Raw genomic sequence first — 115,343 nt, 5'->3', positions numbered from 1 at the left:
CTCGGCAAGGAACTCTGGACCGAAATCGACGAGGGCGAAAAGGTCCGCGTCATCGGCGTATGGGACGGCCCCGAAGAAGCCCGCCGCGTCAGTGAGGAGATCGAATCCGCCCGCATCCGCACGGGCAAGAGCCTCGACGATTTCGCCATCCTCGTCCGCGCCCAGCACCAGACGCGCGAGTTCGAAGACCGCTTCATCGCCACCGGCCTGCCCTATCGCATCGTCGGCGGCTTCCGCTTCTATGAACGCGCCGAAATCCGCGACGCGCTCGCCTATCTCCGCCTCGTCCAGCAGCCCTCCGACGACCTCGCCTTCGAACGCATCGTCAACGTGCCCAAGCGGGGTCTCGGCGACAAGGCGATCGCCAAGATCCACATGCTCGCCCGTGCCGAGGGCATCCCGCTGCTCGTTGCCGCCGCACGCATCCTCGACACCGATGAACTCACCCCGCAGGCCCGCCGCGCGCTCGGCAGCTTCGTCGGCGACGTCGCCCGCTGGAGCCTGATGCTCCGCGCCCCCGTCCCCGATGGCGAGGCAATGCCCGAAACCCGCATCGGCCACCTTCCCCACACCGAACTCGCCCAGATCATCCTCGACGAAAGCGGCTACACCGCGATGTGGCAGGCGGACCGCACCGCCGAAGCCGCCGGCCGCCTCGAAAACCTCTCCGAACTCGTCCGCGCGATGGAGGAATATGAAACGCTAGGCGCGTTCCTCGAACACGTCTCGCTCGTCATGGACAATGACGCCAGCGCCGACGAGCCCAAGGTCACGATCATGACCATCCACGCCGCCAAGGGCCTGGAATATGACACCGTCTTCCTCGTCGGATGGGAAGAAGGCGTCTTCCCCAGCCAGCGCTCGCTCGACGAAGGCGGCCTCGCCAGCCTCGAGGAGGAACGCCGCCTCGCCTATGTCGCGATCACCCGCGCCCGCCGCCTCGCCACCATCTTCCACGCCTCCAACCGCCGCATCTACGGCCAATGGACCAGCAGCATCCCCAGCCGCTTCGTCGGCGAACTGCCCAAGGCGCATATCGAGGAGGAGAGCACCATGACCGGCGGCGCGTCGCTATGGCGCGCCAACTGGAGCGAGCACGCCGACCCCTTCGCCCATGTAGGGAGAGGCACCGGCCGCGGCCCCGGCTGGCAACGCGCCGCCGCCCCTTCTTCGTCCTTCACCACCGCCCCCAAGCGCGTGGTCGAAAACCGCGGCAGCGCGGTGAGCCTCGGCAACAAGGGCCGCGACGACCTCTCGCTCGGCATGCGCGTCTTCCACCAGAAGTTCGGCTATGGCGAGATCGTGGAGATCGAAGGCAACAAGCTGGAGATCGAGTTTGAGACGAGCGGGCGGAAACGGGTGATGGATAGTTTTGTGACCATCGATGCCTGAAAAAAAAATGCCCCTCCTCTTCAGGGGAGGGGTTGGGGTGGAGGAGTCATGGCAACGCGAAGCGCGCTAATCACCCTGCAACATCCCCGCCAAATCCTGCCCGGCATAGGCAATGGTCAGGATCACCACATCGTCACCAGACACCACATAACCAATCGTCGCGCGCCGCCGAAACGGGATGGTCCGCAATCCGGGCCGAAGATCGTCGCGCGGCGTCCCGCGATGCGCGAACTCCGCCAGCGTCAGGCATCGATCGATCAGATCGTTTGTAAGGAGATCGGCGACCTCCGCCGAAGCCTCCTGCGTCACATAGACCCGCAGCGCATCCAGTTGCCGCCAAACGCGCGGCGCGAACACGACGCGGTATCGCTTCATCCGCGCGGGCGCCGCGCGTCCGCCAGCTTCCGTCGCACCTCATCGACCGTCATCACAGCACCGGGATCGGCCTTCCACGCGTCATAGGCGGCGGCCAGTTCCTCCCGCTCCCACGCCACCCGCGCGGGATCGTGGTCGCGCGTCGCCAGTGCGCGAAGGCTCTCTTCCACGACTTCACTCACACTCGCATACTCCCCCGCACTGACCCGCGCCTCAACGGCGTCGGCCAGATCTTCGGGTAGATCGATATCAAGGCGGCGGGTGGATTCCATCGGATGACCTCTGGCGCTATTCCGGGAGGATATGCTCGAAGGGGACGCGGTTCAAGCGCGCCAACCACAACGATCTTCTTCCCCCTCTCTCCGCTTGCGGGGAGAGGGGCTTATCCAAACAGGGGAACGCCAAAAAATGAGAGACCCCACCCTCCTCGCCCGCGCCCGCCACATGCGCCAGAACCCGACCCCGCCCGAAGCGCATCTCTGGTATCATCTCCGCGCCAAACGCTTCGAAGCCACCAAATTCCGCTTCCAGACTGTCCAGGGACCCTACATCGTCGACTTCACCAGCCGCACCGCAATGCTCGCCATCGAAGTCGACGGCGACACCCACGCGACCCAACACGCCTACGACGCCACCCGCACAAGCTACCTCGAAAGCGAAGGCTCCCACGTCCTGCGCTTCACCAACAGCGACGTGATGACCAACCTCGACGCCGTCCTGACGACAATCGCCAACGCGATCAGCGAAAAGCGGAAATAGCCCCCCTTCTTCTCCCTCTCTCCGCTTGCGGGGAGAGGGCCGGGGAGAGGGGCCTGTCCAACCAGGAAAACGCCAAAGCACAAGAGACCCCACCCGGAGGCAAGGAACCTATCCAAACCCGACAACGCCCAGAACCAAACCAGCCCCCTCTCCCGGCGCCGCTCCGCGCGCCACCCTCTCCCCGCAAGCGGAGAGAGGGTAAGATCGCCGCGTCAAAGGCGGCGGAGGGATTTCATCGGGGTAGCGTCTGGCGCGATGGGGGATGGTATGTCGGAAGGCGGCTGGTTCAAACGAACTCGACTCCCGCTGCCGCTATGGTTTCAGACTGGGCAGTCGCCAGCGGTCAGCAGCCTTTTGAAACCGAAAAGAACAAACCAAAAACAAACCCCTTTCCTACAAGCCCCATCCCAGCACATAAACTGGTGGATGAACGACTCACTCACCCCGCCCGCCGCGTCTAACGAGGACGAAGCCATCCTCGCCTTCACGCCCGCCCCCACCTGTGGCCGCGCCGATGGCTGGACCGCGCGCCGCCAAACAGACTTCATCCACGCGCTCGCGGTCATGGGCACCGTCACCCGCGCCTGCAAAGCGGTCGGGATGAGCCGCCAGACCGCCTATAAATTGCGCGAGCGGCCTGAGGCGGCCGACTTCGCCCGAGCATGGGATGCGGCGCTGATGATGGGTTATGACCGCATGTTCAGTATGGCGATGGACCGCGCGCTCAACGGCGTCACCCGTCCGCGCTATTATCGCGGGCGTCAGATCGGTACGATCACCCGCCCCGATTTCCGCATGGCGATGGCGGCACTGGCCGAGCCTCCCGAACCGCCGCAGCGTCGTCCGAAGCTGACAGAATGAAGCGCGTTGCGCGGAACTTCGTCAGTTTCCCGCCGCCCCCGCGCCCCGCTCCACCCGCACCGCGCCAACCGCCCACAGCGCCCACGCGATCAGCAACGGCTGCGCCAGCAACCGCGGCACATGGTACCAGGCGGACAGCCCCGTCCCACTCCCGCCCAGCCACGCCAGGTCGATCATCGCGTGCTTCACGTTGGCCGGCCACACGCACAGCGCGTACAGCGCGAGCGCCCAGCCCGCCGCCAGCCGCCACTTGCGGGTCATCAGCGCGGCGACACAGATCAGTTCGGCCGCGCCGGTGGTCAGCACCACCTCACGCGCATCCCATGGCACCCATGCCGGCACGATCCGCATCATCGCGTCGGTGAACAGGAAATGCGCCACGCCAGCCGCCGCATAAAACAGCGCCAGCGCCCACCGCCCAATCCGCCGCGCCCGCGTCTCCGGCACATCGGGGCGCGGGTCATCCATCCGGGCTACAGCGAAGCCGCCGCCGCGATGATCGGCACGAACTTCTCGGCGGTCAGGCTGGCACCACCGACCAGCGCGCCGTCGACATTATCGACCGCCAGGATGCTCGCCGAATTCGCGCCCGTAACCGATCCGCCATACAGGATCCGGATCGCCTCGGCCTTCTCCGCGCCGACCATCATGCCCAACTTGGCGCGGGCGATGGCGTGGATCAGCTCGATTTCCTCCAGCGTCGGGGTGCGCCCGGTGCCGATCGCCCAGCGCGGTTCATATGCCAGCGTGAACCAGCTGCCATCGGCATCCTCGGGTACCGATTTCTCGATCTGCGCCTGCACCACACGCTCGGCGCGACCGGCATTGCGCTCCGCCTCGGTCTCACCGACGCACAGGATGACGTTCAGGCCATGGCGATGCGCCGCCGCTGCCTTGGCCCAGGCGTCGTGGCTGGTCTCGTTCTGGTCCGCCCGCCGCTCGCTATGCCCGACGATGGTCAGCGTGGCGCCGGCATCCTTCAGCATGGGAGCAGAGATACATCCGGTATGCGCGCCGCTGTCATTCTCATGGCAATCCTGCCCGCCGATCGGCATCCCGCCCGCGACCGCAACCGCCGGAGCGATCAGCGTCGCCGGGGGGCACAAAGCGACATCGACGCCGGGATTGGCGGCCGCCGCTTCGGCAATCGCCACGACTTCGCCGAGCGAATCGGTGACGCCGTTCATCTTCCAATTGCCCGCCACCAGCTTGCGCCGCATCCCGCTTCCCCGTCCTGTCCACTATTGGACAATCGCGATAGGCCGCACCGACCAGCCGCACAAGCACCTTGCCCACCCCCACTACCGTTGTCGCTTGATGCCCGTCCCCACCGCCCCTAAAGCGACCTCAATCCATCCCTCTTCAGCGGGTATCCATGCTCACCAACCTCCGGCGCGCCATCTTCTCGACCCCCGGCAAGATCATCGCCCTGATCATCCTCGTCATCATCGCCGTCGCATTCGGCATGGGCGACATCACCGGTGTCGGCGGCGGCGTATCGTCCAGCAGCGCGTTGGTTCAGGTCGGCGACAAAAAGCTGACCGAGCAGGAGCTTCAGGACCGCCTCCGCAACGCGCTGGAGCGGGTGCGCCAGCAACAGCCGATGCTGGATATGGCCCAGTTCGTCCGCACCGGCGGGTTCGATCAGGTGCTGAACCAGGTCATCGACGGCATGGCGCTCGAGGAATATGCCGCCCAGCAGGGCATGGCCGTCTCGCCCGCCGCGATCGATGGCCAGATCGCATCGATCCCCGCCTTTCAGGGCTTCGACGGGAAGTTCAGCCAGCAGCGCTTCGACCAGCTTCTGGCCGAACAGCGCCTGACCGCCGAACAGGTGCGCAGCGACATCCGCCGCGAAACGCTGGTCCAGTGGCTGATGGCCCCGATCGCCAACCCCGGCCCGGTCCCGGCCGAGCTGGCGACCCCCTATGCCTCGCTGATGCTGGAGCGGCGCAAGGGTTCGGTCGGCTATATCCCGATCGGCGCGATTGCCCCCGGCGCTCAGCCGACCGATGCCGAGATCCAGGCTTATTACACCAAGAATTCGGGCCGCTACACGCTGCCCGAGCGCCGCGTGGTCCGCTACGCCGTCGTCACCCCGGCTCAGTTCGAGGCTGGCGCCAAGGCGACCGACGCGGAAATCGCGGCCGAGTACAAGAAGAACGCCGCGCAATATGCCGCGACCACCCGCCGCAATCTGGCGCAGATCATCGTCGCGAACGAAGCTGCCGCCAAGGGCATCGCGGCAAAGGTGAATGCCGGCACGTCGATGGCCGACGCCGCCAAGGCCGCTGGCCTTCAGGCATCGACGCTGCAGAATGCCGAGAAGGCGGCCTTTGCCCGCGCCAGCAGCACCGCGATCGCCGACGCCGCCTTTGCCGGTGCGCAGGGCGCAGTCGTCGGCCCGCTCCGCTCGCCGCTCGGCTGGCACATCGTCAAAGTCGAGAGCATCGAACAGGTCGCCGGCAAGTCGCTGGATCAGGTCCGCGCCGAACTCGCCGACACGATCGCCAAGAGCAAGCTCGCCACCGCGCTCGCCGATCTGCGCGCCAAGATCGACGGCGAGATTGCCGGGAATTCGACCTTTGACGAACTGGTTGCCGGCTCGAAGCTCAAGGCGGAAACCAGCGCTCCGCTGTTCCCCGATGGTCGCGCCGCGCTCGCCGGTGACACCGCGCCCGACCCCACGCTGGCGCAGATCGCTCAGGCTGGCTTCTCGATGGAGGCAACCGACGATCCCCAGCTGATCCCGCTGGGTGGCGAAGGCGCCTTTGCTTTGGTCAAGACCGACCGGATCATCGCCGCCGCGCCGCGCCCGCTCGCCGAAATCCGCCCCGGCGTCGCCGAGGATCTGGTCCGCAGCCGTCAGCTCGACGGCGCACGCAAGGCCGCCAACGCGATCCTCGCCAAGCTGAACAAGGGCATGCCGATCGCTCAGGCGATGAAGGAAAGCGGCCTCAACCTGCCCGCGATCCAGCCGCTCGACGCCTCGCGCGGCCAGCTTGCCCAGATGGGCGACCAGCTGCCCCCGCCGGTCCGCCTGATGTTCAGCATGGCCGAAAAGAAGGCCAAGACCATCCCCGCGCCCGAGCAGGGCGGTTACTGGATCGTCCAGCTCGACGACATCGAGGAAGGCAATGCCAAGGGCAACGCCGACCTGATCGGCCAGACCCGCGGCCAGCTGGCTCAGCTGATCGGCAATGAACATGTCGAACAGTTCGCCGCCGCCGCCCGCAAGGCAGTGAAGGTCAAGCGCAACGAAGCCGCCATCGCCGCGCTCAAGGCACAGCTGAGCGGCCAGGCGACGGGCGGCAATTGATAGCGATGCGCGGGGGGATTGAAGGGGTCGATGCCGCCCGCGCGGCGCTTGCCGCTGGCCGGCCTGCGCTGATCTGGCGGCGACAGCTGGCGGATACCGACACCCCGGTCGCCGCCGCGCTCAAGCTCATCGAGCCGGGCCGCGGCGATTTCCTGCTGGAATCGGTTGAAGGCGGCGCGGTTCGCGGTCGCCACAGCATGATCGGCCTCGCCCCCGACCTCGTCTTCCGCGCCGATGGCGAAGCGGCCGAGGTAAACGCGCACTGGCTCACCGACCGCGACGCCTTCGCCCCGGCGGATGCGCCGACGCTGGATGCGTTCCGGGCGCTGGTCCAATCGTGCCGCATCGATGTCCCGGCCGAACTGCCGAGGGCGCTGGCCTGTCTGGTCGGCTATTTCGGCTATGAGACGATTGGGCTGGTCGAAACCCTGCCCCGCGCCGCGAACGACGCGCTAGGCCTTCCCGACATGATCTTCGTTCGCCCGACGGTGATCCTGATCTTCGACCGGCTGGCGGATTCGCTGTTCGTCGTCGCGCCGGTCTGGCCCGATACGGCGCGCGATCCGGAGCAGCAGATCGAAGCCGCCGCCGAGCGGATCGAGGCAACCGCCGCGCGCCTGTCCGCCGCCCCGCTCCCGCCGCGCGCCACGGCCGACCTGACCGATGTGGTGCCGCAGCCGGTGGTGCCCGCGGCTGACTATGCGGCGATGGTCACCCGCGCCAAGGACTACATCACCGCCGGCGACATCTTCCAGGTGGTCCTCGCCCAGCGCTTCACTGCGCCCTTCGCCCTGCCCCCGATCGAGCTGTACCGCGCGCTGCGCCGGGTGAACCCGTCGCCCTTCCTCTATTTCCTCGACCTGCCCGGCTTTGCGCTGACCGGATCGAGCCCGGAAATCCTCGTCCGCGTCCGCGACGACGAAGTGACGATCCGCCCGATCGCCGGCACCCGCCCCCGCGGCAAGGATGCCGCCGAAGACGTGGCCAACCGCGACAGCCTGCTCGCCGACGCCAAGGAACGCGCCGAGCATCTGATGCTGCTCGACCTCGGCCGCAACGATGTCGGTCGGGTCGCAGAGGCCGGATCGGTAAACGTCACCGACAGCTATACCGTCGAATTCTACAGCCATGTCATGCACATCGTGTCGAACGTGGTGGGCAAGCTGCGCCCCGATGCCGACGCGCTCGACGCGCTATTCGCGGGCTTCCCCGCCGGAACCGTCAGCGGCGCGCCAAAGGTCCGCGCCTGCGAGATTATCGCCGAACTCGAACGCGACCAGCGCGGCCCCTATGCCGGCGGCGTCGGCTATTTCTCACCCGACGGATCGATGGACAGCTGCATCGTCCTGCGCACGGCGATCGTGAAGGACGGGACGATGCACGTCACCGCCGGCGCGGGCATCGTCGCCGACAGCGACCCGGTCTATGAACAGCGTGAATGCGAGGCAAAGGCCGGCGCACTGTTCGCCGCCGCACGCGAAGCGGTGAGCCGAGCAGCCGAGCCCGGCTTCGGCCAGTAACTAATCGTCGAGTTCGGAGCCGCGCGGCATCGCCGCTTCCTCGTCCTTCTTCGCCTTCATCTCGGCCTTCCACTGCTGCAGCATCCGGATCGTGCAGCCGCTCTGGCCATAGCTGCCGATCGGGCTGCAACTGCCGGGCAGCGTCGCGCGGTTGACCTCATCGACCAGTTCGGCGCGACGCACCCAACTCGTCCCCTCCGGCCCCGGCTCGGTCTTTCGCAGCGCCTTGGGAATGCGGAACGGCGAGTCACCGGGCCTGGCGCAGATCACGACCTCGTCCGGCCCGTCGGGCTTCGGGCATGCTTCCTCGCCATAGAGCAGCACGCTGCGAACCCGCTGTGGCGGTGCGCTGCTGTCTGCGCTCTCCCCTTCCTGCGCCAGCACGGGGGAAGCGGCCAGCAACGCGATCAGGAAGGGACGGATCATACAGGTCTCCACGGCTACATCCCGTCTATCGCATGCCGCCCGATTAAGCTTCGCTGAACCGCAGTGCACAGCGGCAACATCATTTACCCCGGCCGGGTGAAATTCGCGCTTGCATTCATTTACCCAGCGCGGGTAAGGCCGCGCCATGACGACGTTAGCTGGATCCAAAATTCGCCGCTTCCGTGAGGAACGCTCCATGTCCCGCGCCGCATTCGGCGCGTGGTTCGACACGCCCGGATCGACCGTGCAGGGCTGGGAAGAGGACGGAAAGCGCGCGTCCCCGGCAGTTCTCAATCAGATCGCGGCGAATGGTATCGCGCATCATCAGGACTGGTACGTCCATGTCCGCAATTTGGAGCAGGCGATGGACTGGACCCCCGATAGCTGGACCCGCGCCGAAGCACGGCAGCTGCCGATTTACCCCGACAGCGCCGCAGTCACGGCTGCGACCGATACGCTGTCCAATTTCCCCCCGCTGGTGTTCGCAGGCGAGGCGCGCGCGCTGACGCAGGAACTGGCCCGCGTATCGCGCGGCGAGGCGTTCCTGTTGCAGGGCGGCGACTGCGCCGAGAGCTTCGCTGAATTCCACCCGAACAACATCCGCGACACGTTCCGCGTGATCCTTCAGATGGCCGTGGTGCTGACCTTCGCCTCGAAGCTGCCGACGGTGAAGCTGGGCCGTATGGCCGGACAGTTCGCGAAGCCGCGCTCCGCGGATACCGAGACGATCGACGGCGTTGAGCTGCCCAGCTATCGCGGCGACAACGTCAACGACATCGCCTTCACCCCCGAAGCGCGCATCCCCGATCCGCAGCGGATGATCCGCGGCTACACCCAGTCGGCGGCGACGCTGAACCTGCTGCGTGCCTTCGCCAGCGGCGGTTACGCCAATCTGCATCAGGTCCACAAATGGACGCTCGACTTCATGGGCCGCAGCCCATGGGCCGACAAGTTCGCCAACGTCGCCGACCGCATCGGCGAGTCGCTCGACTTCATGGAAGCGTGCGGGATCAACCCCGAGACCGTCCCGCAGCTCAAGCGGACCGATTTCTACACCAGCCACGAAGCGCTGCTGCTCCCTTATGAGCAGGCGCTGACCCGGCAGGACAGCCTGACCGGCGACTGGTACGATACCAGCGCGCACTTCCTGTGGATCGGCGACCGCACCCGCTTTGACGGGTCGGCGCATGTCGAATTCCTGCGCGGGATCGGCAACCCGATCGGAATGAAGTGCGGGCCGAGCCTTGAGCCCGACGCGCTGCTGCGCATGCTCGACACGCTCAACCCGACGCGCACCCCAGGCCGGATGACACTGATCACCCGCTATGGCCATGATAAGATCGAGGATGGACTGCCCAAGCTGGTCCGCGCGGTGAAGCGCGAGGGGCATCCGGTGGTGTGGAGCTGCGACCCGATGCACGGCAACGTCATCAAGGCCGCGAACGGCTACAAGACCCGCCCGTTCGATCGCATCCTTGCCGAAGTACGCGGCTTCTTCGCCGTCCACCGCGCCGAGGGCACCTATGCAGGCGGCATCCATGCCGAAATGACCGGACAGAATGTCACCGAATGCACCGGCGGCATGATCGACGTCAGCGAACACGACCTCGCCGACCGCTACCACACCCATTGCGACCCACGCCTGAACGCGGGTCAGAGCATCGAACTCGCTTTCCTGCTCGCCGAAATGCTCAACGAGGAAATGGCGGAGCGGCGCAAGGCGGCGTGAGACCGGCCTATTGCCAATTCCCCAGCAGCACGAAGGGCGCCCAGTAGAACGGATGTGCATAGCCGGTGACCGCCGGGCCGGTCGGCCCGCCCGGCGCCGCGCGGCCCTTGCCGCGATCGGCTCCGGTGGCGCCCTGCGCGGTCATCAACGCGATCTGTGCCTGGCGCAGCGCCTCGGCCTTGCTCGTCCCGCCCTTGGAATGGATCGCGTAGAAACGCTGCATCAGCACGGCAGTGGATTCATCTGCCACCGACCACAATGAGGCCAGCACGGCGGACGCCCCCGCCTTTTGCGCCAGTTCGGCGAGGCTCGCATCGACTTCCGACCCGTTCTGGTTGCCCCCCGGCACGCCGGTCTGGCAAGCCGAGAGCGCGAGCAGATCGACGTCGATCGCCGTGAAGCTGCCATCCTTGATGAACTCAGTCAGCGGCAGTTCCTTGCCCGTGCCGAGCAGCAGGAACGATTTGTCGGCGCTGGTCGGGTCGAGCGCGAAGTGCGAGGCGATATGGATCACGCGATAGCCCCCGGCCATCGCCGCCCCGAGCGCTGCCCGGTCGAACGCGCCGTCGAGGCTGACCACGCCGGGGAACACCCCGGTAGCTGCACCTTCGGCACGGACAATCCCCGACAGTTCAGCCGGAACCGCGGGCAATGGGCTCAGCCCCGCACCGCCCTGGCTCGCCCCGAGCGCGGCCACGCGCCATTCGGTCGCGTCCGATGGCCCCGTCTGGACCTCGTCGATCGATCGAAACGCGCTGAAGGCATAGCGCTCGGCAAGCCACTGCTTGCCATCATGGAGCGCCGCCATCGGCAGATAGCGCAGCGCATCGTCGAGCGACTGCATCACCTGCCGGATTCCCGCCGCACGCAGCGCCCGGTCCACCGGCTCGAACACCGACTGGTACAGCTTCGAGGCTGGGTCGGTAATGAACACCGCCTTGTCGCTGATCGCCTGGCGGTACAGGCCGATATCCTTGCGCATCGCGGTGATCTCGATCGGCACGACGACCGATTTCTGGTAGTTGGCGGTGGTGATCAGCCAGTGGATTCGGTCAGGCAACACCACCGCGTGCAGCGCCGCGACATCCTTGCCCAACCGCCGCACGGTGGAAATGAGCCGCGGCTGGATCGCGGCAACGCGATCCGCCTTCGCCTCCTGATCCGGGGTCATCGCGGCATCGAGCCCGGCGACGACATTGGCCAGATCGCCCAGTTCGCCGCGAAACGCGGTCTGCGCCGCCCCCAGCGCAGTCGTCGCGGCCGCCAGTTCCTGCTGTTGCTCGGCGGTCAGCGCACCCTGCCGCTGCAACGTGACCAGCCGGTCGCGCGCCGCCCCCGCCTGTGCCAGCGCTGCGGTTGCGGCATCGAACGCGGCGATGCTCTGCGTCTGCTTCGCATCGAGCGGCATCTGGTCGAACGCCTCGCCCTCACGCCGTTTGTCGCGGGTGTAGTTGTAGCTTTCGAAATCCTTGAGCATCGCGAGCACATGCTCGGCCTCGCCGAACCGCCCCATCTCCATGAAGATGCCGGCGAGGTAGCGGTAGCGGTCCTGATGCACGCGGATGAAGCATTCGCGGATCGACGGATCGAGGTCGGAGATCCGCTTGCGCGCGTCCTGCAACTTGTTGACCGCGACCTTGGCAAAGAACAACGCCGCCTCGCGCCGCCCGCCGCCACCGGCCTCTTTCGCAGCGCTCGACCAGTGGCAGGAGCTTTCGATCAACGCGAAGTAATTGTCGCGGCTCCCGAAACGGTTGGTCAGCGCCGCTTCCTTGATCGCCAGCGACCGGACCTTGGTCGCGAGATACTGGTCCATCTTGCCGTAGAGGAGGTAATGTTCCTCAAGGCTGCGGAACCCTTCGAACACCGCGAATTCCGACCCATTCTCGACCGCGGTGTCGAGCTCCTTGCGCAGCACCGCCTCACGCGTCTCGAACGCGGGCTCGACCGCCAGACCTTCGGTTTCCGGACCAATCGGGATCGGGGTGAAGCCTTCGATCTTGAGCAGGCATTTGATCGTCGCCTGCACCCCGCACGCCGCCTGCCATTTCTTCGCGTCGTCGCTGCGGCGCCGCACCGCTTCGGCCAGCCAGTAGCGGGCCTGCTTCGCATCGGCCTTCATGCCCCAGCCCAAGGCAGATGCGCGGACCATCGCCAGCGCGCCGCCGCTCCATCCCGTGCCGGCCGCGTGTTTGAACCAGCGCAGCGCCATTTCCGGGTCCTTCGCCACACCGGAACCGTGAAGGTACGCCTCACCCAGCGCGACCCGGGCGCTATAGTCACCGCAATGCACCGCCCAGCGCAGCAGGCGGATCGCCTCCTTCGGATTGGCCTTGGTCCCGTCACCAGCGAGGTACATGCGGGCAAGCAGAACCGCGTTGGCATAGCTGAACGACGCCGCGCGCTGCATCCATTCGAACGCTTGTGCGCGGTCGACCTGCGGCGCGCCCGCGCGCTCGGCGTCGCTGAACTCCAGATCGCCCTTGTAATAGAGCGCAAGGCTCATCGCCGCGCTCGTCTCGCCCCGGCGATAGGCTTCTTCCCAAGCGCGCACCGCCTTGACCGCGCTCTTCTCGACCCCGAAGCCCTTGAGGTGGAGATACCCGATCGCGCGCTGCGCATCGGCCGACCCGCGTTCGGCGGCGATCTTGAACCATTTCAACGCTGCGGTCGGGTCGCCCGCACCGTCATCGAGCAGCCGCCAGGCATATTTGGCCGCCGCCTCACGCATCCCCAGCTTCGCCAGCGCTTCGAACAGCGGGATGTAAGACTCATCGCCGTTGAAGTTGAACGCATAGGGCGTGTCGAACTGCGCCAGCAACGCGGTCCTGCGCTCCTCCGGCAGTGCCTTGAATTCATCCCCCTCGGCATAGCGCGCCAATTCGCGCAGCGCCGCTTCCTGTAGCCTGAGGTCGAGCATCAGCTTGAGCTGATATTCCTTCGCCACCGACGGGTCGCTCGCCGCCTTGGCATATTGCACCGCCAGTCCGAATTGCTGCTTCGCCAGCTTGCCCGCCTGCAGCGCCTTGGCGACGTCGGTCAGCACCTTGGGGTCGGTCAGCGACGCGATCTTTGCCCGCCACGTCGCGCTGTCGATCCTCAGTCCCGCCGCTTCGATCATTGGTCCGGGATGCGCCAGCGCCGCGAGCGCCCAGCCCTCGCCCTTGCCAGCGTGCTCGGTCAGGATGCGCAGGGCATAGGCGTGCTCGGCGTCGCCCGGATTGTCGCGCAGGACCGTTTCCACCAGCGGCCGCGCGCTGTCCTCGACACCGCCTGCGAGCGCCTTTTCATAATATTTCCGCGCAGCCTTGAGATCCAGCGGCACCGCCTTGCCCTCGGCAAGCGCGTCCGCGGCGAAGGCGGCGTCCTTCGGATCATCCGTTTCGCCGAGCTTGTGGTACCATTTGAGCGCTGCGGGATTGTCGCTCGGCACTCCGGTGAACTCGCTCGAGGCGAGGTCATAGGCGAGCTTGCGCATGCCGCGCGCATTCCCGGCCTCGGCTGCCTTGCGGTACCAGTCACGGCTCGCCGCCTCGTCGCGCGGCATCCCCTTGCCGTTGGCGGCGAGGTCGCCCAGTTCGATCATCGCGTCGTCATCGTCCTCATCGGCCGCCTTGCGGTACCAGGCGATCGCCATCTGGATGTCGCGTTCAAGGCCAATCCCGTCGCGGTAAAAATGGCCCAGCCGCCGCATCGCACTGGCCTGACCACGATCTACCGCCAGCCGCATGTAGCGCGCCGCCTCGGCAGGATCCTTCGGTCCACCCCGGCCGATCTGGAACATCCAGCCGAGATTCTCCGCGCCCCATCCCGATCCGCGATCCGACGCAACCTTGTACAGGTTGCGCGCCTCGGCCGGGTCTGCGGCCCCGCCAAGCCCGTTGTCGGTCATATAGGCGAGCGCCGCGACGGCATCAGCATGGCCCAGCGCCATCGCGCGGCCATACCATTTGCGGGCCAGCGCATAGTCCTTCGGCACCCCCTTGGACCCGAAGCGGTAGTGGTCCGCCATCGCGTTCGCCGCACCATCATGGCCAACGTCCGCCGCGCGGGTATAGGTTGCCAGCGCGGCATCGACATTGACCGGCGTGCCGGTGCCATTCAGATAATAATCGGCCAAACGCCCGAGCAGCCAGGCGTTGCGCCCCTTCTCCCCCGATTTCGCCAGCGCGAAGGCGCGCGCCGGGTCCTTGGGGACACCATTGCCGGTTTCATACATCGACGCGAGCGTGTTCACCGCCTGCAGATTGCCCGCCGCAGCGGCACGCTCGATTAGGCTCAGCGCCGCCTTGCCGTCACCCGCCTTGCTCAGCGCACGACCGAGATTGGCCATCGTCGCCGCATCGTCCGGATGAGCGTCCAGCGCGCGGCGGCACAGCTCGATCGCGCGGTCGGGCACAAGGTCATCGAACCGCTTGCCGGTCTTGTCATGGGGGGTGGGCAGCCGCGCTTCCTGCGCGCACGGCTTGCGCGGATCTTCCTGCCCTGCCTGAGCATGGCCGGGGATCATCGCGGCGATCGATACGCCCGCAGAAAGGACGAAGCTGCGTCTCATCGGCCCTGCCTCCGCCCTCTTATCCCCCAGCGGGGGATGCGGTGACAAGCCCCGCAATTCAGACGAAATCAGGTGCCAGAGGGCCTGTAAGCCGGGTTCTGTCCACGCGGCCCTTTCCCCAAGGGGAGGTGCGCGCGATAGGCGACCATTCCTCTAGGCCCACATTTGCATGGGGGCTCAAGCAATCAACCCGGACCGCGGGGCGGAACTCCCCATGCGCGGTCCCTATTCGATCTTGCTCCCGGTGGGGTTTGCCGTGCCGCTTCCGTTGCCGGTCGCGCGGTGCGCTCTTGCCGCACCCTTTCACCCTTGTCCTTACCCCGAGGGGCAGTGGACGGTCTGCTCTCTGTGGCACTTTCCCTGACCCCGGCGAACCGGGACCGCCGGGCGTTACCCGGCACCGTTTTTCCGTGGAGCCCGGACTTTCCTCGGTGCACTTGCATGCAACGCGGCCGCCCGGCCCTCTGGCGCGGACGGCGATAGGCTCAATCTTGGCGTGGTGCAAATAGCAGTTTGGCGGCCGGCCCCCACGACAGCCAGGCCTCCACGACCAGCAGCGGCAGGACGAAGCTCAGCCAGCCGCGCGTTGCTGCGCGCAGTTCGGCATTCTCGATGAAGCCCAACAGCACCCCATCCCCGGCGGCCATCATCCGTACCCACACGAACGACAGAGCAATTGCGGTCGCGCGGATCACAAAAGCATGATGCAAATCGAACCGCCGCCGCCGCGCTGCCTGCCACGCCACCATGACAAAGCCGATCCACACCGCCGCGAACAGCGTCAGCGGCACCTGCGTCTCCTGCGCGGCGATCGTGCCGCCCAGATGCAGCGCAGACAGCCCGCCAAGCAGCGATGCGGCAAGATACACCCGGCCCAGCCCACGATGCAGCCATGGCCAGCGCCCACGCACCGACGCCGCAAACTGGATCGGCGCGATCAGCAGCACGGGAATGGCAAGCGCGACATGCGCGAAATACCAGATGCGCCGCCCCCAGAAGGTCTCGCCGGTCGGAGCCTCGCGCGTGGCGATAAAGCGGAACGAGTCGGTTAGGAACCACGCTGCAGCGACCGCGATGATCAGCCAGAACAGCGCCCAGCCCCATCGCCCCGTTGCGTTCACTTCTTCGCCGCGCCCTTCACCGTCGCGGGCAGGCGATAGCGCGCATCGTCGATCGCCACTTCGATCGCATCCTTGTCGATGATCGTCACGGTCGCTGCACTGGCGCCATCGGCGGCGATCACGCCGCGCCCGTCGCGCGTGACCCGCAGTCGGTGGAACCCGCCATCGGGGTGGCGAACCGTCAGGATCAGCCCGTCCTGCGTCTGCGCGCGGTCGATGGTGCAGCGCGTGGTGAAGTCATCGCCGCCACCCAGCGCGCACGGAATGCGCCCCTCCGCGGCGTCACGCGCCTGCTGCGCGCGCGCGTCCTGCGCATGATCCGCCTTGGTCTTGACCGGTCCCGGATCGCAGGCGGCGAGCGTCAGCAGCGCAGCCGCGCCCACATAACTAGATATCCGCAAAGACATGCGTTTCGGACTTCGCCCCCGGATGCGTCACCGCCCCCTTATAGGCAGGTCCGACATTCTGCGCATAGCGCCATAGCGCGCCTGATTGATAGTCATTGCTGCGCGGCTGCCAGCGCGCGCGGCGCTCGGCCAGCACTTCGTCGGCAACGAGCAGGTCGATCGTCCCCGCCTCCGCATCGATGCGGATCGCGTCGCCATCCTCGACCAGCGCGATCGGCCCGCCCTCGGCCGCCTCCGGCCCGACATGACCAATGCAGAAGCCGCGCGTTCCACCCGAGAATCGCCCATCGGTGATCAGTGCGACCTTCTCGCCCAGCCCCAGCCCATAGAGCGCGGCAGTGGTCGACAGCATCTCGCGCATGCCCGGTCCACCCTTCGGCCCTTCATAGCGAATGATGATCACCTCGCCCTCGTTGATGGATCGCGCCTCGACCGCAGCAAAGGCATCCTCTTCACAGTCGAAACAGCGTGCCGGCCCTTCGAAAACGAGGCGGCTCATCCCCGCCACCTTCACGATCGCGCCATCGGGGGCCAGGCTGCCGCGCAAGCCCACGACGCCCCCAGTCGGGGTGATCGGCGTCTTGACGTCGTAGATGACCTTCTGGTCCGGATTCCACGTCACCTGATCGATATTCTCACCCAGCGTCTTGCCGGTCACCGTCATGCAATTGCCATGCAGAAGGCCGTTCGCCAGCATCGTCTTCATGAGCATGTACACGCCGCCGGCTTCGTACATGTCCTTGGCGACATACTTCCCACCCGGCTTGAGGTCAGCGATGTAAGGCGTTGATTTAAAGGCATCTGCCACATCGAACAGGTCGAAGTCGATGCCCGCCTCATGCGCCATCGCCGGCAGGTGCAGCGCGGCATTGGTCGATCCACCGGTCGCCGCGACAACGCGCGCCGCATTGATGAACGCTTCGCGCGTACAGATGTCGCGCGGCCGCAAATTGCGCTCGATCAGGTCCATCACCTGATACCCGGCAGCAATCGCGATCTGCTCACGGCTGCTATAGGGCGCGGGGACCATGTTGCTGTTGGGCAGCGACAGGCCGATCGTCTCGCCGACACAGGCCATGGTGTTGGCGGTGAACTGGCCGCCGCACGCGCCATGGCCGGGACATGCGACCTTTTCCATCGCGTGCACCTCGCTGATCGGACAGTTGCCCGCAGCGAAACGGCCGACGACTTCGAACACGTCGACGACGGTGATATCCTTTTCGTGGAAGCGGCCCGGCAGGATCGATCCACCATAGACGAAGATCGACGGAATATTGAGGCGCAGCATCGCCATCATCATCCCCGGCAGCGACTTGTCGCACCCGGCAAAGCCCACCAGCGCGTCATAGCAATGGCCGCGCACACTCAGTTCGACCGAGTCGGCGATGACTTCGCGGCTGACCAGCGAGGATTTCATCCCCTGATGCCCCATCGCGATGCCGTCGGTCACGGTGATCGTGTTGAACCGGCGCGGCATCCCGCCATTGTCGCTCACGCCCTTGCGCGCGGCATCGGCCTGCGCGTCGAGCGTGGTGTTGCATGGCGCGCTATCATTGCCCGCGCTGGCGAGCGCGACGAACGGGCGCGCGATTTCTTCCTCGCTCAGGCCCATGGCGTAGTAATAGCTGCGGTGCGGCGCGCGCTCGGGGCCGACGGAGACGTGGCGCGAGGGCAGGCGGGATTTGTCGAAACGGTTGGTCATGGCGCGCCTATGTCGCCGCAGACCGCCCCTGCGCAAGCGGATTGCGCACAAATGTTACTAAATTTCCAAGAATTTCGCACCACATCGTCACGCCAGCGTCGCTGGAGACAAGATCATTACGAATCTCGATGCCCAGATACGGCGTTCCCGTCGCCTCCGCGTGCCGGTTCATCGTCGCGTTGAGCAGGCGGCCCGAATAGGGTTCATTGTCGCCGGTGACGATGCCCTGCGCCGCCAGCCAGTCCACCGCCAGCCGCGCGGCGCGGGCATCGCGATTGTAGAGAATGCCGGCTTCCCACGGCCGGGGCGCGGCGATGCCGCTTTCCAGCGCAGGGGTAAAGCTGTGCACCGAGATAATTAGCGCCGGACGCTGCGACCGCACCTGCGCGGCGATGGCGCGATGATAGGGGGCATGGAAGCGCGCGATTCGCTCGACGCGATCCGCCCCGTCATTGCCGGGAATGGCATGGCCGTCGCTAGCGTGCGGGATTAGGCCGAGCGCATCAGTCTCACGATTGAGGTCGATCACAAGCCGTGAAACGGTGGCAAGGATCGCTGGCGCCCCCAAGCGCGCCGCCAGCCCCCGGCTGACCGCCGCCGCGCCGATATCGATCGCGATGTGGCGGTCGAGCAAGGCCGGGTCGATGCCAAGATCGATATCGGGGGGAACATGATTGCTCGCGTGATCGCACAGGATCAGCACGTCGCTCTCGCCCTCGATCCGTTCGATGATACTCATCGTTTCCCCGCCAGAAACGCATCGAGCCGCTGGGCGAAAGCGGGCGATCCGAATGCGTCCTCGAACGCCTGATCATGGCCGGGCGCATCGGAATCGCGAAGGACGGCCTTCAGCATCCGCACGGCACCGGCATCGTTGGCCGCAATCTGCTGGGCCATCGCTCGTGCCTCCACGCCCGCATCCGCCACTCTGAGATGCGCCAGCCCGATGCGCGCGGCCTCATCCGCGTCGATCCGGTCGCCGGTGAACAACATCCGCGCCGCCTGCCCCGCCCCCACCCGCGTACGCAGCCGGGCCACATCGCGCGCCGGATAGCCGATGCCGAGCTTTGCCGGAGTGGTCGCAAACACCGCCGCATCGCCCGCAACGACGATGTCGCACGCCAGCGTCAGCGCGACGGCGGCGCCAAAACACCCGCCATCAACCGCAGCGATCACCGGGATCGGTAGCGCTGCCAACGCCTCAATCCCACCCGCCATCGCGGTTCGGAAGCGGGTGCGCATGGCGGGATCGGCGACCAGCGCCGCAAACTCGGTGAGGTCCGCGCCTGCTGAGAACATGCCCGGCATCGCCGATTGCAGGATCAGGACGCGCGCATCGCTCGCCGCAACCGCCGCCGCAGCTTCGGCAATCGCGTCCCACGCCGCAATCGGCAGCGCGTTGCGCGCGCCCGCGCGATCAAGGGTGAGCAGCACGGTCGCTTCGTCGAATTGAACGCGGATCATCGGTGCCCTGCGGGGCGAGGATGGCGCCCGTCCGAAGACGGGGGCCATCCACGGGCGTCTCGCTCCCGGCGCATGACCCGCAAAGACTGCTCAGCAAGAACGGGGCCAGTCGCCCGCCCCCTCCTGTGGGCACTGGTGGGGTGCTCGACCCGTCCCATTATGAAGCAGCAAAGTGTCACGACAGCACCGTTTCGAGACACCACCAGTCAGGATGTTCGTCCGTCAAACGGTCGGCTGCGGCCCGGCACGAAGTTGCGTCGGCAAAGGTCGTGAAGCAGGTCGCGCCCGATCCGGACATGCGGCACAATTGCGCGCCCGGCTGAGCGGCGAGCCATGCGACCGTGTCCGCGATTGAAGGAGCGACCGTCAACGCGGGCGGATACAGGTCGTTACGGCCCGCTTCAGCGCGCTCAAGCAGCGAGCCAGTGTCCGGCATCGGCCCTCGATCCACTTGGTTCCACGCGCGAAACACCGCCCCGGTCGAAACCGCCACCCCCGGATTCACCAGCAACACCGACACGCCCGGCGCGCCGTCGATCCATTCCAGTTGCTCGCCGCGCCCGGTTCCGATTGCGGTCCGCCCATAGAGGCACGCTGGAACGTCCGACCCCAGCCCATCGGCCACAGCAAACAACCGAGGATCATCGATCGACACACCCGCACGCCGCGCCAACAGCCGCAGCGTCGCCGCAGCATCCGCCGACCCGCCGCCTAGTCCCGATGCGACCGGCAGGCGCTTGTCCAGGATGATCCGCCCCGGCGTCGCCACCCCGAACGCAGCGCCGAACGCGTCGCGCGCGCGCGTCACCAGATTGTCGCCCTCATCCGAGAGCGCCGCACCGAACGGCCCTTCGACCGCAAAGCCCTCGCCGTCCGGGTCCAGCCGCACGACATCACCGTCGCGCACGAACGCGAACAGCGTCTCCAGTTCGTGATAGCCATCATCCCGCCGCCGCCGCACGTGCAGCGCCAGGTTGAGCTTGGCCGGAGCGGGCTCGATCAGGATCAGTTTGCCGCCATCCTCTGCACGACGCCATCAGCCAGCTTCGTCGCCAGCCGCGCCTTCTGTTCACCATCGGCATAGATCGATGCCGCGCGCCAGGCATAGCGCGCCTCGAACCGCCGCCCGGCACGCCAATAGGCGTCGCCAAGATGCTCGTTGATTGTCACGCTCCCCGGCTGACCCTGCGCTGCCTGTTCCAGCAGCGGCAGCGCGCGGGCGATATCGCCGCTGCGATAATAACCCCAGCCGAGCGAGTCGGTGATCGCGGGATCGTCGGGCCGCAGTCGGTTTGCCAGTTCAAGCAACCCGACCGCCTCCGTCAGATTCTCGCCGCGCTCGACCTGCGCATAGCCCAGATAATTGAGCGCCACCGGCTCGTCCGGCGCCAGTTCCACCGCCTTGCGAAGATGCGGCAGCGCCGCCGCCCAGTTCCCCGATCGCTCAAGCGCGCCGCCGAGCTGCAAATGGTGGATCCAGGTCGCGTCCGCGCCAGCCCGCTCGAGCGCGTCGGCATAGAGCGGCGCCGCCTCGCCATCGCGCCCTTGATCGGACAGGATATCGGCATAGCGCCGCACGTCACGCTCGCTCGCCCCGCGCGCTGTCGCAAGCGATTGCGCGAGCGCCAGCGCTTGCGCGGGATCGCCCTGCTTGCGGCGAAGCTCGATCCGCTCGGCCTGCGCCGCGCCGTAAAAGGGGCTGGTAGGTCTGATCGATCCCAGCACCAGTTGCGCGCGGTCGAACGCGCCCTCCCCACCCAGCGCCGCAGCAAGCAACAGCCGCGCGCGATCGTCGCTTGGATCGAGCGACAGCGCTGCACGCGTCAGCAGGATTGCAAGCGTCTGGGTTTCCTGCCCGCCAAGGTCGGCCGCGAGGCGGGTCAGCACGCGACTCGTCGCGAACGCGGTGCCGGGCCGCGCGCCAACCAGCCCGTTGCGCAGCCCCACCATCGTCGGATCGTCGCCGGCCAGCAGCTCGCCCGCCAGCCGCCGCTCACCAATGCCGGCGAGCAGGCTTGCCGCGTTCCAGCGCAGGTCGATGCTGCCGGGGTCGGTCCCCATCGCCGCGCGCAACGCCGCAATTCCTTCGTCGCGACGCTTCGACGCGAGCAGCAGCAAGGCGCGATGCTCGGCAATGTACCGGCGGCTCAGCCCGCTTTCGCTGGCACCGTCGAGGATCGGAAACGGATCGCCACCGCGATCAAATGCAACCCATGCACGCAGAACTGGCGTCAGGAAATCGAGCGGCCCCGCCCCAATCCGCCCGAGCGCATCATCGATGGCCAGCTTGTCCCGCGTGCGCACCGCATCGGCAAAAGCGAGGATCGCGGTATCCGGCGGCGCAACGTCCGATCGCACGAGCACTGCCGCCGCGCGCCGCGCCAGCACCAGATCGCCCGCCGCCAGCGCGTTGCGATAGGCACGAATCGCCACCACCTCATCGCCCGGTGCAGCCGTCAGCGCCGCAGAATAACCCGCCGCGGCAGCATCAACCGCACCGTCCGCCGCCGCCGCACGCGCCTTCACATATTCGCCTAGGTCCGCGCGGGCGGTTCCGGGCAGCGCCAGAGCAAGTACCGCGATCGGCAGGACGAGATGCTTACATGTTGGGATAGTTCGGACCTCCGCCGCCCTCGGGGACGACCCAGTTGATGTTCTGCGTCGGATCCTTGATGTCACAGGTCTTGCAGTGGACGCAATTCTGCGCGTTGATCACGAACTTCGGGTCGCCCGTTTCCTCGCCGACAATCTCGTAAACGCCCGCCGGGCAATAACGCTGCGCCGGCTCGTCATACATCGGCAGGTCGTAGGCGACCGGGATGTCCGGGTCCTTCAGCGTCAGGTGGACCGGCTGGTCCTCCTCATGGTTGGTGTTCGACAGGAACACCGACGACAGACGGTCGAAGGTCAGCACGCCATCGGGCTTGGGATAGTCGATCGGCTGGACCAGATCCTTGCGCCACAGGCTCTCATGGTCCGGCTTGTGACCGAGCGTGAAGGGCATTTTGATGCCCCAGCTCTCAAGGAACATGGTGACGTTGGCGAGGCCCGATCCGACGAGATCGCCGAACTTCTTGACCAGCGGCACCACGTTACGGACGATGCTCAGCTCCTTGTAGAGCCAGCTCGCCGCGAACGCTTCGGGATAGGCGGTCAGTTCGTCGCCCGAACGATCAGCCGCAACCGCAGCGAACGCTGCCTCGGCCGCCATCATCCCGCTCTTCATCGCGCCATGCGTGCCCTTGATCCGCGGCACGTTGAGGAAGCCCGCGCTATCGCCGATCAGCGCGCCGCCCGGGAACACCAGCTTGGGGATCGACTGCAACCCGCCATCGCTGATCGCCCGCGCGCCATAGCTGACGCGCTTGCCGCCCTTGAGCAGCTCCGCGATCGCCGGATGGGTCTTCCAGCGCTGCATCTCCTGAAACGGCGAGAGATAGGGGTTGGAATAGTTGAGCCAGGTGACGAAGCCCAACGCCACCTGCCCGTTCGCCTGATGGTACAGGAACCCGCCACCATTCGACCCGGCGGTCTCGTTGAGCGGCCAGCCCTGCGTGTGGATCACCCGGCCCGGCTCATGCAGCGCGGGGTCGATGTCCCACAATTCCTTGACGCCAAGGCCATAGATTTGCGGCTCGACACCCTCGCACAGCGCGAACTGGCGCTGGACCTGCTTCGACAGATGTCCACGCACGCCCTCGCCAAACAGCGTGTAGCGCGCATGCAACTCAAGCCCGGGCTGATAGTCATGCTTGCGCGTGCCGTCACGCGCCACGCCCATGTCGCCGGTCGCGACGCCCTTCACCGACCCGTCGTCATTGTAGAGGATTTCGGCGGCGGCAAAGCCGGGGAAAATCTCGACCCCCAGCCCCTCCGCCTGTTCAGCCAGCCAGCGGCACAGGCTACCGAGGCTCCCGGTATAGGTGCCCTGATTGTGCATGAACTTGGGCGTGATGAAGTGCGGGATCGCCCACTTGCCCTTTTTCGACAGCAGCCAGTGCTGATTGTCGGTTACCGGCACCTGCGCCAGCGGGCAGCCGGACTCGCGCCATTCGGGAAGCAGTTCGTCGAGCGCCTTGGGATCGATCACCGCACCCGACAGGATATGCGCGCCGACCTCGGACCCTTTTTCGAGCACGCACACGGCGATCTCGCGGCCCGCTTCATTGGCCAGCTGTTTCAGCCGGATCGCCGCCGCAAGGCCCGCCGGCCCCGCGCCCACGATCACCACGTCATACGGCATCGACTCGCGTTCGCTCACTTCCTGTCTCCTCTCGGAACACCGGCGTAACATCTCGTCGTGTGTCCGGCGCATTCTGTCCCTGCCCCGATGAAGGCAGATTGACGCTGGCGTCAAGGCATGACTCTGTGGGTTTATGGGTATTGAGGGGGTCATGGACTGGCGGGCCGAAGCCGCAAGCGCACTCAACTGGTGGCGCGATGCGGGGGTCGATGTGCTGGTCGAGGACGATCCGCGCGACTGGACCGCGCGCCCTGCCCCTACGGCACAGCCCGAAACGCCGGGCCGCCCGGTCCCATCCGGTCCGGAACCCGAAGCCCCGCTGCCCGCGACGATCGAGGCGTTTCTCGACTGGCGCTATGGTTCGGGCGCTCCGGAAGCCGCGACAGGCGAACCGCTCGCCCCGGCAGAGGGTGATCACACGGCGCCGCTGATGGTCGTCACCGACCTGCCGGAGTTCGACGGCGCCGCTCCTGCATTGCTGGATGGCGCGGCAGGCAAGCTGTTCGACCGGATTCTCGCGGCGATCGGCCAATCGCGCGAGTCGATCTATCTGGTCTCACTCTGCGCCACCCGACCGATCACGGGGCAGGTGCCGCGCGACCTCGACGAAAAACTTGGCGAAATCCTCCGACACCACATCGCGCTTGCGGCCCCGCAACGTCTACTTCTGCTCGGCCAGGCGACGAGCCGTGCCGTTCTTGGGACTGACGCCGACAAAAATCGTGAAGGTTTAACGCCATTTAACTATTCTGGCGGAAAATCGGACGTCGTCGCCATTCGCCACCCGCGCTTCCTGCTGAACAAGCCGGCGGCGAAAGCCGACGCCTGGAAAGACCTGCAATTGTTAATCGGGGGGCAGAGCCTGTGACTGCGCGTATCCTGCTAGCCGCCTGCGTCTTGATCGCGCCGCTGATGGCGCACGCCTCGGACGAGCGTATCCCGTCGAGCGTCGACCGGCGCGAAGCGAGCGACGGCGTCCCCGCTCAGCTGTCGCGCGAAGAGCGCGAGGCATATCGCGCCGTCTTCGCCGCGATCCGTGAAGCGCGCTGGGCCGACGCGCAGATCAAGCTCGCCGCGATGCGCCCCGGCCTGCTTCACGCAACCGCCCGCGCCGAACTCTACCTCGCCAAAGGATCGCCCAAGGTCGAACTACCGCAATTGATGGAAGTCCTGGGCGAAGGACCGCAATTGCCGCAGGCCGATCAGATCGCCCGCCTCGCCAAGCTGCGCGGCGCGACTGAGTTGCCCGCACTGCCCGTCGCGCAGCGGATGATCTGGCATGCCGGCGCGCCGATCCGCAAACGCTACCGCTCAGCCAAGTCGGATGCCGCCGCAGCGCAGGTCGCCGCTGCGATGACCCCGCTGGTCAAGCTGGACGACGCCCCCGGGGCCGAGGTGCTGATCGACACCCGCGCCGCCGATCTTGACCCCGAAACGCTGACCGAATGGCGCCAGCGGGTTGCGTGGATGTATTACACGATCGGTCGTGACGCCGATGCGCGCCGCGTCGCTGCGCTCGCTCAGACCGGCAGCGGTGAGTTCGCTCCGCTCGCCGACTGGGTACAGGGCCTTGCCGCATGGCGTCAGAATGACTGCGTCGGTGCGCAGGCCGCGTTCACTGCAGTCGCGCAGCGCGCTGCGGATACCGAAAAGCGCACCGCCGGGCTTTACTGGGCTTCGCGCGCCGACATGGCATGCGGCCGCCCGGACCTCGTCAGCGCGCGCCTCAAAAGCGCGGCGCAGCATGACGAGACCTTTTACGGCATGCTCGCGCGTCAGGCGCTGGGCATGAAGGAAGCGCCCGTCCGCGCCGAGAAGTTCGTCGCTACCGACTGGAAGGCGCTCGACCGCCGCCCCAATGTCCGCGTTGCGGCGGCGCTGGCCGAGATCGGCGAGGATGCGCTCGCGAGCGAGGTCATCAAGCACCAGTCGAAAATCGGCGACGCGCGCGAACACGCCTCGCTCACGCGCCTCGCCGGACGGCTCGGCCTGCCCGCGACGCAGCTGTGGCTGACGCATAACTGCCCGGTCGGCGCGCGCCCGGTCGAGGAAGCGCGCTATCCCGCGCCCGACTGGACCCCCGATGGCGGCTGGCGCGTCGACAAGGCGCTGGTGTTCGCCCACACGCTTCAGGAATCGCGCTTCGACGCCAAGGTGCAGAGCCCGGCCGGTGCATATGGCCTGATGCAGATCATGCCCGCCGCCGCCACCGACATCGCCCGCAAGCGCGGCGTCAGCATCGGTCGCGCCGACCTCACCCGCCCCTCGACCAATATCGAGGTCGGCCAATCCTATATCGAACAGCTGCGCGACCAGGCCTTTACCGGCGGCCTGCTGCCTAAGGTGATCGCCGCCTACAATGCCGGGCCAACCCCGGTGACCAACTGGAACGTGCAGATCCGCGACAAGGGCGATCCGCTGCTCTACATCGAGAGCATCCCCTATTGGGAGACGCGCGGCTACGTCATGACCGTGCTCCGCAACTACTGGATGTATGAGAAACATGCCGGGCGCGAGAGCGGCAGCCGTGCCGCGATGAGCCAGGGGCTGTGGCCCAAGGTGCCGGGCAGCAACGGCGCGGCGGCAGTGCGCATGACCGCTTCGGTGCCGCAGGACGATCGTGTGACCGGTGCCAATTGACGACAGCATCGCGTTCCGGCCGGTCCGGATCGCAGTCCTCACCGTCTCCGATACCCGGACCCACGCGGATGACCGCTCGGGCGACACGCTGGTCGAACGGCTAACCGGCGTCGGCCATGAACTGGCCGACCGTGCGATCGTCCGCGACGACCCAGACCTGATCGTCGGCAAACTCCATGCATGGATCGATGACGCGCGGGTCGACTGCATCATCACCACCGGCGGCACCGGCGTCACCGGCCGCGACGTCACGCCCGAAGCATTAGAGCGCGTCGCCGACAAGATGATCCCGGGCTTTGGCGAGCTGTTCCGATTCCTCAGCTATGCCAAGATCGGCACCTCGACCATCCAGTCACGCGCCACCGCCTGCGTCGCGCGCGGCACCTATATCTTCGCGCTTCCCGGCTCCACCGGCGCGGTCAAGGACGGCTGGGACGACATCCTCGCCACCCAACTCGACATCCGCCACCGCCCCTGCAATTTCGTCGAACTGATGCCGCGCCTGCGCGAGGAATAGCGCTCAGCCGCACCACGCGATGACTGCGCCGAGCGCCACATCGACGCCCACGCGCTGCCACAGCCACCATCCGCCTGCGAGCAGCGCGGCGACGCCGATCAGCGCCAGCGCCTTCACGCCGCCACCTCACGCAGCCGCGCGACCGGCCGCTCGGAAATCGGCAGATGGACCAGCGCCGCAATGAAACCGAGCGCGACCGACGCAACCCAGATGCTGTCGTAACTCCCCGTCAAGTCGAACATCAGCCCGGCGATCCACGCGCCGCAAAAGCTGCCCAGCTGATGCCCCAGGAACACGATCCCGTAGAGCGTCGAGAGGTAGCGCATGCCAAATATCTGGCCGACCAGTCCGCTGGTCAGCGGCACCGTGCCGAGCCACAGGAACCCCATCGCCGCCGCGAACAGCAACGCGCTCATCGGGGTCAGCGGCGCGGCGAGGAAGGCGATCATCACCACGCCCCGCGCGGCATAGAGCGCTGCGAGTAACCCTTTCTTGCTCCACTTGCCGCCCCACACGCCGAACAAATAGGACCCGAAGATGTTGAACAGCCCGACCAGTGCCAGCGCATTGGCGCCGATCGCCAGCCCCAGTCCCTTGTCGGTCAGATAGGCCGGGAAGTGCGTCGCGATGAACGCGACATGGAACCCGCAGACGAAGAAGCCGGCGTTGAGCAGCCAGAACCCACGATGCCCCGCCGCCTCGCCCAGCGCCTGACGCAACGTCTGCCCCTCGCCGCCGGCCTGCGCTCCCGCCGCCTGCGGCTTGCCCGAAACACCAACCGCAAGCGCCAGCATCACCGCGATCAGCCCCGCCAGCGCGACCAGCGCCATCCGCCAGCCCAGCTCGCCGATCAGCAGCTGTCCCGCTGGCACCACCAGAAACTGCCCGAGCGATCCTCCGGCGGTGACGATGCCGAACGCCATGCTGCGGCGCTCCGGCGTCACGACACGCCCGACCGCGCCGAGCACGACGACGAACGTGGTCGCCGACAACGCCATCCCGACCATCAGCCCGAACGATAGATGCAACCCGATCGCGCTCCCCGCGAATGAGGCGGCAATCAGTCCGGCGGCGTAGAGCAACGTCCCGCCCGCCACCACGCGCCCCGCGCCATGCCGGTCCGCCAACGCGCCGACAAAGGGTTGGGCCAGCCCGAACAGCAGGTTCTGAAGCGCCAGCGACAGGCCGAAACTCGATCGCCCGATGCTCAGGTCAGTGCTCATATCGGGCAGGAACAGCCCGAACGCCTGCCGCACGCCCATTGCGATCGTCACGATCGCCGCAGCGCTGAAGATCACCCAGCCTGTACGCTTCATCCGGCCCTCCACGGCTTCAAGCCGCCCCGCTAGGCTTTTCGTGGCGGTTCGACCAGTCCGGTCACCGGGAAAGTGTGGGGCACGCATAGCGTTCTTGTTTTGTTTCGCGCATCAGTTATACTCGCAGCATGGCCGCCCCCCGCCCCGTTCGCGGCGCGACGCACAATCGCGAAAGCACCCGCTTCGCCCTCCCGACGCGGGAAGCGGACGGTGACTGGCTGGACGCGCGCGGCGATATTGACGGCGCGCCGCCACCGCTCCGCACCACCGTCACGGTCGAGCATTCCCGCACGATTTTGTCGCGCAACCAGTCGCCCGACATCCCCTTCGACCGGTCGGTGAACCCCTATCGCGGGTGCGAGCATGGCTGCATCTATTGCTTCGCGCGGCCAACCCATGCCTGGCATGACCTGTCCCCCGGCCTCGATTTCGAGACGAAGCTGTTCGCCAAGCCCGACGCCCCCGCCCTCCTCCGCGCGGCGCTGGGCAAGCGCGGCTATGACTGTCAGCCGATCGCGTTCGGCACCAACACCGATCCCTATCAGCCGATCGAAGCAACCTGGCGGATCACGCGCGGCTGTATCGCGGTGCTGGCGGAATGCGACCACCCGATCACCATCACCACCAAATCCGACCGGGTGACGCGCGACATCGACCTGCTCGGGCCGATGGCGGCAAAGGGGCTGGCGGCGGTGATGCTCTCGATCACCTCGCTTGATCCCATGGTCGCGCGCACCGTCGAACCGCGCGCACCGCACCCCGAACGCCGCCTCGCCGCTGTGACAAAGCTGCGCGCGGCGGGCATTCCGACCTTTGTTTCGCTCTCCCCGATCATCCCCCAGATAACCGATCACGAGGTCGAGCATATCATGGAGCGCGCGGCGCAGGCGGGGGCGCTGGGCTGCTTCTACCTCCCCGTCCGCCTGCCGCACGAGGTCGCACCGCTGTTCCGCGCCTGGCTCGATGAGCATTTCCCCGACCGCGCGGCAAAGGTGATGGCGACGATCCAGTCCCTGCGCGGCGGGCGCGACAATGACCCGAATTTCCACACGCGCTTCCGCGGGCAAGGCCCCTGGGCCGACCTGCTGCGCACTCGTTTCAGGATCGCGGCGAAGCGGTTCGGGCTCGACCAGCCCTTTCCCCCGCTCCGCCGCGATCTGTTCCGCCCGCCTGCGGGGGATCAGGGAGAGTTGTTTTAGAAGCCCATCCGCCCCTGCCCTCCCGGCTTCGCCGCCACCTCGGCCCGCAACAGGTCGATCAGCCGGGCCGGATCGGCCTTTCCGAACCGCAACTGCCGCCGCACCACCGCAAAGTCGCCCGGAGTCAGCCCCGCAACCTCAATCAGGTCTGCCGGAGCGGGAAACCCAAAGAACCGCTCGAACGCCCGTGCGGCCCGCGCGCAACCCAGCGGACCCAATTCCAGCTTGAACACAAACCGACGCAACGCCGCTGGGTCGAGCCGCCCTTTATGATTGGTCGCGGCAACGACCGGAAGCGGATGCCGGTCGAGCCACGTCAGCAGCTCGTTGACCTGCGTCACCTCCCAGCTCGCCTTGGCGGTGCTGCGGTCGAACAGGATCGACTCCGCTTCGTCGAACAGCAACAGCGCCTCACGCCGTTCCGCCTCGGCAAATGCCTCGGCAATGTTCGCCTCGGTCTCGCCGACCCATTTGGACAACAGGTCCGACGCGCGCTTGACGATCAGCGGCCGCTCCATCGTGCGTGCCAGATGCGCGGCAAGCTCAGTCTTGCCCGTCCCCGGCGGCCCGGTGAGCAGCAGCGAGACGTCGGCTGGAGCATCCTGGGCGGCGATGGCAGCGACCAGTGCGGCGATGTCGCAATCCCCCTCGTACAGGTCGAGGTCGATCGCCCGATCCGCCGACCGCACGATCCGCCCGTTACGCAACGCCCCGACAAGCGACCGCGCCGCGAGCATCGCGTCGTCAGTCCCACCCGCCAGCTGCCCCGCCCGCGCCGCAACGCGGGTGATGCTGGCCGTCTCGGGCGCGGCATCGGCAAGCGCGCCGAATTCCGCCGGCAACACCAGCTGCTCGTCCTGCGCGATCCGCTCGATCATCGCCGTCGCGCCCTTGCCCGCGGGCGGGTCGAGTCGCAGCACGAAGCTCATCCGCCGCAGGATCGCCGGATCGATATTGCCGACCGCATTGGTGGTCCAGATGACCGGCACGGCGTTGGTCTCGATCTGGCGGTTGACCCACAGCTTCGACCCGCGCCGCCCGCGCATCCAGTCGCCATCGCCCGGGTCGGCGTCGCCGATCAGATCCTCCATCTCGTCGAACAGGAGGGCCGATCCGCCGCGCGCGGCGAGCATCCGCTGCGCTAGCCGGAGCGCCGAGACCCGCTCGCTGCGCGTCGGCTCCTCGCCATATTCATCGCTCTCGCCGACGCTGAACAGGCTCGCCCCCGCCGACGCCGCCAGCGTGCGGGCAAGTTCGGTCTTGCCCGTGCCCGGCGGCCCATGGATCAGCACGTTGATGCCCGAAGCGCGTGCGGCAATCGCGCAGGCCAGCAGCCGGATGAGGAAGTCGACCTCGCCCGCGACCCGCGCAAAGTCGCCCGGCACCAGCCGCGCGTGCTGGCGCGGCCCGATCACCGCTTCGAGCAATTCGTCATCCGTGCCGGGGCCGCGTTCGAGCACGCGCTCGAGCGTCCAGCTGCACTCGACATCGACGCCACCGCCGCGCCGGTCGTGCAGGCTGACCAGCCCGAGCCGTACCGGCGCAAGCCGACGCACCGCGAGCGGATCGACGCCCGCAATGCCTGCGACGACCTCCCCAAGGTCCATTTCCTGATCAAGCAGCAGGCGCGACAGCGTCCGCGCATGACCGCAGCGCTCGATCGCCACAATCGCGAGCAGCGCGCGGATGTCGGCTTCGCTGAGCCCGAGCGCCGCGCCCAGCCGCGCGGCCATCTCGATCGGGCGTGCGTATTCTACCGCCGGAGTTTCCGCCTCCGCCGCCAACAATTTCAACTCGCGCCAGCCCAGCTTGCGCACCGGCGCGCCGAACAACCAGCGCGCATGCGCCTTCGCCCAGCCCAGCACCGCCTTGGCAAGCGGCGACGTGGCGGGAACGTCCCGCCCGGCCCGCACCAGCATGGCGCGGACCACATCATGTTCATGCAACATAGCCCATCCCAGCCGGGCGCAAGGCACGCGCCATGGCCCCGGTTCAAAGTCATCGATTTCGGGATTTGCGCGGGGATGCCATCACCCCCGCTTCGCCTGGGCAGGCGTTACGGAAGGGTGCTGGCGATACCCAGGGCAAAGCCCATTATTCGGTATTGATCCAGCAATGATCGTCTCCAATCAGGCACAGGGACGCCCCCTGTGCTGGCGGGCCATTAGCCCGGATGTTCGTTTCGCGCAAGAACAGACATTGATGCGTGCGTAGCTTCACTTGCCTCACAACGCATGCTGGGCGATGTTCGACGGATGGCGAAGCGGTATTGGCCCGGACTATATTGGTGGCGGCATGCCGCGCTCTATGGTGCATTGCTCGCCGTCGGCGCCGCGACCTTGCAGTGGCTCGACTATCGCTGGCTGGCACGGACGCACTCGACCGAACTCTACCTTTTGCTGGTCGCGTCGGTTTCCTTGCGCTTGGCCTCTATGTCGGAGCGCGCGTGATTGGACGCCCGCCACCCGCGCGCGCGCCGGGTAATCCACAGGCGCAGGAGTCGCTTGGCATTAGCGGGCGTGAAATGGCGGTGCTGACCGAACTTGCGGCGGGCCATTCGAACAAGGAAATTGCCCGGCGGCTCGACGTGTCGCCGAACACGATCAAGACCCATGTTGCACGCATGTTCGAAAAGCTCGGTGCACGCCGCCGCACCGATGCGATCGCGCGGGCGCGCGAACTGGGGCTGCTGTCCTGACCGCTTTTCGGGTGATCGGGGGCAAATCACCCCTTTGGGCGATTGCCCATCACGGTTCCCGACGCCCAGTTCGCGCAACCTGAACCGAACGGGAGGACTCATATGCAGCGCATCATCCTGGCCTACGGCGTGATCGCCGGTTTCGTCGTCGCCATTCCGTTATTCCTGATGGGCACGTTGATGGCGGACAACCCGCCAACCGGCTGGATCGGCATGGCGATCGGCTATCTGATCATGCTGATCGCCTTCACCGCGATCTTCGTGGCGGTGAAGCGGCATCGCGACGATCATGGCGGCGGCGTCATCCGCTTCCTGCCCGCCTTTGGCATGGGGGTCGCCATCGCGCTGATCGGCAGCCTGTTCTACGTCGTCGCATGGGAAGCCGTGCTGGCGATCAATGGCAGCGACTATATCGCCCAGATGAGCGCGAAGATGCTGGAAGAGCAGCGCGCGGCGGGCGCGACCCCAGCCGAACTCGCTGCGTTCCAGGCTCAGATGGCACAGATGCAGGAGCTCTACGCCAACCCGCTGTTCCGCATCCTGATCACGCTGACCGAAGTGCTGCCGGTCGGGCTACTGGTGGCACTGGTCGCCGCGCTGCTACTCCGTAACCCGCGTTTCATGCCAGCGCACGCTGCCGAATGAACAACGAGGGGGCGGGCCGGAAACCGACCCGTCCCGTCACGCCGCCGCGAACTGGAAGTCGCGATATTGTTCGCGCAGCGCAATCTTGAGCAGCTTGCCCGTCGCGGTGTGGGGCAATGACTCAACGAAGTGGATCTCGTCGGGCAGCCACCATTTCGCGACCTGCATCGCCAGATGCGCCTGGATCTGTTCAACCGTGACCTCGCTCCCCGGCTTGCGGATCACCAGCAACAGCGGCCGCTCATCCCATTTGGGATGATGGATGCCGATCGCCGCCGCCTCGGCCACGCCGGGGCAACCCACGGCGGCATTTTCCAGCTCGACCGAGCTGATCCACTCGCCGCCGGACTTGATCACGTCCTTGGCGCGGTCGGTGATCTGCATGATCCCGTCGGGGTGCACCACGGCGACATCGCCAGTATCGAACCAGCCATCCTGCGTCAGGCACGGGCCATTCGTGTCCTGGAAATACTGTTTGATGATCCACGGCCCGCGGATCTGCAGCCGCCCGGAACTCACCCCGTCGCGCGGAAGCACAGCGCCGTCATCATCCACCGTGCGCAGCTCGACGCCGAACGGTGCGCGGCCCTGGAACACGGTCTTGTCGACCTTGTCCTCGAAACTCAGATCGTCCCAGTCATGCGTCGGCGCGCCCATCGTTCCGATCGGCGAGGTTTCGGTCATGCCCCAGGCATGGTTGACCCGCGCACCCATCTTCATGATCCGCTCGATCATCGCGCGCGGCGCGGCTGAGCCGCCGATGGTCACGACCTTCAGGTGCTGCGGCGCTTCACCGGTCTCGTCCATATGCTGGAACATCGCGAACCACACGGTCGGCACGCCTGCCGTATGCGTCACGCGCTCGCGGTTCATCAGGTCGCATAGTGTCTTGCCGTCATTCACCGCCGACATGACCAGCTTCACGCCCGCCATCGGCGCTGCAAAGGGCAGGCCCCAGCCCACCGCGTGGAACATCGGCACCACCGGCAACACCACCGACTGGGTCGACAGGTCGAACACCGCCGGCTGAAGCTCGGCCATCGCATGGATCATCGACGAGCGGTGGGTGTACAGCACCCCCTTCGGATTGCCGGTCGTGCCGCTGGTGTAGCAGAGCATGCACGGCTCCCGCTCGCCGCCCTCGACCCAGGTGTAATTGCCGTCTTCGGCACCGATCACCGCCTCGAAACTGTCCGGGCCGTCGCCATCGAACACGATATAATGCTCGATCGTCGTCCATTGCGGCTTCAGCTTGTCGATGATCGGCTGGAACATCCGGTCATAGATCAGCACGCGGTCTTCGGCGTGATTGGCGATATAGGCGAGCTGATCCTCGAACAGCCGCGGGTTGATCGTGTGGATCACGCCGCCCATCCCGATCGTCCCGTGCCACGCGACCAGATGGCGGCTGTGGTTCATCGCCAGCGTCGCGACGCGATCGCCCGGCTTGATCCCCCGCCGCTCCAGCGCCTGCGCCAGTTTGCGCGAATCCCGCGCGATCCCGGCCCAGTCGGTGCGCGTCTCGCTGCCATCGGCCCAGCGGCTGATGATTTCGCGCGATCCATATTCGCGCTCGGCATGCTCGATCACCCGAGGTACCCGAAGCTCGAAATCCTGCATCGCACCCAGCATCACACTCTCCTTGTTCCGCGCGGGTTTCCGCGTCCGTAAACCCATCCTGCGGGTTCGAAAGCGCAGATGCAAGGGAGGAGCGTCAGCTTGCGAGCGCCAGCCTCGGTTGCGCGGTCGGCTTGAGCTCAGCCCGCTCGACCCCCGGCAGCCCCTCGATCCGCGTCGCCAGTTCGCCGTCGAGCCGGAAATTGCGCCCCAGCACCAGCTCCGCCTCACCGCCATCAGGCAGCGGCGCATCGACCACCACTTCGCACCGCCCGCCGCGCGCATCTTCCAGCAACTTGGCGACCGCCGCCAGCGTGCCGGGCTCGCGCACCGCCATGCGCAGGGTCAGCCGCACGTCCTTGGCCATGCCCTCGAACGGCTGCACCTTGCGCACCGTCACCCGCGCGCTGTCCTCACCCGCCCGCCGGTCGAGTTCGACGGTCAGGATGCCGCAGCCGCCAATGCGCGCCGCATCCTCCATCTCCTTGGACGTATGCTCCTCGAAACAGGTGCACGGCACCGTCCCGCTGGCATCCGAGAGCGTCGCCATCATGTAGCGTTTGCCCCGCGCCGAGGTGCGCCAACGCGCATCCTCGATCAGCGCCGCGATCGTCGCGCCCGCGCGGCCGCCCTCGGCGATCTCGATCTCGTTGAGGCTGGCGATGCTGCGCGCCGAATGCAGCTTGGCGAGATGCTGGTAGCGGTCGAGCGGATGCGCCGAGAAAAAGAAGCCGAACGCCTCCTTCTCCGCCTCGATCCGCTGGCCCAATGTCCAGTTCGCGCTCTTGGGCAACTGGATCGCCGATCCCACCGGCTCGGCCTCACCGAACAACCCGCCCTGCCCGCTGGTGCGGTTTTCATGCGTACGCTGTGCCACCGCCATGATCGTCTCGGCGGCGGCATGGACCTTGGCGCGATCCGGCGCGACGCTGTCGAACGCCCCCGCCCCGGCCAGCGCCTCGACCTGCCGCTTGTTGAGCAGGCGCGGATCGACCCGCCGCGCGAAATCATCAAGGCTCTGGAACCGCCCCTTGGCCTGCCGCTCCTCGACCAGCAGCTCCATCGCCTTCTCGCCCACGCCCTTCAGGCCCGCGAGCGCATAGCGGACGGCGAAGCCCTCTTGCGTCTCCGCGACCGAAAACTCCGCCTCGCTCGCATTGATGTCGGGCGGCAGACACGGCGTGCCCAGCCGCTTCATATCCTCGACGAACACCGCCAGCTTCTCGGTCTGGCCAAGTTCGAAGCACATCGACGCGGCATAGAATTCGTGCGGATAATGCGCCTTCAGCCACGCCGTGTGATAGGCGAGCAGCGCATAGGCCGCCGCGTGCGACTTGTTGAAGCCGTAGCCCGCAAACTTGTCGATCAAGTCGAACAGCTCGTTGGCCTTGGCCTCGGAGATATTGTTCATCTTCGCACAGCCCTCGACGAACAGCGCGCGCTGCGCGTCCATCTCGGCCTTGATCTTCTTGCCCATCGCGCGGCGCAGCAAATCCGCGCCGCCCAGCGAATAGCCGGCCAGAATCTGCGCGGCCTGCATCACCTGTTCCTGATAGACGAAGATCCCGTAGGTCTCCTGAAGGATGCCCTCCAGCAACGGGTGCGGATATTCGATCGGCTCGCGCCCGGCCTTGCGCGCGCCGAACATCGGAATGTTGTCCATCGGACCCGGCCGATAGAGCGAGACGAGCGCGACGATGTCGCCGAAATTGGTCGGCCGCACCGCCGTAAGCGTGCGCCGCATGCCTTCGGATTCGAGCTGGAACACGCCCACCGTCTCACCGCGCTGGAGCAGTTCGTACACCGCCGGATCGTCCCAGCCGAGCGCCGCGAGATCGATGCTGATGTTGCGCGCGGCGAGCAGGTCGACCGCCTTTTGCAGCACCGACAGCGTCTTGAGGCCCAGGAAGTCGAACTTCACCAGCCCGGCGCCCTCGACATATTTCATGTCGAACTGCGTCACCGGCATGTCGGAGCGCGGGTCGCGATACAGCGGCACCAGCTCCGCCAGCGGCCGGTCGCCGATCACCACGCCCGCCGCGTGGGTGGACGAGTGGCGCGGCAACCCTTCCAGCCGCATGGCAAGGTCGATCAGATGACGGACATCGGTCGCGCCGTCATACTCGGCCTTGAACTCGCTCACCCCGTTCAACGACCGCGACAGCGTCCATGGGTCGGTCGGATGGTTCGGCACCAGCTTGGCCAGGCGGTCGACCTGGCCATAGCTCATCTGCAGCACGCGCCCGGTGTCCTTGAGCACCGCGCGCGCCTTCATCGTTCCGAATGTGATGATCTGCGCGACCTGATTGCGCCCATATTTCGCCTGAACGTAGCGGATCACCTCGCCACGCCGCGTTTCGCAAAAGTCGATGTCGAAGTCGGGCATCGACACGCGTTCCGGGTTGAGGAATCGCTCGAACAGCAACCCCAGCGCCAGCGGATCGAGGTCGGTGATCGTCAGCGCCCACGCCACCACGCTGCCCGCGCCCGAGCCGCGCCCCGGTCCCACCGGGATCCCGTTCGCCTTGGCCCATTTGATAAAGTCCGCAACGATCAGGAAGTAGCCCGGAAACCCCATCTGGACGATGATGTCGGTCTCGAACGCCAGCCGGTCGAAATATTCCTGCCGCTTCACCGGATCGGTAATCCCGGCATAGGCCAGCCGCGCCTCCAGCCCGGCGCGCGCGTCGTCGCGCAGCTGCGTCGCCTCACCCTCGATGTCGCCGGCAAGGCTGGGAAGGATTGGCTTGCGCCTCGGCGCGGCAAAGGCACAGCGCTGCGCCACGACCAGCGTGTTGTCGATCGCCTCGGGCAGATCGTCGAACAGCCGCTTCATCTCGGTCGCGGGCTTCATCCACGCATCGGGCGAGGAGCGCTGGCGATCGTCGCTCGCGACATAGGCGGAACCGGCAATGCACAGCATCGCGTCGTGCGCCTGATGGAAATCGGGCACCGAATAACAGGCCGGGTTGGTCGCGACGATCGGGATGCCACGGGCATAGGCCAGCTCGAGCAAGCGCGGCTCGGCGCGCGCCTCGACCTCGTCCAGTCGCCGGACGATCTCGATATACAGCCGGTCGCCGAACAGCCCCTGCAGCCGGTCGGCATAGGCCAGCGCTGCCTCGTCCTGCTCCTCGGCGAACAGACGCGTCAGCCCGCCCTCGCGCCCGGCAGTCAGCGCGATCAGCCCGTCGGTGCGCCCGTCCAGCGCCGAGAACGGGACATGCGCGTCCTTCTCGATCGGGCGGTCAAGATGCGCCATCGACACAAGGTGGCAGAGGTTTTCGTAGCCCGTCGCATCCTGCGCCAACAGCGCCAGCCAGTCGAGCGGCGGGGTAACGCCATCGGGCATGTCGGGCCGCTCGACGCAGAGCAGCGACCCGATGATCGGCTGTACCCCCGCCTTCTTGGCGGCGTCGGAATAGGGCATCGCGGCATAGAGCCCGTTGCGATCACACAGCCCCGCCGCCGGAAACCCCAGCTCACGCGCTCGCGAAGCAATCGCCTTGGGCTCGATCGCGCCCTCCAGCATCGTGTAGGCGGAGAAGATACGGAGGGGGACAAAGCCGGAATGGGGCATGGCCCGTTATATGGCCGCGATCGCTCAAGGGCAAAGCGGCCGATCGCGTTTTCCACAGTTAAAATCGCCCGCTCCACGGCGGGGAGAGCGGCCTCGCGGCGCGATGGCGACGCGGCAATGGTGAAGCCACCGCGCGCCGACCATCTGTTACGCCAGCAGAGCCGTCCCCTGCGCCAGGCTCAGGGGACGGCTCTGCATGTCCTCTAATCGTCGATATTCTTCCGGAACGTCTCAGGCAGGAACAGCAGCCCGACCACGAGGGTCAACCCGGCGACCACGATCGGATACCACAGACCGTAATAGATATCCCCGGTCGCCGCGACCATCGCGAAGGCTGTCGTCGGCAGGAACCCGCCGAACCATCCATTGCCGATATGATAGGGCAGCGACATCGACGTATAGCGGATCTTGGTCGGGAACAGCTCGACCAGCATCGCCGCGATCGGGCCATAGACCATCGTCACCAGCAGCACGAGCCAGGTGAGGATCGCCACCACCAGCGGCTTGTTGATCTGCGCGGGGTCGGCCTTCGACGGATAACCGGCATTGGTCAGCGCCGCCTTCAACTCGCCCTGAAACGCCGTGATCGCAGCCTTGCGCTCGGCAGCGGTGACCTGCGCCGGATCGGGTGCGGTGAAGGTCGCCTCACCCACCTTGACCTGCGCGATCGCCCCGACCGGTGCCTCGACCGAGCTGTAGCTGATCGCATTCTTGGCAAGGAACGCCTTGGCGATGTCACAGCTCTTGCTGTCGAACTTGTTGCCGCCGACCGGATCGAACTGCAGCGAGCAATCCGCGTCGTTGGTCACCACCGTAACCGGCGCGGTCGCGGCGGCACGGGCGAGCGCCGGATTGGCCGCCGACGACAGCGCCTGGAACGCCGGGAAATAGGTCAGCACCGCGAGCGCGCAGCCGGCCATGATGATCGGCTTGCGCCCGACCTTGTCCGACAGCCAGCCGAAGAAGATGAAGAACGGCGTGCCGATGGCGAGCGCGATGGCGATCAGGATGTTGGTGGTCGCACCATCGACCATCAGCATCTTTTCAAGGAAGAACATCGCGTAGAACTGGCCGGTGTACCAGACCACCGCCTGCCCCGCGACCGCGCCGAGCAGCGCGATCAGCACCAGTTTGAGGTTGCCCCATTTGGCGAACGCCTCGGTCAGCGGCGCCTTCGACGTCTTGCCCTCGGCCTTCATCTTGGCGAACACTGGGCTCTCTTCGAGCTGCATCCGGATCCACAGCGACACGCCGAGCAGGATGATCGAAACGAGGAACGGCACGCGCCAGCCCCAGTCGCGGAACGCCTCTTCGCCGACCAAGGTGCGGGTGCCGATCACGACGAGCAACGCTGCGAACAGGCCGAGCGTCGCGGTCGTCTGAATGAAGCTGGTGTACAGGCCGCGCCTGTTGTTCGGCGCATGCTCCGCGACATAGGTCGCCGCACCGCCATATTCGCCGCCCAGCGCAAGGCCCTGGATCAACCGCATCAGGATCAGCAGCACCGGCGCCGCAACGCCGATCGTCGCATAGGACGGCAGCAAGCCGACGACGAAGGTCGCAAAGCCCATCAGGCCCATCGTGACGAGGAACGTATTCTTGCGCCCGACCAGATCGCCGATACGCCCGAACACCAGTGCGCCAAACGGCCGCACCGCAAAGCCCGCCGCAAATGCTGCGAGGGCAAAGATGAACCCGGTCGTCTCGTTCACGCCCGAGAAGAACTGCGCCGAGATGATCGTCGCCAACAGCCCGTAAAGGTAGAAATCATACCATTCGAACACCGTGCCCAGCGACGAAGCGGTGATGACCAGCTTTTCGCTTTGCGTTGCCTTGTGATGCTTGGGCACGTCGCCCGCTTCGGTGGCCATCGGCCGCACTCCCCTATGTCGTTATCCCCCGCGCGCGGTGCCGCGGACAGCCTGTCATGCCCGCGACTTGGGCGCGCAGCTATCCCGACAAAGGTCGCAGTTCTACGACGAGAGTCGCACTGACCTGCGGCTCGGGATGCGCTAACGCGTGACCAGGCGCCCCGCGCGAACAGGAGAGTGAGATGGCCCAGACAATCTTCCCGGTACCCGAGCAATGGGCGGCGAACGCACTGGTAGATGCGGATGGCTATAACGCGATGTATCGCCGCTCGGTCGAGGATCCCGAGGGCTTCTGGCGAGAGGCGGCGCAGCGGATCGACTGGATCACGCCGTTCACGCGGGTCAAGGAAACCAGCTTCGACGAGGCCGATTTCGGTATCGCCTGGTTCGCCGACGGCACGCTCAACATCAGCGCCAATGCGCTCGACCGGCACCTTGCCGAGCGCGGCGACGCAACCGCGATCCTGTGGGAGCCGGACAGCCCGGATGAGCCGCACCGCGTCATCACCTATCGCGAACTGCACGCCGATGTCTGCCGCTTCGCCAATCTGCTCAAGGCACAGGGCGTGAAGCGCGGCGAGCGGGTGACACTCTATCTCCCGATGGTGCCGGAGGCGGCGGTGGCGATGCTCGCCTGCGCGCGGATCGGCGCGATCCATTCGATCGTGTTCGCCGGCTTCTCGCCCGACGCGCTCGCCGGTCGCATCCAGGATTGCGACAGCCGCATCGTCCTGACCGCCGATGAAGGGCTGCGTGGCGGCAAGCGCATCCCGCTCAAGGCCAATGTCGATGCCGCCCTCGCGCGCTGCCCCGGGGTCGAGCGCGTCATCATGCTCCGCCGCACGGGTGCCGACGTCCCGATGGTCGCGGGCCGCGACATCGACTGGGTTGATTCCGCCAGCCAGTCCGCCGACTGCCCGCCCGAGGCGATGGGCGCGGAAGACCCGCTGTTCATCCTCTACACCTCCGGCTCGACCGGCAAGCCCAAGGGCGTGCTGCACACCACCGGCGGCTATGCGGTGTGGACGTCGATGACGCATGAATATGTCTTCGATTACCGCCCCGGCCAGATCTACTGGTGCGCCGCCGATGTGGGCTGGGTCACCGGGCACAGCTATGTCGTCTACGGCCCGCTGATGAACGGCGCGACGAGCGTGATGTTTGAAGGCGTCCCCAACTTCCCCGACCACAGCCGCTTCTGGCAGGTGGTCGACAAGTTCCAGGTCGAAATCTTCTACGCCGCCCCGACCGCACTGCGCGCCTTGATGCGAGAGGGCGATGACTGGGTCACGCGCACCAGCCGCAGCAGCCTGCGCCTGCTCGGCAGCGTCGGCGAACCGATCAATCCCGAGGCATGGGAATGGTATCACCGCGTCGTCGGTGAAGGCCGCTGCCCGATCGTCGACACCTGGTGGCAGACCGAAACCGGCGGCGCGATGATCACCCCCCTTCCCGGCGCAACCGCGCTCAAGCCCGGTTCAGCGACCAAGCCGTTCTTCGGCGTCCAGCCCGCATTGCTCGACAATGACGGCAAGCTGATCGAGGGCGCAGGCGATGGGTGCCTCGTCATTACCGACAGCTGGCCCGGCCAGATGCGTACCGTGTGGGGCGACCATGACCGCTTCTTCCAGACCTATTTCAGCACCTTCCCCGGCCGCTATTTCACCGGCGACGGCTGCCGCCGCGACGAAGACGGCTATTACTGGATCACCGGCCGCATCGACGATGTCATCAACGTCTCCGGCCACCGCATGGGCACCGCCGAAATCGAGAGCGCACTCGTCGCCCACCATAAGGTCGCGGAGGCGGCGGTGGTCGGCATGCCGCACGACATCAAAGGTCAGGGCATCTACGCCTTCGTTACCACCAACGCCGAGGTCGAACCCGACGCCGCACTGCGCGCCGAGCTGATCAAATGGGTGCGCCAGGAAATCGGCCCGATCGCCACGCCCGACGTGATCCAGTTCGCCCCCGCGCTACCCAAGACCCGATCGGGCAAGATCATGCGCCGCATCCTGCGCAAGATCGGCGAGAATGACGTCAGCAACCTTGGCGACACCTCGACCCTTGCCGATCCGTCGGTGGTCGATCACCTGCTCGCCAACCGGCCGCAGCTGGTTGGCAGTTAGAGCGGCAGCCCTACATAATTCTCCGCAATCGCGGTCTGCATCGCGGTCGAACTGGCGACATAGTCCAGCTCGGCCTCCTGCATCCGGTGCTCGAACGAGCCATCCTCGGGGAAGCGGTGCATCAGCTTGGTCAGGTACCAGCTGAACCGCTCCGCCTTCCAGATCCGCGCCAGCGCGCGCGCCTGATAGCCGTCCAGCCCCGCAGAATTGCTCTGCTTCACCGCGCCAATCAGCGCGTCGCAGAGATAGGCGACATCCGAAGCGGCGAGATTCAGCCCCTTGGCCCCCGTCGGCGGCACGATATGCGCGCTGTCCCCTGCCAGGAACAGCCGCCCATGCCGCATCGTCTCGAACACGTAGGACCGCAGCGGCGCGATCGACATTTCCAGCGCGGGGCCACGCGTCACCTTATGCTCACTAATCGGATCGAACCGCGCCGCCAGCTCGTCCCACAAGCGATCCTCGGTCCAGTCCTCGACCTTATCGGTCAGCGGCACCTGGATATAATAGCGGCTGCGCGTCTTCGACCGCATCGAGGCCAGCGCAAAGCCCGCCTTCCCATTAGCGTAGATCAGCTCATCATGGCACGGCGGCACGTCCGCCAAGATGCCCAGCCAGCCGAACGGATAGACCCGCTCGAACTCGCGCACCGCGCTCACCGGGATCGCCTTGCGCGATGGCCCGTGGAACCCGTCGCACCCAGCGATATACGCACAGTCGATCCGCCGGGTCTCGCCATCCTTCACATAGGTGACAAACGGCGCATCACCCTCGATCTCATGCAGCGCGACGTCGCCCGCATCATAGATGACCTCAAGCCCCCGCTCGGGCGCTGCGTCCATCAGGTCGCGGGTCAGCTCGGTCTGGCCATAAACCATCACGTTGCGCCCAGTCAGCGCAGCGATATCGATGCGGATCAACCGATCATCGGTGGCGAGGTTGAACCCCGCCTCGACCAGCCCCTCCCGCTTCATCCGCGCATCGAGGCCAAGCCGCGTCATCAGGTCGGTCGTAACCGTCTCCAGCACCCCCGCCCGGATGCGGCCGAGCACATAGGCCGGCGACGCGCGCTCGACGACAACGCAATCCACCCCCGCCTGACGCAGCAGATGGCCGAGCAGCAGGCCGGATGGCCCTGCCCCAATGATCGCAACCTGGGTCTTCATGTCATTCCCCCACGGCCGCTCGCGCGCGGCCCATTGACGTTCAGCGCGCGGCGTTCAGTTGCTGCTCCAACTGGTGCAGCACGCGGTAGCAGGGCAGCACCTGCGCAACGCTGGAATTAGGCTCACGCCCCTCGCGGATCGCCGCCACGAACTCGCGGTCCTGCAGCTCGATGCCGTTGTTCGACACCGCCACCCCGGACAGGTCGACCGGCTCCTCGCGCCCGGTCACCAGATCGTCGTAGCGCGCGATCCAGGTGCCGTTGTCGCAGATGTAGCGGAAGAAGGTGCCGAGCGGCCCGTCATTATTGAACGACAGGCTGAGGGTACAGATTGCGCCGCTTTCCGCCTTCAGCTGAATCGACATGTCCATCGCGATGCCAAGCTCGGGATGAATCGGCCCCTGAATGGCATTGGCGGCAACGATCGGCCCGGCCTGATAGGCGAACAGGTCCACCGTATGCGCGGCGTGGTGCCACAGCAGGTGATCGGTCCAGCTGCGCGCCTCACCCTTCGCATTCATGTTCTGGCGGCGGAAGAAATAGGTCTGCACATCCATCTGCTGGACGTTCAACTCGCCCGCCGCGATCTTGCGGTGGATGTACTGATGGCTCGGGTTGAAGCGCCGCGTGTGCCCGACCATCGCGGTCAGGCCGGTCTCCTGCGCCTTGGCCAGCACCGCCTCGCCATCCGCCAGGCTGTCGCACAGCGGAATCTCGACCTGCACATGCTTGCCCGCGTCCATGCACTGGATCGCCTGCGCCGCGTGCATCTGGGTGGGCGTACACAGGATCACCGCGTCGAGGCCTGGCTGCTCCAGCGCTTCGGCGAGTTCAGTCGTGGCGTGCGCAATGCCATATTTCGCCGCGACCGCCTGAGTCGGTTCGAGCCGGCGACCGACGACCGAGATCACCTCGACCCCGTCGATCTTCTGAAGCCCGTCGAGATGCTTTTCGCCGAAAGCCCCGGCGCCTGCGAGTGCGATTTTCATAACATTCTCCCTCTCCCCTTCAGGGGAGAGGGCCGGGGAGAGGGGCAGTCCCTCAAATCCGGCCCATCGCTAAAGTCTAGAGGACTGCCCCTCTCCCAACCCTCTCCCAAAGGGGGAGAGGGCTTTGATTACTCCGCCGCCTCCGCAAACCCGCTGCCCGCCATATCCAGCCCCTCGCCATTGTCAGGGCGCAGGACGAGATGGCCGATCGCGGTATTCGAGCACGGGATGTGGTAATGCCGATGCAGCGCGGCGGTGCGCTTGCCCATCGCGCCGCGCATGATCAGCCACATGACCATCTCGATCCCCTCGGACCCGGTTTCGCGCAGATATTCGATGTGCGGAATGCGGCGCAGGTGATCGCTCTCGCCGATCAGCCCGTCGAGGAACATATTGTCCCATTCGCGATTGATCAGGCCCGCGCGCGGCCCCTGCAACTGGTGGCTCATGCCGCCGGTGCCCCACACCTGAACGTTCAGATTCTCGGGGAAGCTCGCCACCGCGCGCGCAATCGCCTCACCCAGCGCCCAGCAGCGATTGCCCGAGGGCGGCGGGTAGGTGACGACATTGACCGCCAGCGGGATCACCTTGCACGGCCAGGCATCGGGCGTCCCGAACATCATCGACAGCGGGACGGTCAGGCCGTGATCGACCTGCATCTCGTTGATGATCGTCATGTCGAATTCGTCGAGGACCAGGCTCTGCGCGATGTGCCAGGCAAGGTCGGGATGCCCCTCGACATCCGGCACCGGGCGCGGGCCCCAGCCCTCGTCGGCCGACGTGTAGCGCTCGCCACAGCCGATCGCGAAGGTCGGGATGATCTTCATGTCGAACGCCGATGCGTGGTCGTTATAGACCAGAATGACGACATCAGGCTTCTCGGCCTTCTCCCATTCGCGGGTCCAGTCATATCCGGCAAAGATCGGGCCGAAATAATCGTCGCGGTCCTTGCCCTGATCGACGGCAACGCCGAGCAGCGGGACATGGCTCGATGCAACACCTGCGGTAATGCGGGCCATTCTTATCGTCCTTCTTTGATCGAGCGGACGCCGATGGGCGAACGCCCGCCGCGCATCATCATCTCGCGATATTCGGGGAAGCTCATGTCGGTCATCGTGCTGACCGCCTCGGCAAAGGGGATGCCGTCGGTCGAGAACAGCTTGGCCAGGAAATAGACGTTGCCGCCCAGGTCGAGACACTTGTTGTAATCGCGGTCGAGCAGCGCCTGTTTCGCCTCTTCGCTGATCGGCCATTCGTCGAGATAGGCGCGCTCGTCCGCCTTGAACCGCGCACGGTTCTCAGCGGTCATCAGGCTCATTGCGAACTGGTTGATATGGTAACCGGCGCGCGCGCGCTTGGCGGTGAACACGCGGGTGCCGGGGATGTCTTCAAACTCGGCGAGGTAGGCGTGGATGTCGGTGTGGTCGGTCACAGGCCGCGCTCCTTCAGAATTGCATCAAGGCGCGGGAAGACGCGTCGGGCATTGCCCGCAAAGATCGCGGAGCGCTCGGCGTCCGAAATCTCCAGCGCGTCGACATAGCGCTTGGTGTCGTCGAAATACTGGCCGGTGGTCGGGTCGATGCCGCGCACCGCACCGACCATCTCCGATCCGAACAGGATGTTCTTGTTGTCGATCACGTCGGCGAGCAGGTCGATGCCCGGCTGGTGATAGACACAGGTGTCGAAGAAGATGTTGTTCATCAGATGCGTATCGAGCGCCGGCTTCTTCAGCATGTCGGCAAGGCCGCGATAGCGCCCCCAATGATACGGCACCGCGCCGCCACCATGCGGGATGATGAAGCGCAAGGTCGGGAAATCGGCGAACAGATCACCCTCCAGCAGCTGCATGAACGCGACCGTGTCGGCGGCGATGTAATAGCCGCCGGTCGCGTGCATCGCCGGGTTACAGCTGCCCGAGACGTGGATCATCGCCGGCACGTCCAGCTCGACCATCTTCTCGTAGAACGGGTACCAGTAACGGTCGGTCAGCGGCGGATGGGTGAAATGCCCGCCGCCCGGATCGGGGTTGAGGTTGCACCCGATAAAGCCGAGGTCGGTGACGCAGCGCTCCAGTTCGGCGATGCTCGCGCTCATATCGGCCTTGGGCGATTGCGGCAGCATGCACACGCCGACGAACGTCTCGGGGAACAGCCCGACGACGCGCGCGATCAGGTCGTTGCAGCGCCGCGCCCATTCGATCGCGACGCCCTCATCCCCGACATGCGGTGCCATCGCCGAAGCGCGGGGGGAAAAGATCGTCAGGTCCGCACCGCGTTCCTTGATCAGGCGCAGCTGGTTCGCCTCGATCGTCTCGCGGATCTCGTCATCGCTGATTTCAGGATAGGGCGGGCACGGCGTCCCCGCCTTGAACGCAGCCTTCTGTTCCTCGCGCCAGGCGTCATGCGCCTTGGGCAGGACGGTGTAATGGCCGTGGCAGTCGATGATGAGACTCACGCATTCCCTCCAAAAACCTTCGTCGTCCCGGCCTTGAGCCGGGACAGGGCTTTTTCCTTGTTCGAGCGACCAGAAAGGCAGCCCGGCCCCGGCTCAAGGCCGGGGCGACGGAGGGGAGCGGCGATCACGACACCCTCCCCTCAATCGCCACCAGCTTCGCCGTCAGTCCTTCGGGTGGCGTCATGCCGAGCGCACCCATCTCCCGCTGACGCTGGATCGTGCCGCGCGTCATCGCCGGATCAACGCCCAGATCGCTCAGCGTCTTCGCGACCTCCTCCATCTCGGCGGCGCGCCGCGTGCCATGCGCGAGCATCCGGTCGAGATTATAGTCGGCGCGCGTGGCCCAGGACTGTTCCTTCCAGCTTGCGTCGAGCGAGGCGAGCACCGCTTCGCGCACCCCGGCGCGTTCCGCGGCCAGCACGCATTCAGCGGTCAGCGCCTCCAACCCCTTGACCATCACCGACCGGATCATCTTGATCGCCGACGCATCGCCGACATTGGCTCCCGACACGGCGACCTTGGTAAAGCCATAGGCGCGCAACGCATCGGCGGCGTCCTCCGCATGCGGCCCCGCCACCAGCAGCGGCACGCCCAGCCGCGCGGGCAACACCGGCGCCATTACCGCAACATCGACATAGCGCCCACCCGCCGCCTCAATCACCTGCGCGGCATCCCGCTTGGTGCCGGGCGCAACGCTATTCATGTCGAGCCACAGCGTTCCCGGTCGCAGCAACGGCGCACAGCGCTGCGCGGCCGCGAGCGCTTGGTCCGCAGTGATGAGGCACAGCACCAGATCGGCCCGCGCCAGCGCACCGGCGGGGGTTGCGGACCAGCGGATTTGGGCGGATTCGAAATCAGAAATCTTGGCAGGGCGGGTATCGGGGCTGTCGGTCGCGATGTCGAACGCCGCGGCGCCGGGTTGGGCGAAGGCTTGTCCGGCTTCGCCAAATCCCACGAAGGATGTCCACTCGATCATGCGGCCTATGAAGCGTTGTTACGCGACATGTTCTAATCGGATTGCGATCGGCGCTATCCGTTTTCCTGAATTCTGGTCTCTTGCGATGCGCGGTGGAGCAGTTCGATGAAGCGGGATTGGGCGCGGGTCGGGCGCCAGCTTGCGCGCGTGCTGATGCCGATCGTGCGGACGGCGCCGGCGAGTTGCGGGCCGATGCTTTCGAGCATCCCCGCCCCCACCTCCAGCGCGACCTGATCGGGGGACAGCAGGGTGAGCAGGTCGCTCTGCACCAGCAGGCCGCGGATCACCATCACCGACCCGCACTCGATCGGCACCGGCGGCAGCACGCGGCCCGCGAACAGCGCTTCCCAATGCGTGCGCAGCGGCGTGCCGATCGGGCCGACGACCCAGGATTGCGCGGCGAGCGTGTCGAGATCGACCGGCCCCTGCGCCAGCGGATGCCCGCGCCGCCCGAAGATCGCGAGCCGGTCGGTGAACAGCGGCACCTGTTCGACGCCCGGCGGGCAGTCATCGCGCAGCGCGCCGACCATGATGTCGATGATGCCGTCGAGCAGCGGGTCGACCAGCTCGCGCCACGATCCCTCCACCACATCGACCACCGTCCGCGGCTCTTCACGCAGGAACTGGGCGAGGCTGTGTGGCAGTAGCAGCGCACGGCTGAGCGGCATCGCGCCGATCGCGATGCGCCCGCCCTCCCCTTCGTCACCGCGCGCTTCGGCGATCCCGGCGGCGATCTCACCGGCGGCGAGCCGGACGCCGCGCGCCAGCGTGCGGCCTGCCGGCGTCAGCGCCATCCCCCGCCCCCGCCGCTCGGCGAGCGGCGTCGCGCAAACCTGTTCGAGTTCACGCACCGAGCGATGCACCGCAGGCTGCGACATGCCACTCGCCGCCGCCGCACCGGCAAAGCCCTGCGCGTCGGCGAAGTGCAGAAATGCGTCGAGCTGGGTCGCGGTCATCAGCAGCTCAGGCCGCGCAAATCCGCGCGTTCCGCCGCGCGCGGAACGGCGGGTCGCGGCGGCGAGTTGGTCGAAGGCACGGGCGACCCGTTCGGCCAACGCAGTCCCCGCCGGACTGGGTGTCACCCCGTCCGAATGCCGGTCGAACAGCGTGACGCCGAGCTGCTTTTCCAGCTTGGCCAGCCCCTGGGTCAACGCCGGCTGCGACAACCCCGCAGCCTCCGCCGCACGGTTGAGGCTACCCTGCGCGATCACTTGCCCAAGCGCGCGCAGATGCCGGAGGTTGAGATCGAAAGGCCGCATCGCCGCGCCGATATATCCGAAAATCTTATTACATAAACGGAATTCATATTATGGTGTGTTGGAGATACCCCGCCATGGAAAGCGAACATCGTCGCGGGCCGAAATGCGCATTTGTTCAAAAAAGCGAACATGTCGCGCAACAAGGCTGCATCGGCCCAAAGGCGGGTTAGACATTTCGCACCGGAGAAAACAATGAGTGCACGCGTCGTCCAAAACATCGAGCGCACCGCGATGGACATCGTCGACGGCCTCGCGCAGGCCGGCGTCGCGACGGTGCATGAGGCGCAGGGGCGGATTGGCCTGCTCGCGCATTATATGCGGCCGATTTACTCCGGCGCGCGGATCGCGGGGAATGCGGTCACCATCTCCTCCCCACCGGGCGACAATTGGATGGTGCATGTCGCGATCGAGCAGCTGCAGGCGGGCGACATCCTCGTCCTCGCGCCGACCTCCCCCTGCGTCGATGGCTATTTCGGCGACCTGCTCGCGACCAGCGCGATGGCGCGCGGGTGCCGGGGGCTGGTGATTGACGCAGGCGTGCGCGACGTGCGCGACCTGACGCAGATGGGCTTTCCGGTGTGGTCGAAGGCGGTGTTTGCGCAGGGGACGGTCAAGAACACGCTGGGGTCGGTCAATGTGCCGATCGTGTGCGCGGGCGCGGCGATCGAGCCGGGCGATGTGATCGTCGCCGATGATGACGGCGTGTGCGTGGTCAAGCGTGGCGATGCGGCGGCGGTGCTTGAGGCTGCGGGCAAGCGTGAGGCTGCGGAAGAAGCCAAGCGGGTGCGGCTGGCGGCGGGCGAGCTGGGGCTGGATATTTATGACATGCGGCCTCGGCTTGAGGAGATGGGGTTGCGGTATGAGTGAGGCTCAAATCCTCCCCGGAACGGGGAGGTGGCAGCGCGCAGCGCTGACGGAGGGGGCCCGCGTCACGGGACTCCCTTGCCTCGGGCCCCCTCCACCGCCTTCGGCGGTCCCCCTCCCCGTTCCGGGGAGGATTTTGTGAGCGGCGTCCGCTGCATGTGGATGCGGGGTGGGACGTCGAAGGGCGGGTATTTCCTTGCCGACGACCTGCCCGCCGACACCGGCGCGCGCGATGCCTTTTTGCTGCGGGTGATGGGGTCGCCCGATCCGCGGCAGATCGACGGGATGGGCGGCGCCGATCCGCTGACGAGCAAGGTCGCCGTGGTGCGCAAGTCCGCACGGGACGGCGTCGATGTCGACTATCTGTTCCTGCAGGTGTTCGTCGATCAGGCGATCGTCACCGATGCGCAGAATTGCGGGAATATCCTGGCTGGCATCGGGCCGTTCGCGATCGAGCGCGGGCTGGTTGCTGCACGGGATGGCGCGACGCGGGTTGCGATCTTCATGGAGAATACCGGGCAGGTTGCCGTCGCGACGGTGCAGACGCCGGGTGGCCAGGTAACCTATACCGGCGAGGCCAGCATCAGCGGCGTGCCGGGGACTGCTGCGCCAATCCCGCTGGCCTTTCGCGATACCGCCGGGTCGTCGTGCGGCGCGCTGCTGCCGAGCGGCAATGGCGTCGATGAGATCGACGGCGTGCGCGTGACGATGATCGACAATGGCATGCCGTGCGTCGTGATCGCGGCGAGCGATGTCGGCATTACCGGTTACGAGGATCGCGACACGCTCGACGCCGATGCGGCGATGAAGGCGAAGGTCGAGGCGATCCGGTTGAAGGCCGGGCCGCTGATGAACCTGGGCGATGTGACCGACAAGTCGGTGCCCAAGATGATGCTGGTCGCCGCGCCGCGTGACGGCGGCGCGATTGCGGTGCGCTCACTGATCCCGCACCGGGTGCATGCGTCGATCGGGGTGCTGGGCGCGGTGAGCGTGGCGACGGCGTGTCTGATCGAGGGATCCCCGGCGGCTGCGCTGGCGGTGGTGCCGGAGGGGCGGACGCTGACGCTGGGGGTCGAGCATCCGACCGGGGTTACCGAATGTGTCGTGACGCTGGATGATGCTGGTGCGCCGGTTGAGGCCGGGATGCTGCGGACGGCGCGCAAATTGATGGACGGGGAAGTCTTCGCATGAGCACGACCGACGCAGACGGGCGCATTCGCAGTTGGACGCTGGAGCCGTCGAAGCCGCGCTTTACCCCGCCGCCGGGCGCGGTCGATGCGCATTGCCATGTGTTCGGGCCGCAGGCGCAATTCCCGTTCAGCGCCAAGGCCAAGTATCTGCCGCAGGATGCCGGGCCGGATGCGCTGTTCGCGCTGCGCGCGCGGCTGGGCTTTGCGCGCAACGTCATCGTGCAGGCGAGCTGTCACGGGACCGACAACGCCGCGACGCTGAATGGCATTGCCGTATCGGGCGGGACGTGTCGCGGGGTCGCGGTAGTCGATCCGGCGATCAGCGATGCCGAGCTGGATGCGCTGCATGCGGGCGGCATTCGCGGGGTGCGGTTCAACTTTCTGAAGCGGCTGGTGGACGATGCGCCCAAGGACAAGTTCCTTGATGTGGCACAGCGGATCGCGCGGCTGAACTGGCATGTCGTGGTCTATTTCGAGGCGGATATCCTTGAGGAGATGAAGCCGTTCCTCGCCGCGATTCCGGTGCCGATCGTGATCGACCATATGGGTCGGCCCGATGTGCGGCAGGGACCGGACGGGGCGGACATGACCGCGTTCCGAGCATTGCTCGATAGCCGCGATGACATCTGGACCAAGGTCACCTGCCCCGACCGGCTCGATCCCGCCGGGCCGCCTTATGCGGACTTTGTGAACGCAGTGCGGCCGCTGGTCGAAGCCTATCCCGATCGGGTGTTGTGGGGCACCGACTGGCCGCATCCGAACATGGAGACCGTGCTGCCCGATGACGGCGCGCTGGTCGATGTGATCCCGGCGATCGCGCCGACCGCAGCGTTGCAGCACAAGCTACTCGTCGCCAACCCGATGCGGCTCTACTGGCCCGAGGAAGCCTGACCATCGCGGCGGGGCGCGCCGAGGCGGCGAAGGGGCGGTTGATCCTGCTGGGCGGGATCATCGCGCTGGGATCGCTGGCGATCCAGATCATCGTTCCCGCCTTGCCGCAGCTGGCCGAGGGGATCGGCGCAACGCCGGCGGGCGGACAGCTGGTCATTTCGCTTTATCTGATCGGGCTGGCGCTGGGGCAGCTGGGCTGGGCGCCGGTTGCCGATCATCATGGGCGCAGGCCGGTGCTGATCGGCGGGTTGGTCGTCTTTCTGGTTGGCACCCTGTTGTGCGCCGTTGCGAGTGATCTGGCGACAATGCTGGTCGGTCGCGCGGTGCAGGCGATCGGGGCGTCGTCGTCGCTGGTCGCGGGGCGCGCGATGGCGACCGACACCGCGCCGGTGGGCAAGGCCGCCGCGCCGCTCGCGATCCTGACCAGCGTGACGTTGATCTCCCCTGCCCTCGCCCCGGCGCTGGGCGGCGCGGTGACAAGCGTGGGCGGGTGGCGCGCGCTGTTCTGGATCCTCGCCGGTTTGACGCTGATTGGCGGAGCGCTGGCGTTGCGGATGCTGCCCGAGACGCGACCCGGCGACCATGCGCCGGTCCACGCGCGGCGGATCGCGACGACCTATTGGCAGGTGCTGCGCCAGCGCGGCTATCTGCCGCTCGCGCTGTCCAATGCGCTGATCAGCGGGGGGTTCTTTACCTTTCTGGCGGCGTCGCCGTTCGTGCTGGATGCGGCGGGGGCGACGCCGGCGCAGGCGGGGCTGTTCTACTCGGCGGTGGCGTGCGCGATCATTGGGGGCACCTTGTGCGTGCCCGTCGTGCTGCGCCGCTGGCCGCGCGGGTTGAAGCCGGCGGGATCGGTGGCACTGGGCAGCGGCGCGGTCGTGATCTTGGTGGTCGCGGCGACGGGGGCGCATCTGGCGGGGGTGTTCGTGGCGATGAGCCTGATCGCGTTTGGCGCTGGGCTGACCGGCCCTGCCCTGCTCGCCGAAGCGATCGAGCAGCAGCGGGAGCGGGCGAGCGCGGCTACGGGCCTGTTCGGGACGATGCAGATGGGGGGTGCGGCGTTGATCTCGACGCTGGCGGTGCGGCTGGCGCCGTCGGCGGCGGTGGAGTTGGGGGTGATCGGGGTGCTGGTGGTGGTGGCTTTGGGGTTGCGGGTTTGGGGGAGTCGCAAGCTGGATTAGCTCAATTCCTCCCCTGCGCCGCAGGGGAGGTGGCAGCGCGCAGCGCTGACGGAGGGGCGGCCGCGTAGACGGCCGTGGGCAGCTCGGCAAATTCCGCCCTCTGCGAGGGCGGCCCCTCCACCACCCGCTACGCGGGCGGTCCCCCTCCCCTGAGCGCGCTCAGGGGAGGAATTGGGCGCGTCAGCCCCAAACGTCCTTCGCCACGTCGATCACCAGGCGCATCTTTGCCGCCTGCTGCTCGACCTCGATGTCATTGCCGTGGACGGTCGAGGAGAAGCCGCATTGCGGCGACAGTGCGAGCTGGTCGAGTGGCGCGAACTGCGCGGCTTCTTCGATGCGGCGCTTGATGTCGTCCTTTGACTCCAGCTCGCCGAGCTTGGTGGTGACGAGGCCGAGCACGACGGTCTTGCCCTTGGGTACGAAGCGCAGCGGAGCGAAATCGCCCGAGCGGGGATCGTCATATTCGAGGAAATAACCGTCGATCTTCAATTCGTTGAACAGCACTTCGGCGACGGGTTCGTAACCGCCTTCGGCTGCCCAGCTCGAGCGGAAATTGCCGCGGCACAGGTGGACGCAGACGACCATGTCGTCGGGCTTGTCGCGGATCGAGTCGTTGATGATGCGGGCATAGAGGCGCGGCAGCTCGTCCGGGTCCATGCCGCGCTTGCGGGCGTTTTCGCGCTGCGTGTCGTCGCACAGGTATGCGAGGTTGGTGTCGTCGAGCTGGAGGTAGCGGCAGCCGGCGTCGGCGAGGCTGGCGATCTCGGCGCGATAGGCGGCGGCGAGGTCGGTGTAGAAGTCCTCAAGGTCGGGATATGCTGCAGCGTCGATCGCATCGCGGCCGCCGCGGAAGTGCAGCATGGTCGGCGACGGGATCGTGACCTTGGGAGTGCGGCTGGTGCAGCTGGCGAGGAATTCATAATCGGCGCGCTGAATGTCGCGGGCATGTTCGATCTTGCCCGTGATCTTCATCACCGGCGGGGCGTAGGACAGTTCCTTGCCGCCATGCTGGTGGAAATGGACCGCGGTGCCGCCGGCCTCTTCGACGCCATCGAGCTGGAGCAGGAAGTCGGTGTGGAAATAGGTGCGACGGAACTCGCCGTCGGTGATCCCTTCAAGGCCCAGATCCTCCTGTAACTTCACGACGCCGCGAATCGCCTCGTCTTCAACTGCGCGCAGGGCGGCGGCGTCGATTTCGCCCGCTTTGAACGCGGCGCGGGCGTCGATCAGCGCCTTGGGGCGGAGGAAGCTGCCGACATGATCGGCGCGGAACGGGGGTTTGGACATCCTGATTCTCCTTGCGATATTTGTAAGTGTTACATACAAAATGCTGCAACGATCGATAGGACAGGAAGAGGAGCGAGGCAATGACCTGGATCACCAACCGCTGGTATGTCGCCGCATGGGATTCGGAGGTGGACCGCACGCCGATCGCGCGCACCATCTGTGGCGAACCGGTGATGCTGTACCGCAAGCTCGACCGCAGCGTGGTGGCGATGCGCGATGCGTGTCCGCACCGGCTGTTGCCGCTGTCGATGGGGTTCAAGGAGGGGGATTCGATCCGGTGCCGCTATCACGGGCTGCTGATCGAACCCGATGGCTGTGCCAGCGAAATGCCGATCAAGTCCGAAGCGGTGCCCAAGGCGGTGTGCGCGACGCTGTATCCGGTGGTGGAGAAGCATCGCTTTGTATGGGTGTGGATCGGCGAGGCGGCGAAGGCCGATCCGGCGACGATCCCCGATTTCTGGCCGTGCAGCACGCCGGGTTGGACGTTCGATGGCGGGTACAACCATATCAGCTGCGACTATCGGCTGGTGATCGACAATTTGATGGACCTGTCTCACGAGACCTGGGTGCATCAGGGGTCGATCGGGCAGCATGAGATTACCGAGGCGCCGATCGAAACTGTGGTGAAGGGCGAGGAGGTGTTTGTCCGCCGCTGGATGCCGGGGATCGAGCCGCCGCCGTTCTGGCGCGACGCGCTGCGTTCGGCCGGGCCGGTCGATCGGTGGCAGGTGTGCCACTTCCTGCCGCCCTCTTCGGTGCTGATCGATGTCGGCGTTTCGCCGGCCGATGCGGGCGATACCATCGAGAGCCACGATTCGGGGGTGCGCGGCTTCGTCGTCGATGCCATGACTCCGGAGACCGAAACGACGACTCACTATTTCTGGGGCATGGCGCGCAACTTTGACATCGACGATGCCGGCTTCACCGCACGGTTCAAGGCGCAGCAGGGCCAGGTGTTCGACGAAGATGTCGAAGTGCTGGAGGCGCAGCAGCGCAGCATCGTCGCGAATCCCGACATGAAGCTGCGCGGCTATTCGATCGATCAGGGCAGCGTTCGGGCGCGGACGATCATCCGCAAGCTGATGGAGGCGGAGACCGCGTGACGATCGGGCGCGGCGATCTCGACCGCAACCTTGGCCTGCGCCTGCGTCGGGCGCATGGCGCGGTGCAGCGGCATTTCGTCGAGCATTTCGCCGACCTCGGCCTGACGCAGAAACAGGTGTCGGTGCTGTGGCTGACCGGGGATCACCCCGATCTGGCGCAGGCCGACCTGGCAATCGCGCTCGACATGGATCGCGCGACGACGATGGCGCTGGTCCATGGGCTGGAGAAGCGCGCTCTGGTGTCGCGCAGTCCGTCGCGCACCGATGGGCGGCGGATCGCGTTCCGCCTGACCGACGCGGGCGAGGCGCTGCTGGCCAAGGCCAAGGTCGCGATCGTCGAGCATGAAGCGTGGGTGAAGGGACGATTCAGCGCGGCCGAACTCGCGACGCTTGAGGAAATGCTCGCACGCATCTATCGCTGACTTGTTTGCCGATATAACAATGGCCGGACACCGGCCGATGGAGGGGAAATGGCTACCGATCCGCGTGCAGTGATCGACCGCGCACCGATGTCCCGGTTCCAATGGGGCGTGGTCGCGACGATGGTCGGGCTCAACGCGCTCGACGGGTTCGACGTGCTGTCGATCAGCTTCGCCTCCCCCGGCATTGCCGCCGACTGGGGCATCGATCGCGCCCAGCTCGGCATCGTCCTGTCGATGGAGCTGGTCGGCATGGCGATCGGGTCGCTGTTCCTGGGCGGCATTGCCGACCGGATCGGGCGGCGCGCGACGATCCTGTCGTGCCTTGGCATCATGACCGTCGGCATGCTCGGCGCGGCGAGCGCGGGCGGCGTCTATTCGCTGATGTGCTGGCGCGTCCTCACCGGCCTTGGCATCGGCGGCATGCTTGCAGCGACCAATGCGGCAGTGGCGGAGGCGGCCAATGCCAAGCACCGATCGCTCGCGGTGGTGCTGATGGCGGCGGGCTATCCGGTCGGGACGATCATCGGCGGGTCGATTTCGGCCGTGCTGCTGTCGATGTATGACTGGCGCGCAGTGTTCGTGTTCGGCGCGGTGTGTTCGCTGCTGTTCGTGCCATTGGTGCTTTGGCGCGCGCCGGAATCGGTCGCGTTCCTGATGCATCGGCGCCCGCCGAACGCGCTGGCGCGGATCAACGCCAACCTTGCGCGGATGGGCCATCCGCCGATCGACGCGCTGCCCGAGCCGGACGTAGTGACGTCGCGCAAGGCGCCGCTGGTCAATCTGTTCTCGCCCGGGTTGATCCGGCCGACAATCCTGCTGACGCTCGCCTATCTGACGCACATCATGACCTTTTACTTCATCCTGAAATGGATCCCGAAGATCGTCGTCGACATGGGCTTCCCGCCGCCTGAGGCCGCGGGCGTGCTGGTGTGGGCGAGCATCGGCGGGGCGACCGGATCGCTGATCCTGGGGCTGCTGACCGGCAAGATCCGGCTGCTCGCGCTCACCATCGTGGCGATGCTGCTGTCGACCGCGCTCATCATCCTGTTCGGTCAGGGGCAGAGCGATCTGGCCGGGCTGTCGATGGTCGCAGCCGCAGCGGGCTTTGCCACCAATGCCGGCGTGGTTGGCCTGTATGCGCTGATCGCCCAGTCGTTCCCGACCGGGGTTCGCGCATCGGCGACCGGCTTCGTCATCGGCGTCGGGCGCGGCGGATCGGCGCTGGCCCCTGCCCTTGCCGGCTTCCTGTTCGCGGCGGGCTACGGACTGCCGACGGTGGCAATCCTGATGAGCATCGGCTCGATCGTCGCGGCGCTCGCGTTGCTGGCGATGCGCGGATGGAAGCAGCCGGTCGAGGGCGCGGCCGGTTGACAGCCGCCCCGCGCCCCGGCGAGGGTCGCGGCATGGCCGACGAACCCGACCGCATCCTTTCCGCCGCCGAAGTCGCCGCCTGGCTGCGCGAGCGCATCCGCACCGGGCGCGCGGTGCAGGGGCAAAGGCTGGTCGAAGCGGACATCATCCGCGAGACCGGCGCGACCCGCAGCCGCGTGCGCGAGGCGTTGCAGCGGCTGGAAAGCGAAGGGCTGATCGTCATCGAGGAGTTTCGCGGCGCGTCGGTGCGCCGCTTCGGCCGCGATGAGATCCGCCAGATTTATCGCGCGCGGATGGTGCTGGAGGGGCTGGCGGCGCACGACTTCGCTTTGGCCGATGACCCGGCACGCAAGGCGCAGCTGGTCGAGTTGCAGGAGCGGCTGAACGCGGTCGAGAATACCGGCGACCACCCCGCCTTCGTCCGCGCCAACGATGCGTGGCACGCGCTGATCCTCGACGGCGCGGACAACGACTATGTCCGCGGCTTTGTCGAGCGACTGCGGCTGCCGCTCTATCGCCTGCTCTTCTCCGCCTTCTTCAAGCCGCACCGGATCGACGACGCCAATTGCGACCACCGCCAGATCACCGACGCGATCGTCCGGGGCGATGCAGCAGAGGCCGAGCGGCTGATGCGCAAGCATGTCGAGGATGCGCTGGCCGCGGTGATCGAGATGGAGGATGTGCTGCCGCAGTAGGTGCGCGCTGCCCTCCGCGTGTCCTCCGCGTTGATTTTGGGGGCGCGGCATTGAAACGTGGCGCGTTGTCGGAGTGAAGTCGTTGAAGTCCCGCAAGTTGATCGGTGCCGTTGCGTTTGGGCTGCTTTTTCTGCTGGGCTTTGGCCTTCGAACCCTTGTGGGGGTGTGGGACGACGACTGGCTTTGGCGCGGCACCTATGTCGTCGCATTGTGCGCCGCAATGTTGTGCGCCTTTTACGATCGCAGCAATTTTTCCGAGAAGGCTTGGGACTACAATCCAAAGCGTGGAGTGCTGTACTTCCTGCTTGGATGGGTCCTTTTCCCGGTACTGATCGGCGTTGATGCAGCCTTCGGGGCCGAAATCGGCGTGCAGCGAGCGATGGTCGGAACGTTATTCTTGTCCGTTCTGGCTGGCATCGTCGGCACCTTCACCGAGAATATGGGCATTTAAGACGCGGAAGGCGGCGTGCGAAGCTTCGCCGTCCCACAATTCTTGTGGTCACCCCGGACTTGTTCCGGGGTCCACTTGGCCGCGCGCACAGCGATCCAGCCTCTTGTTCCGCGCCTGCCTTCCGGTGGACCCCGGCACAAGGCCGGGGTGACGATGGGTGTGGGGAAACGGCAGGAGCACAAAGACGGAGAAGAGGAAGAAGAAGACCCTCCCCAACCCCTCCCGCGAGCGGGAGGGGCTTGAGAATGGATGGGTGCGGACTGGCGCTCAATGCTTTGCTGACGAGATTGTTGACAATATTTGTATTGATCCATAACCATTGCGCCACAAGGGGGCGCTGACCCCCGACATTCTGTCCCGGGGAGGATCTTTCATGCGCTTTCGTCCGACCGTCGCGCTCGCCACCACTGCGTCGATTGCCGCTCTGCTGGCCGCTTCGCCCGCCGCTGCACAAACCGCTCCTGCCGCGCAGGAGGAAGAGGTCGGCGTGGGCGAGATCGTCATCACCGCGCAGCGCCGCGAGGAGCGGTTGCAGGATGCGCCGCTGTCCGTGACCGCGCTGTCGGCGGAGTCGCTGACCGATCGCGGCATCGACAATCTCGGCGACATCTCCAATTTTGCGCCCAACCTTGAGCTGCATCCCACCAACCGTCCGGCGGGCGGTGGTTCGGCGTTTGCGGGCTATATCCGTGGCGTCGGCACCGGCGATTTCCAGTTTCCGACCGATCCCGGCATCGGCCTGTATGTCGACGATGTGTATATCGCGCGGTCGATGGGTGGCCTGCTCAGCCTTGAGGATATCGAGCGGGTCGAGGTGCTGAAGGGGCCGCAGGGCACGCTCTATGGTCGCAACACGATCGGCGGCGCGATCAACGTCATCACCACCGACCCGCGCCTGTCGGGTGGAGCAACCGGCATCGTCAAGGCGCGCGCGGGCAGTTACAAGCGCGCCGACGTTTCGGCGCTGATCAACACGCCGCTGGTCGAGGATGTGCTGGGGCTCAAACTCTCGGCCTCCTATCTCACCAGCGAAGGCTATGGCACGCGCATCCTCGACGGGCAGCATTATGCCAGCGAGAACCGCTTCATCGTGCGCGGCGCCATCAAGGCGCAGCTGGGCGAGGCGGTGACGCTGAAGGTCGCGGGCGATTATACGCGGCAGCGGCAGAACCCGCCCTCGGGCTATCTGATCGATTTCGTGCCGGCCGGGCCGACGGTCGCCAAGATCGCGCGGTTCAACCAGTTTGCGGCGCCCTATTGGAACCCGCGGCTCGGACTGCCCAGCGGCTCGATCTATGATGCGCGCTGGGAATCGCCCGATCCATACAATGTCTATTCGCTACAGGCGCAGCAGGATGATGCCGATATCGGCGGGCTCTCCGCCGTGTTCACCTTCGACCTGAGCGACGACATCTACCTCAAGTCGGTCAGCGCATGGCGGTCGATCGACGCGACGATCGAGGTGGATGGCGACCAGACCCCCTACCCGCTGCAGCAGTCGCGCACGACGATGAACCAGGATCAGCTGAGCCAGGAGCTGCAGCTGGGCGGGACGGCGATGGACGGCAAGCTCAACTTCCTGATCGGCGCATATGCGTTTCGCGAGGAGGGCGATTCCACCGTCTTCACCCGCTCGTTCGAGGGTATCTATGAGGCGATCATTGCAGCGGGCGGCACGCCGACGGCGGCGGATGTCGGCAACACCTTCACCACCTTTTATATGAAGGCGACGAGCTACGCGCTGTTCACGCAGGAGACGCTGAAGCTGACCGACCAGTTCGGTGTTACGCTGGGCGCGCGGTACAACAAGGATCGCAAGGAATATGCGACCTCGGTCGTGCGGCCGCAGAACGGCGCCACCGTGGTGCCACTGTCGAGCGCGGTGGCGGAGTGGGAGAGCTTCACCCCGCGCGTTGCGCTGGAGTACAAGCCGAACACCGACATGCTGCTCTATGCCAGCTGGTCGAAGGGGTTCAAATCGGGCGGTTTCGGCGCGTCAACGGTCGCATCGACCCCGACCCCGCGTTACGATCCCGAGAAGCTCACCAGCTATGAGCTGGGTGCCAAGACGAGCTGGTTCAACAATCGCCTGACGTTCAACGTTGCGGGCTTCTATTCCGAATATCGCGACATCCAGCTGACGGTCCAGTCGGTCGATCCGGTGACCAACGCCAATATCCGCACGACGCGCAATGCGGGCGGTTCGGACATCAAGGGGTTCGAGCTGGAGATCGCGGCGCGGCCGACGCGCGGGCTCGATCTCAATCTGGGCGTTGGCTATGTCGATGCGCGGTTCGACACGCTGGCGGCGTCGGCGATTTCGAGCGGGTTCAAGCTGGGCGACCGCGTGCCGCAGATCCCCGACTGGTCGATCAATGCCGGCATCTCCTATGGCTTTGAGACCGGCGCGGGTGAGCTGACGCTGCGCGGCGATCTGAGCCACAAGGGGTCGCAGTTCCTGACGCCTGCCGATGCGACGTCGTTCCAGGATGCCTATACGCTGCTGGGTGCGCGGGTCGCGTTCAAGCCGAGCTTCCTGCCCGGCATCGAGCTGTCGGTCGAGGGCACCAACCTGACCGAGACCGACCATGCCTATTACAAGGGCACGCTGCCGCCGACCGGCGAATATGTCGCGATCCCGGCGGCGCCGCGCGAGATCTATGCGACGGTGCGGTTTAGTTTTTGAGCTGAGTTGAAGCCCCTCCCCTTTAGGGGAGGGGTTGGGGGTGGGGCAGTGCAGTCTCATCGAGCCCGCTCGCCAAGGGGATAGGCCCCACCCCAACCCCTCCCCTAAAGGGGAGGGGCTTTTTGTTCGTCTAAGCGCCCGCTACCTTGAGTGGCACATAGACCGGGCCGACTTCGGGCATGCCGCTCATCCGGACGTCGCCGGCGAGTTCGATGCTGCGCGTGCGGGCGAGGAGTTCGCGTAGTGCGATGCGGAATTCCATCCGCGCCATCGCCATGCCGGCGCAGCGATGCGGGCCGCGGCCGAAGGCGAGATGGTCGCGGACGTTCGCGCGGTCGAGGCGGAATTCGTCCGGGGCCTCGAACACGGCCTCGTCGCGATTGGCGGAGGCATAGGCGAGCGCGATCGGCTCGCCCGGTTCGATGCGGCGGCCACCCAGTTCGACGCCGTTGCGCGTCGTGCGCGCGAAGCCGCGATAGGGGGTGTAGAGGCGGAGGAATTCCTCGACTGCCGCGTCGATCTGGTCCGGTGCCGCGCGCAGCTGGTCAGCGAGGTCGGGATAGCGTGCGAGGTGGACTGCGACGCTGCCGAGGAAGACCGGTGGCGCGACGAGGCCGACGACGAGGATCTGGCGGACGCAGCCGACCAGCATCTCGTGCGGGAGCGGGTTGCCGTCGACGTCGGTCGCCGCGAGCAGGCTGCTGACCGGATCGAACTCCGGGTCGAGCGGCGCGGCGCGGCGGGTGGCGATGAGGTCGCGGGCGAGGTCGTAGAGGATCTCGCTCGCCTTCGACACCGCGGCGACGTCGAACGCCTCCCACGCTTTCACGAAATCCTTGGCGGTGCGCCAGAGCAGGTCGGTCTGGTCGGGGTTGAGCTGGAACCAGTCGGCGAAGAGCAAGGCAGGCAGCGGGCTGCCGAAGCCCTCGACGAAATCGCCGCCGCCCGCCGCGATATAGCTGTCGAGCAGCATTGCGACATGGCGCTCGATCACCGGCTCGATCGCGGCGAGGCGCGAGGCACCGAGTGCGCGGTCGATCGCGCGGCGGTATGGCGTATGCTCGGGCGGGTCGAGGTGCAGCGGCGGGCGGCGGCCGGTGGCCGACGCGCCGGGGACGACGTTGCGGACGGTGGTGGTGAACTCGGCAGGGTCGTCGAGGATCGCCTTGATGTCCGCATGCCGCGTCGCGATCCAGAAGCCGCCGAACGCGTCGCTGTGCGCGACCGGGCATTTGGCGCGCAGATCGGCGAACACCTGATGCGGCGTGTCGAAATCCTCATGCGCGTGCGGGTCGTATTCCTGGCCGGTCCAGCGCGAGTCCATCACCCTCTTCCTCTACGATTGTTGACAATCTCGTTGACACAAAAATGCTTTATCGCATAGCCTTTTTGCAGAGGAGAGAGGCTTGGAACCGACCACATACCGCAAGGTGATGGCGCGCGTCGTTGCGCCGCTGACCTTCCTCATCATCCTGAGTTCGCTCGACCGCGTGAACGTCAGTTTCGCGGCGATCGAGATGAACCCGGATTTGGGGCTGGACCCAAAGGCCTATGGCTTTGGCGTCGGTATCTTCTTTGTCGGTTACCTGCTGTTCCAACTGCCGAGTGCAGCGGTGCTGCGCCGGATCGGGCCGCGCTGGTGGATTGCGGGGAGCGTGATCGGTTGGGGCGCGGTCGCGACGGCGATGGCGGCGATCCAGACGCCGATGCACTTCTATGTCCTGCGCTTCCTGCTCGGCCTGTTCGAAAGCGGCTTTGCGCCGGGCGTGGTTTGGTATGTCAGCCAGTGGTTGCCGCAGCAATATCGCGCACGGGCGATTGCGGGGACGATGCTGGCGATCCCGATTTCGGTGATCTTTGGCGGGCCATTGTGCGGCGCGCTGATGGCGATGGACACGGGCGGCATCGCGTCGTGGCGGGTGATGTTCCTGGTCGAGGGGCTGGCGACGGTGATCGCGGGGATCGTCGCGATCTTCTGGTTCGTGAACCGCCCGGCCGAGGCGCGCTGGCTGTCCGATGCCGAGCGCCAGCAGATTGAGGACACCATTGCCGCCGAGGTGAGCGATGCGCGCGCGCCGAGTGCGAAGCTGTCCGATGCGCTGAAAGACCCGATCCTTTGGGTGTCGGCGGGCGTGTGGTTCGTGCTGATCACCGGCGCCAATGCGATCATCTTCTGGCTGCCGATCGCGATCAAGACGCTGGGGCGCAACGATCCGCTGGAGGTCGGCATCCTCGCCGCCCTCCCCTGGGTCGCGATTGGCGCGGGGATGGTGTGGAATGCGAGGCATTCGGACCGCAGCGGCGAACGTTACCGCCACCTCGCCTGGCCGATGCTGGGCGCGGCGGCGGCGTTCGGGGTGGCGGCGATGTTCACGCATAACGGGCCGCTGGCGCTCGCGGCTTTGGTCATTGGCGGGTTCGGATTGGGCGGCGCACAGTCGGTGTTCTGGACGATCCCGACCAAGTTCGTCGGTGCGCGCAATCCGGGAGCGATCGCCACGATCAACCTGTGCGGCAATGCCAGCAGCACGGTGATGCCGGTGGTCATCGGCTGGATCGTCGCGACGACGGGCAAGATTACGGTGCCGGTGTTCGTGCTGGCGGGGCTGATGCTGCTCGGCGCGCTGCTGATCCTGCCGCTTAGTCGCCTCGGCAATGCGCGGGAGGGCAAGGCATGATCCGCGGTCTCGTCCTTGGTGCTGCTACGATCGCCTTTGCTGCGGCGGTCGCGTTCGCGCAGGACGAGAAGGATCCATGGTGGGACCCGAATGAGGGACGCGTGTTCCCGGCGCAGCTCGATTACCGCAACGCCAATGGCACGCTGCGGCTGTTGCTCGACAATGGACCGATGGAGACGAAGGACCACCCCTTCTTCACCGCGATCGGGCCGAACGGGCGCGCGTGCGTCACCTGTCACCAGCCCGCCGATGCGATGAGCCTGTCGGCGGCGTCGGCGGCGCGGCAGTGGCAGCGCAACGGCGCGAAGGACCCGCTGTTCGCCGCATCGGACGGGTCGAACTGCCCGAGCCTGCCGCAAGGCGAGCGCGCGTCGCATTCGTTACTGATCGACCATGGCCTGATCCGCATCGCACGGCCGTGGCCGCCCAAGGATGTGAAGCCGGACTTCACGATCGAAGTCGTGCGCGATCCATCGACCTGCAATCTCGACGCCAGACACGGCCTCAAGGGCGCGGGGATGGTGTCGGTGTTCCGGCGGCCCCGCCCGGTGGCGAACTTCAAATATATCGAGGCGATGGGGTTCGCCTATGATCCCAAGGCGGGGATGCCGCTGCCGGTCGATCCGGAGACGGGCAAGCCGGTCAGCGGAAACCTGATGGCCGATGGGCGCGTGCCAACGCTGGAGGCGCAGATGCGCGACGCGGCGGGGGCGCATCTCGGCTTTCTCAAGAACCTCGACAAGGGCGACATCGCCCGCATCCTCGACTTCGAACGGCGCATCTATGCTGCGCAGCAAATCGATGTCGCGGGCGGCCCGCTCGACGGCGACGGATCGATGGGTGGGACCAAAACGCTGCAGGTATCGCAGGCGGGGCGGCTGGGCAGCGATGGCGGGATTCCGGTGTGGAGCGAGTTCGAGGCGTGGGAGAAAATGCCCGCAGCGGTGAAGGCGAAGCTGTCGCCCGAAGTCGTCGCATTCCGCGAATCCGTCGCGCGCGGCGCGCGGGTGTTCCGCGACAAGACCTTTCTGATCACCGACACGGCGGGCATCAACTCGCCGATCGGCTTTGGCAACCCGGTGCGCAACAGCTGCGTCTTTTGCCACAACATGTCGTATATGGGCATGGATGTCGCACCGGGGCAGGTCGATTTGGGAACGACCAACCAGCCCTTCGCGGACCCCGCGCCGCATCTGCCGCTGTTCCGCATCACCTGCACCGGCAAGCCGCATCCGCATTATGGGCGCACGATCCTGACCAGTGATCCGGGCTTTGCGCTGACCACCGGCAAATGCGCCGATGTCGGGCGGATCACGCTGCAGTCGCTGCGCGGCATGTCGGCGCGCGCGCCGTTCTTCTCGAACGGCAGCGCGAAGGATATCCGCACCGTGATCGACTATTATGAGCGGCGCTATAACATCGGCTATGCCGAGCAGGAGAAGCGCGACCTCGAGAATTTGATGCGGGCGCTATGAAGGCGGCGTTGCTGCTTGGCGCAGTGCTGCTGACTGGGGCGCAGGACGCGCAGCAGGCGGTGCGCTTCATCGCCTGCCCGGTCTATCGCGACACCGACAATGGCCGAAAATCGGGGTGCTGGCTGGCGAGCGATCCTGCGACCGGCATCCGCTACGACGTCACCGCCGCGCCGACCAAGCCGGACTGGAACCACGCGATCCTGGTCGAGGGGTTCGTCGCAAAGAATGGCGGCGATCCGTGCGGCGGGACGGTGATCGAGCCGGCGACGGTGTCGGTGCTGGCCGAGCCCTGCACCCGCCATATGATCCGCGCCGAGGGTTATCAGGGGCGGCGCTTCGCCCTCCCCGCCCGCAACGTCCGCCCGCTCTACGAGGCGCGCAAGAAACCCGCGCAGCCGTTCGCCGAGGGGCGGTTCACGATCCCGTTCGGCTTTTCGAGCAGCTTCATCACCTATCAGCTGAGCGACTATTATCTCGACGCGACGATCAACTATGCGCTGGATGTTCAGCCGGCGCGGATCGAGATTGCCGGCGTTGCGCAGACCGTGCCGGAGACGGTGTCGGGGCGGCGGATCGTGGAGGACAAGGCGCTGGCACGGACGCGCGCGGAGGTCGTGCGGCGCGCGCTGATCCTGCGCGGGATTGCGCCGGAGCGGATCAAGATCGTGAAGGCACTGCCGGGGCCGTATGTGGCGGCGGCGTTCGACGGGCTGATCTGGCCGCAGCCGCGCCGGGTGGATGTGCGGATTGTGCCGGAGGGCGGCTAGCGGTCGCGCTGCGGATAGATCGTTTCGCCGCACTTGAGCATCTCGACAAAGGTCGCGATCTTTTTGGCCCGACCCGCTTCGGTCTTCATATTGTGCACGCGAAAAGCGAGTGCGAAGCGGTTCTGCTCGGTCAGTCGGGCCAGCATCGCCCTGGCCAGCGGCTCGGCATCGATTGCCGCCTGAAAGTCATCGGCGATCTTCATGTTCTTCCCCGCGCCATAGGCACGATCCCAGCGCCCGTCGGCCTTTGCCGCCTCGACCTGTTTGAGGCCGTGCGGGGTCATCCGGCCCTCCGCGATCAGGCGATCGATATTCTCGACATTCACCTGGCTCCAGATGCTCTTCGCGGTGCGCGGGGTGTAGCGCTGCAGATAGCTTCGCGCGTCGAAGCTCTTGCGGATGGCATCGATCCAGCCCCAACAGAGCACGACGTCGATCGCCTCTTTCGGTGTGATCGACGGCAGGCCGGAACTCACCTTATGGATCTTGATCCACATTTCGTCGGCAACGGCGTGGTTGTCGCTCAGCCAGGCATAGAAGCTCGCCGCGTCGGCAAATTCGCGAACCTTGTCCGGGTCTACCGTAACCGCTGCCATGGCATCCTCCGCTGCGTCGCTCGGATGGCTAGCAGCGCGGGTGCCGTTTAGGAACCGACCAGCGTCTTGCGACCCATATATTTGACCAGCGCCGGATCAACCACGCAACGATAGGAGGACGCGGCTTCGGTCGGCCCTTTCCCGTCCCAGCGCGCGGCCTGAGGATAGGGACAGAGCGTCCGGGTGAACGTCTCTTTGCCCTCCTCCACCTTGGTCGCCGTCAGCCGTGCGGGCGCCTGCCCTTTCTCGACCCAGTGGATCAGCGACCACAGCACATCGCGTGACGGATCGCCGGGCCAGCTCTGTTGCCCCGACGCGCCGAACTGGTCGGCGCCGGGGCCGCGCGCGCAGTGATAGACGCCGGGGGCCATGAACAGGCGGACACTATCGGCGAGCGTTGCCGTGCCGCCATTGGCGCGGGCGAGTGCGGCGTAATAGTCGATCGTCGGGCCGGCATTGGTCGAGGGGTCGGCCCAGCCTTGGTAGAGGATTGCCTTGCCGCCCGCCTTGACGAAGGGCGCGATTCCGACCTTGTCGGCGCGCAGTTCGGGCATTCTACGGTTGGCGGCGAGCAGGTCGCGGCTGCGCTGGAAGCTGTCTTCGTTCCAATTGGCGTCGTCATACACGCCGTCCGCCCACATCGCGCGGAGCAGCGGCGACGGCGGGCCGGGGCGCGTGCGCACGCCCGCGAACAGCCCGCCGTCCATCGCCCTGCCCGCCTCGTCGCGCATCGGCGCGCGGATCTGGTCGAGCATCTTGAGCTTGGGCGCGGTCAGGCAGCCTTCGGTCTGGCCGGGCTTGCACAGCAACGTCGCGGTCTTGAACTTGCAGGCGAGCGGGTTGGAGATCACCCCGTCCGTGACGCCATCCTGCGCGTCGCACGCTGCGGTCGCCTTGCTCTCGTACAGCGCCCAGTCGGCATCGCTCAGCGCACCCGCCGGAGTCCATTTCTGTTGCAGCGCGAACCATAGCATCCGCACCGATTGCAGCGGCATATACGGCCCCGGCGCGCCGGCGATCACGCCGTCATAGTCGCCGGGATAATTCTGCATCTGCTTGAGCGCCTGTCGCCCACCGCCGGAGCAGCCGGTGAAATAGCTCTTTTCCACCGCGCGGCCATAGAATTTGGCGGCGAGCGCCTTGGCGGCGAGCGCGGTGAGGTGGACCGCGCGATGCTCGTAATCGACGCGCGCTTTGGGGTCCGCCATCCAGCGGGCCTGGGTCGCCTTGTGGCCGCTGTCGGTGGTGACCGTGGCGAAGCCCTCGCCCACCCGGCGGCTCATGTCGGTATAGTTGTACACCCCCGCATCGCCACCGACGCCTGCGCCGAGCAGGCGGCCGTTCCATGTCGCGGGGAGCCAGAGTTCGAAGCCGATATTGCCCTCGATCACCCCCTCGACCCGGCACAGCGGGACGCTGACCGGGCCGCCGCGATAGAAGCTGGTGGTCTGCGGCGTCCAACTGGGCGCGGGGGTTATCGGCGTCGCCGCGGTGACGGTCACCCCACCCGGATGCGCGCCCGTGAGGGACGCGCACCCGGCAAGGGCTGCGGCGAGCAGTGCCGGCATCAGAACTTCACGTTCGCCGTGATCGCGAACATGCGCGGGATCGGATTCGACGCCTGTGGGTCGAAGCCGTTGGTTGTGTCGACGAAGGGCGGATCCTCGTCGAACAGGTTGCGCACGTCGAGCGACAGGTTGATCCGGTCGGTAAAGTCGTACCCGACCAGCAGGTCGAACGTGTCGTAGTTGCTCACCTCACGGAACACGGTCGAGGTGGTGTTGGTGTAGCCGTTGAGGTGGTTCCAGGTCAGGCGCGACTTGAACCCGCCTACCTTCGCGCCGATGTCCGCCTGCGTGCGGAATTGCTGAGTGAAGCCGATCGTGTCGAGCACGTCGACCAGCCCCGCGCCCGGCACCGCTTCGAACAGATAGTCGAGGACATAGGTGCCCTGGAACCCGGCATCGAGGTCAACCCCGCCCCAGTTCCAGCGATACGCCGCGGTGAAATCGAGCCCGCGGAACAGCGAGGTGCCGAGATTCTGGCGACGGCCATCGGCGATGAACGTCACCAGCGACTGGTTGATCGCGGCGTTGATCGGCAGGCCCGAATTGACCAGCGCGGCAACCTGCGCCGGGGTCGGGTTGAACTGCACGAACTGGCTGTAGATCGGGTTGGTGAGCAGGCCGGGCGTGCCGCGCAGCGCCTGAATCTGGTCGGTATAGTCGATCCGGAAATAGTTCACCGACGCGGTGAAGCCCGGGATGCTCGGCGGCGCGACATCGACGCCAAACGACCAGGTGGTTGCCTGTTCCGGCTTCAGCCCCGGATTGCCGCCGGCGATGCCGATGCCGATCTGGTTGCCGCTGGGGCCGGGCAGCGTGTCGAAATACAGGCCGGCACCGCCGCCGATCGTCGATACCTCGCTGAAGGTCGGCGCGCGGAACGAGGTGCCATAGGTACCCTTGAGCACCAGCCCGGTCCAGGGCGAGTAGGTCACCCCGATCTTGGGGTTGGTGGTGCTGCCGAAGTCGCTGTAATTCTCATGCCGCAGCGCGAGGCTGAGGTTGAGGCGCTCCAGGCCCGGCGCGGCGTTGTCGGCGCCGACGATCGGGACGAACAGCTCGGCGAAGACCGCGTCGACATTGCGGCTGCCGTCACTGGCGGTGCGGACCTGCGTTGCCGCCTGTCCGGTGAGCAGCGAGGTGTAGGTGTATTCGACGCGATGCTCGGCGCCCATCGCGATGCGGACATTGCCGCCGGGGATGGCGAACAGCGAGCCGTCCATCTGGGCGTTGATGACCTCGAGCTTGGCCTTGCCCTCGATCACGAAATAGTTGTCGGTGATGCGCGCGAGCGTCGCCGGGTTGTTCGCCCCGCCGAACACGTTGAGCGCGGTCGCCGGGTTGGTGTCGGCCAGTGCGGCGTTGAGCGCGCCGGCGTTGATGCCCGAACGGCGGCGGTCGGCAACCTCCTCCGAACGGCCCTGGGCGTAATAGACGGTGCCCTGGAAGTCGCCGAACAGGTCAGCCTCGATCCCGGCCGATGCGTTCCAGGTGCTTGCCCAATAGGGGTTGGGCAGCGCTCCCGTCGCGCCGAGGAAGGTCGTCTGTACCGTCACCGACGTCGCGCCGGGGACAGGGGAGACGAAGAACGGATTGGTGCTCGGCACCGTCGCGTTGGCGGTGGGGTTGAACAGCAAGGTGCCGCTGCGCCGCGAGTAGAAGCCGTCGGCGAAGATGCGGATGCCGTCGGTGATCTCCTGGCTCACCGCCGCGACGCCGCTCCAGCGTTCCTGATCGGGGATGACCTGCGCGATGTCGCGGAATTCGCAGAGGTTGCGGGTGCCGGCGACGAGGCTGCCGACATTGGCGCTGGTCACGCCGCCGGTGGGGATGGCGTAGTTGACGCCGCTCGCGACGATCGTGCCGGGCGCGCAGTTGGTGCCGCGCAGATCGCGGCCACCCCGGCTGCGGTTATCGGACGTGTAGAAGTCGAGTTCCGACCCGAACAGATTGTTGTTCTTGGCATATTCGCCGGCGGCCATGATCCAGCCGGTATCCCATTTGTGGCCGAGCAGCACCGCTGCCTGCGCCTCATAATAGTCCGCCTCGGTGATGCCGTAGCGCCCGCGCACCTCGATGCCGGAGAAATCCTTGCGCAGGATCAGGTTGACCACGCCTGCGACAGCGTCCGAGCCATAGACGGCGGAGGTGCCGTCGGCGACGACCTCGATCCGGCCGAGTGCGATCGAGGGGATGGCCGAGGGGTCGGTGAACTGACCCTGCGTCCCCTGCGGGGGCAAGCGCTTGCCGTCATACAGCAGCAGCGTGGCGTTGGTGGACAGGCCGCGCAGGTTGATACCGGCGCCACGCGTTGCGTTCGCCGCGCCGTTCTGGGCGTTGCCGCCCGCCCGGTTCGCGCCCAGCGACACGACCTGCGGTACCCGGCGCAGGATGTCGTTGGTCGAGGTGACCGGCTCTTCCATGATCTGGTCGGCGTCGATCGCGATCACGGCAGAGCCCACGGGATCGATGCCACGAATGCGGCTGCCGGTGACGACGATGTCCTGCTCGGCGGCCTGCGCTTCGGTGGCCGGAGCCTCCTCCTGCGCGAATGCCGGGTTGGCGATGGCGAGCGCGAGTGCGCCCAATGCACTGCGACCCAACAGGGTCGACGGGCGACAAATGGTGTCGGTCATTTCATTCCCCTCCTTATGTTCAGCCCGCCTGTCTCTGCGGGTCGAAGAAACGCGATTGTCAGGTGGTTTCCGCACGCGCCGCCCGGGCGGGCCGGTCGGCAAAGCGCGGGGCAAGCGAAAGCAACACGATGGCGGCGATCAGGATTCCGGCGCCGATCAGTTCGGCCGGGCGCGGATGCGGCAGGCCCCAGACCCAGGCGAGAATTAGCGCGCCGCCGACCCCGGCAACCAGGCTCGCCGCGCGCTCCAGGGGCACGCAATAGGCGTTCTCGCGCGGGTCGAGCAGGATGATGATCGCGAAGACCGAGACGATGGTGAGCGTGACGCCGATGCCGAACAGCGGCAGGATCACCGGATCGGTCCAGACCGAGATAAAGCCCCAGCCGAGCGCGCCCGACTGGCTGCCGATGCCCGAGGCGGAGATCGCCGCGAGGATCGCCACCGACAGCGGCAGCGCGAAGACCTTTTCCTCGACGAAATACTGGCGGACGCTGGCGGGATCGCCGCTCTTCGACACCTTGGTCATCACGATCAGGCGGACGAAGTAGCCGATCGTGTAGAGCACCACGGTCAGGATCGCGAGCGGCGGGAGGTACAGCCCGCCACGATCCTTCAGCGTGATGACCATCGCGACCAGCACCATCACCAGCGCCATCCAGCTCCACCAGCGCACGCGTCGGCCAAAGATCAGGTCGACGATCGGCGCGATCAGCAGGATGTCGCCGCGCATCAGCAGCTGAATGAACGGGATGCTCACCCCTTCAAAGGTGAAGGACAGTGGCACGGTGAACAGCACCAGCGCCGTGCCGAGGCCCGAATACATCGTGTATTTGGTCGGCACCGGGATGCGGCGGCCAAGGAACATCACGCCATGCGCGTCCTTGTGCCAGCCCGACCACCAGATGAAGATGTAGGTCAGCACCAGGCTGATGATCAGCGAGGCGGGCAGCGTCTCGAGGCCCGTCAGCGGGCGGCCGAGGCCGGGATGCACCGTGCTCGTCACCAATTTCGTGATGATGACGTTGGGCAGATAGGCGATCAGGTACAGGAAGACATAGCCTTCCAGCGGAAAGCCCGATGCGGTTGCGGGTTTGCCGTCGCTCATGCGGCGGCTTCCAGAACGACCATCTCACTCTCCACATGATAGCGGGCGTTGAGCCCTGCTTCGGCGGTCACGGCCGCCATGTAATCGACGATTTCGGCATGGCGCTCGGTGCCCGGCGCGACGAAGCGCGGGACCGCGTCGCGGTCGATGTACAGCGGCAGGAAGCCCGAGCGGACGATGCGTCCGTTCGCGATCTCGAACCGCGCGACGAGCGACATGCGTGATGCCGTCGGGAAATTGTAGAGGCTGTCGAAATCCGGCTCCCACTCCTCAGCAAGGACGCGGATTTCGTTGAAACTCTTCGACGCGGCATGGACCGGGTCCATGCGCAGGTCGGTTGCGAAGTTGCACAGCGAGTAGAAGACCGGTGCGCCGTCGATGACCTCGCACCCCTTCAGGATGTGCGGATGGCCGCCGAGGATCGCGTCGGCGCCTGCGGCCACGGCTGCACGCGCGACGTCGCGCTGATAGTCGGCGATGCTCGCGCGGACGAAGTGGATGCCCCAGTGGAGCGAGACGAAGACGAGGTCGGCGTCCGCCTTGGCCGCGCGGATATCTGCCTCCAGCGCCGCGAGATCCTCGCGGTGCGGGAAGGTGTGGATGCGCGAGGGCGTGCCCGGCTGATCATGCTCGATCTGTTCGTAAAGCGTGTGGGCGCGCATCGGCGCGCAGCCGGGACGGTGCTCCTCCGCCCAATAGCTGTGCGGGAGGATCGTGCAATAAGCGAGGATCGCAACGCGCGTGCCATCCCCGAGCGTGATCTTCACCGGCTTGCGCGCCTCGGCGATGTTCGCGCCCGCGCCGACGACTTTCAGACCGGCGCGTTCGAGGTTCGCCTTGGTCTCGAAAAAGGCGTCATTGCCCCAGTCGAGCACATGGTTGCCGGCCATCGAGATGACGTCGAACCCGGCGCGCGCGAGCGCATCGGCGCCGTCGGGACGGGCGAGCACCGCGTGGCGTGCCTGCGGCAGGCGGACGCCCTTTTCCGCGAAGCTCGTCTCAAGCTGCGCGAAGGCGATGTCGGCCGCGTGCAGCACGTCGCGGGTCGCGACATAGCTTTCGTCATACTGGTCGCGATCGGGGGCGAGATCGCCGGCCGCGAGAAAGACATGGGTCATGCTGCGCGCTCGAACGCGACCGGCACGCTGAGCGCGCCGATTTCGGGAAAGCGCGTCGGCTTGGGCTCACCGGTGAGGGTGAAGCCCGGCGCGGCGGCGAGCAACTCCTCAACCGCGACATTGAGCTCCAGCGTTGCCAGCGCCGCACCGACGCACGAATGCGTGCCGCGCCCGAACGCCAGCGAATCCTTCATGTTCGGGCGATCGATGCGGAACTGGTCGGCGTCCTCGAACACCTCTTCGTCGCGGTTGGCGGAGGCATAGACGAGCGCGATCGGCTCCCCGGCGGGAATCGTGCGCCCGCGGATCGTGACATCGGTGAGCGCGGTGCGGGCAAAGCCGCGATAGGGGGTGTAGAGGCGGAGGAACTCCTCCACCGCAGCCGGGACCAGCGCGGGATCGGCGCGCAGCTTTGCCTGCAACGCCTGATCGCGGCCGAGATGCACGGCGATCGAGCCGATCATCACGCTCGGCGCGATGATGCCGACAACCAGCACCTGGCGGATCGTGCCGACGATCATCTCTTCGGGCAGCGGCTCGCCATCGACGCGGGTGGCGAGCAAGGCGCTCGTCACGTCCTCATCGACCGGCAGCGGGTTTGCCTTGCGGTCGGCGACGATGCCGCGCGCCATGTCATAGAGCAGCAGGCTCGATTCCTTGGTCGAATCCATGTCGTTGGACTGGACCGCGATATTGTAGCGCTGGCCAACCCGGGTGAGTTCGGCGACTGCATCGGGGGTCAGGTTCATCCAGTGGGCGAACACCGCGATCGGCATGTGCGCGGAATAGTCGGCGACGACGTCGCCCCCACCCTTCGCCACCATATCGGCCAGCAAATCCCGACAAATTCGCCGCACGACCGGCTCCAGCCGCGCGACCTTGCGCTCGGTCAGCAGGGGCGCGATCGCGCGGCGATAGGGGGTGTGTTCGGGTGGATCGAGGTGCAGCGGCGGCCGCCGGCCGGTAAACGCGACCTTGGGCACGACATTCTGTTGCGAGGTGATGAAGGTTTGCCAATCGGTCGCCGCGGCGGCGACGTCATTGTGTTTCATCAAGGCCCAAAAGCCACCCCATGCGTCGCTATGCGCAACGGGGCACCGAGCGCGAAGCTCGGCATACTCTCCGTTAGCGCTGTCGAACGTCTCCGGCTTAAGCGGATCGAAGTCATGCGTCATAACAATCCTGTTATTCCACAGTGAAAGCGCTTGCAACATCTTTTGCACATTTTCGTCGTGCCGGTGTAGGAATGGCACCATGGCAGTGCGAAATCCCCGACTGGACGATGTGGCGGCGATGGCGGGCGTGTCCGCCGCAACCGTCTCCCGCTATCTCAACAGCCCCGAAGTGGTCGCCGCCGCGACCGGCGCGCGCATCCGCGAGGCGATCGAAAAAACCGGCTATGTTCAGAATCTTGCGGCCACCGCGCTGGCGGGCAGCCGCAGCCGGTTGATCGCGGCCTTGGTCCCCGACATCGCCCAGTCGATCTTCAACGACACGGTCGAAGCGATGATCGACGAGCTGGCGAGCGACGGGAACAGCGTGATGCTGGCGCTGACCGGGGCCGACAATCGCCGCCTGACGCGCGAGATCAACATGGCGCTGGGGAGGCGGGTCGATGCGATCATCCTGACCGGAATCGTGTCGGACGCCGAGCTGCGCGAACGGCTGCGTTCGGCCGGGACGACGGTGATCGAGACCTGGGGCCTACCCGACGATCCGATCGACGTGGCGGTCGGCTTTTCCCACCGCGCGGCGGGTGAGGAAATGGCGCGCTTCCTGCGCCAGCGCGGCTATCGCCGGCCGCACCTCGTGGTGCCGCGCTCACCCCGCTCGGAGCGGCGCGCCGATGGATTTGCCACGCGCTGGGTGCATGATGGCGGGCCGGAGCCGACCCGGCTGGAGGTCAATGTTCCCAGCCACTTCGGGCAGGGACGACTCGCCTATCGCGGCTTAAGCGATCTGGATGAGCAGCCCGATGTGGTGGTTTGCGGATCGGACTGGATCGCGCAGGGCCTGATCGTTGAGGCGCAGGCGGCGGGGATTCGCGTGCCTGACCAGATCGCCGTTACCGGCTTTGGCAATCTGCGGCTGGCCGGCGACATGCGGCCGACGATCACCTCGATGGACGTCGATGGCGCCCGGATCGCGCGCGAGGTGATGCGCGTGCTGCGCGCGCGTGCGGCGGGGAAAGAGATCGAGACGCGGATCGATGTCGGCTTTCGGGTGATTGCACGCGAGAGCGCATGAAAGGGCTTGCATCGCCGCATCGCTGAGTTAGCTTTCCCGCATAACAACATTGGGAGAGTGACGATGCGGATCGGAATGATGGCGCTTGGACTGGCGCTGATGGCTGGCACCGCGCTGGCGCAGACTGCCCCGCAGCCCGATCCCGAAGCGGCGCGGCGGATGGCGGAAATGCGCGCCGCCGATACCAAGCGCGCCGATTCGCCCGGCACCGGCCCCTATTCCGCGATCAAGGAAGCTGACCCCAGCTTGCCCGACCACACGGTCTATCGCCCCGCCGATCTGTCGAAGCTGGGCGGCAAGAAGCTGGGCGTGGTGATCTGGGGCAATGGCGGTTGCGCTGCCGATGGGGCGAGCGCGCGGCATCACCTCGCGCAGATTGCGTCCTATGGCTATCTGGTGGTCGCGCCGGGCAGGGTTTACAGCGGCCCCGGCGCCCTGCCCCGCCCGGCCGATGCCGCAGCGCGCGGTCCGGATCCCGCCACGGGCCGCCTGCCCCAGCCACCGACGACGTCGGCGGACGTGCTCAAGGGGCTCGATTGGGCTTTGGCGGAGAATGGCCGCGATGGCAGCCGCTACAAGGGGTTGATCGATCCGGCGCAGGTCGCGGTTGCCGGGCATAGCTGTGGCGGGTTGCAGGCGATCGCGGCGGGTGCCGACAAGCGGATCAAGACCGTGCTGGTGCACAATAGTGGCGTCTTCAACGACGGGAAGCAGGCGATCACCGGGATGACCGTCGACAAGACGATGCTCAAGGCGCTGCACACCCCGACGCTCTATGTGCTGGGTGGCAAGGGCGATGTGGCGTGGCCCAACGGCACCGACGACTATTCCCGGATTACGCATATCCCGGTTGCGCTGGTCGATGGCGATGTCGGCCATGGCGGGACGTTCCGCGAGGACAATGGCGGCGATGTCGGGCGCTTCTCGGTCGCGTGGCTCAACTGGCAACTGCGCGGCGATGCCGAGGCGGGGAAGCTGTTCAAGGGTGCCGATTGCGGGCTGTGCAGCGATCCGAAGTGGAAGATCGAGCGTAAGGGGATTTGATGGTGCGTGTGGCTGTTCCTCCCCTGCCTGGCAGGGGAGGTGGCATCGCGCAGCGATGACGGAGGGGCCGCCCCGTAGAGGGCGGAATTTTGCCGAGATGTTCACGGCCGTCTGCGCGGCCGCCCCTCCACCACTCGCTGCGCGAGCGGTCCCCCTCCCCTGAGACAAGCTCAGGGGAGGAAAAAGAAGTCACCGACACGTCCCCCCGCGCCAGCACGGGCGCAGCATCGGGGCGGGCTGGTGGGGCACGAAGGCGGCGGGGGTCTGCGGCCATTTTCCGGTGGCGATGCGCGTGTCGAGATAGCGGATTGTCGCGAGCACCGTCGCGGTGTCGAAGGTGCAATGGCCCGCGGCGTTGACGTACAGGCTCTTCACATCGCCGCGCGCCGCTTGCGCATAGCCGCGCTGCATGGCGGGCGCGGTGAGGCCGTCGCCGATCGTCTGCACCGCGACCAGCGGCACCAGCGGGCGCGCGTTCGGGGTGTAGTTGGCGCGCATATAGGCGACCGCCTTGGGGTCGGCGGCGATGCGCTGGCCCGCGTTGAGCGTGGCGAGGTCGGTGTCGAGCTTCAGCCCCGCGTCACGATACAGCGCCGCGACCATCGCGCGGCGGCCCGAGCGGGCGAGCTGGGTGCGATAGTCGATTCCGGTGTTCCAGCTGAACGTCCCACCTGCGCGCGCCTCCTGATCGGTGCGCGGGAGGTAGACGCCCATCACGAAGGATTTGGCGATCTCTGCGGCTTGCGCGGTGTAATCGGTGGCGGCAGGCTGGGGCTTGTCGCGGCTGGTCCAGTCGGGGATTCCGGCGAGGACGCCAGCGAGTGCGATGCGCGCGCGGCCTTGCGGAGTCTTCGCCGCCTCAGCGAGCGCATCGGCGACACGCTTGCCGTTGACGCGGTCGTCATCGATTCCGGTGACGCGGATACCCGCATCGGGAGCGATCAGGGTGCGGAACGCGTAGGCGCCGTCGAGCGCCATGTTCATCATGCCGAGCGACCCGCCGATTGACGCGCACATCGGGGCGGCGCCGTCGATCCCGCTGCCCTTTGCCTCGGCCAAAGCGGTGCTGACGAGGCCGCCCATCGAGCTGCCCCAGGCGATGACGCGCTTTGGCTTGCCGTGCTTGGCGGCGAAGGCGGCGAGGGTCGCGCGTTGCGCGGGGACCGCCTGTTCGAGCGCCCAGCCGCCGCTGCCATAGTCCGACCCGGCGATGGCGTAGCCCGCGTCGAGCAGCGCCTGACGGTGCTGTTTGGGCGCGGCGTCGGGGTTGCCGGCGCTGGGGGAATAACCGCGGCTGTAGAGCAGCAATGTGCCGTTCCAGTTGGCGGGAACCTCCGCCGACCAGCGTGCGCCGCCGGGCAGGGTCTGTTCCTGTCCCGCCGACCCCGGCAGCGTCATCGCCAGCATCGTTACCGCCGCAATCGCGCCCGTCCGCATCGCTCTCTCCCGTTTTTGCTTGCGTTTCCGATAAAGCCGATGAAAGCGTTTGCATAGAATGTTTTGTGATAAAGCTATTTCGGCGAGGATCGCGAGGCATTTCGCGGAACTGACGCTCGATGCGCTGCCCGAGGCGACGCTCCATGCGACGCGGCGGGCGCTGCTGGATGCGGTCGGGGTCATGCTCGGCGCGACCGGGCTGGGCGAGGATGCGGCGCCCTATCGTCGTCATGCCGAAGCCGTTCCCGGCCCTTCGCGGCTGATCGGGTTTTCCGGGTTGAGCACGCCGGCGCTTGCGGCGCTCGCCAATGGCGCGCTGGCGCATCAGCTGGATTTCGGGGACACGTTCGATGCCGGGCCTGCGCATCCCAATGCGGCGCTGGTCCCTGCCCTGCTCGCGCTCGCCGGTGCGCGGTCGGAGTTGGCGTTCGGGGAGTTTCTGGTCGCGATGGCGGCGGGGAGCGATCTTGCCTGTCGGCTGTCGATCGCTGCGCCGCGACCCTTTGAGGAAGGCGGCTGGTATCCGCCGCCTTTGGTCAATCTGATCGCCACGGCTGCGGCGTGCGCCCAGTTCATCGGGTTGGATGCAGACGGCATCCGCCATGCGATGGGGCTGGCGCTGTTGCAGGGCAGTTTTCCGAGCGAGATCAAATACGACCCGTCCTCTCCCATCCGGGGCGTGCGCGAGGGGCTGGTCGCGCGTGCGGCGGTCGAGGCGGCGTTGCTGGCGGAGGCCGGTGCTACCGCCTTTGCCGAGCCGCTGGAGGGGCGTGCGGGGTTCTTCGCCGTCTATACCGGGGGTGCGCCGCGCGACGCGCTGCTCGACGGGTTGGGCGAGAGCTTTCTCAGCGATCAGGTCAGCTTCAAGCCGTGGCCCGCGTGCCGGGGGACGCATCCCTATATCGAGGCGGCGCTGGTGCTGCGCGACCGGATCGATCCGGCGCGGGTGGTGCGGATCGGGGCGGAGACCGGGCCGATCCAGGAAATGCTGATCCGCCCGCAGCCAGTGAAAGCCGAGCCGACCCGCGCGATCGAGGCAAAATTCTCGATCCCCTATACCGTCGCCGCAGCGCTGATCGACGGCGCGGTAACGCTCGACAGCTTTTCCGCATTGCGCATCGCCGATCCAGCGACGCGGACGCTGGCGCACAAGGTGGTCGAGCGGCGCAATCCTGACTGGGGGCGGAGCGAAGCGGCGAGTGGATCGCTGACGGTCACGTTCGATGATGGCACCATGCTCACCCATCGGGTGATGCAAGCCGCCGGACACCCCGACCGGCCGATGGACGATGAGTCGCTGATCGCCAAATTCATCGATTGTGCGGCCCATGCCGCGCAGCCGATTACCCCCGCCGCGGCACGAACGCTGGCCCTTCAAATTCTTGGATTTCCAGCGGAAAAGCCAGCACACACCCTGATCGATCAAGCAGCTTGCACGGCAAAAGTGTAGGTTATATAGCATAACAATATAGAGGAGAGGATCATGGCTACGATCGCACCGCCGGCCCCCGGCGTCAGCTTTACCCGTCTGAACCCTGTGACCGGCGCGGTCGCGACTGAAGCGAAAGCGTTCAGCGTCGCGGACGCCGATGCGGCAGTCGAAGCTGCTGCTGCCGCCTTCCCCGCCTGGTCGGCGCTTGGCCCCAACGCCCGCCGTGCCGCGCTGAGCAAGGCCGCCGATGCGCTGGCGGCGAAAGCCGATCAGTTCGTCGACGCGATGATGGGTGAGATTGGTGCGACCGAGGGCTGGGCGCGGTTCAACCTGATGCTGGCGGTCGGCATGGTACGCGAGGCTGCGGCGCTGACGACGCAGATCAGCGGTGAGGTGATCCCGTCCGACAAACCCGGCTGCATCGCGATGGCGCTGCGTGAACCGGTCGGCGTGATGCTGGGCATCGCACCGTGGAATGCGCCGATCATTCTGGGCGTGCGCGCGGTCGCGGTGCCGCTGGCGTGCGGCAACACCGTGGTGCTCAAGGCGAGCGAGCAATGCCCGCGCACCCACAGCCTGATTGCCGAAGCGTTTGACGAGGCGCTGCCCAAGGGCGCGGTCAGCATCGTTACCAATGCCCCGGCCGATGCGCCCGAGATCGTCGGCGCGCTGATCGACAACCCGCACGTCCGCCGCATCAACTTCACCGGATCGACCGCGGTTGGCCGGATCATCGCCAAGCGCGCGGCGGAGCATTTGAAGCCGGTGCTGCTCGAACTGGGCGGCAAGGCGCCGCTGATCGTGCTGGAGGATGCGGACCTCGACGAGGCGGTCAAAGCCGCGGCGTTCGGCGCGTTCATGAACCAGGGCCAGATCTGCATGTCGACCGAGCGGATCATCGTCGTCGACGCGGTGGCCGATGCGTTCGTCGAGAAGTTCGCGGCCAAGGTCGGGACAATGGCGGTCGGCGACCCGCGTGAGGGCAAGACCCCGCTCGGCGCGGTAGTCGACCAGAAGACCGTCGATCACTGCAAGTCGCTGATCACCGACGCGGTTTCGCACGGCGCGGTGCAGGTCAATGGCGGCGACGCCAATGGCGTGCTGATGCCGGCGCATGTCATCGACAAGGTGACGCCGGACATGAAGCTGTTCCGCGACGAGAGCTTTGGCCCGGTCGTCGGCGTGATCCGCGCGCGCGATGAGGCGCATGCGATCGAACTGGCCAATGACACCGAATACGGCCTGTCAGCATCGGTGTTCACCCGCGACACCGCGCGCGGGCTGAACGTGGCCAAGCAGATCAAGTCGGGCATCTGCCACGTCAACGGCCCGACCGTGCATGACGAGGCGCAGATGCCGTTCGGCGGGGTCAAGGCCTCGGGCTATGGCCGCTTTGGCGGCCGCGCGGGCATCGACAGCTTTACCGAGCTGCGCTGGATCACGATCGAGACCCAGCCGGGCCATTATCCGATCTGATGAAGGGGTTGCGGGGGTCGGTTGCGGCCCGCCGCCAGGAAACGAAGGACTATCCATGACCGAATTGAGTGCCAACGGCGTCGTCGCCTATGATGTCGAGAACGGCATTGCCTGGGTGCGGTTCAACCGTGCCGACAAGCGCAACGCGATGAGCCCGACGCTCAACCGCGACATGATGGAAGTGCTCGACACGCTCGAGTTCCGCGACGATGTCGGCGTGCTGGTGCTGTCGGGCGAAGGCCCGGCGTGGACCGCGGGCATGGACCTCAAGGAATATTTCCGCGAGACCGAAGCCGATGGCCTGAAGGGCACGCGCAAGGCGCAGCGCGAAAGCTATGGCTGGTGGCGCCGCCTGCGCTGGTACCAGAAGCCGACGATCGCGATGGTCAATGGTTGGTGCTTTGGCGGCGGCTATGGCCCGTTGTTCGCGTGCGATCTGGCCTTTGCGGCGGAAGAGGCGAAGTTCGGCCTGTCGGAAATCAACTGGGGCATCCTGCCCGGCGGCGGTGCGACCAAGGTGGCGACCGAGCTGCTCCCGTTCCGCAAGGCGATGTACCATGCGATGATGGGCGAGAATATCGACGGCAAGACCGCCGCCGACTGGGGCCTGGTCAACGAGGCGCTGCCGCTCGACGCGCTCAAGGACCGCGTGACCGAAGTGGCCAAGGTGCTGCTGGGCAAGAACCCGGTGGCGCTCAAGGCGACCAAGGACGCGGTGCGCCGCGTCGGCGTGATGACCTATGACGAAGCCGAGGATTATCTGATCCGCGCGCAGGAAGCCGCGAACTCGTACGACAATGAAGGCCGCAAGGAAGGCATTCGCCAGTTCATCGACGAGAAGAGCTACAAGCCCGGCCTGGGCGCGTACGACAAGGACCGCGTGAAGGTTTGAACGCATTCCTCCCCCAGCTCGCTGGGGGAGGTGGCATCGCGCAAGCGATGACGGAGGGGCCGCCGACACCGTCGGCGGGGAACCTCTCCCGGCAACCCGCCGTCTGCGCGGCGGCCCCTCCACCCCCCGCTTCGCGGGCGGTCCCCCTCCCCTGAGACAAGCTCAGGAGAGGAATTAGGATAGCGTAGTGATGCCCGACCTTTCCCGCCTGCTCTCTCCGCGTTCGGTTGTGATCGTTGGTGCTTCCCCGACGCCCGGTGCGCTGGGCAACTCCGTGCTGCGCAATCTTGAGCGGCATGGCTATGCGGGCGACATTCACCTGATCAATCCCAAGCGCGACGACATCGACGGGCGGCCGTGCCTGAAGTCGATCGACGACTTGCCGCACGGCGTCGATGCAGCCGTGCTGGCGATCCCCGGACCGGCGGTGCTGGGCGCCGTGCAGGCGCTGGCGGCGCGCGGGGTCGGCGCGGCGATCATCTTTTCGGCCGGCTTTGCCGAGGGTGGCGAGGAAGGGCTGGCGGCGCAAGCCGAGGTCGCGCGCATCGCGGCCGAGCATGGCATGGTGGTCGAGGGGCCGAACTGCCTTGGCATGGTCAACTACGCTGCCGGCGTGCCGCTGACCTTTGTCGAGACGCCGGTGCTGGATCTGGCGGGCAAGCCCGCGGTCGGCATCGTCAGCCAGTCGGGCGCGATGGCGGTGGTGCTGGGCACGACACTGATAGCCAAGGGCCTCGGCATCACCGTGTCGGTGTCGACCGGCAACGAAGCCGCGTCGGGCGTCGAGGATTATGTCGAGCATCTGCTGAACGACCCCGCCACCCCGGCAATCGCGATGATCGTCGAGCAGTTTCGCAAGCCTGCGCGCTTCCTCGCGCTGGCCGAGAAGGCACGCGCGGCGGGCAAGCATATCGTCCTGCTCCACCCCGGCACGTCGTCGGCAGCGCGTGAGAGCGCGGCGACGCATACCGGGGCGATGGCCGGCGACTGGCAGTTGATGAAGGCCAAGGTCGAGCGCGCCGGCGTGGTGCTGGTCGACAGCCTCGAAGCGCTGGGCGATGTCGTCGAGCTGGCGGTGCGTGCCAAGCCGGTGCGGCGCGGCGGGACTGCGGTGCTGACCGAGAGTGGCGCGTTCAAGGCGCTGACGCTGGACCTGGCCGAGACGATCGGGCTCGACCTGCCAGCGATGGACGGCGCGACGGCGGAGGCGATGCGCGCGTCGATCCCCGATTTCATCCCCGTATCGAACCCGATGGACCTGACCGCGCAGGCGCTGGTCGATCCCGACCTGTATCGCCGCACGCTGATACCGTTGCTGGAGGATGATAACTTCGCGGCGTTGGTGTTCGGGATCATCCAGACCGACCCGGCGACCTGCGCGCGCAAATTCCCGGCGATCATCGATGCGGTGACGGCGCTGAACCCGCACAAGCCGGTGATTTTTGCCGGGATCGACGATGGTGCGGAGGTGCCCGCCGAATATATCGCCGGTCTGCGCGCGATCGGTGTGCCGTACTTCCCCTCACCCGACCGCGCGTTCCGCGCGCTGCGGCATCTGGGCAAGCTCGCCGAGCGCGATTTCGCGACGGCGGATGCGGTGCCGGTCGCGCTCGACCTGCCCTCGGGCGTGATTCCCGAATATCGCGCCAAGCAGTTGCTCGGCCCGGTCGGTATCCCCTTCCCCGCCGGCGGTTTTTCCGCGAGCGCGGACGAGGCAAAGGCGATTGCCGCGAAGGTCGGCTATCCGGTCGCGATCAAGGCGCAGTCGGCGGAATTGAGCCACAAGAGCGACGCGGGCGGGGTGATCCTCAACATCGCCGACGATGCTGCGCTCGATGCGGCATGGGAACGGCTGTACGGCAATGTCGCAGCCTATGACGCCGCAATCGCGCTCGACGGCGCGCAGGTCGAGGCAATGGGCAAGCGCGGGGTTGAACTGATCATCGGTGCGCGCAACGACCCCGAATGGGGGCCGGTGATCCTGGCCGGGTTCGGCGGGGTGACCGCGGAGTTGCTCCACGACGTCCGCCTGCTCCCGCACGACCTGCCGCATGACGCGATCTGCGCAGAGCTGCGTGCGCTCAAGCAGGGCGCGCTGCTCGATGGCTATCGCGGGTCGCCGGCGCTGGATGTTGATGCGGTGGCGAAGCTGATCGCGGGACTGGGTCGCGTGCTGGCCGGCACGCCGTCGATCCGTGAGATCGATCTCAACCCGGTGGTGGTGTATCCCAAGGGCGACGGCGTGGTCGCGCTCGATGCGCTGATCCTGGCGGATTAAATCCCCCTCCCGCTCGCGGGAGGGGTTAGGGGAGGGGATGTCCACAGGCGACGGTCCCGATCTGACAGGCCCTCCCCCTGCCCCTCCCGCAAGCGGGAGGGGAGAAAGCAAGCGGGAGGGGAGAAAGAAGGACACCCCCGGAACGCTACCCCGCCGCCGGATCGCGCCGTTCGATGCGGCCGAGCAGGTCGAGCAATGTCGCGCGCTCCGCCTCGCTCAGTCCGGCGAGCATCTCGCGCTCATGCGCCTCGATCCGCGCGAGGCACTCGGTCAGCATCGCGCGCCCCGCATCGGTGACGGTCAGCGAAAAGGCGCGGCGGTCGGACGCGTCCACCACCCGCGCGATCAGCTTCATGTCGACCAGCTCGTTGATCAGCGACACCATGTTGGCGCGCTTGATCCCGAGCACGCGGCCGACCGCGCCCTGATTGATCCCCGGGCTGCCCGACACGACCGCAAGGATGCCGACCAGCACCTGGCGCATCCCCGTCCCGTCCATCGCCGCAGCGAAATCCGCCGCAAAGGCGCCAAAGGCGCGACGCAAATGATAGCCGACCAGCGGCCCGAGCGCGCCGACCTGTTCCTGTTCCCCTGCCATGCCCAAGCGTGAGCACGATTTCAGTCACTTCGTCAATGCGGGCATCCATCCAGAGCGATAACGTTGACGATGTGGATTGTTTGTGTTCATATCTATTCGAGTCGATAACGACCGATACATGGTGGGAGGATGCAATGGCTGGATTCGGACGACAGTTGCGCTGTGCCGGGAGTGTTTTGGCGATCATGCTGGGCACACAGGTACCCGCATTTGCGCAGGATGGCGGCGAGGCGTCGCCCGCCGGGCCCGAGACGCAGCAGGCCGATGCCGAGGCATCATCCGAAATCATCGTCACCGGCAGCCGCCTGCGTGGCGCAGCACCGGTCGGCTCGACCGTCATCGCGCTGGGCCGTGGCGATATCGAAGCGGCCGGCGCGATCAGCACCGATCGCCTGATTCAACAAATCCCGCAGGTCCTCGACCTTGGCGTCAGCGAAAATTCGCGTGCGCAGGGCGGCGGCAGCGGCAACATCACCTATGGCAACACGATCAACCTGCGCGGCATCGGCCCCTATGCGACGCTGATCCTGGTCGACGGGCACCGCGCGGTGAACAACAGCCGCGCATTCGAACCTTCGGTCATTCCGACGCTCGGGCTTGAGCGGGTCGAGGTCGTCGCGGACGGTGCATCGGCGATCTACGGCTCCGACGCGATTGCCGGCGTCGTCAACCTGATCCCGCGCCGCACGCTCGACGGGATCGAAGCGACCGCGCGCGGCGGCTGGGGCGCGGATTTCGACGAGTATCAGGTCGGCGTCGCGGTCGGTAAGGTATGGGATCGCGGTCAGGTGATGCTGGCCTATGAACATTCGCGCCGGTCGAACCTGAGCGGCGATGATCGCTCCTTCTTCCGCTCCGATCAGCGCGCGTTCGGCGGCAACGACTATCGCGTCACGCGCTGTGCGCCGGGCACGTTGCGCGCAGGCGGTGTTGCCTATGCGATGCCGGGACAGCTGACCCCGGCCAATGTCGGGAGCCTGGTTGCCGGTACGGTCAACAGCTGCGACGATCTGGTCGGGCAGGATCTGTTCCCGAAGCAGACCTATAACTCGGTCAACGGCACCGCGACGTTCGAAGTCACCGACTGGTTCACGGTGTTTGCCGACGGCTTTTACAGCAAGCGCGAATATGAGCGGCTTCCGGCCTATTTCAGCTCGACGCTGACGGTGCCACAGACCAACGCCTGGTTCGTCCGCCCGACCGGCTTTGCCGGAACGAGCTACACGATCGACTATAATTTCCGCAACGACCTGCCCCGCGACGTGTCGCGTGGTTTTGCCGAGAACTGGCAGGTTACGCCGGGCGTTCGCTTCAAGCTGCCCGGCGACTGGGAGCTGGAGGGGCTGTTCACCTATGGCCGCGGCAATGACCAGTCGGATCAGGTGCGCGGACTCAATGCAGGGGCGCTGAACGCGGCTCTGGCAAGCAGCAACCCGGCGACGGCGTTCGACCCCTACGGCCTTGGCCGCACGTCGGCCGCCACGCTGCTGGCGATCAGCAACTTCCTGACGCTGTCTCCGACGCTGAACGATTTCAACGGCTATGAAGCGCGGATCAACGGGTCGATCGTTGATCTGCCGGGCGGCAGCGTGAAACTCGCTGCGGGCTATGAGGGTCAGGAGATCGAGACGCGGCTGGGTTCGGCGCGCGGCGCGGCGGGTACCGCGGTCACCTTCCGCCAGTTCTCGCGTCGGGTCGATTCGGCCTATGCCGAGTTGCTGGTTCCGATCTTCGGATCGGGCAACGCCACCGCCGGGTTCGAGCGGCTCGAGATCAATGCGGCGGTGCGTTACGACAAATATTCCGATGTCGGCGACACCACCAATCCCAAGTTCGGGGTCAACTGGTCGCCGGTGCGCGGGCTGGTGCTGCGCGGCAGCTATGGCACGTCGTTCCGCGCGCCGCTGATTTCGCAGATTTACGGCAACAGCAACAATTTGTTCGGCCAGAGCTACCAGAACCCGGCGGGCGGCGCGCCGCTGACCGGCTTTGCCTATTCGGGGCCGAACACCAACCTTGCGCCGGAAGAGGCGACCACCTGGTCGGTCGGCGGCGACTGGGACGTCACCCCCAATTTGCGGGTCAGCGCGACCTATTGGGATGTGAAATACATCAATCAGGTCGACAGCTACCTTGCCGACCTCGCCATCCTGTCGCGCGAATCCGAGTTTGCCGGGACCGGCATTATCCTGCGCGGTACGGCGGCGCGCGATCGCGTGCTGGAGTTGCTGTCACAGGGCGTGACGCTGGCGCGCGGCACCTTCCCCGGTGGCAACCCCAACAATGTCACGCTGTTCGTTGATGGCCGGAACAACAATCTGGGCCAGTCGACCACGCGCGGCATGGACTTCGTGGTGAACTGGCGGGTGCCGACCGAGACCGCCGGCACGTTCAACTTCAACGCGGCGGGCGCCTATCTCTTCCACTATGAAACCGCCGTATCGCCCGCAGGCACGCCGCGCAGCCGCCTCAACACGATCTACAACCCGCTCAAGTTCAAGGCACGCGGCAGCGTGGTGTGGGATTATGAGCCGATGCGGGTGCAGCTGACCGCGACCCATGTCGGTGGCTATACCAACACCGCAATCAACCCCAACCAGAAGGTCAAGAGCTATACGCCGATTGATCTGGCGGTCAGCTGGAACCTGGGCGAGATGGGCGCGAAGTCGCTGTTCGGCGGGGTCGAGCTGGGGCTTGAGGTCCGCAACCTGTTCGACCTCCAACCACCCTATGTGAACGTGGCGCCGGGTCTGAATGGCGGTGGCGGCTATGATCCATCGGCGGCGAACCCGATCGGGCGCGTGCTCGCCGCGTCGTTGCGCTTCCGGATGTAAGCGGGACCCGGGGGCGGTTTGCGCCGCCCCCGGACGGCTGTATTCAGCGATGGAAGACGGCGTACATCCGGTCGAGCGCGGCGTCGAAAATCGGGCGTTCTTCGGCGCTGAGCTGCGCCAGCACCTCGGCCTCGACCCCCTTCATGATGTTGAAGAGGTCATCGAGTGTCTTCTTACCCTCAGGCTGGATGGTCAGGGCGTGGCGGCGGCGGTCGACGGTCGAACGCTCGCGCTTCGCCCAGCCGCGCTTTTCCAGCTCGTCGACGATCTGGACGGTGATCGATTTGTCGAGGCCGACGGTGCTCGACAATTCCTGTTGCGACAGCCCCGGATTGGCCTCGATCAGCGCGAGCGAGGAGAACAGGCCCGCGCGGATGCCATAATGCGCGCTGGCGGCGGCGAAATCGGCCGACAGCTGGTTCTGGACGCGGCGCATGCGAAAGCCGACATAATCGCCCAACCGGCCGAGCTTCAGCCCGTTTTCGGCTGCGTTTTCATCCGGCGTTTTCGAGCGCAGTTGCGTCACGTGTGTCCCCTTGTCGCCATTTGCCATTCGTGCAATTGACAGATGGTTGAAAATATCTACGGTTTTGATCCTACCATTCAGTTAGACCGCCCCAGCGAGAGGCTGTCAATCAGGAGAGGCAAGGCGTGTCCGACCCGATCACCGACGCAGCAGCGCCGCTGCACGACGAAGAGCCGCCCCCTGCCCCGGTCACGGGAATCGCAGGCAAGGTCGCTTTCTATATCGGGTCGGCGGGACTGTTGCTGGCGACGGCGGCGGATTCGATTGCGGTGCTGGGCCGCCACACCGGCTTCGCGCTGATCGGGTCAATCGAGATCGTGCAGGCGGCGATCGTGTTCATCGCCGCATCGTCGATGGTCGCGGTGACACTGTCGCGCGGCCATGCGGCGGTGCATATCCTGACCGACCGCCTCTCCCCTGCCCGCCGCGCGATGCTGGCGCGGATCGCCAATTTGCTCGGCGCGCTCGCCGTGCTGCTCCTCGCCGCGGGATCGCTGATCCTGTTGGGCGACCTGTGGAACGGGCATGAGCGGTCGGAGCTCCTGCATATTCCGCTGCGCTGGTTCCGGCTGCTGATGATCGCGGCGCTGGTGTTCGTCGCCATCCTGTTCGTCCGCCACGCCTTCAGCCGTGAAACTCCGGAGGCCGGTCATGGCGCCTGAGCTGGTCGGCCTGATCGGCATCCTCGCGCTGCTCGGCCTGCTCACCGTCGGCGTGCCGATCGGCGTCAGCCTGGCGCTCACCGGTGTCGTCGGGCTGATGGTGATGCTCTCGCCCGAAGCCGCGCTGGTGAAGGCGGGCGTGGTGGTGTTCGAGGTTGCGAACAAATATGAATTGGGCGTCCTGCCCCTCTTCCTGCTGATGGCGCATCTGTGCTTTGCCGCGGGGGCGAGCCGGGACTTTTTCGATGTCGCCGCACGCTTCGTCGGACATCGACGTGGGGGCCTTGGCCTCGCCTCGATCGCCGGCTGTGCCGGGTTCGGCGCGATCAGCGGATCGAGCCTCGCCACCGTCGCCACGGTCGGCTCCGCCGCACTGCCCGAGATGCGACGCGCGGGATACAATCCCGGTTTCGCCGCCGGAGCGCTCGCCGCAGGCGGCACACTCGGCGCACTGATCCCGCCATCGGGCGCGCTGATCGTGTTCGGCATCATCGCCGAGGTCTCGATTGGCCGGCTGTTCACCGCCGCGATCATTCCGGGGTTCAGCCAGGCGCTGTTCTACATGATCGCCATCGCGGTGCTGTGCTGGTTCAAGCCCGAGCTGGGGCCGCCCTCGGCGCGCGTCGGCTGGCGCGACCGGATGCGCGGGCTGCTCGGCATTCTCGACATCCTGGTGCTGGTGGTGTTCGTGATCGGCGGGTTGATGATCGGGTGGTTCACCCCGACCGAGGCCGCGTCGGTGGGCGTCATCGTCGCTTTCATCCTGATGGGCATCCGTGGCGCGTTCAACCGCGCGGCCATTGCGGACAGCTTCGCCAAGACGCTGTCCACCACCGGCATGATCTACCTGATCATCTTCGGCGCGATCCTGTTTGCGACCTTTATCAGCGTGACCGGCATCGCCGACCTGATGTCGACCACCGTGCGCGAGATGGATGCGAGCCCGATCGTCGTCGTCATCGTCATCGCACTGATGCTGCTGGTGTTGGGGTCGTTCCTCGATGGCCTTGCGCTGATGCTGCTGACCACGCCGATCTTCCTGCCGATCGTGCTGGAGCTGGGCTACAGCCCGATCTGGTTCGGCATCTTCCTTGTCCGCACGATGGAGATCGGGTTCGTCCACCCGCCGCTCGGCCTCAACGTCTATGTCATCCAGGCGATCGGCAAGGACATTCCGCTCGGGCAGATTTTCCGCGGGATCGTGCCGTTCCTGATCGCCGATTTCTTCCACCTTGCCATGATCATCGCCTTCCCGATGGTGACGCTGTGGCTGCCCAGCGTGATGGGGGCCTGACCGATGCGCTTGCCAGTGATCCTTGCCGCGCTCGCGCTCGCCGGATGCAGCGTCGCGCCGCAGCCGACCGCCGAGCATGTGCTGACCTATGCCAGCCCATACACCCCCACCCACCCCTTCGGCCTTGCTGATCAGGAATGGATGAAATGGGTCGAGGCGAAGAGCGGCGGGCGCATCGCGTTCAAGCCCTATTGGTCCGGCGCGCTGATCTCGTCGGATATGAGCATGGAGGAGGTGCGCCACGGCGTCGCCGATATCGGTCTGATCACCCCCATTTACTCCAAGGGCGGCGCGCATCTGCTGCGTGGGCAGGCGGCCTATTATGGTGGGATCAGGACGATCACCGATCAGGTTGCGGTGTATGACTGCCTGGCCGACCGCTTCCCGCATTTCGAGAATGAGCTGCACGGCTTGCATGTCCTCGCGGTGCAAGGCGGGAATTTTCCCGGCGTGCTGACACGCGACCGGCCGATCCGCAGTCTCGCCGACTTCAAGGGGCTGCGCCTGCGCGCGCAGAGCGACGCGGTCGATATCCTCAAGCAACTGGGCGCGGACCCGGTCAACATGCCGATGGGCGAGGTCTATTCGGCGCTGGCCAAGGGCGTGATCGACGGCGTCGTCGCCCCCGCCGACACGATCCGCAGCCTGCATTTCGCCGAGGTCGCGAAGCATTTCACCACGATCCGCTTCAGCCGTGGTGCGTACCCAGCGCGGGCGATGTCGGACAAGACCTGGCGCACATTGCCGCCCGACCTGCAAGCGATCCTGAGCGAAGGGCGCAAGGTGTGGGAGGAAGCGCTCAATCGCCAGCTGCTCAAGGCCGAGCAGGCGGGGATCGATTATGGCCGCAAGGAAGGCATCACCTTCTCCACCATCCCCGCGCAGGAACAGCGCGCGTTCGACGCGCTCTACAACAAGGATGCGCGGATTCAGGCCGAGCGGCTGGGCAAGATCGGGATCGACGCAGTGCCGATCTATGAAGAGGCGCAGCGGTTGATCGCTGGGGGCGATATCCGGTGTGACGCGAAGGTGGCAGGACGATGAGCAAGCTCCCCCTCGAAGGCGTCAAGGTCGCCGATTTCTCCTGGGTCGGTGCAGGGCCGCGCGCGACCAAGGATCTGGCGGACATGGGCGCGACGGTGATCAAGATCGAATCGCGCAAGCGGCTCGATCTCGGCCGCCTGTCGCCACCGTTCGCGACCCCCGGTCGCGATCCCGATGCCTCGACCTTCTTCGCGATCACCAACACCAGCAAGCTGGGCGTGACGATCAACCTGAATGATCCGAAGGGAATCGAGGTTGCGAGGAAGCTGGTCGCCTGGGCCGATATCGTGGTCGAGAATTTCAGCCATGGGTATATGGATCGGATTGGCCTCAGCTTCGACACGCTGAGGGCGATCAACCCCGCCATCATCCAGATCAGCGTCAGCGTCGCGGGGCGCAAGGGGCCGCTCGGCACGATGCGCGGCTATGGCAACTCGGCGGGCGCGCTGTCGGGGATGGCGGCGCTGTCGGGCTGGCCCGATCGCGATCCGCATATGGCGCCGTTCGCCTATGGCGATGTCGTAGCCCCCATGTTCGCCACGGTCGCGACGCTCGCCGCGCTCGAACATCGCCGCCAGACCGGCGAAGGCCAGCTGATCGACATCAGCCAGACCGAACCACTGATCCACGTGATGGCCGACCGCTTCGCCGCCGAACAGACCGGCAGCGGCGGCAAGTCCGGCAATCGCTCGCCCCACCGCGCACCACAGGGTGCCTATCCGGCGCGCGGCGTCGATCAGTGGATCGCGATTGCAGTGCGCGATGATGCCGAATGGGCCGCGCTGGCTGCGGCGGCAGGCATCGCCGATCCGCGCTTCGTCACGCTCGCCGGGCGCAAGGCACATGAGGACGAGCTCGACGCCGCGCTGTCAGGCTGGACCCGCGGGCAGGACAAGCGCGTCCTTGCCGACCGCCTCGCTGCAATCGGCATCCCCGCCGAGCCGGTCAATGACGGTCGCGACGTGTTCACCGACCCCGAACTGATCGAACGCAGCCATTACCACCCGGTCACACACAACAAACTCGGCGACACCGAAATCCCCGGCCCGCCGCTGCGCTTTTCCGACAGCGCGATGCACGTCGGGCCTCCGCCCAATCTGGGCGAGCATAACCATGCGGTGTTCGTGGACCTGCTCGGCATGAGCGAGGCCGAGGTCCGCGACCTTACCGACGCGGGAGCACTCGCATGATGCTCGCCCACCTCACCATCATCGACCTGACCGAGAGTCTTGGCGAACTCGCCGGGCGGATGCTCGCAGAACTCGGCGCGCGCGTCGTGCGGGCCGAAGCTGGCGACGCGGCATGGGACCATGGCAAGGGGACCGGCGACACCGAAGCGCTGCTCGCCACCGCCGATATCCTGTTCCGCAATCCCGGCCGTGACCATGACGCGCTCGCCGCCGCCAACCCGAAGCTGATCGACGTGGTCGTCGCGCCGTTCCTTCCCGGCGGCCCCAATGACGGGCGCCCCGAAACCGACCTGACGCTGATGGCGCGATCCGGCCTGATGACGATCATCGGCGACCCCGACCGAGCGCCGCTGACCCTGCCCGGCGAACAGGCCTATGCGCTCGCCGGCATTCAGGCGGTGATCGGCGCACTCACCGCACTTCATGCCCGCGCCGCCAGCGGCAAGGGCCAGCTGGTCGAAGTGTCCGCCTATCAGTCCGCCGTCCTCGCCAATTATCGCGAGCCGCTGACCTGGCAATGGACCGGGCGCGTCGGCAATCGCACCGGCAATCTGCTGATCCGCGGCAAGTCCGGCGTGCGGCAGATCTGGCCCTGCGCCGATGGCTTCGTCACCTGGGCATTGGTCGACAACCAGCCGATGATGCGCGGCATGGTCAAGGTCATGGGCGACGCCGCCGGGCCGCTGGCGGACGTTGACTGGGACGCGATCCTCGTCGCCGACATGCCGCGCGAGACGCTGATCGAATGGGAGGCGGTGGTCGAGGCCTTCTTCCTCAAGCACACCCGCGCGGAGCTCGGCGCGATGTCGCAGGCGAACGGGCTCGGCCTGTCTTGGATCGACACCCCGGCCGATGCGCTGGCGAGCGAGCATCTCGCCGCGCGCGGGCTGTGGCGCGATGTCGATGGCGTGAAGCTGCCCGGCAGGCTGTGGGTGTCGTCGCTGGAGGAGCAACTAAGCCCCTCCCCTTCAGGGGAGGGGTTGGGGGTGGGGCCTGTCAGTCTCACCGAGACCGTTCGCCAAGAGGATAGGCCCCACCCCAACCCCTCCCCTGAAGGGGAGGGGCTAAGGTCTCGCTTGGAGGAAGACCAATGACCGCACTTCAGGGCCTCAAGGTCGTCGACTTCAGCAAGTTCCTTCCCGGCCCCTATTGCACCTGGCTGCTCGCTGACCTCGGTGCCGAGGTGGTCCGCATCGAGAACCCACGCGAGCTGGCCAAGCAGCGCAAGGTGTTCGGCTGGGACAAGCTCAGCGACGAAGACAATGCCCGGCTGCGCGCGCACGACATCCTCGCGCGGGGCAAGAAGAGCGTGCTGATCGATCCCGGCAGCGACGATGGCCGCGAGGCGATCCTCAAGCTGATCGATCAGGCCGACATCTTGGTCGAGGATTACCGCCCCGGCGTGATGGCGAGCATGGGCTATGGCTGGCCCGAGATGGCGGCGCGCAACCCGCGGTTGATCTATTGCTCGGTCACCTTGTGCGGCCAGACTGGTCCCTATGCGCGCAAGCCCGGCCATGATCCGGTCGCGCTCGCCATTGCCGGCGCGCTGTCACGGATCGGCGAAGACCCGGACCGACCCGCCTTTCCCGGCGTGCCGGTCGCGGACCTGCTGAGCGGATCAAACGCGGTCATCGGCATCCTCGCCGCCGTTATCGCGCGCGCGACGACGGGCAAGGGGCAGCAGGTCGACATCGCCATGTCCGACGCGTCGCTCGCGCTGATCGGCAACATCCTCTCGCGCAACCCGGACCTCGCCAAGGCGCCGCCCAAGGGCATGCACCGCGCCGATAGCGGCATCTGGCGCTGCGCCGATGGCGAGTGGCTGGTGACGACCGACATGGAGCCGCGCTACTGGCGCATCTTCGTCGAGACGATCGGCCTGCCCGAGCTGGCCGACAAGCAGATGGACCGCGCCAACTGGCCCGCGATGAAGGATCGCATCGCGCAAGTGATGGCGACCAAACCGCGCGACGCATGGCTCGCCATCCTCGACGCGGCCGGTACGCAGTTTGCGCCGATCCTGACCGTCGCGCAGGCGATGGAAGACCCGCACAATCACGCGCGCGGCATGATCCTCGATCTGCCCGCGCCCGGCGGCGGCACGGTGCGCCACACCGGCTGCCCGATCCGCCTTTCCGACACCCCCGCCAGCCCCGCTGCCGTCGCCCGCCCAGCGGGTGCCGATACGGCGGAGGTGCTGGCGACCCTTGGCTACACCGCGGCGCAGGCCGCTGCACTTGAAGGACGACTCCCGTGACCGAAGCCACCCGCGAACGCCCGCTTGAAGGGCTGCGCGTCATCGACCTGACACGCGCGCTTGCCGGACCCTATGCGACCCTGTTGCTCGCCGGGCTAGGCGCCGAGGTGATCAAGGTCGAGGACCCCAAGGGCGGCGACCTCGCGCGCGACAACAGCCCCTATGTCGGCCGCGACGGCATCACCGTCGAGCGCAAGCATGACGACGATGTCTCGATCAGCCATCTGACCCGCGCGCGCGGCAAGTTGGGTGTATCGCTCAACCTCAAGTCGCCCGAGGCCAAGGAGGTGTTCCTCGACCTCGTCCGCACCGCCGACATCGTGGTCGAGAATTTCACCGCCGGCACCGCCGAGCGGCTAGGCGTCGGCTACGAAGCCGCCAAGGCCGCCAATCCGCGCATCATCTATTGCTCGCTGTCCGGCTTCGGCGCGACCGCGCCGGAGGGGGGAAAGGCGATGGACATCATTATCCAGGCGCTGTCGGGGGCGATGTACGCCAGCGGCGGGCCGGGCGAGCCGCCGGTGCGCATCGGCATCCCGATCGCGGACATGCTCGCGCCGGTTTTCTCGGTGATCGGCATCCTTTCCGCGCTCGAGCAGCGCCACCGCACCGGGGTTGGCCAGCATATCGACGTGTCGATGCTCGGCGCGCTAACCAGCTTTGTCGCGATCGAGAATTGGTCGGCAATGGCGGCGGCGGGGATGCAGGCGCGCACCGGCCTGACCGTGCAGCGGCTCTCCCCATTCGGCGTGTTCGAATGCGCCGATGGCTATGTCGCGGTGGTCGCGGTGCATGAGAAGCTGGCACAGGGCCTGTTCCGCGCGATGGGGCGGCCCGAGCTGTCGGACGACCCGCGCTTCGCCAATCGCGACAGCCGCGTTGCCAATGCAGTGGTGCTGGAGGAAACGATCAACGGCTGGTCGCGCCAGCACAGCGTCGAGCATGTCGTCGCGGTGCTGGAGGCGGAGGGCGTGCCCGTCGCTCCGGTTCGGCACCCGGAAGACGCGCTGGACGACCCGCGCGTGGTCGCGCGGCATGAGGCGGTGCCGGTCGCGCACCCCAGCTATAGCTCTCAGGTCAATCTGCGCACCGCCGGCATCCCGATCGTCTTTTCCGGCGCGGACACCGGCTTTGACGATGTGACCCCGATCCTGGTCGGCGAGCATAACGACCGCGTGCTGGCCACGACGCTGGGCTATGACGCCGAGCGGATCGCCGCGTTGCGCGAACGGGGCGTGATTTGATGCAGGATGCAGCGGCACAGCTGATCGCGGCGTGCGACGATCCCGGCGCGGTGGCCGAGCGGCTGCGGTCCGAAGGGCAGGCGGTGATCCGCGTGCTGGGGCAGGACGCGCCCTATGCGCTGCTCCGCGCTGCGGGCCGCGCGCCGGTGCGCATGGTCCCCCGCCCCGGCCCGACGCCCGATGCCGATACGCTAGCGGGCGACGGCACGCTGTCGCAGCGCGGCCGGTCGCTGTTGCAGCAGATTGTCGGCGATGCGAGCGGCACGCCGCTGCTGTTCACCCATGCCGATAGCGAGTTGCCGCAGCTGTTCGCGACCGTCCGCGACCTGATCCGCGCTGGCGATATCGCCGCGCGGCCGATTCATATGCTCGATTTCGGGCACCAGCCGCGCGAGTCCAGCCGAGCCTATAATGCGGCGCGGATTGCCCAGCTCGTCGATTGGCTCGGCGGGGTCGATGCGGATCACCTCGCCGCATGTGCCGCCGAAGAGCGTGCGCGTCCGGCGGTGATGCAGCACCTCAGCGGCATGCTGCGGATCGCGGCGATCGGTGCGGCGCATGCGCTTCTGCCCACCGAGTGGCTGGAACTGGTAGGCCAGGTTCCCGGCGAAGCCCCTGGCGAGCCAGTGTTCGTCCTCGGCTCCCCGCATTTCTCGACCGCCCGCGCGCGCGACCTTGCCGCGCGTAGCCTCGATGCAAAAGCGGACGATCAGGACTGGGGCGACCCGCTGGTCGCGGGCTGGGCCGATAGCCCGGAAGCACTCGACGGCCTGTCCGACCCCGCCCGGCTCGTCCCGCGCAAGCTGATGCCAGCGACCGAGCGCGGCACGGCGGCGGTTGCGCGCATGACGGTGCTGGGCATCACCCGTGCGGTGATCGTCGAGTCCGTCGGCGACGAAGCCGCAGCATGGGATGCGGGCTATCTCGCGCGAACGCTCGAAGCCGCCGGCCTCGCCGTCGAGCGGATCGGTGCGCCGCCGCCTCCTGCCCCCGCAACCGGCGCCCCCCGCGCCGCACCGCGCGCGCAGGATGGCCGCCGCAGCCGCAAGTCGCTGTCCTCGATCGCCAGCTTCGGCGCCTATCAGCGCGACTGGTTCAAGGGCGTGCGCGACGCGGTTGCGGCGGGCGCGCCGCTCGCCATCGTCAATGCCAACTCGCCGCAGGAAATCCTGCGCGCGATGGATGTGCCGTTCGTCGTCAACCAATGGTGGGCATCGATCGTCGCCGCCAAGCAGCAATCGCCGCGCTATTTCCAGCTGCTCCGCGACCATGGCTACCCCAGCGATGCCGAGGCCTATAGCGCCCAAGGCATCGCCGCGATGTTCGACACGGACCCCGAACAGGCGCCCTGGGGCGGCCTGCCCCGCCCGGCCTTCGTTCAGGCCCCGCTCGGCACCGACGCGACGCCGCGCATCTTCGATCACTGGGCGCGCGAAACGGGTGCGGACCCGTTCCTGTTCGAGCGCAGCATCGAAAGCCGCATCGACTTTCCGGTCGACTGGTGGGACCGGCTGCACGACGATTGGGACAGCGCGATCGAGCCCGAACGGCTCGACCTGATGACCACCGAATTGCGCGCGGTAATCGCGCGGATCGAGGCAAGCACCGACCGCCGCTTCGACCCCGACCGCTTCGCCCGGATCATGGATCTGGTGAACGAGCAGGAAGATTATTACCGCAAGACCCGCGACCTGATCGCCGGCGCACACCCCGCACCGGTGTCGATCAGCGACACCATGCCCGCGACGATGGTGCCGCAATGGCATCGCGGGACGGAGTGGGCGCGCGACGCGGCGCGGGACTTCTACCATGAGGTCAAGGCGCGGCACGAAGCGGGCGAAGCCGCCTGCGCGAACGAGAAGCTGCGCCTGATGTGGGTCGGGCGCGGGATGTGGAGCGACATGGGTTTCACCCAGCGCTGGGAGCAGAGCCAAGGCGCGGTGTTCGTGTGGTCGATGTACCTCGCGCTCGCCGCCGACGGCTATATCCGCCGCACCGCGCCGGGGCAGGATCCACTGCGCGCGCTCGCCGCCCGCTTCGTGACGATGGGTGACGAGCTGCGCATGCCGACCTGGGCCGGGGCATGGCACGTCCGCGAGGCGCAGAGCCACGCCGTCGACGGCGCGGTGGCGCTGAGCGATGCCGACCCGTTCGTGCTGCGCGCGCTGCGCCGCGCCGGAGTGCCGGTGCTGAGCCTGGACCTCGACAACTACAACCGCGAGGCGAGCGACGGTGACGCGGTCGATCGCCAGATCGCCGCATTCCTCGAAGGGCCGGTGAGCGCCTATGCCGCCCGGCGCGGCTGAGGGTTGCCAGCGGGCAACGGGCGGGTCAGGGAACGGCGGCAATCTGTACCGGAGAGTCCCATGAAGCGCCGCCTTGCATCCTCCACCGTCAACCCGGTCGGCCTCGGCTGCATGTCGCTCAGCCACGCCTATGGCACCCCGCCCGCGCGGGAGGATGCGATCCGGTTGCTCAATCAGGCGCTCGACCTCGGCTATGACCATCTCGACACCGCCGCGCTGTATGGCTTCGGCGCGAATGAGAGCCTGATCGGCGAAGCGGTCGCGCATCGCCGCGACGCGTACTTCCTCGCCTCCAAATGCGGGATGACCGGCGTGGACGGTAAACGGGTGATCGACGGGCGGCTGGAGACGATCCGCGCGACGATCGAGGAGTCATTGACCCGGCTGCGCACCGACCGCGTTGACCTCTACTACCTCCATCGCTGGGACAAATCCGTGCCGATCGAGGAGTCGGTCGGCGAACTCGCGCGGCTGATCGAGGCGGGCAAGATTGGCGCGATTGGCCTGAGCGAAGTCTCCGCCGCCACGCTGCGCCGGGCGCATGCCGTGCATCCGATCGCGGCGGTGCAGAATGAATATTCGCTATGGTCGCGCAATGTCGAGCTCGGCGTGCTGGAGACCTGCGCCGAACTGGGCACCACCTTGGTCGCCTTTTCCCCGGTCGCGCGCGGATTCCTCGCTGGCGCACTCGCTTCGCCCGATGCGCTGGAACAGGGCGATATCCGCCGCATGATGCCGCGTTTCAACGCCGACAATTTCGCGCGCAACCTGACGCTGCTCGACTCACTCCGCGCCATCGCGACCACGCGCGGCATCACCCCGGCGCAGCTTTGCCTGCAATGGGTGTTCGCGCAGGGCGAGCATGTCGTCGCCATCCCCGGCACGACCTCGGCCGCCCATCTCGCCGAGAATTTCGCAACGCCGGTCGAACCGCTGCCCGGCGACGTGCTCGCCGAACTCGACCGCATCTTCGCGCCGGACGCGATCGCCGGGCCGCGCTATCCGGCGGCGACGCAGGCGGAGATCGATACCGAGGAGTTCTAGGACTCGCTGAGAACGGCGCGCGTATCCTCAAACGCCAGATCAACCAGCGCGCGCATCGCTGCCTCGGCCGCGTCCGCATCGCCCGCGATGATCGCGTCACTCACCCGCGCGTGATCGGGCACCGGGTCGCGCGGGAGTGCCTTGGTCCGCTGCTTGAACCGGGTGGTCCAGTTGACCGCCGCGCCGATGCTGGCGCTCAGCGTGATCAACGCATCGTTATGCGTCGCCTGCAACAGCGCATCGTGGAACGCGCGGTCGGCGTCGCGCCCCGCGTCGGTCGCCAGCGTGTGCCGCCGCATGCCGCCCAGCGCGCCCTTGAGCGCGGCGATGTCGTCCTTGTCGCGCCGGATCGCCGCGAGCCGCGCCGCAGCCGGCTCGACGATCGCGCGCAGTTCGAACAGATCGCGGATAAACCCCGGATCGGGCTCCCCCGAAAAGGCCCATGCGACGATATCCGGATCGAGCAGATTCCACCGACTGCGCGGCTGCACCCGCGTGCCCGCCTTGGTCCGGCTTTCGACCAGCCCCTTGGCGGTAAGCACCTGTATCGCCTCGCGATAGGCACTGCGCGACACGTCGAGCGCCTCGGCATTGGCGACCTCCCCGGTCAGCCGCTCGCCCGGCGCGATCGCGCCGCTGACGATCGCACGGCCCAGATAATGCGCAACCGCGCCGCGCAGACGGCGGCCGGTGCTGCGCTCGCGCTTGGGTTCACCGGGTTCGGACGGATCGTCCAGCTTCAATCCTTGTCGCCTCTTTGCTCGGAGCGGTCTGATTAGGCCCCAACATTCGCCCCCGCAATGCGCAGGATGAACTTCCCTTTCGGATTATGTCGGACTAATTATCGACAAAAGGGAGAGGTTACATGGTTCGTTTGCTTCAGCACCGTGCGCCCGATGGTGCGCGCCGGGTTATCGCCGCAACCGACGGCGCGGCGCATTTCGTCCGGGGCTTTGCCGATGTGCGCGGTCTAGCGGAGGCGGCGATTGCGCGGGGAGTCGGTCTAGCCGCGCTGGTCGAGGAAGCAGGCTATGACGAAGCCGTGGATCTGAACGCGGCGGCTGCGGCAGGCGAATTGCTCGCGCCGATCGACCATCCCGACCCCGCGCACGTGGTGGTGACCGGCACCGGCCTCACCCATCTCGGCTCGGCGGAGGGGCGCGACAAGATGCACCGCGCCGCCGCTGCGGGCGAAAAGCTGACCGATTCCATGCGCATGTTCCTCGAAGGGCTGGAGGGCGGCAAGCCCGCGCCCGGCGCGGTTGGGCAACAGCCGGAATGGTTTTACAAGGGCGATGGCGCGCATCTGGTCGGCACCGGCGCGCCGCTGACCATGCCCGCCTTCGCGCAGGATGGCGGCGAGGAGCCGGAGCTGGCCGGCATCTACCTGATCGGCCCCGACGGAACGCCGCACCGCATCGGCTTCTGCCTCGCCAACGAGTTCAGCGACCATGTGACCGAGCGGCACAATTATCTCTGGCTCGCGCATTCGAAATTGCGCCCGGCGGCGCTCGGGCCGGAATTGCTAGTCGGCGACCTACCCGCCGATGTGCGCGGGTCCAGCCGGATCGTGCGCGGCGGCGCGGTGCTGTGGGAAAAGCCGTTCCTGACGGGCGAGGCCAACATGTCGCACAGCATCGCCAATCTGGAGCATCATCACTTCAAATATGCCGGCTTCCGCCGCCCCGGCGATGTCCATGTCCACTTCTTCGGCACCGCGACCTTGTCGTTCAGCGACGGGATCGCGACGCAGCCCGGAGACGTGTTCGAGATCGAGGCCGCACCGTTCACCCTCCCGCTGCGCAATCCGCTGGCGCGCGCGGAGCCTGAGGCGGTGGCGGTGCGCGCGCTATGACGATCCGCATCGCGCTGATTGGCCTCGGCAAGATCGCGCACGACCAGCACCTCCCCGCCATCGCCGCCCACCCGGGCTTCACGCTGGTCGCGACGGCGAGCGCGGACGGCGCGACGCTGGGCGGGGTCCCCGGCTTCGACAGCGTCGAGGCATTGGTGGCGAGCGGCATCGCGGTCGATGCGGTCGCGGTGTGCACCCCGCCGCAGGTGCGGCACCGCGTTGCGGCGACTGCGCTGCGCCACGGGCTGCACGTCCTGCTCGAAAAGCCCCCCGCCGCCAGCCTGACCGAAGCAGCCGCACTGACCGCGCTGGCAGAAGAAGCCAAGGTCACGGTGTTCGCCGCCTGGCACTCGCGCTGCGCCGCCGGGGTGGCGGAGGCGCGCGATTGGCTCGCGTCGCGCACCATCGAGCGCGGCACGATCACCTGGCGTGAGGATGTGCGCGTGTGGCACCCCGGCCAGCAATGGATCTGGCAGCCGGGCGGCCTCGGCGTGTTCGATCCAGGGATCAACGCGCTGTCGATTGTCACCGAAATCTTGCCCGGAACGCTGCTGCTGCGCGACGCCGAGCTGGAGGTACCGAGCAACCGCCACGCCCCGATCGCTGCGCGGTTGACGCTCGAAACCGGCTGCGGCGCGCCAATCGCCGCCGATTTCGACTTCCGCCAGACCGGCCCGCAAAGCTGGGACATCGAGATCGAGACCGATGGCGGGACACTGCGGCTGGCACGCGGCGGGGCCGAACTCACCCTGCCCGACGGCACCCGCAGCGGTGAGGATCGCGAATATCCCGCGCTCTACGCGCAGTTCGCCCGGCTGATCGCTGCGGGCGCGAGCGACCTCGACACCGCACCGTTCCGGCTTGTCGCCGACGCCTTTCTGCGCGGGCGGCATTGCGTGACGGACCCGTTCGAGGATTGATCGGCGCGGGTTCGCCGCTCGAAAGGAGACCGTCCGCAAACGAATCCGTTGCAGATCTTCGTCCTACCACTAGGTTCGACGCATGTCTGAGGCAGAAGCTGAACTTCGTGACGCCATCGAACATAGCTATTTGGTGTTCGCGGGTATGCCCTGTCCGCGCAAGCTCGAAACGTCGCACCTGCGAAATGGGGACGAGATCCTGCGAGCGCTCACGTCAGCACCTTTGCGCGAGTTAGGCGGCGAGCAAGTCGGACCTTATTCAGGCTGGGCAATCACGACAGTTGGCAATGACCGCGATTACAGGCACTTTCTGCCGCGCATAATCGAACTTGCCGTCACCGAACCCGTTTGGCTTGGAACGGAGCCGCCCGTTACGGCCAGTAGGCTGGAAATGGCGACATGGCGGGCTTGGCCAGCCGATCAGCAATCGGCAGTTTTGCGACTCTTCCATGCAGCCTTCGACGCGATGATTGCGAGACATCCAGACGAATGGCCCTCAGAAGCTGCTGAGTGGTTCTGTGGCATCGCGAACTTGGGCCAGCCAGTGGCTCCCCCGTTCGAACGCTGGCGCTCGTCAACCTCAGCCAACGCTGCTTTGAATATGGCACGCTTCATTATCTCTGAGTCGAGGCATCTTCGTCAGCACGGAGAAGTCCGAGGCTCCTTTTGGAAAGATGTGAGTGAAGATACCCGCCGAGAGGTTGCGCAACTCCTGTTAGAGGAGCGAACAATTGCGTTCCTGCACTCAGCGGCAGAACGGGTCTCTGAGGAAGATCGCTTTTACCATTTGGACGCGGCAGTCGCGGAGTTGGCTCGACGGTTCTGATGTCCGCTCACCACCCAATTCCCGCCGCCCCCCGCTACACACAGATGGGCCTAACAATAGCCCTTTCCTACAAGTCCCCATCCGGCATATCTGCACGGTCCGATGCCGAACCCGGACGCCTTCTCCATCTTCCGTCGCGCAGCCCGCATCCCGCCCAAAGCTGACAAATCGCGCGCATTGCCCGTAACTTCGTCAGTTTCAGCCGCACCCGCCGCTCCCGTTCAGCGACGACCGATGCCAGACTATTCCACAATCTCCAGCATCGTCACCGACTTGCCCGGCAGGCGCACGGTCACCGCGCCGTCCGCGACCCGGCCCGCGATTGGCAGCGGCTTCACCACATCGGGCGCGCCGAAGCTGTTGATGCTGTTGACCTTTGCCGCGGTCAGCACCGTCCCCGCCGCCGATTTCGCCCGGACGCCGGGGATCGCGACGCGGATGTCCGCTGCCTTCGTCGGATCGAGATTGACCAGCGACAGCCACAATTTCCCGTCCGCCGCGCGCACCGCGACCGCGTCAACGCGCGGCAAGGTCACCTCGCCCTGACGATATTGCCCGGCATCGAAGCTCACCGGGATCAGCGTCGCGTCCTGGAACGGCCGGTACATCTTGTGGATGTGATAGGTCGGGGTCAGCACCATCTTTGGCCCGTCGGTCAGGATCAGCGCCTGAAGCACGTTGACCATCTGCGCGATATTGGCACCCTGCACGCGATCGGCGTGGCGGGCGAAGATGTTGAAGTTGAGCGCGGCGATGATCGCGTCGCGCAGCGAATTCTGCTGCTGCAGGAAGCCCTCGGGCGTGCCTGGCAATTTGGCCAGCCACACGCCCCATTCATCGACGATCAGCGGCACTTTCTTCTCGGGATCATACTTGTCCATGATCGCCGAATGGGTGCGAATGCGCTCGTCGATCAGCAGGGTGGACTGGATCAGCTCGGCATATTCCTTCTCGGCGAAATTGACCGAGTCATAGACCGGCGGCCACTTCACCAGCGTGTAGCTGTGCAGCGACAGCCCCTCAATGCTCCAGCTCCAGTCGCGGCCCTTCCACGCCTTCATCACCCCTTCGGTGTAGGCGGTATCGCCGTCACTCGGGCCGACCGCGACGCGCAGCATCTGGTCGGGATTGGGCAAAGGCGCCGACGGGTTGGCGGGGTTCGGAAAGCTCTGTTGCGCCGGATTATAGTTGCGCGCGAAGCGGGCGTAGCGCTTCAGCTCATCGGCATAATATTCGGGCCGCATATTGCCGCCACAGCCCCAGCTTTCGTTGCCGATGCCCAGAAAGCGGATCTTCCACGGTTCGCTCCGCCCGTTCGCCGCGCGCTCCTGCCCCGCCGTGTTGCGGGTGTCGGCGGTCATGTATGCGACCCAGTCGGCGGCCTCCTTGTAGCTGCCCGAACCGACATTGATCGACACGAACGCCTCGGCCCCGATCTGTTCGATGAAGTCGAAGAATTCGTGCGTTCCGAACGCGTTATTCTCGATCGCACCGCCCCAGTTGGAATTGACCGTCACCCGCCGCTTGGCCGGATCGCCAATCCCGTCGCGCCAGTGATATTCATCGGCAAAGCACCCGCCCGGCCAGCGGACATTGGGAACGCTGATCTGCTTCAGCGCCGCGACCACGTCGCTGCGGATGCCGCGTACATTGGGGATTTTGGAGTCCGCCCCGACCCACACGCCGCCATAGATGCCGGTGCCGAGATGCTCGGCGAACTGGCCGAAGATATGGCGGTTGATCTTCGGCCCGGCCTTGTCCGCCTGCACCGTCACCATGACCGGTGCCTCGGCTTGCTGCGCGAATGCCGGGATCGCCGTGGCGAGGAGCGATCCTGCCAGCATGAAGTGCTTCATCATCCTCTCCCTCCGCTGCGTGCGGTCAGTGATTGTCGCGCGGCAGGCCGCGGGTCTGGGCGATGCGCTGATAGGCTTCGCTGCCCTCAAGGATCGCCCCGCCCTCCATCTGGCCGACCAGATTGCGCTGGATTTCCTGCCAGGGGGTCTGCGATGCCGGATAGGGGAAGCCGCCAGCTGCCTCGAGCGCGCGGCGGCGCTCCGCCAGCTCGGCATCGGGGATCAGGATATTGGCGGTCCCAGCGCGCAGATCGACCCGTACCCGATCCCCGTCGCGCAGCAGCGCAAGGCCACCCAGCGCCGCCGCCTCGGGAGAGGCGTTCAGGATCGACGGGCTTCCGCTCGTCCCCGATTGCCGCCCATCGCCCAGGCACGGCAGCGCGCGGATGCCGTTGGTGATCAGGTAATCGGGCGGTCGCATGTTCACGACCTCCGCCGCGCCGGGATAACCGATCGGCCCCGCCCCGCGCATGATCAGCAACGTCTCGGGCGTGATGCCAAGGGCCGGATCATCGATCCGCTTGTGATAATCCTCCGGCCCGTCGAACACCACCACCGGCCCCTCGAACGCCTCCGGATCGTCGGGGTTGGAAAGGTAGCGCGCGCGGAAATCGTCGGAGATCACGCTGGTTTTCATGATCGCCGAGTCGAACAGGTTTCCGCGCAGCACGAGGAAGCCGGCATCGCGCAGGATCGGATCCTCGAACGGACGGATCACCCGCTTATCCTCGATCGTCGCGTCGCGGCAATTCTCGCCGATGGTGCGGCCATTGGCGGTCAGTGCATCCTCATGGATCAGGCCATGGCGCATCAACTGTGCGACCACCGCAGGCACCCCACCCGCGCGGTAGTAATCCTCCCCCAGATACTCCCCGGCGGGCTGAAGGTTGACCAGCAGCGGCACGTCGCGACCAACCGTCTGCCAATCGTCGATCGGCAGATCGACGCCGATATGGCGCGCGATAGCTGCGAGATGGATCGGCGCGTTGGTCGATCCCCCGATCGCGGTGTTGACCCGGATCGCATTGTGGAACGCCTGGCGCGTCAACAGATCGGAGGGTTTCATGTCCTCCGCCACCATCTCGACGATGCGCAGGCCGGTGCGGTACGCCACTTCCTGTCGGTCGCGATAGGGAGCGGGGATCGCCGCCGATCCGGGCAGCGACATGCCGAGCGCCTCGGCGAGCGAGTTCATCGTCGTCGCGGTGCCCATCGTGTTGCAATAGCCGGTCGAGGGGGCGGAGGAGGCGACGAGGCGGATGAATTCGTCCGCATCGATCTCCTCGGCCGCCATCATCTCGCGCGCCTTCCACACGATCGTGCCCGATCCGGTGCGCTCCCCCTTGTGCCAGCCATTGAGCATCGGCCCGACCGAAAGCGCGATGGCGGGGATGTTGACCGTCGCCGCCGCCATCAGGCACGCTGGCGTCGTCTTGTCGCAGCCGATCGTCAGAACCACCCCGTCGAGCGGGTAGCCGTACAGGACTTCGACCAGCGCGAGATAGGCAAGGTTGCGGTCGAGCCCCGCGGTCGGGCGCTTGCCCGTTTCCTGAATCGGATGGACCGGAAACTCGATCGCGATCCCGCCCGCCTCGCGGATCCCCTCCCGCACCCGCTCCGCCAGCACCAGATGGTGGCGGTTGCACGGACTGAGGTCCGATCCGGTCTGCGCGATGCCGATGATCGGCTTGCCCGAACGCAGTTCGTCGAGGCTGAGGCCGAAGTTGAGGTAACGCTCCAGATAGAGCGCGGTCATGTCGATATTGTCGGGGTTATCGAACCAGGCGCGCGAGCGCAGGGGTGTGTCGGTGGTCATCGGAAACTCAGCGGGTGGACAGGCGGTAGATCATGACGTGGCGATAGGGCTTGCCCGGATCGACCCGCGCCGAGGCGAAGGCGGGCTTGTTGGGTGCATCGGGAAATTTTTGCGGCTCCAGCGCAAGCCCGTCGCCCATGCGATAGATGCGCCCGCTGCGCCCCGCCGATGTACCATCGAGGAAATTGCCGCTGTAGAATTGCAGCCCCGGCTCGGTGCTCAGCACTTCCAGCACCCGGCCCGAAACCGGATCTTCCAGCCGCGCGGCGAGCTGGGGCGTTGCGGTCTGGCCCTTGTCGAGCGCCCAATTATGGTCATAGCCGCGCCCCGCGACGATCTGCGGATCGCGTCCGTCACGCAGGCCCTCCGCGATCAGCCGGGGCTTCCGGAAATCGAACACTCCGCCCTCGACGGGCTTCAGCTCACCCGTCGGGATCAGCGCCGTATCGACCGGGGTATAGGCGCGTGCGGGGATGGTCAGCAGCTGGCGCGACGTGCCCTCGAGCGCGCCGTCACCGGCCATGTTGAACAGCGCGTGATTGGTCATGTTGACGATGGTCGGCTTGTCGGTTGCCGCGTCGAACTGGATCGTCAGGTCGCCCTTGTCGTCCAGCGAATAGGTCACCTGAACCTCCAGCTTGCCGGGATAGCCCTGATCGCCATCGGGGCTGGTCAGCGCCATGACGACGCGTGCGGTGGGGCCGCTCGACACCGACAATATCCGCCAGTTACGCTTGTCGAACCCCTGCACCCCGCCGTGCAGCGAATTAGCCTTGTCGTTCTGCGTCAGCTGATAGGCGCGGCCATCGAGCGAGAAGCGCCCGCCACCAATGCGGTTGGCGAAGCGGCCGACCGTGACGCCGAAATAGGCGGGCTTTGCCTCATATTCGGCGACGCTGTCATAGCCGAGCGTGACTTCGGCGGGCTTCCCCGCGCGGTCCGGCGCGACCAGCGATTGCAGCGTCGCACCATAGGTAAGGATCCGTGCCGAAACGCCGCGATCATTCTTCAGCGTCACCGCCACTACCAGCGTGCCGTCCGCCAGCTTCCCCGCCTCACTGCGCACCGCATCCGCCGCAAGCGCAGGGGTTGCCGACGCGCACAGCAACGCCGCGATCATCATCGCCTTCATCATCCCACTCCCCGTTCGCCGCCGCAGGATTGACGGTCGCAGCGCTTGCTTATACTCCGACAAAATAACGGGCAAGCAAATTGCCGGGCGTGGAGGGGATGATGGCAGTTTCACCAGTCGGCGCGACGATTCCGCTTGGCGATGGGGCGCCGACGCGCAGCTACCATCCGGCGCTGACCCTGCTCGCCAGCCTGTTCTTCATGTGGGGGTTCATCACCGTCATCAACGGCACGCTACTGCCGCATCTGCGCAGCGTGTTCGACCTCAACTATACCGAAACGACGCTGATCGAGAGCGTGTGGTTCATCGCCTATTTCGTCGCTTCGATCCCTTCGGCCAAGCTGATCGAGCGGATCGGGTATCAGAAATCGCTGGTCACCGGGCTGCTGATCATGGCGGCCGGGTCGCTCGGCATGATGCTGGCGGCGAGCATCCCGTCCTATGGCGTCACGCTGACTATGTTGTTCGTCATTGCCAGCGGCATCACGCTGCTGCAGGTCGCGGCGAACCCCTATGTCGCGGTGATCGGCCCGGCGGAGACATCGTCGGCACGGCTCAATCTGGTGCAGGCGTTCAACTCGCTCGGCACCGTGCTCGCGCCGCTGTTCGGTGCCTATCTGATCCTGGGCCGATCGGTCGGAGGCACCGCCGAACAGGGCCGGGTGCTGACACAGGCGGAGCGGCTGGCCGACGCGCAGTCGGTGATCCTGCCCTATGGACTGGTCGCGCTGGTGCTGGTGGTGCTGGCGGTGATCATCGGGCGCTTCCCGCTGCCCGCGATGGGCAAGGCGACCGCGCGGATCAGCGATGGGGCCGTGAAGGCCGGCACTGCCTGGAGCCGCTTCGTGACGCACCCGATGTGGCGGCACCGCAACCTCGTCTGGGGCGTACCGGCGATCTTCATCTATCTGATCGCCGAAATCGGCGTCGCGAACCTGTTCGTGAACTTCGTCGCGCAGCCCGAGATTGTCAATCTGACGACCGAACAGGCAGGTCGCTATCTCACCTTGATGTGGCTCGGCATGATGGTCGGGCGGTTCGCGGGCGCCATTGCGATGCGCTGGATCAGGGCGGAAACGCTGCTGGCCTGCTTCAGCGTCGGGGCGTTCATTGTCATGCTGGTGACGGTGTTTGCCGATGGCCCGATCGCAATGTGGTCGCTAATCCTCGTCGGGCTGTTCCACTCGATCATGTTCCCGACGATCTTCACGCTCGGGATCAAGGGGCTGGGCCGTTACACGGAGGAAGCCTCCGGGCTGCTGATCATGGCCATTGCCGGCGGTGCGCTGGTTGCGGTGCAGGGTTGGCTGGCCGACAGCTTCGGGTTGCAGATGTCGTTCCTGCTGACCGCCGTGTGTGAGCTCTATGTGCTCTGGTACGCGCTGTGGGGGTCGAAGCCGCTGGCCGAGGGCGACGCCGCATGATCCGCGCCACCATCCTCGCTGCCGCCCTTGCGCTGACCCAGACGCCCCCCGTGCCGGGGTCGAATCCGATCATCCGCGACAAGTTCACCGCCGACGCCGCGCCTTTGATCGTCGATGACCGGCTGTACCTCTATGTCGGGCATGATCAGGCGCGCGGCGACGAGATGTTCAACATGCGCGAATGGCTGGTCTATTCGACCACCGACATGCGCAACTGGACCGATCATGGCCCGATCATGAATGTCGCCGATTTCAAATGGACGAAGAAGGACGCCTGGGCGGCGCAGGCGATTCAGAAGAATGGCAAATTCTGGTTCTATGCTGCGGTCGAGCATGACGACAGCAATCCGGGCAAGGCGATTGCGGTTGCGGTGTCGGACACGCCGACCGGGCCATTCGTCGATGCCAAGGGCAGCGCGCTGATCACCAACAAGATGACGCCCAAGGGCACGCATAGCTGGGAGGATATCGATCCCACGGTGTTCACCGACGACGACGGAACGACCTGGATCGCCTGGGGCAATCGTCAAGCCTATATCGCCAAGCTCAAACCCAACATGATCGAGATCGACGGCGCGATCACCGAGATTACGCCGCCGCATTTCGAGGAAGGTCCGTGGCTGCACAAACGCGGCAAGCTCTATTACCTCACCTACGCCTCGCTCGACCGCAAGACGCATACCGACGAGCGTGTCTCCTACTCCACCGCGCCCTCGATCACGGGGCCATGGACCTATCGCGGCGAGCTGACGGGATCGGGCAAGAACAGCTTCACGATCCATCCCGGCATCGCGCAGTTCAAGGGCAGCTGGTATCTGTTCCTGCACAATGCCGCGCTCACCATCGGCGATCAGCAAGGCGCACTCGGCCGCCGCGCAGTGACGGTCGAGCATCTGCGCTACGACGCAAACGGCCTGATGCTGCCCGTCACCCAGACCGATGCGGGCGTGACTGCCCCGCTGACCCAGTAGGAGAACCGCCATGTTCTTTCGCGCAACCACCTTTGCCGCCGCCATGCTGCTCACCGCCGCGCTTCCAGTGCAGGCGCAGAGCGACCAGATGACCCCGATCGCGATCCCCGCCCAGCCAGGCGCAATCCCGCTCGACACCGGCGCACTCCCGGGCGCGACCAACCCGGAAAGCTGGCACAGCCAATATGGCAGCGTGTTCGCGCGCAACGTGACGCAGGCTACGCTGACGCCCTTCCTCCCCGACCCTGCCAAGGCGACCGGCACCGCCGTGATCGTCGCGCCCGGCGGTGGCTTCCGCACGCTGTCGATGGAGAATGAAGGCTGGGCGGTGGCGCGCGCGCTGGCCGATCGCGGGGTCGCCGCGTTTGTCCTGAAATACCGGCTCAACCAGACACCCGCGGATATGGCGGGGTTTGAGGCATCGATGCGCCAGATGTTCTCCGGCGCGGCTCGCCCCGCCCGTCCCTCCCCAGACGCGCAGTTGGCGGGCCTCGCGCCGCAGATCGCCGACGCACGCGCCGCCTTCGCGCTGGTGCGCAAGCGGGCCAGCGAGTGGAAGGTCGATCCCGACCGCATCGGCATGGTCGGCTTTTCCGCGGGCGCGATGCTGACGATGGCGACGACGGTCGCGGGCGTGGATGCGAAGCCCGCCTTCATCGGCAACATCTATGGACCGCTCTCGGCGATGACGATCCCCGCCGACGCCCCGCCGCTGTTCGTCGCGCTGGCCGCCGACGATCCGCTGTTCGGCAACATCGACTACGGCCTGGTCAACGCGTGGCGCACCGCCAAGCGGCCGGTCGAGTTCCACCTCTACGAACAGGGCGGGCACGGCTTTGGCATGTACCCCAAGGAGACGACCAGCACCGGCTGGTTCGACGCCTTCGCCAAATGGATGGCGATGCACGGCTATATGAAGCGGCGCTAGGTTACAGCCTCCGCAGCGCCTGCGACGGACGCACCGACAGCACCGGCAACGACCCCAACAGCCCGATCCCGAGCGTCAGCAGCGCGCCGAGGCCCAGCGTCGCAGCGACGATGGTCCAGTCGGGTGCCCAGCCAAACTCGAACACGCCAGTGATGACATACCACGCCGCCAGCCCGCCCAGCCCGAGCGCTAGCGCCGCAAGTGTCAGCGCGAGCAGCGCATATTCCAGCGCCTGCGCCGCCAGGATCTGTCGCCGGGTCGCACCCAGCGTCTTGAGGATCACGCTGTCATAGCTGCGCGCCTGCCGCGACGCGGCGATTGCGCCGACCAGCACAGCGATGCCGGCCAGGATCGTCACCGACGCCGACAACAGGATCGCGGTGGCCATCTGGTCGAGGATCGTGCGCACCTGTCCCACCACCTCGCTCACCGCGATGATCGAGGCCGAGGGGAACGCGCCGAGCAGCGCGCGCGACACCTTGCCCTCGTTCTTCGGCTCCATGTCGATCGTCGCGGTGAGGCTGTGCGGCGCGGCGGCGAGCGTGTTGGGCGAGAAGACGAGGATATAGTTGAACCCCATCGTGTCCCAATTGACCTGCCGCAGCGACGCGATCCGCGCCTCGATCTCGCGTCCGAGGATGCTGACCGTCATCATGTCGCCGACACCGACGTTGAGCAAAGTCGCCGCCTCACGGTCGAGCGACACCAACGGCGGCCCGGCATAGTCCTTTGCCCACCATTGTCCGGCGACCAGCTCGCTGCCCTGCGGCAACACGTCGGAATAGGTCACGCCACGCTCGCCACGCAGGAACCATGCACCTTCGGGCAGGGTCTTGAGGTCGGCGACGCGCTGCTTGCCATAAGCGGTGATCGTGCCGCGCAGCGCCGGGACGATGTTGAGCTTCGCCTCGGGCGCCTCGCGCTTCACCAATGTTGAGAAGGCGTCGCGGGACTCGGACGGGATATCGAGCACGAACTGGCTCGGCGCGCGTTGCGGCACCGCGCGCTCGATCTCGGCGTCGAGGCTGGTCTGGATCGCGGCGAGCGTGACGAACAGCGTCAGCGCGAGGCCGAGCGCGATCACCAGCGCGACCGTCTGCGCACCGGGACGGTGCAGGTTCGCGAGCGCCAGCCGCAGCAGCGGGCGGCGCGGGCGCGGGAGCTTTGCCGACACGCGGCGGATCAGCACGCCGATGCCGAGCAGGATCAGCAGCACCAGCGCTACCGCGCCCAGCACTGCCCCCGCGAAGATCGGTTCGCGCGCGGTTACCAACGCCAGCGTCACCACCAGCGCCCCGGCCAGCGCGACCAGCAGCGTACTGCGCCGGTCGATGCGCGTCCCCTCTTCCACGCCGCTACGCAACTGCGCGGCGGCGGGATGGGTGCGCGCGCGCGCCAGCGGCGGCATCGCGAAGGCAAAGGCGATCAGCACGCCATAGGCCGCGCTCGTCGCGAGCGGCAGCGGATGGATGCCGAAACCCGGCGCGACGGGCAGCAGGTCGCCCGCCAGCGCGACGAATGCGATCGGCAGCACCGCGCCGACCACCAGCCCCGCCAGCACCGCGATCAGCGCAGCCGCGCCGATCTGAAGCAGATAGATGCGGCTGATGTCCGCCGAAGTCGCGCCAAGGATCTTGAACGTCGCGATCCCGCCGCGCTTTTGCCCGAGATAGGAGGCGACGCCGTTGCTCACCCCGATCCCGGCGATCACCAATGCGGCAAGGCCGATCAGCGAGAGAAACTGCCCCATCCGCTCGAAAAAGCGCACCGCGCCGGGGGCCGCGCGGTCGCGGTCCTTATATTCGAAGCCGGCGGTCGGGAACCGCGCCTTGAGCTGGTCGACCGCGTCGCCCGGCACGACGCCGGGGTTCAACCGGATGCGGTATTTGGTTTCGTAGAGCGCGCCCGGCTGGAGCAACCCGGTGCGCTTCATCCCGTCCAGCGACACGATCGCCACCGGGCCGAGCGTAAACCCCTCCCCCACGCGATCGGGTTCGTCGGCGATCAGTCCGGCAACGCGGAACTCGGCGTCGCCATAGCGCACCCGGTCGCCGGTCTTGAGCAACAGCCGCTCCGACAGCGACTTGCCGATCAGCACCGCGTCGGGCGCGAGCGTGACGTAACGCCCCTGCTCCAAGGTCAGGCTGCCATAGAGCGGATAGCGGGCATCGACGCCCTTGAGTTCGGTCAGCACCGCATCGGGGGCGCCCGTGGTCGGCGTCGCGCGCCGCGCCATTGCGCGGGTGCGGATCGTGTCGCTGACCGTGCCGAGTTGCGTCAGCGCCGCGCGCTCCTGCGCCGATGCCTGGCGCTGGGTCATCGCGACCTCGACATCGCCGCCGAGCAACACCTGACCCCGCGCCGAAATCTCGCCGGTGATCGACGCGGTCAGGCTGCCGATCGTCGCCAGCGTCGCCACGCCAAGGAACAGGCAGACGAGCAGCAGCCGCAACCCGCGAAACCCGGCATGCAGGTCACGCCGCGCGATGCTCCACGCCGCGCGCCAGCCGAGCGCCCTCACGCAGCGCTGTCCGCGACGATCACGCCGTCACGCATCGTCAGCACGCGGTCACAGCGGCTGGCAAGCGCAGGGTCATGGGTGATGATCAGCAAGGTCGCCCCCGCCGCGCGCTGGCGCTCGAACAGCAAGTCGATGATCACGCCGCTCGTGGTGCCGTCGAGATTGCCGGTGGGTTCGTCGGCAAAGATGATCTCTGGCCGCCCCGCCACTGCGCGGGCGATGGCGACACGCTGCTGCTCGCCGCCCGACAACTGCACCGGATAGTGCGTCAGGCGATGGCCGAGCCCGACCGCCTCCAGCTCCGCCCCGGCGCGCGCAAAGGCGTCGTCGGCCCCCGCCAGCTCGAGCGGCACTGCGACATTCTCCAGCGCGGTCATCGTCGGGAGCAGGTGAAACGCCTGCAGCACGATTCCTACGCGGCCCCGCCGGGCACGCGCCAATCCATCCTCGTCGAGCGTGTCATAGGCGATGCCCGCGACGCTCACGTTACCACCGCTCGCCTGCTCCAGCCCCGACAGGATCGCCATCAGCGACGACTTGCCCGAACCCGACGGGCCAAGGATCGCGACGCTGGCACCGCGCGCGATGTCGAGGTCGATTCCCTTCAGGATCGTGGTCGGCGCTTCGCGCGTTCCAAGCGTCAGGGTGACATTACGCGCGCGGATTGCGATATCCGCCACCGGTTCGATCGACATGTGTGGAGAAGACGTCCTTGACCAATAAGCTAGCCTCATATGCGGGCGCAGTGCTGCTCCTCCAAGGGCTGACCGCCTGTTCGGGCGAAAATGATGCGGCGAACCAGTCGCTGGCGTCCCCGCCGACTCCGGCTGCGGTTGCCAGCGCGGGTGCGGAAAAGGCCGACACGCGCCTCGTCGTCGCCTTCGGGGACAGCCTCTATGCCGGTTATGGCGTGCTGCCGCAGGAGAGCTTTCCGGCGCAGCTGGAGAAGGCACTCGCGGCGCGCGGGATCGCCGCGAGCGTGCGCAATGCCGGGGTTTCGGGCGATACCAGCTCGGCGGGTCTGCGTCGGCTTGGCTTCACGCTCGACGGGCTCGATCGCAAGCCGGACCTCGTGATGGTCAATCTGGGCGGCAACGACATGCTGCGCGGGATCGACCCGGCGGAGACGCGCGCGAACCTGACCGCGATCTGCGAAGAGCTGAACAAGCGCGGCATCCCGATCATGCTGACCGGCATGATCGCCGCGCCGAACATGGGCCGCGATTATGCCGATGCGTTCAACGCGATCTATGGCGATCTGGCGAAGCGCTATGATGCGGTGCTCTATCCGTTCTTCCTGGATCAGGTGGTGACCGATCAGACGCTGATGCTGCCCGATCGCATCCACCCCAATCCTCAGGGTCTGACGAAGATCGTCGGGCGGGTCACGCCGCTGGTGGCAGAAGCGCTGAAGCTGGGCGAGGCGGGTTAGCCTCCGCCTTTGGGGTTGCCTTGCGCAAGCGCCCCGCTTATCACGACAGCAATCGATTGCATAAAGCGGTCGCCGGGCGGGGAGAGGAATGCTGAACATGCGTGTGCATGCCGATCTGCCGCCGTCTGTCCTCGGCTCCAACGGGATGTCTTGCCATGAAGATTGAGCTTCGCGCGGCCTGTGCCGCCACCCTGTTCTGCGTCGCCCTGCCCGCTTCGGCGCAGGAGCTCAAAGTGGGTGCGGCCAAGGTCGACATCACCCCCAGCGCGGCGGAAATGCCCAAGAACATGCTCGGCGTGCTCGATCCGCTCAACGTCCGCGCGATCGTGGTCGATGACGGCAAAACGCGCGCGGCGATGGTGACGGTCGATGCCGGGGCGATCATGACCGAGACGTGGGCGAATGTCGCCGCACGGGTCGAGCGCGAGCTCAAGATTCCGACCAGCCAGCTGCTGCTGACCGCGAGCCACACGCACAGCGCGCCGTGGATGCGGGGCGCGGCCTATGAGGCGCAGATTTTCGACGCGATCCGCAAGGCGGCGGCGGCGGCCAGGCCCGCGCGCATGGCCTATGGCACCGGCGTCTCCTACATCAACGTCAACCGCAACATTATCGACCCCGCCAACCGCCGCTGGTGGGAGGGGCCGAATTATGAGGGCGTGTCGGACAAGACCGTCGCGGTGGTGCGCTTCGAAACACTGCAGGGCGCGCCGATCGCGGTCTATTTCAACTATGGCGTCCATGCCGTGCTGACCGGCAATCTCGATCTGGTCAGCGCCGACCTGCCAGGCGCTGCGTCCAATTACATCGAACAGTCGCTGGGCGGCGATGCCGTCGCGGTCTAT

General features: G+C 66.6%; 94 protein-coding genes and 1 other RNA gene (2 of these 95 only partly in view). 51 read left to right on the top strand and 44 right to left on the bottom strand.

Going from position 1 to position 115,343, the window contains the following annotated elements:
* Positions 1–1,392 carry the 3' portion of an ATP-dependent helicase gene (locus tag VGN66_RS14725; protein WP_327519572.1) on the top strand. 939 nt of this gene lie to the left of the window's left edge, so 1,392 of the gene's 2,331 nt are visible here — the last part of the coding sequence; its start codon lies off the left edge, out of view; its stop codon occupies positions 1,390–1,392.
* Between the two features lie 66 nt (positions 1,393–1,458).
* Here the strand turns inward: VGN66_RS14725 and VGN66_RS14720 are convergent, their stop codons facing one another.
* Together VGN66_RS14720 and VGN66_RS14715 are read right to left on the bottom strand one after the other, a co-directional pair.
* Positions 1,459–1,767, bottom strand: a complete 309-nt coding sequence (locus VGN66_RS14720) for a type II toxin-antitoxin system RelE/ParE family toxin (protein WP_327519571.1) — start codon at positions 1,765–1,767, stop codon at positions 1,459–1,461.
* Positions 1,764–2,039: a ribbon-helix-helix domain-containing protein gene (locus VGN66_RS14715; protein ID WP_327519570.1), complete on the bottom strand. Its 276-nt coding sequence runs from the start codon at positions 2,037–2,039 to the stop codon at positions 1,764–1,766. Before VGN66_RS14715 ends, VGN66_RS14720 begins: the two co-directional genes overlap by 4 nt.
* Positions 2,040–2,175: 136 nt before the next feature.
* On the opposite strand from VGN66_RS14715, the gene VGN66_RS14710 reads away from it, so the two are divergent.
* Both VGN66_RS14710 and VGN66_RS14705 read left to right on the top strand, forming a co-directional pair.
* Entirely contained in the window at positions 2,176–2,526 is a 351-nt protein-coding gene (locus VGN66_RS14710; protein ID WP_414713219.1) for an endonuclease domain-containing protein, read from the top strand.
* A 426-nt stretch (positions 2,527–2,952) separates the two neighbouring features.
* Positions 2,953–3,387, top strand: a complete 435-nt coding sequence (locus VGN66_RS14705; protein WP_327519568.1) for a hypothetical protein — start codon at positions 2,953–2,955, stop codon at positions 3,385–3,387.
* Between the two features lie 21 nt (positions 3,388–3,408).
* Here the strand turns inward: VGN66_RS14705 and VGN66_RS14700 are convergent, their stop codons facing one another.
* Positions 3,409–3,855: a hypothetical protein gene (locus VGN66_RS14700; protein ID WP_327519567.1), complete on the bottom strand. Its 447-nt coding sequence runs from the start codon at positions 3,853–3,855 to the stop codon at positions 3,409–3,411.
* 5 nt (positions 3,856–3,860) lie between these two features.
* Positions 3,861–4,607, bottom strand: coding sequence for a triose-phosphate isomerase (gene tpiA, locus VGN66_RS14695; protein ID WP_327519566.1), 747 nt, complete (start codon positions 4,605–4,607; stop codon positions 3,861–3,863).
* Between the two features lie 155 nt (positions 4,608–4,762).
* Between tpiA and VGN66_RS14690 the strand changes: the two genes are divergently transcribed.
* Positions 4,763–6,706, top strand: coding sequence for a SurA N-terminal domain-containing protein (locus VGN66_RS14690; protein ID WP_327519565.1), 1,944 nt, complete (start codon positions 4,763–4,765; stop codon positions 6,704–6,706).
* Positions 6,707–6,711: 5 nt separating this feature from the next.
* On the top strand, positions 6,712–8,226 hold the full coding sequence (locus VGN66_RS14685; RefSeq protein ID WP_327519564.1) for an anthranilate synthase component I family protein: 1,515 nt from the start codon (positions 6,712–6,714) through the stop codon (positions 8,224–8,226).
* Here the strand turns inward: VGN66_RS14685 and VGN66_RS14680 are convergent, their stop codons facing one another.
* Entirely contained in the window at positions 8,227–8,652 is a 426-nt protein-coding gene (locus tag VGN66_RS14680; protein ID WP_327519563.1) for a hypothetical protein, read from the bottom strand.
* A 364-nt stretch (positions 8,653–9,016) separates the two neighbouring features.
* Between VGN66_RS14680 and VGN66_RS14675 the strand changes: the two genes are divergently transcribed.
* On the top strand, positions 9,017–10,381 hold the full coding sequence (locus VGN66_RS14675; RefSeq protein WP_327520276.1) for a class II 3-deoxy-7-phosphoheptulonate synthase: 1,365 nt from the start codon (positions 9,017–9,019) through the stop codon (positions 10,379–10,381).
* A gap of 7 nt (positions 10,382–10,388) precedes the next feature.
* Here the strand turns inward: VGN66_RS14675 and VGN66_RS14670 are convergent, their stop codons facing one another.
* The 10 genes from VGN66_RS14670 to VGN66_RS14625 all read right to left on the bottom strand — a co-directional run bounded on the left by VGN66_RS14670 (position 10,389) and on the right by VGN66_RS14625 (position 23,891).
* Positions 10,389–14,936, bottom strand: coding sequence for a CHAT domain-containing protein (locus tag VGN66_RS14670; RefSeq protein WP_327519562.1), 4,548 nt, complete (start codon positions 14,934–14,936; stop codon positions 10,389–10,391).
* A gap of 71 nt (positions 14,937–15,007) precedes the next feature.
* Positions 15,008–15,404: RNase P RNA component class A (rnpB, locus tag VGN66_RS14665), an RNA gene on the bottom strand.
* Between the two features lie 17 nt (positions 15,405–15,421).
* Positions 15,422–16,057 carry a DUF2306 domain-containing protein gene (locus VGN66_RS14660; protein ID WP_327519561.1) on the bottom strand — a complete coding sequence of 212 codons (636 nt, stop codon included), beginning with the start codon at positions 16,055–16,057 and terminating at the stop codon, positions 15,422–15,424.
* Positions 16,054–16,440, bottom strand: coding sequence for a hypothetical protein (locus VGN66_RS14655; protein ID WP_327519560.1), 387 nt, complete (start codon positions 16,438–16,440; stop codon positions 16,054–16,056). Before VGN66_RS14655 ends, VGN66_RS14660 begins: the two co-directional genes overlap by 4 nt.
* Before the next feature lie 4 nt (positions 16,441–16,444).
* Complete coding sequence (gene ilvD, locus VGN66_RS14650) at positions 16,445–18,166, bottom strand: dihydroxy-acid dehydratase (protein WP_327519559.1); 1,722 nt, start codon at positions 18,164–18,166, stop codon at positions 16,445–16,447.
* A 7-nt stretch (positions 18,167–18,173) separates the two neighbouring features.
* Positions 18,174–18,905, bottom strand: a complete 732-nt coding sequence (locus tag VGN66_RS14645) for an N-formylglutamate amidohydrolase (protein ID WP_327519558.1) — start codon at positions 18,903–18,905, stop codon at positions 18,174–18,176.
* On the bottom strand, positions 18,902–19,630 hold the full coding sequence (locus VGN66_RS14640; protein WP_327519557.1) for an enoyl-CoA hydratase/isomerase family protein: 729 nt from the start codon (positions 19,628–19,630) through the stop codon (positions 18,902–18,904). The genes VGN66_RS14645 and VGN66_RS14640 overlap by 4 nt, the downstream gene beginning before the upstream one ends.
* A 175-nt stretch (positions 19,631–19,805) precedes the next feature.
* Positions 19,806–20,636, bottom strand: a complete 831-nt coding sequence (locus VGN66_RS14635) for a 4-(cytidine 5'-diphospho)-2-C-methyl-D-erythritol kinase (protein WP_327520275.1) — start codon at positions 20,634–20,636, stop codon at positions 19,806–19,808.
* Entirely contained in the window at positions 20,636–22,156 is a 1,521-nt protein-coding gene (locus VGN66_RS14630; protein ID WP_327519556.1) for a tetratricopeptide repeat protein, read from the bottom strand. The genes VGN66_RS14635 and VGN66_RS14630 overlap by 1 nt, the downstream gene beginning before the upstream one ends.
* Before the next feature lie 73 nt (positions 22,157–22,229).
* Complete coding sequence (locus tag VGN66_RS14625; protein WP_327519555.1) at positions 22,230–23,891, bottom strand: electron transfer flavoprotein-ubiquinone oxidoreductase; 1,662 nt, start codon at positions 23,889–23,891, stop codon at positions 22,230–22,232.
* A gap of 115 nt (positions 23,892–24,006) precedes the next feature.
* Between VGN66_RS14625 and VGN66_RS14620 the strand changes: the two genes are divergently transcribed.
* From VGN66_RS14620 to moaB, 3 genes are read left to right on the top strand one after another with little or no spacing between them, the layout of a single operon-like run.
* A complete protein-coding gene (locus tag VGN66_RS14620; protein ID WP_327519554.1) occupies positions 24,007–24,741 on the top strand; it encodes a uracil-DNA glycosylase family protein in 735 nt (244 codons plus the stop codon).
* Entirely contained in the window at positions 24,738–26,513 is a 1,776-nt protein-coding gene (locus VGN66_RS14615; protein ID WP_327519553.1) for a lytic transglycosylase domain-containing protein, read from the top strand. Before VGN66_RS14620 ends, VGN66_RS14615 begins: the two co-directional genes overlap by 4 nt.
* On the top strand, positions 26,503–27,030 hold the full coding sequence (gene moaB, locus VGN66_RS14610; protein WP_327519552.1) for a molybdenum cofactor biosynthesis protein B: 528 nt from the start codon (positions 26,503–26,505) through the stop codon (positions 27,028–27,030). The genes VGN66_RS14615 and moaB overlap by 11 nt, the downstream gene beginning before the upstream one ends.
* A 113-nt stretch (positions 27,031–27,143) precedes the next feature.
* On the opposite strand, the gene VGN66_RS14605 is transcribed toward moaB, so the two are convergent.
* A complete protein-coding gene (locus VGN66_RS14605) occupies positions 27,144–28,346 on the bottom strand; it encodes an MFS transporter (RefSeq protein ID WP_327519551.1) in 1,203 nt (400 codons plus the stop codon).
* 128 nt (positions 28,347–28,474) lie between these two features.
* Between VGN66_RS14605 and VGN66_RS14600 the strand changes: the two genes are divergently transcribed.
* Positions 28,475–29,545, top strand: a complete 1,071-nt coding sequence (locus tag VGN66_RS14600) for a PA0069 family radical SAM protein (protein WP_327519550.1) — start codon at positions 28,475–28,477, stop codon at positions 29,543–29,545.
* Here the strand turns inward: VGN66_RS14600 and VGN66_RS14595 are convergent.
* Positions 29,542–31,494 carry an AAA family ATPase gene (locus VGN66_RS14595; protein WP_327519549.1) on the bottom strand — a complete coding sequence of 651 codons (1,953 nt, stop codon included), beginning with the start codon at positions 31,492–31,494 and terminating at the stop codon, positions 29,542–29,544. The two genes, VGN66_RS14600 and VGN66_RS14595, sit on opposite strands and share 4 nt — an antisense overlap.
* 306 nt (positions 31,495–31,800) lie before the next feature.
* Between VGN66_RS14595 and VGN66_RS14590 the strand changes: the two genes are divergently transcribed.
* The 3 genes from VGN66_RS14590 (at position 31,801) to VGN66_RS14580 (ending at position 32,888) form a co-directional block, all read left to right on the top strand.
* Positions 31,801–31,995: a hypothetical protein gene (locus VGN66_RS14590; RefSeq protein ID WP_327519548.1), complete on the top strand. Its 195-nt coding sequence runs from the start codon at positions 31,801–31,803 to the stop codon at positions 31,993–31,995.
* Positions 31,992–32,243, top strand: coding sequence for a response regulator transcription factor (locus VGN66_RS14585; RefSeq protein WP_327519547.1), 252 nt, complete (start codon positions 31,992–31,994; stop codon positions 32,241–32,243). The genes VGN66_RS14590 and VGN66_RS14585 overlap by 4 nt, the downstream gene beginning before the upstream one ends.
* A gap of 102 nt (positions 32,244–32,345) precedes the next feature.
* A complete protein-coding gene (locus tag VGN66_RS14580) occupies positions 32,346–32,888 on the top strand; it encodes a DUF4199 domain-containing protein (protein WP_327519546.1) in 543 nt (180 codons plus the stop codon).
* A gap of 36 nt (positions 32,889–32,924) precedes the next feature.
* On the opposite strand, the gene VGN66_RS14575 is transcribed toward VGN66_RS14580, so the two are convergent.
* From VGN66_RS14575 to VGN66_RS14565, 3 genes are all read right to left on the bottom strand, one after another.
* The gene (locus VGN66_RS14575) at positions 32,925–34,520 is read right to left on the bottom strand and encodes a long-chain fatty acid--CoA ligase (RefSeq protein ID WP_327519545.1); all 1,596 of its coding nucleotides are present in this window, start codon (positions 34,518–34,520) and stop codon (positions 32,925–32,927) included.
* 82 nt (positions 34,521–34,602) lie between these two features.
* Positions 34,603–38,085 (bottom strand): DNA polymerase III subunit alpha, encoded by a 3,483-nt coding sequence (gene dnaE, locus VGN66_RS14570; protein WP_327519544.1) that lies wholly within the window; start codon positions 38,083–38,085, stop codon positions 34,603–34,605.
* A 203-nt stretch (positions 38,086–38,288) separates the two neighbouring features.
* Positions 38,289–39,956: an MFS transporter gene (locus tag VGN66_RS14565; protein WP_327519543.1), complete on the bottom strand. Its 1,668-nt coding sequence runs from the start codon at positions 39,954–39,956 to the stop codon at positions 38,289–38,291.
* Between the two features lie 182 nt (positions 39,957–40,138).
* Here VGN66_RS14565 and acs point away from each other — a divergent pair, with 182 nt between their 5' ends.
* A complete protein-coding gene (gene acs, locus VGN66_RS14560; protein ID WP_327519542.1) occupies positions 40,139–42,085 on the top strand; it encodes an acetate--CoA ligase in 1,947 nt (648 codons plus the stop codon).
* On the opposite strand, the gene pobA is transcribed toward acs, so the two are convergent.
* The 7 genes from pobA to VGN66_RS14525 form a co-directional block, all read right to left on the bottom strand.
* Positions 42,082–43,251 (bottom strand): 4-hydroxybenzoate 3-monooxygenase, encoded by a 1,170-nt coding sequence (pobA, locus tag VGN66_RS14555; protein ID WP_327519541.1) that lies wholly within the window; start codon positions 43,249–43,251, stop codon positions 42,082–42,084. The two genes, acs and pobA, sit on opposite strands and share 4 nt — an antisense overlap.
* Before the next feature lie 40 nt (positions 43,252–43,291).
* Positions 43,292–44,239, bottom strand: coding sequence for a Gfo/Idh/MocA family oxidoreductase (locus VGN66_RS14550; RefSeq protein ID WP_327519540.1), 948 nt, complete (start codon positions 44,237–44,239; stop codon positions 43,292–43,294).
* A 128-nt stretch (positions 44,240–44,367) separates the two neighbouring features.
* Positions 44,368–45,258, bottom strand: a complete 891-nt coding sequence (locus tag VGN66_RS14545) for a class III extradiol dioxygenase subunit beta (RefSeq protein WP_327519539.1) — start codon at positions 45,256–45,258, stop codon at positions 44,368–44,370.
* Positions 45,259–45,260: 2 nt separating this feature from the next.
* A complete protein-coding gene (gene ligA, locus VGN66_RS14540) occupies positions 45,261–45,671 on the bottom strand; it encodes a protocatechuate 4,5-dioxygenase subunit alpha (RefSeq protein ID WP_327519538.1) in 411 nt (136 codons plus the stop codon).
* Positions 45,668–46,693, bottom strand: a complete 1,026-nt coding sequence (locus VGN66_RS14535) for an amidohydrolase family protein (RefSeq protein ID WP_327519537.1) — start codon at positions 46,691–46,693, stop codon at positions 45,668–45,670. The genes ligA and VGN66_RS14535 overlap by 4 nt, the downstream gene beginning before the upstream one ends.
* A 124-nt stretch (positions 46,694–46,817) precedes the next feature.
* Entirely contained in the window at positions 46,818–47,669 is an 852-nt protein-coding gene (locus VGN66_RS14530) for an NAD(P)-dependent oxidoreductase (RefSeq protein ID WP_327519536.1), read from the bottom strand.
* Positions 47,670–47,722: 53 nt separating this feature from the next.
* Entirely contained in the window at positions 47,723–48,928 is a 1,206-nt protein-coding gene (locus VGN66_RS14525) for a LysR family transcriptional regulator (RefSeq protein ID WP_327519535.1), read from the bottom strand.
* A 192-nt stretch (positions 48,929–49,120) separates the two neighbouring features.
* On the opposite strand from VGN66_RS14525, the gene ligK reads away from it, so the two are divergent.
* The 4 genes from ligK to VGN66_RS14505 all read left to right on the top strand — a co-directional run bounded on the left by ligK (position 49,121) and on the right by VGN66_RS14505 (position 53,054).
* Positions 49,121–49,795 (top strand): 4-carboxy-4-hydroxy-2-oxoadipate aldolase/oxaloacetate decarboxylase, encoded by a 675-nt coding sequence (gene ligK, locus VGN66_RS14520; protein ID WP_327519534.1) that lies wholly within the window; start codon positions 49,121–49,123, stop codon positions 49,793–49,795.
* 153 nt (positions 49,796–49,948) lie between these two features.
* Entirely contained in the window at positions 49,949–50,983 is a 1,035-nt protein-coding gene (locus VGN66_RS14515; protein WP_327520274.1) for a 4-oxalomesaconate tautomerase, read from the top strand.
* Positions 50,980–51,873: an amidohydrolase family protein gene (locus VGN66_RS14510; protein WP_327519533.1), complete on the top strand. Its 894-nt coding sequence runs from the start codon at positions 50,980–50,982 to the stop codon at positions 51,871–51,873. The genes VGN66_RS14515 and VGN66_RS14510 overlap by 4 nt, the downstream gene beginning before the upstream one ends.
* 38 nt (positions 51,874–51,911) lie before the next feature.
* Complete coding sequence (locus VGN66_RS14505) at positions 51,912–53,054, top strand: multidrug effflux MFS transporter (RefSeq protein WP_327519532.1); 1,143 nt, start codon at positions 51,912–51,914, stop codon at positions 53,052–53,054.
* 180 nt (positions 53,055–53,234) lie between these two features.
* Here VGN66_RS14505 and VGN66_RS14500 read toward each other — a convergent pair whose 3' ends face one another.
* Positions 53,235–54,341, bottom strand: a complete 1,107-nt coding sequence (locus tag VGN66_RS14500) for a 5-methyltetrahydropteroyltriglutamate--homocysteine S-methyltransferase (protein WP_327519531.1) — start codon at positions 54,339–54,341, stop codon at positions 53,235–53,237.
* 80 nt (positions 54,342–54,421) lie between these two features.
* Here VGN66_RS14500 and VGN66_RS14495 point away from each other — a divergent pair, with 80 nt between their 5' ends.
* The 6 genes from VGN66_RS14495 to VGN66_RS14470 all read left to right on the top strand — a co-directional run bounded on the left by VGN66_RS14495 (position 54,422) and on the right by VGN66_RS14470 (position 61,069).
* Positions 54,422–55,444 carry an aromatic ring-hydroxylating dioxygenase subunit alpha gene (locus VGN66_RS14495; protein WP_327519530.1) on the top strand — a complete coding sequence of 341 codons (1,023 nt, stop codon included), beginning with the start codon at positions 54,422–54,424 and terminating at the stop codon, positions 55,442–55,444.
* Entirely contained in the window at positions 55,441–55,866 is a 426-nt protein-coding gene (locus tag VGN66_RS14490) for a MarR family winged helix-turn-helix transcriptional regulator (RefSeq protein ID WP_327519529.1), read from the top strand. The genes VGN66_RS14495 and VGN66_RS14490 overlap by 4 nt, the downstream gene beginning before the upstream one ends.
* A 48-nt stretch (positions 55,867–55,914) precedes the next feature.
* Positions 55,915–57,237 (top strand): MFS transporter, encoded by a 1,323-nt coding sequence (locus tag VGN66_RS14485; protein ID WP_327519528.1) that lies wholly within the window; start codon positions 55,915–55,917, stop codon positions 57,235–57,237.
* A gap of 32 nt (positions 57,238–57,269) precedes the next feature.
* Complete coding sequence (locus VGN66_RS14480; RefSeq protein ID WP_327519527.1) at positions 57,270–57,932, top strand: GntR family transcriptional regulator; 663 nt, start codon at positions 57,270–57,272, stop codon at positions 57,930–57,932.
* 82 nt (positions 57,933–58,014) lie between these two features.
* Positions 58,015–58,383, top strand: a complete 369-nt coding sequence (locus VGN66_RS14475) for a hypothetical protein (RefSeq protein ID WP_327519526.1) — start codon at positions 58,015–58,017, stop codon at positions 58,381–58,383.
* 373 nt (positions 58,384–58,756) lie between these two features.
* Complete coding sequence (locus VGN66_RS14470; protein ID WP_327519525.1) at positions 58,757–61,069, top strand: TonB-dependent receptor; 2,313 nt, start codon at positions 58,757–58,759, stop codon at positions 61,067–61,069.
* Positions 61,070–61,199: 130 nt separating this feature from the next.
* Here VGN66_RS14470 and VGN66_RS14465 read toward each other — a convergent pair whose 3' ends face one another.
* A complete protein-coding gene (locus VGN66_RS14465; RefSeq protein ID WP_327519524.1) occupies positions 61,200–62,393 on the bottom strand; it encodes a cytochrome P450 in 1,194 nt (397 codons plus the stop codon).
* A gap of 82 nt (positions 62,394–62,475) precedes the next feature.
* Here VGN66_RS14465 and VGN66_RS14460 point away from each other — a divergent pair, with 82 nt between their 5' ends.
* The 3 genes from VGN66_RS14460 to VGN66_RS14450 are packed head-to-tail and all read left to right on the top strand — an operon-like array spanning position 62,476 to position 65,989.
* A complete protein-coding gene (locus VGN66_RS14460) occupies positions 62,476–63,747 on the top strand; it encodes an MFS transporter (protein ID WP_327519523.1) in 1,272 nt (423 codons plus the stop codon).
* Positions 63,744–65,222 (top strand): hypothetical protein, encoded by a 1,479-nt coding sequence (locus tag VGN66_RS14455; RefSeq protein ID WP_327519522.1) that lies wholly within the window; start codon positions 63,744–63,746, stop codon positions 65,220–65,222. The genes VGN66_RS14460 and VGN66_RS14455 overlap by 4 nt, the downstream gene beginning before the upstream one ends.
* Positions 65,219–65,989: a hypothetical protein gene (locus tag VGN66_RS14450; protein ID WP_327519521.1), complete on the top strand. Its 771-nt coding sequence runs from the start codon at positions 65,219–65,221 to the stop codon at positions 65,987–65,989. Before VGN66_RS14455 ends, VGN66_RS14450 begins: the two co-directional genes overlap by 4 nt.
* On the opposite strand, the gene VGN66_RS14445 is transcribed toward VGN66_RS14450, so the two are convergent.
* Genes VGN66_RS14445 through VGN66_RS14420 form a run of 6 tightly spaced genes read right to left on the bottom strand, consistent with a single transcriptional unit; the run spans position 65,986 to position 74,061 of the window.
* A complete protein-coding gene (locus VGN66_RS14445) occupies positions 65,986–66,585 on the bottom strand; it encodes a YdeI/OmpD-associated family protein (RefSeq protein WP_327519520.1) in 600 nt (199 codons plus the stop codon). The two genes, VGN66_RS14450 and VGN66_RS14445, sit on opposite strands and share 4 nt — an antisense overlap.
* Positions 66,586–66,632: 47 nt before the next feature.
* Complete coding sequence (locus VGN66_RS14440; RefSeq protein WP_327519519.1) at positions 66,633–68,153, bottom strand: tannase/feruloyl esterase family alpha/beta hydrolase; 1,521 nt, start codon at positions 68,151–68,153, stop codon at positions 66,633–66,635.
* Positions 68,153–70,786 (bottom strand): TonB-dependent receptor plug domain-containing protein, encoded by a 2,634-nt coding sequence (locus tag VGN66_RS14435; RefSeq protein WP_327519518.1) that lies wholly within the window; start codon positions 70,784–70,786, stop codon positions 68,153–68,155. The genes VGN66_RS14440 and VGN66_RS14435 overlap by 1 nt, the downstream gene beginning before the upstream one ends.
* Before the next feature lie 58 nt (positions 70,787–70,844).
* Positions 70,845–71,891: a hypothetical protein gene (locus VGN66_RS14430; protein WP_327519517.1), complete on the bottom strand. Its 1,047-nt coding sequence runs from the start codon at positions 71,889–71,891 to the stop codon at positions 70,845–70,847.
* Positions 71,888–73,009 carry a CapA family protein gene (locus tag VGN66_RS14425; RefSeq protein WP_327519516.1) on the bottom strand — a complete coding sequence of 374 codons (1,122 nt, stop codon included), beginning with the start codon at positions 73,007–73,009 and terminating at the stop codon, positions 71,888–71,890. Before VGN66_RS14425 ends, VGN66_RS14430 begins: the two co-directional genes overlap by 4 nt.
* Complete coding sequence (locus tag VGN66_RS14420) at positions 73,006–74,061, bottom strand: cytochrome P450 (RefSeq protein ID WP_327519515.1); 1,056 nt, start codon at positions 74,059–74,061, stop codon at positions 73,006–73,008. The genes VGN66_RS14425 and VGN66_RS14420 overlap by 4 nt, the downstream gene beginning before the upstream one ends.
* Before the next feature lie 202 nt (positions 74,062–74,263).
* Here VGN66_RS14420 and VGN66_RS14415 point away from each other — a divergent pair, with 202 nt between their 5' ends.
* Together VGN66_RS14415 and VGN66_RS14410 are read left to right on the top strand one after the other, a co-directional pair.
* Positions 74,264–75,256 (top strand): LacI family DNA-binding transcriptional regulator, encoded by a 993-nt coding sequence (locus tag VGN66_RS14415; protein ID WP_327519514.1) that lies wholly within the window; start codon positions 74,264–74,266, stop codon positions 75,254–75,256.
* Between the two features lie 63 nt (positions 75,257–75,319).
* Positions 75,320–76,300, top strand: coding sequence for a hypothetical protein (locus tag VGN66_RS14410; RefSeq protein WP_327519513.1), 981 nt, complete (start codon positions 75,320–75,322; stop codon positions 76,298–76,300).
* 189 nt (positions 76,301–76,489) lie between these two features.
* Here the strand turns inward: VGN66_RS14410 and VGN66_RS14405 are convergent, their stop codons facing one another.
* Positions 76,490–77,737, bottom strand: coding sequence for an alpha/beta hydrolase (locus VGN66_RS14405; RefSeq protein WP_327519512.1), 1,248 nt, complete (start codon positions 77,735–77,737; stop codon positions 76,490–76,492).
* A gap of 58 nt (positions 77,738–77,795) precedes the next feature.
* Between VGN66_RS14405 and VGN66_RS14400 the strand changes: the two genes are divergently transcribed.
* The 4 genes from VGN66_RS14400 to VGN66_RS14385 all read left to right on the top strand — a co-directional run bounded on the left by VGN66_RS14400 (position 77,796) and on the right by VGN66_RS14385 (position 83,815).
* Positions 77,796–79,187 (top strand): MmgE/PrpD family protein, encoded by a 1,392-nt coding sequence (locus VGN66_RS14400; RefSeq protein ID WP_327519511.1) that lies wholly within the window; start codon positions 77,796–77,798, stop codon positions 79,185–79,187.
* Between the two features lie 33 nt (positions 79,188–79,220).
* Positions 79,221–80,645 carry an aldehyde dehydrogenase gene (locus VGN66_RS14395; RefSeq protein ID WP_327519510.1) on the top strand — a complete coding sequence of 475 codons (1,425 nt, stop codon included), beginning with the start codon at positions 79,221–79,223 and terminating at the stop codon, positions 80,643–80,645.
* A 55-nt stretch (positions 80,646–80,700) separates the two neighbouring features.
* Entirely contained in the window at positions 80,701–81,537 is an 837-nt protein-coding gene (locus VGN66_RS14390; RefSeq protein WP_327519509.1) for a p-hydroxycinnamoyl CoA hydratase/lyase, read from the top strand.
* Positions 81,538–81,727: 190 nt separating this feature from the next.
* Positions 81,728–83,815, top strand: coding sequence for an acetate--CoA ligase family protein (locus tag VGN66_RS14385; protein WP_327519508.1), 2,088 nt, complete (start codon positions 81,728–81,730; stop codon positions 83,813–83,815).
* Between the two features lie 145 nt (positions 83,816–83,960).
* On the opposite strand, the gene VGN66_RS14380 is transcribed toward VGN66_RS14385, so the two are convergent.
* Complete coding sequence (locus VGN66_RS14380; RefSeq protein ID WP_327519507.1) at positions 83,961–84,413, bottom strand: MarR family winged helix-turn-helix transcriptional regulator; 453 nt, start codon at positions 84,411–84,413, stop codon at positions 83,961–83,963.
* 134 nt (positions 84,414–84,547) lie between these two features.
* On the opposite strand from VGN66_RS14380, the gene VGN66_RS14375 reads away from it, so the two are divergent.
* A complete protein-coding gene (locus VGN66_RS14375) occupies positions 84,548–87,247 on the top strand; it encodes a TonB-dependent receptor plug domain-containing protein (protein WP_327519506.1) in 2,700 nt (899 codons plus the stop codon).
* A gap of 43 nt (positions 87,248–87,290) precedes the next feature.
* Here VGN66_RS14375 and VGN66_RS14370 read toward each other — a convergent pair whose 3' ends face one another.
* Positions 87,291–87,773: a MarR family winged helix-turn-helix transcriptional regulator gene (locus VGN66_RS14370; RefSeq protein WP_327519505.1), complete on the bottom strand. Its 483-nt coding sequence runs from the start codon at positions 87,771–87,773 to the stop codon at positions 87,291–87,293.
* 125 nt (positions 87,774–87,898) lie between these two features.
* On the opposite strand from VGN66_RS14370, the gene VGN66_RS14365 reads away from it, so the two are divergent.
* The 9 genes from VGN66_RS14365 to VGN66_RS14325 are packed head-to-tail and all read left to right on the top strand — an operon-like array spanning position 87,899 to position 98,817.
* Positions 87,899–88,435, top strand: coding sequence for a TRAP transporter small permease (locus VGN66_RS14365; RefSeq protein WP_327519504.1), 537 nt, complete (start codon positions 87,899–87,901; stop codon positions 88,433–88,435).
* On the top strand, positions 88,425–89,729 hold the full coding sequence (locus tag VGN66_RS14360) for a TRAP transporter large permease (RefSeq protein ID WP_327519503.1): 1,305 nt from the start codon (positions 88,425–88,427) through the stop codon (positions 89,727–89,729). Before VGN66_RS14365 ends, VGN66_RS14360 begins: the two co-directional genes overlap by 11 nt.
* 3 nt (positions 89,730–89,732) lie before the next feature.
* The gene (dctP, locus tag VGN66_RS14355; protein ID WP_327519502.1) at positions 89,733–90,773 is read left to right on the top strand and encodes a TRAP transporter substrate-binding protein DctP; all 1,041 of its coding nucleotides are present in this window, start codon (positions 89,733–89,735) and stop codon (positions 90,771–90,773) included.
* A complete protein-coding gene (locus VGN66_RS14350) occupies positions 90,770–91,963 on the top strand; it encodes a CoA transferase (RefSeq protein WP_327519501.1) in 1,194 nt (397 codons plus the stop codon). Before dctP ends, VGN66_RS14350 begins: the two co-directional genes overlap by 4 nt.
* Positions 91,960–93,057: a CoA transferase gene (locus VGN66_RS14345; protein ID WP_327519500.1), complete on the top strand. Its 1,098-nt coding sequence runs from the start codon at positions 91,960–91,962 to the stop codon at positions 93,055–93,057. The genes VGN66_RS14350 and VGN66_RS14345 overlap by 4 nt, the downstream gene beginning before the upstream one ends.
* Positions 93,054–94,223 (top strand): CaiB/BaiF CoA-transferase family protein, encoded by a 1,170-nt coding sequence (locus tag VGN66_RS14340; protein ID WP_327519499.1) that lies wholly within the window; start codon positions 93,054–93,056, stop codon positions 94,221–94,223. Before VGN66_RS14345 ends, VGN66_RS14340 begins: the two co-directional genes overlap by 4 nt.
* On the top strand, positions 94,220–95,467 hold the full coding sequence (locus tag VGN66_RS14335; protein WP_327519498.1) for a CaiB/BaiF CoA-transferase family protein: 1,248 nt from the start codon (positions 94,220–94,222) through the stop codon (positions 95,465–95,467). Before VGN66_RS14340 ends, VGN66_RS14335 begins: the two co-directional genes overlap by 4 nt.
* Positions 95,467–97,773 (top strand): 2-hydroxyacyl-CoA dehydratase family protein, encoded by a 2,307-nt coding sequence (locus tag VGN66_RS14330; protein ID WP_327519497.1) that lies wholly within the window; start codon positions 95,467–95,469, stop codon positions 97,771–97,773. Before VGN66_RS14335 ends, VGN66_RS14330 begins: the two co-directional genes overlap by 1 nt.
* 60 nt (positions 97,774–97,833) lie before the next feature.
* Positions 97,834–98,817: an aldo/keto reductase gene (locus VGN66_RS14325; protein WP_327519496.1), complete on the top strand. Its 984-nt coding sequence runs from the start codon at positions 97,834–97,836 to the stop codon at positions 98,815–98,817.
* On the opposite strand, the gene VGN66_RS14320 is transcribed toward VGN66_RS14325, so the two are convergent.
* Positions 98,814–99,560, bottom strand: a complete 747-nt coding sequence (locus VGN66_RS14320) for a FadR/GntR family transcriptional regulator (RefSeq protein WP_327519495.1) — start codon at positions 99,558–99,560, stop codon at positions 98,814–98,816. The two genes, VGN66_RS14325 and VGN66_RS14320, sit on opposite strands and share 4 nt — an antisense overlap.
* A 122-nt stretch (positions 99,561–99,682) precedes the next feature.
* Here VGN66_RS14320 and araD1 point away from each other — a divergent pair, with 122 nt between their 5' ends.
* From araD1 to VGN66_RS14305, 3 genes are all read left to right on the top strand, one after another.
* Positions 99,683–100,672 carry an AraD1 family protein gene (gene araD1 / locus VGN66_RS14315; RefSeq protein WP_327519494.1) on the top strand — a complete coding sequence of 330 codons (990 nt, stop codon included), beginning with the start codon at positions 99,683–99,685 and terminating at the stop codon, positions 100,670–100,672.
* Positions 100,669–101,592 (top strand): Gfo/Idh/MocA family oxidoreductase, encoded by a 924-nt coding sequence (locus VGN66_RS14310; protein WP_327519493.1) that lies wholly within the window; start codon positions 100,669–100,671, stop codon positions 101,590–101,592. The genes araD1 and VGN66_RS14310 overlap by 4 nt, the downstream gene beginning before the upstream one ends.
* An 82-nt stretch (positions 101,593–101,674) precedes the next feature.
* Positions 101,675–102,418 carry a hypothetical protein gene (locus tag VGN66_RS14305; RefSeq protein WP_327519492.1) on the top strand — a complete coding sequence of 248 codons (744 nt, stop codon included), beginning with the start codon at positions 101,675–101,677 and terminating at the stop codon, positions 102,416–102,418.
* A gap of 242 nt (positions 102,419–102,660) precedes the next feature.
* Here the strand turns inward: VGN66_RS14305 and VGN66_RS14300 are convergent, their stop codons facing one another.
* From VGN66_RS14300 to VGN66_RS14290, 3 genes are read right to left on the bottom strand one after another with little or no spacing between them, the layout of a single operon-like run.
* On the bottom strand, positions 102,661–104,274 hold the full coding sequence (locus tag VGN66_RS14300; protein ID WP_327519491.1) for an alpha-N-arabinofuranosidase: 1,614 nt from the start codon (positions 104,272–104,274) through the stop codon (positions 102,661–102,663).
* A 25-nt stretch (positions 104,275–104,299) separates the two neighbouring features.
* Entirely contained in the window at positions 104,300–106,090 is a 1,791-nt protein-coding gene (locus VGN66_RS14295) for an IlvD/Edd family dehydratase (RefSeq protein ID WP_327519490.1), read from the bottom strand.
* Positions 106,091–106,097: 7 nt separating this feature from the next.
* A complete protein-coding gene (locus tag VGN66_RS14290; protein WP_327519489.1) occupies positions 106,098–107,222 on the bottom strand; it encodes an aldose epimerase family protein in 1,125 nt (374 codons plus the stop codon).
* 101 nt (positions 107,223–107,323) lie between these two features.
* Here VGN66_RS14290 and VGN66_RS14285 point away from each other — a divergent pair, with 101 nt between their 5' ends.
* The 3 genes from VGN66_RS14285 to VGN66_RS14275 are packed head-to-tail and all read left to right on the top strand — an operon-like array spanning position 107,324 to position 110,545.
* Positions 107,324–108,646, top strand: a complete 1,323-nt coding sequence (locus VGN66_RS14285; protein ID WP_327519488.1) for a sugar MFS transporter — start codon at positions 107,324–107,326, stop codon at positions 108,644–108,646.
* Complete coding sequence (locus tag VGN66_RS14280; protein WP_327519487.1) at positions 108,643–109,617, top strand: glycoside hydrolase family 43 protein; 975 nt, start codon at positions 108,643–108,645, stop codon at positions 109,615–109,617. The genes VGN66_RS14285 and VGN66_RS14280 overlap by 4 nt, the downstream gene beginning before the upstream one ends.
* 10 nt (positions 109,618–109,627) lie before the next feature.
* Entirely contained in the window at positions 109,628–110,545 is a 918-nt protein-coding gene (locus VGN66_RS14275; RefSeq protein WP_327519486.1) for an alpha/beta hydrolase, read from the top strand.
* Between the two features lies 1 nt (position 110,546).
* On the opposite strand, the gene VGN66_RS14270 is transcribed toward VGN66_RS14275, so the two are convergent.
* A complete protein-coding gene (locus VGN66_RS14270) occupies positions 110,547–113,066 on the bottom strand; it encodes an ABC transporter permease (RefSeq protein ID WP_327519485.1) in 2,520 nt (839 codons plus the stop codon).
* The gene (locus VGN66_RS14265; protein WP_327519484.1) at positions 113,063–113,761 is read right to left on the bottom strand and encodes an ABC transporter ATP-binding protein; all 699 of its coding nucleotides are present in this window, start codon (positions 113,759–113,761) and stop codon (positions 113,063–113,065) included. Before VGN66_RS14265 ends, VGN66_RS14270 begins: the two co-directional genes overlap by 4 nt.
* Before the next feature lie 50 nt (positions 113,762–113,811).
* On the opposite strand from VGN66_RS14265, the gene VGN66_RS14260 reads away from it, so the two are divergent.
* On the top strand, positions 113,812–114,498 hold the full coding sequence (locus VGN66_RS14260) for an arylesterase (protein WP_327519483.1): 687 nt from the start codon (positions 113,812–113,814) through the stop codon (positions 114,496–114,498).
* Positions 114,499–114,653: 155 nt separating this feature from the next.
* Positions 114,654–115,343: the 5' portion of a neutral/alkaline non-lysosomal ceramidase N-terminal domain-containing protein gene (locus tag VGN66_RS14255; protein ID WP_327519482.1), read on the top strand. Its footprint extends 654 nt past the window's final position; the window shows 690 of its 1,344 coding nt (coding positions 1–690); it begins with the start codon at positions 114,654–114,656; the stop codon falls past the right edge of the window.

The sequence above is a fragment of the Sphingomonas sp. genome (assembly GCF_035998645.1).
Lineage (GTDB): Bacteria > Pseudomonadota > Alphaproteobacteria > Sphingomonadales > Sphingomonadaceae > Sphingomonas.
The sequence above is the reverse complement of the archived record's forward strand: the minus strand, read 5'-3'. Positions and strand labels throughout refer to the sequence as shown.

Excerpts from the sequence above, each read along its gene's own strand:
- VGN66_RS14720 (WP_327519571.1), bottom strand. The coding sequence starts at position 1,767 with ATGAAGCGATACCGCGTCGTGTTCGCGCCGCGCGTTTGGCGGCAACTG.
- VGN66_RS14715 (WP_327519570.1), bottom strand. The coding sequence starts at position 2,039 with ATGGAATCCACCCGCCGCCTTGATATCGATCTACCCGAAGATCTGGCC.
- VGN66_RS14710 (WP_414713219.1), top strand. The coding sequence starts at position 2,176 with ATGAGAGACCCCACCCTCCTCGCCCGCGCCCGCCACATGCGCCAGAAC.
- VGN66_RS14705 (WP_327519568.1), top strand. The coding sequence starts at position 2,953 with ATGAACGACTCACTCACCCCGCCCGCCGCGTCTAACGAGGACGAAGCC.
- VGN66_RS14700 (WP_327519567.1), bottom strand. The coding sequence starts at position 3,855 with ATGGATGACCCGCGCCCCGATGTGCCGGAGACGCGGGCGCGGCGGATT.
- tpiA (WP_327519566.1), bottom strand. The coding sequence starts at position 4,607 with ATGCGGCGCAAGCTGGTGGCGGGCAATTGGAAGATGAACGGCGTCACC.
- VGN66_RS14690 (WP_327519565.1), top strand. The coding sequence starts at position 4,763 with ATGCTCACCAACCTCCGGCGCGCCATCTTCTCGACCCCCGGCAAGATC.
- VGN66_RS14685 (WP_327519564.1), top strand. The coding sequence starts at position 6,712 with ATGCGCGGGGGGATTGAAGGGGTCGATGCCGCCCGCGCGGCGCTTGCC.
- VGN66_RS14680 (WP_327519563.1), bottom strand. The coding sequence starts at position 8,652 with ATGATCCGTCCCTTCCTGATCGCGTTGCTGGCCGCTTCCCCCGTGCTG.
- VGN66_RS14675 (WP_327520276.1), top strand. The coding sequence starts at position 9,017 with ATGGACTGGACCCCCGATAGCTGGACCCGCGCCGAAGCACGGCAGCTG.
- VGN66_RS14670 (WP_327519562.1), bottom strand. The coding sequence starts at position 14,936 with ATGAGACGCAGCTTCGTCCTTTCTGCGGGCGTATCGATCGCCGCGATG.
- ilvD (WP_327519559.1), bottom strand. The coding sequence starts at position 18,166 with ATGACCAACCGTTTCGACAAATCCCGCCTGCCCTCGCGCCACGTCTCC.
- VGN66_RS14645 (WP_327519558.1), bottom strand. The coding sequence starts at position 18,905 with ATGAGTATCATCGAACGGATCGAGGGCGAGAGCGACGTGCTGATCCTG.
- VGN66_RS14640 (WP_327519557.1), bottom strand. The coding sequence starts at position 19,630 with ATGATCCGCGTTCAATTCGACGAAGCGACCGTGCTGCTCACCCTTGAT.
- VGN66_RS14620 (WP_327519554.1), top strand. The coding sequence starts at position 24,007 with ATGGGTATTGAGGGGGTCATGGACTGGCGGGCCGAAGCCGCAAGCGCA.
- VGN66_RS14605 (WP_327519551.1), bottom strand. The coding sequence starts at position 28,346 with ATGAAGCGTACAGGCTGGGTGATCTTCAGCGCTGCGGCGATCGTGACG.
- VGN66_RS14600 (WP_327519550.1), top strand. The coding sequence starts at position 28,475 with ATGGCCGCCCCCCGCCCCGTTCGCGGCGCGACGCACAATCGCGAAAGC.
- VGN66_RS14595 (WP_327519549.1), bottom strand. The coding sequence starts at position 31,494 with ATGTTGCATGAACATGATGTGGTCCGCGCCATGCTGGTGCGGGCCGGG.
- VGN66_RS14590 (WP_327519548.1), top strand. The coding sequence starts at position 31,801 with ATGGCGAAGCGGTATTGGCCCGGACTATATTGGTGGCGGCATGCCGCG.
- VGN66_RS14580 (WP_327519546.1), top strand. The coding sequence starts at position 32,346 with ATGCAGCGCATCATCCTGGCCTACGGCGTGATCGCCGGTTTCGTCGTC.
- VGN66_RS14575 (WP_327519545.1), bottom strand. The coding sequence starts at position 34,520 with ATGCTGGGTGCGATGCAGGATTTCGAGCTTCGGGTACCTCGGGTGATC.
- dnaE (WP_327519544.1), bottom strand. The coding sequence starts at position 38,085 with ATGCCCCATTCCGGCTTTGTCCCCCTCCGTATCTTCTCCGCCTACACG.
- VGN66_RS14565 (WP_327519543.1), bottom strand. The coding sequence starts at position 39,956 with ATGGCCACCGAAGCGGGCGACGTGCCCAAGCATCACAAGGCAACGCAA.
- acs (WP_327519542.1), top strand. The coding sequence starts at position 40,139 with ATGGCCCAGACAATCTTCCCGGTACCCGAGCAATGGGCGGCGAACGCA.
- pobA (WP_327519541.1), bottom strand. The coding sequence starts at position 43,251 with ATGAAGACCCAGGTTGCGATCATTGGGGCAGGGCCATCCGGCCTGCTG.
- VGN66_RS14550 (WP_327519540.1), bottom strand. The coding sequence starts at position 44,239 with ATGAAAATCGCACTCGCAGGCGCCGGGGCTTTCGGCGAAAAGCATCTC.
- VGN66_RS14545 (WP_327519539.1), bottom strand. The coding sequence starts at position 45,258 with ATGGCCCGCATTACCGCAGGTGTTGCATCGAGCCATGTCCCGCTGCTC.
- VGN66_RS14530 (WP_327519536.1), bottom strand. The coding sequence starts at position 47,669 with ATGATCGAGTGGACATCCTTCGTGGGATTTGGCGAAGCCGGACAAGCC.
- VGN66_RS14525 (WP_327519535.1), bottom strand. The coding sequence starts at position 48,928 with ATGCGGCCTTTCGATCTCAACCTCCGGCATCTGCGCGCGCTTGGGCAA.
- ligK (WP_327519534.1), top strand. The coding sequence starts at position 49,121 with ATGAGTGCACGCGTCGTCCAAAACATCGAGCGCACCGCGATGGACATC.
- VGN66_RS14515 (WP_327520274.1), top strand. The coding sequence starts at position 49,949 with ATGTGGATGCGGGGTGGGACGTCGAAGGGCGGGTATTTCCTTGCCGAC.
- VGN66_RS14510 (WP_327519533.1), top strand. The coding sequence starts at position 50,980 with ATGAGCACGACCGACGCAGACGGGCGCATTCGCAGTTGGACGCTGGAG.
- VGN66_RS14500 (WP_327519531.1), bottom strand. The coding sequence starts at position 54,341 with ATGTCCAAACCCCCGTTCCGCGCCGATCATGTCGGCAGCTTCCTCCGC.
- VGN66_RS14495 (WP_327519530.1), top strand. The coding sequence starts at position 54,422 with ATGACCTGGATCACCAACCGCTGGTATGTCGCCGCATGGGATTCGGAG.
- VGN66_RS14485 (WP_327519528.1), top strand. The coding sequence starts at position 55,915 with ATGGCTACCGATCCGCGTGCAGTGATCGACCGCGCACCGATGTCCCGG.
- VGN66_RS14480 (WP_327519527.1), top strand. The coding sequence starts at position 57,270 with ATGGCCGACGAACCCGACCGCATCCTTTCCGCCGCCGAAGTCGCCGCC.
- VGN66_RS14470 (WP_327519525.1), top strand. The coding sequence starts at position 58,757 with ATGCGCTTTCGTCCGACCGTCGCGCTCGCCACCACTGCGTCGATTGCC.
- VGN66_RS14465 (WP_327519524.1), bottom strand. The coding sequence starts at position 62,393 with ATGGACTCGCGCTGGACCGGCCAGGAATACGACCCGCACGCGCATGAG.
- VGN66_RS14455 (WP_327519522.1), top strand. The coding sequence starts at position 63,744 with ATGATCCGCGGTCTCGTCCTTGGTGCTGCTACGATCGCCTTTGCTGCG.
- VGN66_RS14450 (WP_327519521.1), top strand. The coding sequence starts at position 65,219 with ATGAAGGCGGCGTTGCTGCTTGGCGCAGTGCTGCTGACTGGGGCGCAG.
- VGN66_RS14445 (WP_327519520.1), bottom strand. The coding sequence starts at position 66,585 with ATGGCAGCGGTTACGGTAGACCCGGACAAGGTTCGCGAATTTGCCGAC.
- VGN66_RS14440 (WP_327519519.1), bottom strand. The coding sequence starts at position 68,153 with ATGCCGGCACTGCTCGCCGCAGCCCTTGCCGGGTGCGCGTCCCTCACG.
- VGN66_RS14435 (WP_327519518.1), bottom strand. The coding sequence starts at position 70,786 with ATGACCGACACCATTTGTCGCCCGTCGACCCTGTTGGGTCGCAGTGCA.
- VGN66_RS14430 (WP_327519517.1), bottom strand. The coding sequence starts at position 71,891 with ATGAGCGACGGCAAACCCGCAACCGCATCGGGCTTTCCGCTGGAAGGC.
- VGN66_RS14425 (WP_327519516.1), bottom strand. The coding sequence starts at position 73,009 with ATGACCCATGTCTTTCTCGCGGCCGGCGATCTCGCCCCCGATCGCGAC.
- VGN66_RS14420 (WP_327519515.1), bottom strand. The coding sequence starts at position 74,061 with ATGAAACACAATGACGTCGCCGCCGCGGCGACCGATTGGCAAACCTTC.
- VGN66_RS14415 (WP_327519514.1), top strand. The coding sequence starts at position 74,264 with ATGGCAGTGCGAAATCCCCGACTGGACGATGTGGCGGCGATGGCGGGC.
- VGN66_RS14410 (WP_327519513.1), top strand. The coding sequence starts at position 75,320 with ATGCGGATCGGAATGATGGCGCTTGGACTGGCGCTGATGGCTGGCACC.
- VGN66_RS14405 (WP_327519512.1), bottom strand. The coding sequence starts at position 77,737 with ATGCGGACGGGCGCGATTGCGGCGGTAACGATGCTGGCGATGACGCTG.
- VGN66_RS14400 (WP_327519511.1), top strand. The coding sequence starts at position 77,796 with ATGTTTTGTGATAAAGCTATTTCGGCGAGGATCGCGAGGCATTTCGCG.
- VGN66_RS14395 (WP_327519510.1), top strand. The coding sequence starts at position 79,221 with ATGGCTACGATCGCACCGCCGGCCCCCGGCGTCAGCTTTACCCGTCTG.
- VGN66_RS14390 (WP_327519509.1), top strand. The coding sequence starts at position 80,701 with ATGACCGAATTGAGTGCCAACGGCGTCGTCGCCTATGATGTCGAGAAC.
- VGN66_RS14385 (WP_327519508.1), top strand. The coding sequence starts at position 81,728 with ATGCCCGACCTTTCCCGCCTGCTCTCTCCGCGTTCGGTTGTGATCGTT.
- VGN66_RS14380 (WP_327519507.1), bottom strand. The coding sequence starts at position 84,413 with ATGGCAGGGGAACAGGAACAGGTCGGCGCGCTCGGGCCGCTGGTCGGC.
- VGN66_RS14375 (WP_327519506.1), top strand. The coding sequence starts at position 84,548 with ATGGCTGGATTCGGACGACAGTTGCGCTGTGCCGGGAGTGTTTTGGCG.
- VGN66_RS14360 (WP_327519503.1), top strand. The coding sequence starts at position 88,425 with ATGGCGCCTGAGCTGGTCGGCCTGATCGGCATCCTCGCGCTGCTCGGC.
- dctP (WP_327519502.1), top strand. The coding sequence starts at position 89,733 with ATGCGCTTGCCAGTGATCCTTGCCGCGCTCGCGCTCGCCGGATGCAGC.
- VGN66_RS14350 (WP_327519501.1), top strand. The coding sequence starts at position 90,770 with ATGAGCAAGCTCCCCCTCGAAGGCGTCAAGGTCGCCGATTTCTCCTGG.
- VGN66_RS14345 (WP_327519500.1), top strand. The coding sequence starts at position 91,960 with ATGATGCTCGCCCACCTCACCATCATCGACCTGACCGAGAGTCTTGGC.
- VGN66_RS14340 (WP_327519499.1), top strand. The coding sequence starts at position 93,054 with ATGACCGCACTTCAGGGCCTCAAGGTCGTCGACTTCAGCAAGTTCCTT.
- VGN66_RS14330 (WP_327519497.1), top strand. The coding sequence starts at position 95,467 with ATGCAGGATGCAGCGGCACAGCTGATCGCGGCGTGCGACGATCCCGGC.
- VGN66_RS14325 (WP_327519496.1), top strand. The coding sequence starts at position 97,834 with ATGAAGCGCCGCCTTGCATCCTCCACCGTCAACCCGGTCGGCCTCGGC.
- araD1 (WP_327519494.1), top strand. The coding sequence starts at position 99,683 with ATGGTTCGTTTGCTTCAGCACCGTGCGCCCGATGGTGCGCGCCGGGTT.
- VGN66_RS14310 (WP_327519493.1), top strand. The coding sequence starts at position 100,669 with ATGACGATCCGCATCGCGCTGATTGGCCTCGGCAAGATCGCGCACGAC.
- VGN66_RS14305 (WP_327519492.1), top strand. The coding sequence starts at position 101,675 with ATGTCTGAGGCAGAAGCTGAACTTCGTGACGCCATCGAACATAGCTAT.
- VGN66_RS14300 (WP_327519491.1), bottom strand. The coding sequence starts at position 104,274 with ATGAAGCACTTCATGCTGGCAGGATCGCTCCTCGCCACGGCGATCCCG.
- VGN66_RS14295 (WP_327519490.1), bottom strand. The coding sequence starts at position 106,090 with ATGACCACCGACACACCCCTGCGCTCGCGCGCCTGGTTCGATAACCCC.
- VGN66_RS14290 (WP_327519489.1), bottom strand. The coding sequence starts at position 107,222 with ATGAAGGCGATGATGATCGCGGCGTTGCTGTGCGCGTCGGCAACCCCT.
- VGN66_RS14285 (WP_327519488.1), top strand. The coding sequence starts at position 107,324 with ATGGCAGTTTCACCAGTCGGCGCGACGATTCCGCTTGGCGATGGGGCG.
- VGN66_RS14280 (WP_327519487.1), top strand. The coding sequence starts at position 108,643 with ATGATCCGCGCCACCATCCTCGCTGCCGCCCTTGCGCTGACCCAGACG.
- VGN66_RS14275 (WP_327519486.1), top strand. The coding sequence starts at position 109,628 with ATGTTCTTTCGCGCAACCACCTTTGCCGCCGCCATGCTGCTCACCGCC.
- VGN66_RS14265 (WP_327519484.1), bottom strand. The coding sequence starts at position 113,761 with ATGTCGATCGAACCGGTGGCGGATATCGCAATCCGCGCGCGTAATGTC.